Consider the following 115,343-nt stretch of genomic DNA (forward strand, 5'->3'; position numbering starts at 1 on the left):
CCCGTCATCCTGGGCCGTACGCCCGTTCCCGCTGGACGCGGTGCGGCTGGGCGACGGCGTCTTCCGCAGCAAGCGCGACCTGATGCTCGAGTACGCCCGGGCGTACCCGGCGGACCGGATCCTCGCCGTATTCCGGGCCAACGCCGGACTCGACACGCACGGTGCCCGGCCGCCCGGCGGCTGGGAGACCTCCGACGGCAACCTCCGCGGCCACTACGCGGGCCACTTCCTCACCCTGATCGCTCAGGCGTACGCCGACACGCGCGAGGCCGAACTCAAGGCGAAGCTGGACTACTTGGTCACGGCGCTCGGCCAGTGCCAGGAGGCACTGGCGGAGAACGGCTCGCCGCGGCCCAGCCACCCCGGCTACCTGGCGGCGTACCCGGAGACACAGTTCATCCTGCTGGAGAGCTACACGACGTACCCGACGATCTGGGCGCCGTACTACACCTGCCACAAGATCATGAGAGGTCTCCTGGACGCCCACACCCTGGCCGGCAACGCACAGGCTCTGGAGGTCGCCTCGAAGATGGGCGACTGGGTGCACAGCAGACTCGGCCGTCTTCCGAAGGAACAGCTGGAGCGGATGTGGTCGATCTACATCGCGGGTGAGTACGGCGGGATGAACGAGGTGATGGCGGACCTGTACGCCCTCACCGGCCGAGAGGAGCATCTCGCCGCGGCCCGCTGCTTCGACAACACGGCACTGCTGAAGGCGTGTTCGGAGGACCGGGACATCCTGGAGGGCAAACACGCCAACCAGCACATCCCGCAGTTCTCCGGCTACCTGCGGCTGTTCGACCACACCGGGGAGGACACCTACGCCGCCGCGGCCCGCAACTTCTGGGGGATGGTCGTCGGCCCCCGGACCTACAGCCTGGGCGGCACCGGTCAGGGGGAGATGTTCCGCGCCAGGGGCGCGATCGCGGCCACCCTGGACGACAAGAACGCCGAGACCTGCGCGACGTACAACATGCTCAAGCTGAGCCGGTACCTGTTCTTCCACGACCAGGACCCGGCGTACATGGACTACTACGAGCGGGCCCTGACCAACCAGATCCTCGCCTCCCGCCGGGACGCCGGCAGCACCGGCAGCCCCGAGGTCACGTACTTCGTCGGAATGGGACCGGGAGTACGACGCGACTACGGCAACACCGGAACCTGCTGCGGCGGCACCGGGATGGAGAACCACACCAAGTACCAGGACTCGATCTACTTCCGCTCCGCCGACGGGAAGTCGTTGTACGTCAACCTCTATCTCGCCTCCACCCTGGAGTGGCCGGAGAAGGGCTTCGTCATCTCGCAGCGGAGCGCTTTCCCCGACGAGGGGGCGAGCACGCTCACCGTGATGGAGGGAAGCGGCCGACTCGACCTCAGACTGCGCGTACCGGCCTGGGCCACCCGGGGCTTCACGGTCACCGTCAACGGGGTCCGGCAGCCCGGCCGCGCGGTGCCGGGCAGCTACCTCACGGTGAGCCGGAGTTGGTCGCGCGGAGACCGTATCCGGGTGTCGGCCCCCTTCGGCCTGCGCATCGAGAAGGCCCCCGACGACCCGACCGCACAGTCCCTGTTCTACGGCCCGGTCCTCCTCGTGGCCCGGAGCACGGAGCCGACGTTCCGCTCCTTCTCCTTCTACAAGGACTTCACGCTCCGCGGCGACCTGGCGGACGCGGTCCGGCCTGAGGGCCGACCGATGCACTTCACCACCCACGGCCTGGTCCTCGCACCGTTCCACATCGGCGACGACAGCAACTACCACGCGTACTTCAAGCGGTCGGAACCCGTCATCGTGTTCGGCGCGGCCGACTCGGGCGTTCCCAACCGCGACCGCGGCGACGGCACGACCTTCCTCGATCTGGTCTGGAACCAGGCGCCGTTCACGACGTCCGGCAGGTTCGTCCGTGCGGTACGCGCAACGGCGGGCGACTGGCTGTCCGAGGGCCTGCTCACCAGGAGTGAACGCGACCGGGTGGTGGCCGCGGCGACCCGCGCCGACCTGGAGTCCTGAGCCGCCGGGCGACCCGAATCCATCGCGCCGGGGGGCATTTCGGCCTGTCCCCCGGCGCGAATGGCTGGAGATCGCCCTAGTACGCCGACGCGCGGGTCCATACGATGCGCGATGACTCACAGCCTTCACGATTCCTCCACAAGGCTGCGAGTGAGCTTCACATTTGGCATGCCCATGCCCGGAGCCCACATGCGCATGCCTGCTCAATCCAACGCACCTGGTCAGCGACGGTCTCCATGCAGACGGAGACCGCACCCCCCAACCCCGGCGGCGCAGGCACCTGCCCGCGCCGCCCGGATCGCCGAAGCTCCGGATTGGAGAAACATGGCTAGTGGACTGCTCATGAGCGGCGCGGCCGCCGCGGCACTGTTCGCCTCCGCGCTCCCCGCGCAGGCCTCGTCTTCCGTGATCACCGACCCGCCCCCGGACAAGATCGTGATCGAGGTCGCCACGGTCAACGGATCGGGCTGTCCCCAGGGAACGGCCGCCATCGCCGTCTCGCCGGACAACACGGCCTTCACGGTGACGTACAGCGACTACCTCGCCCAGGTGGGCGGTGGGGCCGGCCCCACCGCGTTCCGCAAGAACTGCCAGCTCAACCTCAACGTCCACGTCCCGGGGGGCTTCACCTACGCGATCGCGAGCGTCGACTACCGGGGCTTCGCCTCACTCCAGCCGGGCGCGAACAGCACTCAGAAGGCCTCGTACTACTTCCAAGGGTCGTCGAACACCCACTCCAGAACCCATCCGTTCAGCGGCCCGTACAACGACAACTGGCAGGCAACCGACAGCACCGACTGGGCACAGCTGGTCTGGGCGCCCTGCGGAGTGCAGCGGAACTTCAACATCAACACGGAACTCCGCGTCAACGCGGGAACCTCCGCGCCCGGCAGCACCAGCTTCATGACCATGGACTCCACGGATGGTGACATCAGCACCATCTACCACCTGGCCTGGAAGGAGTGCCCCGGTAAGTGACCCGGGGTATGCGGCTCCCCGGTCCGCGCCATGCGGTGCGGACCGGGGAGCCGCCATCGTCACTTCGCGAAGCGACTGAGGAACTGCTCGAGCGACGCGGCGAGGGCCTGGGGAGTCTCCTCCGTCGGAAAGTGCCCGCAGCCGTCAAGTACGTCGAGTTCGGCGTTCGGGTACCACTCCAACCACGTACCCCGGGCTGCGTCGGCACCCAGCACCGGGTCGTTCGCACCGGTGACGACGAGTACGGGGGTGCGGTTGCCGCGTACGCGCTCGTGAAAGTCGGTGGTCGACCAGGACTCCAGGTAGCCGCGGAAGGCCTCCGGTGTGGTCCGCTCCAGCGAGCGGCTCACCATCGCGTCCAGCCAGGCGTCGTCCTCCTGGCCGCCGGTGACGGTGTCGATGATGACCCGCCGGTTCGCCGGGTTCTCCACGGCGCCGTAGAACAGATCGCGGTACTCCCCCTCCAGCGGGAAGCCGGAGGCGGGCATCGGGGCGACACCGATGAGCGACCGGACCCGTTCGGGCGCGTTCAGCAGCGCCAACTGAGCGGCGATCGCACCCATGGAGTGACCGACGACGGAGAAGGTGTCCCAGTCCAGGTCATCGGCCACCGCGAGAACATCCGCGGCGATCTCCTCCATCGTGAAGACGCCCGCCGTCTGCTGGGCCTCCCCGCAGCCGCGGCAGTCCGGGAAGGCGTAGCTGAACGCCTCGCCGTTCAGATGCTCTCGCATCGGCGCGAACGCCGTCCGATCGCCGAACCAATGATGGAGCAGGATCACCCGCCCCGCACCGCTGCCCTGGACCTCGTACGGAATGACATCTCGCGCCACCATGAACCCCTGAACGTCGGATCGTTTCCGCCGCCCTCAGGATCCTGCGCCCCGCCGAGCCCGACCGACCACGGCGCACCAGAACCGAACCTCCGGACACCCGAACAGCTCACGGACGCCGCGGCGCATCAGTGCTTTCGGGAGCGGTTGTGCGGGTGCGGGATGTGGTGCGGTTCGTGGACGTACCAGTAGCGACCGACGAGGGCGCCGCCGAAGACGACGAAGCCGACACCGACGAGCCAGGACGTCACGATCAGGACGGTGCCGACCGAACCGTACGAGACCGCGTTGCTCACGATGAGCGGCGAGAAGACCAGGGACGAGAACAGGCGCAGGCCGCCCAGGCCCACCATCGTGGCGACGGCACCCGGCAGGAGGGCGCGCCAGGAGATCCGGCCGCCGAGCAGGAATCGCTGCCCCCACCAGAAGAAAAGCCCGCCGAGCAGCGCGCTCAGCCCGATCCGGGTCCATGAGCGCAGGGTGCCCGACCCCAGGGCGGCCCCGCTCTGCGCTTCGGCGAAGAGGTAGGCCGTCAGAGCGACGAGCCACACCGCGCGTCGCCATACCGCGTGCCAGCGCCCGGCCGGCAGGTCCCACACCTTTTCGTAGCCGGTCTGGACACTGCCCGCGAACGGCACGCCGAAGAGCGCGAGCAACACCACGCTCAGGACGCTGGTCGTGCTCAGGACCTTGCGGGGTGCGGAGAAGAGGTCCTGCACGGCGTCGGCGGGGCGCCCGGACAGCCCCATGCCGTCCACGACCCACAGGGCGAAGCCGCGTTCCTGGCTCGGGGCCGCCGCCGCGACCACGATCAGCAGCGGGGCGAGCGTCACCAGCCCCAGCGCGGCGAAGCCCATGGCCCGGTGCATCAGCTCCACTTCCTTGCCGCGCTGCCATACGCGCGTGCACCTGACGTGGAGGAAGCGGCCCAGTTCCCTCGACCGGTGCCATCGGCCGCCGAGGTGATCCCGGCTCCTGCCGGACCGGCCGTCGCCCGTGGAACCCGGACCATCAGGTGAACCAGAAGAGTCAGTGGCCCCAGAGGATTCAGACACCCCAGAGGCATCAAATGCCCCAGAAGAATCAGGAGCCCCCGGTGGGCCGGATGGCTCAGATGGGCCCGACGGTTTTCCGAGTCCTCCGGAGCCGGCAGGTCTGACGGGTTCGCCGGGCGGGTCGTGCTCGCCGCTCGGCCCCTGGCCGAGAGGGCCGCGACATACCTGCCGCAGTGGTGGCACGACCCCGTGGCGCATGCGTGGTCACCTCGTCCTGTTCCCGTGCACCGGCTTGGGCTCGTCCCCGCACCGGACGGGCCCGTGCACGGCGAGTGGCTGCTTCCAGCGTGCCCCGACGGCTCCGGATGTGCGACCGGCTGAGCAGCCGAGCCCTACCCGCCGCCGGGGAGGCGGCGTGAGCCCGTGACATCGATGCTGAAGACCTCGGCGGTGTCGTACCCGTACATCACGTACAGAGCGTCGCCGATGAGCGCCACGTCGGCGCGGTTGCCCCCGGGGTCGGTGCGCGGCTTCTCCCGCCACAGCACACGACCATCGGTGCGGTCCAGGGCGACCACCCGGCCGCTGGCGGCAGCGAGGTACAGTGCGCCGCGCCGGCCTGAGACGGCGGGCGCACTCAGCCACTCCACCCCTGTTGCCTTCGTCCACAGCCGCTTGCCGCCGGTGGTGGCGGCGGTGACCTCGCCGTTCTGCCGTACGAAATACAGCGTGTCGCCCACCAGGGAGGGTACGACCGCCTCGTTGGGGATCGACGGGCTCAGCTTCACCCGGCGCTTCGCCCCACTGTCCCGATCGACGAACAGGAGGGTGGTGTAGGCGGGGCTGTCCTTCCCGCCGTCCTCCACGTAGAGGGACTCACTTCCCCGCGTACCCAGGAAATACGCCGAGGAGGGCAGTGAGAAGATCCGCTTCGGCTCTCCCGAGCCAGGATCGAGGGCGTACAGTTCGGTCGGCTCGGAGCTGAGGGAGTCGAGGGGACCACATTCGGCGTAGGGGTGGCCGTTCTGCACGGTGGGGCGGCACGTCAGTTGGTCGCTGACCCGCTTCGACCATTTGATGTCGCCGGTACGGGCGTCCACCGCCTGGAACGTTTCCGCGTCCCAGTCCTGGACGAGCACGGCATGGCCACGGCCACGCACAAACGTGGTTCCCTGGTACGCGCCGCCGATGTCGGTCCACCACTCCTGCTTGCCGTCGCTGAGGCGGTACCCCGCCAGCCGTGTCTTCTCACCGTCGTTGACCTCTGTCACGGCCTGCACGAACCCGTCGGACACCCCGATGATGTCGGTGATGGTCTCGTTCGGCGGATCGGGCCACACAGGGCGCCCGGTGGCGGCGTCCAGCCGGGTAAGGGCGACCCCCTGCCCTCCGCAGTAGAGGCCGGAGCCGGAACGGAGGCATCGGTCGCCGGTCGACGAGGCGACGTTGATCGGCCCCAGGTCACCCGGCACCACGCCGGAGGACGACTCGGGGAGCCTGCGGTGCCAGGCGCTCCAGCCGGGCGGCAGCGAGGCGGCCACCGTCGTCGGACGCTCCTCCCGGGCCACTTTCGGCCGGTCGGTGGGCCCGAAGGCGGCGATCGCCCCAATGATCGCTCCGGCTAGACCGGCGACCGTCCCGCCCATCACCAGCGCCCGGCGTACGCCGACCGGCCACCCCTGACGGGGCGTCCGGCCCGCGGCGAGGAAGTCCGCGCTGTCACCGTCACTGCTGTCACCGTCACTGCTGTCACCGTCACCGCAGTGACCGTCGCGGCCGTCATCGGCGGCGGGCAGTGTCCGCAGCCGCTCCAGCAGCCGGTCGAGCCCAGGTCGCGTCGCCGGTTCCTTGCCGAGACAGTCCGCGGCGATGCCGCGCAGCGGTTCGGTCACCCCCTCCAACTCGGGAGGCTCGTGCACGACCTGATAAGCCGTCATGTAGGGGCTGTCCGCGTCGAAGGGGCTGCGCCCCATGGCCGCGAACACCAGTACCGCCGCGAGCGAGAAGACATCCGATTCCGGGCCCACTTCGCGCGGAGTGTTCAACTGCTCCGGGGACATGAAGGGCGGCGTGCCCATGACACGCCCCGTCATGGTCAGCGTCTTGTTGTCCGCCGCCCGCGAGATACCGAAGTCGATGACGCGTGGGCCTTCTTCCGACAGCACGATGTTGGCGGGCTTGAGGTCACGGTGCACCACGCCCACGCGGTGGATGTCGCGCAACGCCTCGGCCAGCCCAATCGCCAGCTGCCGCAGCTCCGCACTGCTCAGCGGGCCGTCCGCCGCGACCCGCTCGGCGAGCGTGGGTCCTGGCACGTATGAGGTCGCCATCCAGGGGAGCGGGGCGTCCGGGTCCGCGTCCACGACGGCAGCGGTGAACGCGCCGCTCACCCGCCGGGCCGCCGAGACCTCCTGTTGGAACCGCACCCGGAACTCGTCGTCATCGGCGAACTGTTGGTGCACCAGCTTCAGCGCGATACGGCGCCCCGACTCCGAACGGGCCAGGTACACCGTACCCATGCCGCCAGAGCCGAGCCGGTCCTCCAGCGTGTAACCGCCGATGGAGCCCGGGTCCCCTGCACGCAACACCATCCGCTTCCCCTGCCCGACACCAGATGTGACGCCACTCTAGGCCCAATGACTGTGCGTCAGTTCGCCGCGTGAGGACGGCATGGCTGTCACGGAACTGGCGACCCTCCGCAAGCCCCCATCAGCCGCGCAGCATGTCGCCGAACCTCACGTCCGCCCACGGACATGGGGCCTCGAAGGCAGTCCCGAGCGCACGGTCGCCGTCAAGACGCTGATCACCCTGCTGCCCCGCGAGAACCCGACCGAGCAGGGTCTGGAGCCCTGGTAGCCGGATCTCGCCGATCCTCTGCGTTGGCGGCAGGTGAAGAGATACCGTCCGGTGGGGCGGCAGCGGGGAAACGCCCGTGCGGGTGAAGGAAACGGGGGCGGTTCGGGATGAGTGACACGACGTCGGCGGCGGACAGTGGCGGCCGTGGGCTGTTCGACGACTTCGGGGCCTTCCGCACCCCGACGACCGACGACTTCACCGCCGTGCTGACGGCCGGCCTCGTAGCGCCGGACGCCAATGTGCTGCTGAACCTCTACCGCTACACGGAGCAGGCACGCACCGATCTCCTCGGGGCGATCGAGGCCCTGGGGGACCGGCTCTGGGTGCCGCACCAGGTCCTCGTGGAGTTCTGGCGGAACCGGGAGACCACCATCAGCGAGGCCCGGTCGACCGGCGCGAAGGCCGCGCAAGAGATGGCCGGGCACGCCACCTCCGCAGTGCAGATGTTGCGTACCTGGGCCAACCGAGTGGCCCTTCCCGACGAGGAGTTCGAGCGTCTTCGTACCCGGCTGACCGCGGTCTTCGACGAGGTACGGAACAGCATCGAGGAGGTCGGTGAGGGCGAATGGCAGGACATCACCCATGACACCGGCACCGACCCGGTGATCGCGAAACTGGAGAGCGCGCTCGATGGCAGCGTCGGCCCTCGCTTCACAGCCGACGAACACGACGCGCTCGTCGCCGAAGGCATGAAACGCGTCAGCAAGCGCATCCCTCCGGGGTACATGGACGCCAAGAAGGACGGCGACGGAGCGTCCGGCGACTTCCTGGTGTGGGAGCAGCTTCTCCGGGAGGCCTCGCGCCGCGAGTGCGACGTACTGTTCGTGACCGCGGACGCCAAGGAGGACTGGTGGCGCAAGGAGCGCGGTTACAACCGCGGCCCTCGCCCCGAGCTGACCGCGGAACTCCGGACACGTGGCGGCGGCCGTCTCTTCCTGCTGTCCCCCAAGCAGTTCCTGGAGATCGCGGCGCCCGTCCTGCGGTTCAACCTCCAGGAGGGCTCGGTCGAGGACATCGAGCGGGTCGAACGCATCGAGGCCGAGGACACTCACGGCGGCTGGACCCTCAAAGCCATCGAGGCCCTGTTCAACGGGCTCACCTACGAGGGCTACGGCAACCGCACCCAGGTCATCAGGCACGCGGCCGAGATGGACGGGTACGTGGACGCGAAGACCGTGTACGAGATCTGCGGCTATGACGCCGACCGCACTCTCAAGGGCTTCACCAAGCCCATCAACCGGATCAGCGGCTACCTGCGGGAGCAGGACCTGGTGGCGGACTCCGCGGTACCGGTCCTGACCGCTGAGTACGAACAGGGTCCGGGTAAGGCCTCCGGTTTCTCCCTGCACCCGCTCCTCGTAACGCTGGTCAACGAGATGACGGGCGAGGACGAGGAGTAGCGGTCACGTCCATGGACAGGCCCTGTTGGCGAATCCGTCCGGCGGCGCGCGATCCAGGCACGCACTCCGCGAAAGCGTGAACACTTTCCGGGAAAGTGTTCACGCTTTCGCAGCTGGTGCCCCGGCAGGGGAATCGGCCAACAGCTTCATGGACGTGGTGTTGCGGAGACACACGAAGCGGTGACGTGGAGTTACAGACCGTCACGCACCATGGCGGCGACGATCTGGACGTGGCGATCGGCCGCCGTGTTGGAGAACTCGTTCTCGTAGTTCAGACCGTAGGGCCAGAAGTGTCCGCCACCGGTGGACAGTTTGGCGCCCGAACCGTCGAACCGCTGGACGAGTGCCGTCGCCTGGGCGCCGCGCCAGGTGCCGCTGCCGCCGAGGGAGGACCAGCCCGAACTCGTGCCCACGCCGATGGTGTGGGCGATCTCGTGCAGAGCCGTCCTCTGGGTCATGTAGCTGCGGTTGCCGAAGCGGATGGTTCCGTTGATGTTGCCGTCAGCGGTGGGCACGCCCGGGTCGTAGCGGACGGTGATGGTCTTGCCCAGGTCGCTGAGGTTGTTGTAGCGGGCCACCGCGGCGTTCATGGCTGCCGTGATGAGGTCGTAGGCCGCCCGCTGGTCCGCGGTGGGGTTGCTCGCCCGTTCAAGGGTCCAGGTGATGCTGGCCGCCGCTGCCCTCGGTTCCTGGGATGCCGATGCGGCCTGCGGGGCGGCGGCTTGTGGGGCGGCGGCTTGCGCGACGCTCGGCCCGGCCAGAACGGCCGCTGCCAGCGCGGCTATGACCACCTTGCTGCGCCACGGCATGGCCGTTCGCTCAGCGGGCTCCGTGGCCCGTCTTGGACTCATTGAGAAGTCCTCCTGTGGGGGGTGAGACCGTCGGGTGTGGCAATGACGGCATGACCAGTCCGTCCGTTGAGGAAGCGGAGCGGAATGGAGCGAAGTGGAGCGATGGTGGGCTCACTGACGAGCGGGCTGGATGTTTGCGCAAACACGAGGAACCCACGGCACGTGCCGTAAGTATCCAGCCGAGAAGTGAAGCGTCAAGAGTCCCCGCACAGGCAACGTCACACGTCGGCCAACCCCGGGGCCGGGCACGGGGATTGGAAGGTGCCGGCGCGTGCGACTGAGGCCGCCGAGCCGCAGACAGGAGCCGAGCTTGGTGATCGGCAGGCCTGCGGGCTCGGTGGCCTCTTGGTTTCAGTCCTGGATGTTCACCCAGAACTCGTCGTTGTCGTAGAGAACGCGGTCGCTGAAGTAGTACCAGCGCAGCAGGGAGCCGGCGGCGGTGTTTTCGCTCTTGGGCACCGCGCGGACCGAGAAGGCCCAATCGTGGCTGGAGGCGCCCTCCTCCGTCGACTGGAACGGGTACTCGTCGCAGTCCTTGGTATTGGTGTCATACGGGGGCAGGCCGCGCGAGCCCGCATACGGACCTTGTCGCTTGCAGGCGTCGTCCTTGTAGTCCTCGTTGCTCCGGGCGACGAGACCGCCGTAAGGCACCCGGTGCAGGCCCCGTTCATTCCTCTGCCCCGGGTAGTACTTGCCCGGGATGTCCTTCCGGTCGAATTCAATGGGGTAGGTCCGCTCCGGCATGTTCTGGGCGGTGCGGATGTGCTGGGCGACGCCCGTCACCCGATCGTCGCTGATCTTGTACCGGAGGTTCGGAACGACCTCGTAGTTGACGCAGGCCCTCGGATAGCGCTCGCCGAAATGCGCGAAGTAGTCAGCCGAGTCGCAGCGGATCGTGTGTTGCTCCGAGCGCGCCGGCCGGATCTTGTAGCCGCCGCCGGAGCCGTCGACGCGAAAGTGCCACCGGTCGTAGGACACTTTGTCCCGACCCCTGCCGGCGGATTCATCGGAGCGCACGTCCCAGTGCATCCAGTCGTCGCGGTACTCCCACTCCTCCCAGGTGTGTTCGATCCCGCTGCCGGTGGCCCAGCAGTACTCCAGCGGCTCCGCGCAGTCGGACAGGACATTCATCCGAAGGGAGGGAACGGTGAACAGCCGGTCCCACAGGCTCCAGACGTCGTTGTCGAGGGAGTCTTCCTCTACCTGAAGATAGGTACGGACGCCGCGGGTCTTGCCGGCCCCGACAGCAGCCGCGCGAAAGGCGACCGTGGTGATGCCTTGCAGCTCCGGCCTGCCGTTGATCACCTTGAAGTACTCAAGGCCGAGCCGGCCCTTCTGGCACCAGAGCCAGCGGTTGAAGGTCTTGCCCTTCGTGGAGCCGGCCTCTTCCCTGTCGAGGCAACGCTCGATGGTCGCCGGAGGGGTGGCGCCCCATTTCGTCGGAGGGGTCAACTCGGCTGCGGCCCGGGGCGTGGGGTTGTCGCCGTCACCGTCGCCGTCGCCGGTGAGCGGCACTTTCGAGGTGTCGGCGTATGAACGGGCGCCCGCCTTTTCCGCTGCCGCCAGCGCCCTGCGCCCGGCCTCCGCTGCGGAGAGTGGCTCGCCCCTGGCTTCCAGCCCGGGCATCTCCCAGCGCTTCAATCCGCTGGGCGGTGCCTGCTTTTGTGTCGTTTCCTGGTTGGCGGTGAGGTTCCTCGGGGCTTCATCCTCAGCCCGGTCCATGGCGTCGTCCTTGGCCGTCCCGTACGGCATGAGTACGGGCTTGCCGAACCACGTGCCCTCCTCCGGCTCCCCGGCTCCCGTACGGTCCGGCGCCGCGGACAGCCGCGCCGCTTCTGAACCGGGTGACGCCGGCTCCGCCGTGGCGTTCGGAGCCGAGAGTGTCGCGAGCAGCGGCAGTGCCGCCAGGGCCGCGACGACCCGGCTTCGACGACGGTGGTGCATGCGATGTAACTTCACGCTTGGTGCTCCCCGTATTGCGGTGCTCATGACATATGCCGCTGGGGTTCCTGCCCGACAGCGCGCGCCCAACACAGGGTGAATCGAGCCAATATCGGGGCACAAGAGCCGCAAGGCGGCTACTGCGTAAGTGGTGAAGGGAGTCGACGGCCGTGTCCGCAGCCGAAACACTGGAAGCCTGGAGCCGCATCGACGCATGGCTCGCGCGCCATGCTCCCGGTTACCGTGCACACCTCAACGCACCTGTCGTCGCAGAGGAGTTGCGCCAAGCGGAGCGGCAACTGGGCGTGGTCTTCTCCCCCGATCTGACGGCATGGTGGAGTCGGATGAACGGGCTCGCACCGGATGCGCGCTCGGGCGCGCCTTCGTACCAGGGGCATCTGCTGCCGGAGTACAACGACCCGTACCCGCTCGCCCAAGTGCTCGAACGTCGCGCCCTGCACCTCGAAGCGGTCGGAGAGACGGTTCCGCCCTCTCTGGCCGACCAGTTGGCCGCGTGGCTCACACGGTGCGGCGAGGACCCCGCCGGCACGTTGTACCCGGACGAGGCGAGCGCTGTCTGGCTCCCTCAGTGGCTGCCGCTCGCCGGAGACGGCATGGGCGGTGGCCTCTTCACCGATCTGCGACCGGGCGAACTGCACGGATGTGTGGTCCGCTTCACCCGCACCGGCCACGCCGCGGAGCCCGAGTGGACCAGTGTGGCCGGCATGCTCACCTTCGTCGCGGACGCCCTCTCGGACGTGGCTCCGGACAACGGTGACCTTGGAGACGGCACCCACATCGGACGTTGGCCGGTTCCTCGCGGGTGAAGGGTCGGGGGGAGACCTTGACGAGTGTCAGCGGAGGTCCATGGGGGTGCAAGGGGACGGCCGCTGCTCGGGGCGGGCCGGCGCGATGATCGTCGGAGCACATCCGGGCGGGACGAGGCTGTCCGCTGCCAGGACCTGGCAGCGAGCCAGTCCGTGCCGGGACCACAGTGCGGCCGTCCACGCGCAGAGCAGGGCGTCGATGAGGTCTTCCCGATGCTTGTAGTCGACTGCCCGCTGAGGTGAGGGCTCATCGAGCAGCCGACGGGAAACCGGATGGGACGAGAGCAGGAGCGGCGGATCCGCCGTGGCCAGGCCCGACATACGCGCGATCAGCGTGTCGCACTCCTCGGCCCGCACCGCTCGCCACTGAGCCGTCGGCACGCGCGCCGGCCGGCGCTTGTACGTCGGGCGCTCCTGGTCATAGCCGAGCTCGGCGGCCCCGACCAACGTCGTGTACGGGTAGCACTCGGACATGACCAGCCCACCCGTCGGCGGCCCTCCCCTGCCGTCGTCGTAGGACCAGCCGGACTCCCGCAGCCGTTCCCGCAGAAGCACTCCGGCCAGCCGGGGGGAGTTCTGGTTGGTGCTGTTCGCACTCACCTTCCACCGGCCGTACCGCCGGCCGACCTCCCGTTCGCACAACCGCTGGCCGGCCGGATTGTCAACGACCAGCGGCGCGTCGACAAAGGTCAGGGTCGATCCGTCGACAGCTGTCTTGGCCAGCCATGACATCGTCTCCTCGAGCCCACAGGTCCAGCCGCAATCGATCACCACACCGCGCCCGTCGATGGCGGCCACGCCGGTCTCATTGGGCTTGACAGAGCCTTCGCCCGGCGCCCAGGCGAGGTCGATGCCTATGAACCGCTCCATCCCCATACCTCGGTACTACCAGAGAACTGCCCGTTCCGGACACGTCGGCCGGGGCACCACCGCGAGAGCGTGAACACTTTCCGGGAAAGTGTTCACGCTTTCGCGGATGACTTGCGGGCGATGAACAGCAGGTACTCCCACTCCATGGCCGTGCTGCCCGCCCCTTGGTCGTATCGCCGGGCGAGGTCGGCGAGGTCGCGGTCCAGCGCGGCGGTGCGGGCAGGGTCATCGGCGATGGCCCGGTAGGTGGCGATGGTCGGGCCGTAGCGCGCCTTGAAGTAGTCGCGGAACTCCTCAGGGCTCTTGAAGCGGTCGACCAGCAGCGTCTGTTTACGCGCCTCGATGTCAGTGATCCGGTCTCCGAACAGGGCGCGGACGTGGTCCTCGTCTCCCCACAGGGGCGGGGGCTGCGCGCCCGGCGGGGGCGGCGGCGCGTAGGGCCTCATCGTGGCGAGCATCTGGCCGAGGAAGCCCTCGGGCGTCCAGCTGAGCAAGCCGATCGTGCCCCCCGGGCGGCAGACGCGTACGCATTCGTCGGCCGCGGCCTGGTGATGCGGGGCGAACATGACCCCGACGCAGGACAGCACAGTGTCGAACTCGCCGTCCGCGAACGGCAACGCCTCGGCGTCGGCCTGTCGCCACTCCACTTCGGCGCCGCGCTGCGCGGCAAGTCGCCGTCCGACCTCGAACAGCTCCGGGGTCAGGTCACAGGCCACCACGCTCGCCCCGGCCAGCGCCGCCGGTATCGCGGCGTTGCCCGAGCCGGCCGCCACGTCCAGCAGCCTCCTCCCTTGGCCTTCGCCCCGGGGAGACTCCAACTCGCTTCGCTCGCCAACGCCACGCACCCCGCACGCCTCGACGAGGATCTCACCCAGCTCGGGGATGATCTCGGCGGCCACGGCAGGGTAGTCACCCTGCGCCCACATCGCCCGGTGCCTGGCTTTCAGTGCACGGTCAACCTCAACCGCGTCGGTCGATTCGCTCACGACAGCACTCCTTCCGGACACTTGCGAGGCACCACGACGACGGTGTGGCCAACGACGAACCCGTGTCTGCCACGGATCCGATCCTAGGAACGGGGTATGCCGTCTCCTAGTCCCAGATCTGTACCGGAGCGCAGTCATTCGACACCATCCGGCCACTGCTGGGTTGGTTTGTCCGACGGCGGGGCATACCCTGCGCGGCATGGGGTCCTCGTATCGCCAGTTCTGCCCGGTCGCCAAGGCGATGGAGCTGCTCGACGAGCGCTGGACGTTGCTCATCGTCCGTGAACTCGTCATCGACAGCCGACGTTTCAATGAGTTGCGCCGCGGTGTGCCAAGGATGTCCCCCACGCTGCTGTCCAAGCGGCTGCACCAACTGGTGCGCGCCGGCGTCGTGGAGAGGCAGACCGACGGCAAGGAGGTGCAGTACGTTCTGACCGCGGCCGGACGTGAGCTGCGGCCCGTGATCGAGGCACTCGGCGTCTGGGGCACCCGCTGGATCGGACAGATCGGCGACGCGGATCTCGACCCGAAACTGCTGCTGTGGGACCTGCGCCGAAACGTCGTCCGAGATGCCGTCCCCGACGGACGGACGGTGGTCCACTTCAACTTCCCGGACGCCCCCACGGGCACTCGCTACTGGTGGCTGGTGATCACACCCGAGGACACCGACGTCTGCGACGTGGACCCCGGCCACGCGGTGACGGTAACCGTCACCGCCGGCCTGCGCCGCATGATCGAAGTGTGGCGTGGTGACCTCAGCTGGTCCGAGGCTCTGCGTGTCGGCGCGGTCAGGGTGGACGGCCCCGAGGCGCTGCGCCGGGCCGTGCCGGGGTGGTTCACGCTGTCGGCGTTCGCCGCGGTGCCCCGGCCCGTCACCGTCACACCGGATTCGCGGTAGACGCCCTGGTGGCAGCGGCCACCGCGTCGACAAGCCGGGCAAGTGCTGCCGCGAGTGCGTTCAGACCCGGGCCCGCCGGGCCGCCCGGCTCGGACATGTAGACGTCCCGCCGGATCTCGATCATCAGCGCGCTGACCCTTGGGTCCTTCCCGTAGTACTTCAGCGGAATGTACGTCCCCTCGAAGGGACTGTTGACTCCCGTGCCGCCGAAGCCCGCGAACGCCTTCTCGGCGCGGGCCAGCAGATCGGCCGGGGTATGGAAGGCATCCCGGCCCAGGCAGATGGGCGGCCGGGGTCCATCACCGTGGAGCTCGTAGGGCAGACGCTCGGTCGGGTAGGAGTGGACGTCGATGATCACGGCCCGCCCGACGGCGTCCAGCCGCTCGGTCACAGCGTCCGTCATGGCGGCGGCGTACGGGGCGAAGTACCGCTCGATGAGCGGCTGGCCGTCGTAGTCGGCCGGCCGGAGCTCCTCCCGGTGGGTGGTCCGCGTGTAGACCGCGCCCATGCCGACGGCCAGCATCTCCTCCCGCTCGTCCGGGAATCGTTCGGGATCGACGACCAGCCGCGACAACTGGTTGACGAACCGCCAGGGCGCTGCGGCGCAGCGCTCGGCGGCCGTCGCCGCGATCCGGGCGGTGTGCGAGTCGGTGATGTGGTCCAACTCCCGCTCCAGGGCCTCGTCTTCAAGCACGATGCCGCTCCGTACGTCCCCGGGGATCACCCGCGAGGAGTGCGGGACGTGCAGGATCACAGGGGAGTCCGGTGCGCCCGGCAGGAGCAGACAGGAGGCCGACATGTCGTTCATTCTGGGGCCTTGCTAGGAGGCGTCCTCACCCGCCTCCAGCAGGGTGGCGGCCGCGCCCACGATGCTCGGGTCCACGCTGCCGACGACCTCCGCGTCCTTGTCCGTGTAGTCGAAGCGGGCCAGCACACTGCGCATGGCCTCGACCCGGGCCCGCTTCTTGTCGTTGCTCTTCACCACCGTCCACGGTGCGTACTGCGTGTCCGTCTCACGGAACATGGCGACCTTGGCGGCGGTGTAGTCGTCCCAGCGGTCCAGCGACGCCAGGTCCATCGAGCTCAGCTTCCACTGCCGTACCGGGTCGACCTGGCGGATCGTGAAGCGCGTGCGCTGCTCGCTCTGCGAGACCGAGAACCAGAACTTGACCAGGTCGACCCCGTCGTCGACGAGCATCCGCTCGAACAACGGCGCCTGGCGCATGAAGCGCCAGTACTCGTCGTCCGTGCAGAAACCCATCACGCGCTCGACTCCGGCCCGGTTGTACCAGGACCGGTCGAACATCACGATCTCACCCTCGGTCGGCAGATGCTCCACGTACCGCTGGAAATACCACTGTCCACGCTCGCGCTCGGTCGGCTTCTCCAGGGCCACCACCCGTGCACCGCGCGGGTTCAGGTGCTCGGTGAAGCGCTTGATCGTGCCACCCTTGCCTGCCGCGTCACGGCCCTCGAAGACGATGACGAGCCGGCGGCCGGTCTTCTTGATCCAGCTCTGCAGCTTCAGCAGTTCGATCTGCTGCAGCCGCTTGTGCCACTCGTACTCCTTGCGCTCCATCCGTTGCTCGTACGGGTAGTTCTCTCGCCAGGTGTCCACCGGACTGCCGTCCGGCCGGATCAGCACCGGGTCGTCGTGGTCGGTGTAGTCGACCCGTAGCCCCGCCGTCACCAGAGGTGTCATCCGGTCCTCCTTCCAGGAGCCTCAGTGGAACTGCGGCACGATCAGGTAGATGCCGTACGCGACCACGGCCGCGCAGGTGAGGAAGCACAGTCCTGCCTGGGCGAAGCCCAGCGCATGCGTGCCGCCGTCCTTCTCCCGTGCGGCCTCGACCTGCGCGAGGCCGAGGATGCCGATCGCGAAGACGACGACCACCGCGACGGTGACGCCCATGCTCACCGCGGCGACCTGTCCCAGAGCGGTCCAGTCCAGATGCATCGTTCGAACTCCCCTGACTCAGGCGGCCGCACCGACGTTCGCCGGCTGCGCGCCGCGGACGGTGACCTCGTGGTTGTCGTTGACGTTGTTCGCGTGCACCGGGTTACGCCGCGCGACGGCCACGATGGACGCGGCGACCGCGACGCCGGCCAGCGCGACCACCACGGTCCCGACGGTCCCGCCGTGCGTCACCACGCTCGCGGACAGACCGCCGACCAGCGCGGCCGCCGGCAGCGTGATCAGCCAGGCGACCACCATGCGGCCCGCGACACCCCAGCGCACCTCGGCCAGGCGTCGGCCGAGGCCCGCCCCGAGGATGCTGCCCGAGGCGACCTGCGTGGTGGACAGGGCGAAACCGAGGTGGGCGGAGGTGAGGATGACGGTCGTGGAGGCGGTCTCGGCCGCGAAGCCCTGCGGCGACTGGATCTCCGTGAGCCCCTTGCCCATGGTGCGGATGATCCGCCAGCCGCCGAGGTAGGTGCCCAGGCCGATGGCCAGTCCGGCCGACGCGATCACCCACAGCGGCGGGCCCGCGTCATGGCCCAGCGCACCCGCCGAGATCAGGGTCAGGGTGATGACACCCATCGTCTTCTGCGCGTCGTTCGTGCCGTGGGCGAGCGAGACGAGCGAGGCCGAGGCGATCTGCCCGAGCCGGAATCCCTTGGTCACCGAAGCCTCGCGGGCCCGGGCGGTGAGACGGTAGGCGAAGTAGGTGGCGATCAGCGCCGCGACGCCCGCCACGAGCGGCGAGGCCACCGCCGGGATCAGCACCTTCTCGACAACCTTGTCGAAGTTCACGCCGTGCGACCCCGCACCGACCCACACGGCCCCGACGAGCCCGCCGAACAGGGCGTGCGAGGAACTGGACGGCAGCCCGAGCAGCCAGGTCAGCAGGTTCCAGAGGATCGCACCGACCAACCCCGCGAAGATCATCCCCGGAGTGACGAGCGTGTCGTCCACGATGCCGCCGGAGATCGTCTTGGCGACCTCGGTGGACAGGAAGGCACCGACGACGTTGAGGACGCCGCTGATGAGGACCGCTGTTCTCGGCCTGAGCGCGCCGGTGGCGATGGAGGTGGCCATCGCGTTCGCCGTGTCGTGGAATCCGTTGGTGAAGTCGAAGGCCAGAGCCGTGACGATGACGACCGCCACGAGGAACGTGATGTGGTCCATCCCTCGATGCAAGCAATCGCAGGAGTACACACGGCGAACCGGAGGCAAAGCTCCCGTATGGAGGAGTGAAGGTGAACAGGCGTGTGGCGGCGTATCGGCCGCCTATGACGGGCCGGGGGCGGTGACGCCGTCTACGACGTGGCGCAGGAATCCGGACGCCGTGCCGCCGTCGCAGACGCGGTGGTCGAAGGTCAGGGACAGGTGAACGACCTTGCGTATCTCGAGGCGCCCGTCCACCGCCCAGGGGCGGTCGGTGACGCGGCCGACGCCGAGCATCGCCGCCTGGGGATGGTTGAGGAGCGGGGTGGCGCCGTCGACGTCGAACACGCCGTAGTTGTTGAGGGTGAAGGTGGCGCCGGTGCGGTGCTCGGTCGGCAGCGTGCCGCGTCGGGCGAGGTCGGTGAGCCGCCGGAGTTCGCCGGCGAGGCCGACGAAGGGCAGGCGGGCGGCATCCCGTACGACGGGTACGGCCTGCCCGTGCGCGGTCTGGGCGGCGAAGCCCAGGTGCACCTGCGGCATTCGGACGATGTCCGCGCGGTCGGTGTCGATACGGGCGTTCAGTTCGGGGAAGGCGGCGAGGGCCGCGAGGGTGCACCGGGCCAGCAGCGGCAGCAGGCCCGTCCCGAACGTGGCACGGGCGGCGAGCAGTTCGGTGGCGTCCGCGTCCGCCCAGATGGTCACGGCCGGTGAGTCGCGGTGGCTGCGGAGGAACTTCTCGGCCGTGGCGTCCATGGGGATCCGCGTTCCGCTGAGGGCGGGGGAAAGCAGTGTCTGCCGGTCCTCGCCTTCCCGGGCCGCCGGCAAGGGGCTCCGCTGCGGCCCCCTTGTCCCGTAACCCGTCAGCACGGCACCGGAACCGAGTTCCGACGACGCGCGGGCGGTCTTCTCGCCCACCGACAACAGCGCCGCCCCTACCTGGACGATCTCCCCGGCCTCGCAGTGCCGGGCCGTCACCGTCCCGGCGAACGGGCTCGGCAGGGTCACCACGGACTTGGCCGTCTCGACCTCGACGACGACCTGGTCATGTGTGACGGTGTCGCCCACGGCGACCTTCCAGTCCAGCACTTCGGCTTCCGTCAGCCCTTCGCCCAGGTCGGGCAGGCTGAAGGTCCGGTCGGAGGGGACCGGCTCGGCGGTGCGTGCCACCCGCTGATCGCGGTGTCCGCCGCTCGTACGGCGGCCGGGCAGCAGGCGGCGCAGACCGTCGAGTACCCGTCCCACATCCGGTAGATGGGCACTCTCCAGCAGCGGCGGCGGGTACGGGATGTCCAGGCCCGTGACGCGCAGGACCGGTGCGCGCAGCGCCTCGAAGCAGCGCTCCTGTACCCGGGCCGCGATCTCGGCGCCGACGCCGGCGAAGCCCTGGGCCTCGTGCACGACCAGGCAGCGGCCTGTACGCCGTACCGACGCGGTGAGCGCACGGTCGTCGAGGGGGACGAGGGTGCGCAGGTCCAGCACTTCCACGTCCAGTCCCTCGGCCTCGGCCTCGCGGGCCGCCGCCAGGGCCACGGCGACCGACGGCCCGTAGGCGACGAGCGTGGCGTCGCGTCCGGCGCGGCGGACCGTTGCCGCGCCGAACGGTTCGGTGCGGACGGGGAGTTCGACGTCGTCCTTCGACCAGTAGTGCCGTTTGGGCTCCAGGAACACCACCGGATCCGGGTCCTCGACGGCCTCGCGGAGCAACGAGTACGCGTCCGCGACCGTCGCCGGTGTCACGACTTTCAGGCCCGCCGTGTGCGCGTAGTACGCCTCGCTGGAGTCGCTGTGGTGCTCGACTCCGCCGATGCCGCCGCCGTACGGGACACGGATGACGAGGGGCAGGGCGAGGGCGCCGCGGGTGCGGTTGCGCGTCTTGGCCACGTGGGAGGCGATCTGCTCGAACGCCGGGTAGGCGAACGCGTCGAACTGCATCTCCACGACGGGCCGGAAGCCGGCCATCGCCATGCCGACCGCCAGTCCGGCGATTCCGGCCTCGCACACCGGTGTGTCGAAGCAGCGCCGATCACCGAACGCGTCGGCGAGCCCGTCGGTGACCCGGAACACGCCGCCGAGCCGGCCGACGTCCTCGCCGAAGACGACGACGCGTTCGTCCGCGTCGAGGGAGTCCCGCAGTGCGGCGTTCAGGGCCTGCGCCATCGCGGTGGCCGCCATCTCAGCGTCCTTCCCACTCGGTCCGCAGGGCGGCGCGTTGCTCGGCGAGCTGTGCTGTCGTGGTGCTGAACACGTGGTCGAGCAGCGTGAGCGGGTCCAGAGCGGGATCCTCGCTGAGCCGGGTGCGCAGGTCGGAGGCGTACGCCTCCGCCTCGGCGGCCGTGGCCGCGATGTCGGCGTCCGTCACCATGTCCTCTTCGCGCAGCCAGGTCTCCAGCCGGTCGATCGGGTCCCGCCCGCGCCAGACCTCGGCCTCCGCCGCCGGACGGTACCGGGAGGGGTCGTCGGCGCTGGTGTGCGGGCCCACACGGTAGGTGTGCGCCTCGACCAGCCAGGGGCCGCCGCCCGACCGTGCGTCCGCCACGGCGGCCGTCAGTACGGCGAGCACGGCCGCGGCGTCGTTGCCGTCCACCTGTTCCGAGCGGACGCCATAGCCGACTCCCTTGTACGCCAGGCTCGGTGCCGCGCTCTGGCCGGAGAGCGGGACGGAGATGGCGTAGCGGTTGTTCTGCACCAGGAAGACCACCGGTGCCCGCAGGACGCCGGCGAGGTTGACGGCCTCGTGGAAGTCACCTTCGCTCGTGGCTCCGTCGCCCACGAGAGCGAGGGCGACCGTGTCCGTTCCCTTGAGCCGCTCTCCGTGCGCCAGCCCGGTGGCGTGCGCGGCATGGGTGGCCAGCGGGGTGCACTGTGGCGCGGTGCGGTGCCGCACCGGGTCGTAACCGCAGTGCCGGTCGCCGCGCAGCAGTGTCAGGGCTTCGACGGCGTCGATACCGCGGCTGACCAGCGCGACGCAGTCGCGGTAGGTGGGGAAGAGCCAGTCCGTGGCGCGCAGTGCGAGCGCGGCGCCCACCTGGCACGCCTCCTGACCCAGGCTCGACGGGTGCACCGCGAGCCTGCCCTGCCGCGCGAGCGCGGTCGCCTGCTCGTCGAAGCGGCGCCCGACGACCATCTTCCGGTACGCATCGAGCAGCAGGTCCGGCGCGGGTTCGGTGTACCTCCGGGCCATTGGACCGTCGGCCGTCACCGTCGCATCGAATTCTCTTGCTTTGCCATTCGATGAAAGAAAGGAAACCGGAACTTGGGAGGGCAACCAGGGTGAAGGGTCTACCCATTCCATTGCGGGTGCATGCGTCGGTATCTCGACCATTTCCCGGCATCCTTTCGTCATGGCGTGTGCGCCTCGGATGTTCATCCATGACTTGACGCTCCATCAACCTCCTTACGGGGACGGACAGATGACGCGGAACTGAACAGTCCGCAGGTAATGACCTTGGTGAATGAGATGGTGAACGCAATGTCAACGGGCCGTTGAGAGAACGGCAATTCGTGATTCGCTCCTTCTTAACGAAGTGCCGGTTCCAATTGATCAGCGAAGCGTGGCACTGCGGAAGGCAAGGAAAAATGTCCCGAGCATGTCCGGGAAAACGCCACTACAAGGTTATCTGTTCCTCATGCGGAACCCGCTACGAGGACGACGGTCTCCTCCTCGACTGCTCCCACCGGCACGAACCGGCCTTCCTGCGCACCGAGTACGACGGGGGCGGAGGGTTCGGAGGAGTCGGAGGTGTCGGAGGGTTCACCGGTGACGCCCCCGGGCTGTTCCGCCACGCCCACCTGCTGCCCGTGGCGCGGACGTTCCCCGACGTCCCCGGCCCGGTCGTGTACCCCTCCGACCGGCTCGGCCGCCGTATCGGCCTGCGGCGGCTGTGGATCGCCTTCAACGGCCACTGGCCGGAACGCGCGGCGCTGCTGCCCACCTGCACGTTCAAGGACCTGGAGGCGTACACGGTCCTCGGCCGCCTGCCCTCCGCGCCGCCCGTCCTCGTCATCCCCTCGGCGGGCAACACCGCCGCCGCCTTCGCCTGGGCCGCCTCCCGCCACCAAGTGCCCTGCCTCGTCGTCGTGCCCGCTCCCGCCCTGGAGCGCATGCGCTTCCCCGCCCCGCTCGCCCCCTGCGTACGCCTCGTCGTCCTCGACGGCCGAGCCACCTACAGCGACGCCATCGCCTGCGCGGACCTGCTCGCTCGCCTTCCCGGCCACCACGCCGAGGGCGGCTCGCGCAATGTCGGCCGCCGCGACGGCCTCGGCACCGTGATGCTCGCCGCCGCCGAGGCCATCGGGCGTCTCCCGGGGACGTATGTGCAGGCCGTCGGCAGCGGTACGGGCGCCATCGGCGCCCATGAGGCGGCGCGCCGGATCCGGACCGGCGACGAGCCCCTTCCCCGCCTGCTGATGTGTCAGAACGCGCCGTTCGCCGCCCTGTACGACGCCTGGAACTCCCGTGGCCCGGCTCCGGCCGCCCTCGAACACGAGCCGCTGGCCCGCGAACTGACCAACCGGCGCCCACCGTTCGCCGTCCGCGGCGGCGTCCGCGACGTGCTCACCGAGAGCGGCGGCGACGTCCTGTGCGTGGGCAACGAGGCCGCGCTCGCCGCCATGGCCCTGTTCGAGGAGACCGAGGGCATCGACATCGAACCCGGCGCAGGCGTCGCTTTGGCCGGTCTGGCGGACGCCGTGCGTGCCGGGCGGGTCCGGCCCGACGAGCTGGTGCTGCTCAACATCACGGGCGGCGGCCGGGTGCGCCAGGCCCGCGACACCACGCTGGTGCCCGCCGAGCCCTGGCTGCGTGTCCCCTGGCCCGGTGGCGACGAGGGCCCGCGGATCGTCGCCGCGCACGTGGAACGGCTGTTGACAAGGCCAGCCGCCGTCGCGAGGGCCGGCCGATGACCCTCCCCCACGTACTGGATCTGTCCGCCGCCCAGCGCTCGATGTGGTTCGGCCAGCGGCTGGACGCCGCCGGACCGGCCTACAACGTCGGCGAGTACACCGAGATCCACGGCCCCGTCCACCCGGCGCTGTTCCAAGCCGCCGTACGGCAAGTCGTGGACACGACGGAGACGTTGCGGGTCCGGTTCTCGGCCGACGACGACACCGTCCGCCAGATCGTCGAGACCAGTCCCGAATGGAGCCTGCCGGTTCTCGACGTCGGCGAGACCGACGCCCGGGCCTGGATGGCGGCCGACTTCGCCCAGCCCTTCGACCTCGACCGGGGCCCGCTCTTCCAGTACGCGCTCCTGCGGCTCACGGCGGACCGCTGGATCTGGTACCAGCGCTACCACCACATCGCCGTCGACGGCTTCAGCTGTTCGCTCATCGCCCGGCGGGTGGCGGACACGTACACCGCCCTCGTCGCGGGCACGCCGTACGCCCCGCCATCCGCCCCACTCGCCCCGCTGGTCACCGCGGACGAGGCGTATCGCGCAGGCGACCGGCTCGACCAGGACCAGGCGTACTGGTCGCGTGCCCTCGCCGACCGTCCCGAGGCGGTGGGCCTGTCCGCCCGCGCGGCACAAGTCGCCGACCGATTCCTCCGGCGCACCGGTCATCTCCCCGGCGCGGCTGGCGACTTGGTGCACGCCGCCGCCGAACGCGCCGGAACACGATGGTCCCGCGTCGTCCTCGCGGCGACCGCCGCGTACCTGCACCGGCTCACCGGCGCCCGGGACATCGTCCTCGGCCTCGCCGTCACCGCCCGGGAGAGCGAGACCGAACTCACCACTCCCGGCATGGCGTCGAACGTGCTGCCGCTGCGGCTGTCCGTACGCCCCGACACCGCCGCCGAACACCTCGTACGCCAAGCGGCGCGCGCGACCAGGGACCTGCTGGCGCACCAGCGCCACCGGGGAGAGGACCTGCGCCGGGAGCTGGACTGGCCTCGGGACGGACGCCGCTTCTTCGGGCCGGTCGTCAACATCATGGCGTTCGGGCCGGAGTTGAGGATCGCCGGGCACGCGACCACCCGTCACAACCTGTCCACGGGCCCCGTGGAGGACCTCGCCGTCAACATCTACGACCGGGCCGACGGCCGGGGCATGCGCATCGACTTCGACGCGAGCCCCGCACACTACTCCGACGCCGAACTCACCGCCCACCACCGGCGGTTCGTCCACTTCCTCGAACACTTCGCCGCTGCCGTCGTCGGTCCCGGCACACCGGTCGGCCGGGTCGAGCTGCTCCTGCCTGAGGAGCAGTCGTCGGCCGGAGTCGACGGTCCGGCACAGCGCGGCGGTGCGGCGGCGACCGTACCCGAACTCCTCGCGGCCCGGGCAGCGGCCGATCCGGACGGCACGGCCGTCGTCCAGGGCGAGCGCGCGACCACGTACCGGGACCTGAACGCCCGCGCCAACCGGCTCGCCCACCGCCTGCTGGGGATCGGCGTCCGGCCAGAGGACCGGGTCGCGGTCCTGATGCGCCGCTCCGACGACCTGATCACCGCCCTACTGGCCGTTCTCAAGGCGGGCGCCGCGTATGTCGGGCTCGACCCGCGCGCCCCGGCCGCCCGCACGCGGCGGATCCTCGCCGAGACCGGCGCGGCGATCGTTCTGACGGACGCGACGGACGACACGGACACCACGGGCGCGGCGGACGACACGTACGAGGGTCTCGTCGTCGTCACCGTCACCCGCACCGGCACCGGCACCGTCACCCGCACCGGCACCGGCACCGGCACCGGCACCGGCACCGGCATCAGTACCGACCCTTCGCTCGCCACGGAACCCGACACCGACCCCGGCGTCCCCCTGCACCCGGACCAACTGGCGTACGTCAGCCACACCTCGGGCTCCACCGGTGTGCCCAAGGGCGTCACGGTCACCCACCGGGACATCGTCGCCCTCGCCACCGACTCCGCATTCTCCGGCGGCGCGCACGCACGGGTCCTGGTCCACTCGCCGACCGCGTTCGACGCCTCGACGTACGAGATGTGGGTGCCGCTGCTCGGCGGTGGCACCGCCGTGGTCGCCGGGCCGGACGAGGACGTGGACGCGGCCTGTGTCGCGCGCCTGACGGCACGTCACGGGCTGACGGCGCTCTGGCTGACCGCCGGGCTGTTCCGGCTCGTCGCCGAGGACGACCCGGGCTGTTTCGCCGGGCTGCGGCAGGTGTGGGCCGGCGGCGAGGCCGTCCCCGCGCCCGCCGTCCGCCGGGTCCTGGCGGCCTGCCCGGAGCTGACGGTCACCAACGGCTACGGCCCGACCGAGACCACCACCTTCGCCACCTGCCGTCCCGTCCGCGCCGGCACCGAGGCACCCGAGCCGCTGCCCATCGGCCGCCCGCTCGACGGCATGCGCGCGTATGTGCTCGACGGCGCCCTGCGGCCGGTTCCGCCGAGCACGGTGGGCGAGCTGTATCTGGCCGGGCCCGGCGTCGCGCGCGGCTACCTCGGGCGCCCGGGGCCGACCGCCGAGCGGTTCACCGCCGACCCGTACGGGCCGCCGGGCGGGCGCATGTACCGCACCGGCGACCGCGTCCGGCTCACCCCCGACGGCGAGTTGGAGTTCCACGGTCGCGCCGACGGGCAGATCAAGCTGCGCGGTTTCCGTATCGAACCCGGCGAGGTCGAATCGGCTCTCGCCGCCCACCCGGAGGTCGCCCAGGCGGTCGCCGTGGTCCGCGAGGACCGCCCCGGCGACCGGCGCCTGGTCGCGTACGCGGTTCCCGCCACGGGTGCGTCGCCGCACCCGGACACCCTGCGCGACCATCTCGCCGGCCGGCTGCCCGACTACATGGTGCCCTCCGCCGTCGTCCTCCTGGACCGGCTGCCGCTGACCGCCAACGGCAAGCTCGACCGTGCCGCCCTGCCCGTTCCCGTCGCCGCCGGCGCAGAGGGCCGGGCACCGGCACCACGCACTCCGCGGGAGGAAGTACTCTGCGCGCTGTTCGCGGACGTTCTGGGCCTGCCCGGCGCCGGTCCGCACGACAGCTTCTTCGCGCTCGGCGGCCACTCGCTGCTCGCCCTGCGGCTCATCGGCCGGATCCGTGACGCCCTCGGTGTCGATCTCAGCCTGCGCGATGTCTTCCGGGCTCCCACCCCGGCGGCTCTCGCCCGGCTGGCGAGCACCCGGTTTGAGCCCGTACAGCCCCTCCCGCGCCTGAGCCGTCGGGCTGTCCCGGACGAGGTTCCCCTGTCATCGGCACAGCGGCGGCTGTGGTTCCTCGACCGGCTGGAGGGGCCGAGCGCGGCGTACAACATTCCCCTGGCCGTACGGCTCACGGGCGGCACCCTCGACCCGGAGGCGCTGAGCGCCGCCCTGGCCGACCTGGTCGCCCGGCACGAGATCCTGCGGACCGTCTACCCGGACGCCGACGGTCTGCCGCGCCAGCGCCTGCTGGACGCATGTGCGGCACAGCCCACGCTGCACGTCGAGCACGTCGAGCACGTCGAGCACCTCACCGAGCCTGAAGTGCTGGAGCGGACGGCCCAGTTGGCCGCGCGGGGATTCCAGCTCGCCACGGACATCCCGCTGCGCGCGCACCTCCTCGTCCTCGGAGCCGAGGACCACGTCCTGTTGCTCGTACTGCACCACATCGCCGGAGACGGCTGGTCCCTGGAACCCCTTGTCCGCGATCTGGCCACCGCCTACCGGGCCCGGTCGGCGGGGCAGGTGCCCGAGTGGGCGCCGCTGCCCGTGCAGTACGCCGACTACGGCGCCTGGCAGGGGCACGTGCTGCTCCGCGACGACCTGATGTCACGTCAGCTCGCCCACTGGCGGCGGGAACTCGCCGACCTGCCCGACGAAATCCCGCTGCCCGCCGACCGGCCGCGTCCGGCACGCTCCACCCACCGGGGCGGCGACATACCGGTCCGGCTGGACGCGGCTCTGCACCGGCGGCTGCGCGAGCTGGCGAACGAGAGCGGCGCGACGGTGTTCATGGTCGTCCAGACCGGGCTCGCCGCCCTGCTCACCCGGCTGGGCGCGGGCACGGACATCCCGCTCGGGACGCCGGTCGCGGGCCGGGCCGACGAGGCGTTGGACGACCTGATCGGCTGCTTCCTCAACACCCTGGTCCTGCGCGTCGACACCTCCGGCGAGCCCACGTTCCGAGAGCTGCTGGACCGGGTCGGCGAGACCGATCTGGCGGCGTACGCCCACCAGGACCTGCCGTTCGAGCAGGTGGTCGAGGCCCTCAATCCGCCCCGCTCACTCGCCCGGCACCCGCTCTTCCAGGTGATGCTCGCCTTCCGCCCCGGCGCCGAACCACACCTCGGCCTGCCCGGGCTGTCGTCCCGGACGCTGCCCGTGGAGACCGGCGCCACCAAGATCGACCTGACGTTCAACCTTGCCGAGCGCCGCGCGTCCGACGGCTCCCCGGACGGTATCGAGGGCGTTCTCCAGTACAGCGCCGACCTTTTCGACCGCCGCAGCGCCGAGGAACTCGCCGACGGTCTGGAACGGCTGTTGCGGGCCGCCGTCGAGCATCCCGACCGGGCGATCGGCGCACTCGACATCCTCGGCCCGGACGAACGCCGGCGCCTGCTCACCGAGTTCAACGACACGGCACGCGACGTGCCGGACACCACCTTTCCCCGGATGTTCGAGGAACGCGCCGCCAGGACGCCGGACGCCGTCGCCGTGGTGGACGCCGACACGAGCCTCACCTACCGGCAACTCGACGCTCGGGCCGATGCGTTGGCGCGCGCCGTGACCTCGTACGGCGCCGGGCCCGGCCGGATCGTCGCCTTCGCGCTGTCCCGGTCCGTCGACCTGGCTGTCACCGTGCTGGCCGTCCTCAGGGCGGGCGCGGCCTATCTGCCACTCGACCCGGATCACCCCGCCGAACGGACCGCGTATCTCCTCGCGGACGCCGATCCCGTCTGCCTGATCACCGACGAGGCCGTACGCCACCGGCTCCCCGCTTTCAACTGCCCCACTGTGACCCCTGACGCAGACGCTCCCGGCATCCCCCTCACCGCGGCCCGTCCCGCCGACCCGGCGTACCTGATCTACACCTCCGGCACCACCGGGCGGCCCAAGGGCGTCGTCGTCGAGCACCGCAACCTCACCACCTATGTGGCCCGTTGCGTGGAGGCGTACCCGAGCCTGCGCGGCACCTCTCTGCTGCACGCCACCATGTCCTTCGACGCCACCGTGACGACTCTGCACGGCGGGCTCGCCGCGGGCGGCACGGTCCACATCGCCGCCGTTCATGATGCGGGTGCCACCCCGCTGCCCGGCGGCTACACCTTCCTCAAGGCCACCCCGAGCCATCTGGCGTTACTGCCCGCGCTGCCCCACGACATCTCGCCCGCCGAGGAGTTCATGCTGGGCGGCGAGGCCCTGGTCGGCGAAGCCCTGCGCGCGTGGCGCGGGGACCATCCGCACGTACGCCTCGTCAATCACTACGGCCCGACCGAACTCACCGTCGGCTGCACCGACCACCGCATCGAACCCGGCGACGACCTCCCGTCCGGTCCCGTGCCCATCGGGCGCCCCATGTGGAACACCCGGGCATACGTCCTGGACAGGCGGCTCAACCCCGTCCCGGCGGGAGTCGAGGGCGAGTTGTACGTGGCGGGCGCCCAGGTGGCGCGGGGCTACTGGAACCGGCCGGGCCTGACGGCCGAGCGGTTCGTCGCCGACCCCTTCGGGCCGACCGGCGAACGGATGTACCGCACCGGCGACCTGGCCGTGCGCCGCTCCGACGGGACTCTGGAACTGCGCGGGCGCGCCGACGGCCAGCTCAAGATCCGCGGCCTGCGGATCGAGCCCGGCGAGATCGAGGGTGTGCTCACCGCTCACCCCGCCGTCGACCAGGCCGCGGTGGTGGTGCGCGAGGACCGGCCCGGCCTCAAGCGCCTGGTCGGCTACCTCGTCGGCCCCGCCGACGCCGACCGCGCCGACAGCCCTGACTACGCCGACGTACGGGCGTATGCGGCGCGGCGGCTGCCCGACCACATGGTCCCGGAAGCCCTCGTGGCGCTGGACGCCCTGCCGATGACGGCCAACGGCAAGCTCGACCGTGCCGCCCTGCCCTCGCCCGCCGCGGCCCCCGAGACCGAGGGCCGCAGCCCTCGTACCCCGCAGGAGGAGATCCTGTGCGGGCTGTTCGCCGAGGTGCTCGGGGTGCCCGCCGCTCAAGTCGGCGTCGACGACGCCTTCTTCGACCTCGGCGGCGACAGCATCGCGTCCATCCACCTCGTCAGCCGCGCTCTCGCGGCCGGTCTGCGGCTGACCCCACGCGACGTGTTCGAGCAGCGCACCGTCGCCGGCCTCGCCGCCGTGGCGGCGGCCCGTCCCGCTCCGGAAGCAGGCGCGGCCCATGGGGCGCCGGTCGGCGATCTGCCGCTCACCCCGGCCATGCACCGGCTGCGCGAACGCGGCGGCCCCATCGGCTCGTTCAGCCAGTCCGTCCTGCTCGTCGCCCCTGCCGGGGCCGACGAGAAGCGCTTGGCGGCGGCGCTCCAGGCCGTACTGGACCACCACGATGTGCTGCGCATGCGGCTGACGATCGACGACGGCGACTGGACGGCGGTCGTCCCGCCGCCCGGAACCGTGGACGCCGGCGCGCTGCTGGAGCGGGTCGCCGTACCGGACGGGGACTTCGGGCCTGCGCTCGACCGAACGACGCCCGAACTGCAGCCCAGCACCGGGGAGTTGGTGCACGCCCTCTTGTTCGACGCCGGAGCGGACCGTGCCGGACGGCTGCTGCTGACGGTTCATCACCTGGCCGTGGACGGTGTGTCCTGGCACATCCTGCGCACGGACCTGGCCGCCGCCTGGCGGGGGGACGAACTGCCTCTGCCCGGTACCCCGTTCCGGCACTGGGCCCGGCTGCTGGCGCAGGAGGCCCTCAGCGCGACGAGGACTGCCGAACTGGCCGTCTGGCGACAGATGTTGGACTCCCCCGACCCGCTGCCGGGCATCCGGCGCACCGACCCCGGGCGGGATCTCGTCGGCGAGATGCACCACCTCACCCGTGCACTCCCGGCCACGGTGACCGACGACGTACTCACCACGGTCCCCGCCGCCTTCCACGCCGGCCCCGAGGATGTCCTGCTCGCCGCGCTGTCGATGGCGTTCGCCCGATGGCGCCGTCATCGGGCGCTCCTCCTCGACGTCGAGCGGCACGGGCGCGAGGACATCGCCGACGGCATCGACCTGTCGCGGACGGTGGGCTGGTTCACCAGCGTCGTCCCGGCCCGGCTGGACCTCGCCGGGCTCGACCTCGATGACCCGACGCAGGTCCTCAGGAGCGTCAAGGAACAGCTGCGCGCCGTGCCCGACCACGGCATCGGTCACGGCCTGCTCCGCCACCTCAACCCGGACACCGGCCCCGCCCTGGCCACGCTCCCGGTCCCGCACATCGGCTTCAACTACCTGGGCCGTACGACCCGCGAGCCGCGGGCCGACTGGTCGACGGCCCCGGAGGAGCTGCCGGGGCGCCTCGCTCTGGGCGCGGCCCACGACCCCGGCCTGCCCGTCGCACACGGTCTGGAGATCACCGCCGTGGCCACCGACGACGGGCTCCGTGCCACCTGGTCATGGGTGCCCGGCATCTGGTCCGAGGACGACGTACGCGCCCTCGCCGGACTGTGGTGCGAGGCACTGACCGCCCTGGCCGCCGACACCGTATCGGCGGGTGGACACACCCCGTCCGACCTGCCGTTGGTGTCCCTTTCCCAAGCAGAGATCGACGAACTCGAAGCCGAGTTCGGAAGCGAGTGGAGGTAATTCACGGTGACTCGGTCCGGAATCTCCGACATCCTGCCCCTGTCGCCGCTGCAGGAAGGCCTGCTCTTCCACGCGCTGTACGACGACGAGCGGGCGCCCGACGTGTACGCCGCCCAGCTGGTCCTGGAACTGGCCGGCCCCGTCGCCCCCGCCGCCGTACGGGCCGCGGGGCAGGCCCTGCTCGACCGGCACCCGAACCTGCGCGCCTGCTTCCGCCGCCGGGACGCCGGGCAGCCGCTCCAGATCGTTCCCACGGACGTCGAACTTCCGTGGGCCGAGGCCGACTTGTCCGCGTGCGACGAGTCCGAGCGTGGCGGGTCCGAGCGTGGCGGGTCCGAGCGCGAGGCGGCCTGGCAGCGGCTGATGGACGAGGAGCGCACCCGCCGCTTCGACCTCACCAAGCCTCCGCTCCTTCGCTGTCTGCTCGTCCGCTGGACGCCGGACCGGTACCGGCTGGTGATCACCAACCACCACATCCTGCTGGACGGCTGGTCGAAGCAGCTGCTCGTCCGCGAGTTCACCGCCCTGTGCAGGGGCGAGCACCCGACCGCTCTGCCCCCGGTGCCGCCGTACCGCGACTACCTGGCCTGGTTGGCCCGTCAGGACCGTACCGCCGCCGAGGAGGCCTGGCAGGACGCCCTGTCCGGGGTGAGCGAGCCGACCCTGCTCGCCCCAGCCCCAGCCGCTGCCGGTGCCGGTACGACCCTCCTGCCGCACGAACTCGTCGTCGAACTTCCCGAGGAGCTGTCGAACGCCGCCGAATCGGCGGCCCGCGCTCTGGGCATCACCCTCAACACCCTTGTCCAGGGCGCCTGGGGCCTGCTGCTTGGCCGGCTGACCGGCTGCACCGACGCCGTCTTCGGGCAGACCGTCACCGTCCGCCCGCCCGAACTGCCGGGTGTCGCGTCGATGGTCGGCTTCTGCATCAACACGGTTCCCACGCACGTCCGCTGGCACGACCACGACACCGTCGCCGGTCTCCTGACCGGCCTCCAGACCCGTCAGGCGGGCCTGCTGCCGCACCAGTACCTCGGCCTGGCCGACATCCGGCGCGCCACCGGCACGGGCGACCTCTTCGACACGCTGCTGGCGTTCGAGAGCTACCCGGCATCCGCCGTCAAGAACCCGTCCCAGGCCCCCCAGGCCACTCAGGTCACCCAGCTCACCGGCCGCGACGCCACGCACTACCCGCTGACGCTCTCCGTGCTCCCCGCCCGCCGCCTGGCCCTTCGCCTGTCCTACCGGCCCGACCTGTACGACGAGACCGGCGCCCGCGTACTCCTGGACCGTTTCGCCACGGTCCTGGAGACCATGGTGGCCGATCCCTCGCGTCACGTCGGCGAGGTGGAGACGCTGCTGCCCAGCGAACGTGAGCGCCTGCTGGACCGGGCGGGCCCCACCGCCGTACCGTCCCCGTCGTCCATGTCGTCGTCGTCCATGTCGTCGTCGCCCACCCTGCCCGAGCTCTTCGCCCGCCAGGCGGCCCGCACCCCGCACGCGACGGCCGTCGTGCACGACGATGAGCGCCTCACCTACGCGGAGCTGGACGAGCGGGCGAACCGTCTGGCGCGGCTGCTCGCGGCCCGCGGTGCGGGTCCGGAGCGGCTGGTCGCCCTGGCGCTGCCGCGTTCGACGGAGCTGGTGGTGGCGGTGCTGGCGGTGCTGAAGACCGGTGCCGCCTACGTGCCGATGGACCCGGAGTATCCGGCGGACCGGCTGGCCTTCATCGTGGCCGACGCCGACCCCGTGCTGCTGGTCACGACGGCGGAACTCGCGCCGGGCCTGCCCCCGTGCGCGGCGCCCCTGATCACGCTCGCGGACATGCCCGACCACCCCTGTGAAGCACCGCCATTGCCGCATCTGACCGGCGACCACACCGCGTACGTGATCTACACCTCGGGCTCCACCGGCTGGCCGAAGGGCGTCGCGGTGCCGCACCGGAACGTCGTGCGGCTCTTCGAGTCCACCCGGCACTGGTTCGGCTTCGGCCCGGACGATGTGTGGACGTTGTTCCACTCCTACGCCTTCGACTTCTCGGTGTGGGAGCTGTGGGGAGCGTTGCTGCACGGCGGCACGCTCGTGGTGGTGCCGTTCGCGGTGAGCCGCGAACCAGAGGAGTTCCTGCGGCTGTTGGTACGCGAACGGGTCACCGTGCTCAACCAGACCCCGTCGGCCTTCGGCGAACTGCTGCGCGCCGACGCGAGCCTGCCGGACGTAGGACGCGAACTGGCCCTGCGGTACGTCGTCTTCGGCGGTGAGGCGCTGGACTTCGCGCGGGTCGCCGAGTGGTACACGCGGCACCCCCAGGACGCGCCCGTCCTGGTCAACATGTACGGGATCACCGAGACGACGGTCCACGTCACGGGCCTGCCCCTGACCGAGGAGGCAGTACGCGACCGGCCCGGCGGTGCCGGCCGGGCGGGCAGCGCCATCGGACGCGCCATCCCCGACCTGCGCGCGTACGTCCTGGACGCGGGGCTGCGGCTGGTCCCGCCGGGCGTGACCGGCGAGCTGTACGTGGCCGGTGCGGGCCTGGCACGCGGGTACCTGGGCCGGCCGGGGCTGACGGCCGGGCGGTTCGTGGCCGATCCGTTCGGAGCCGACGGCGAACGGATGTACCGCACGGGCGACTTGGCGCGCCGGTCCGCCGACGGCGAGCTGGAGTACATCGGCCGCGCGGACGACCAGGTCAAGATCCGCGGCTTCCGCGTCGAACTCGGCGAGGTGGAGGCGGCGCTCGCCGGCCACCCGGAAGTGACGCAGGCGGTCGTGGTCGTACGGGACGGGCGGCTGGTCGGCTACGTCGTCGGAGGGCCGGTTGACGGGGACGAGCTGCGGCGGCACGCGGGCCGGACGCTCCCGGAGCACATGGTGCCCTCGGCCGTGGTCGTCCTGGACCGGCTGCCGCTGACCGCCAACGGCAAGCTCGACCGTGCCGCCCTGCCCGCCCCGGCAGCCGCGTCCGGCGGGGGCCGGGGCCGGGCCCCGCGCACCCCGCAGGAGGAGATCCTGTGCGGCCTGTTCGCCGATGTCCTCGGGCTGGAGCCGCACCGGGTGGGCGTGGACGACGGCTTCTTCGACCTCGGCGGCGACTCCCTGCTCGCGATGCGGCTCGCCGACCGGACCAGGGCCGTGCTCGGCGCCGGGCTGCCGGTACGGGCCGTCTTCGAGGCGCCGACGCCGGCCGGGCTGGCCGGCCGGCTGAGCGAGGGCGAGGACGCACGACGGCCCGAACTCACGCCGCGGGAGCGGGGGCAGGCCCCGATTCCGCTGTCGTACGCACAGCAGCGCCTGTGGTTCATGAACCGCATGGACGGCGGGCACACCACCTACACCGTGCCCTGGGCACTGCGCCTGGCCGGGCCCCTCGACCGGCAGGCCCTGGAAACGGCGCTCGCCGACCTCGTGGTCCGGCACGAGCCGCTGCGCACCCTCCACCCTGACTTCCAGGGCACTCCCTATCAGCGGATCCTGGACCCGGAGGCGGGACGCCCACGCCTGTCCGTCGTACGGGCCACCGAGGCCGAACTCCCCTCACTGCTCACCACCGCCGCGGGGCATCGGTTCGACCTGTCCGCCGAAGCACCGCTGCGCGTCACCCTGTACGCGATCGACGACGACACCCACGTCCTGCTGCTGCTCGCCCACCACATCGCCGTCGACGGATGGTCCATGGCACCTCTGATGCGGGACCTGGAGACGGCCTACGCGGCGCGGGCCTCCGGGCAGGCCCCGCGGTGGCGGCCGCTGCCCGTCCAGTACGCCGACTTCGCGCACTGGCAGCGCGATCTGCTCGGCGCCGAGGGCAATGACAATGGCCGTGGGCTGATGGGGAATCAGATCGCCTTCTGGAAGGAGGCATTGGCCGGCGCACCCGACGAACTGCCGCTCCCGGCCGACCGCCCGAGGCCCGCGGAACCCAGCGGCCGCGGCGACCGGGTCGCCCTCACCGTCGACGCGGATCTGCACACCGCGCTCGCGGACCTGGCCTCGACCTCCCGTGTCACCGTGTTCATGGTGCTCCAGGCCGGGCTCGCGGCAGTGCTGACCCGGCTCGGCTCGGGCACCGACGTCCCCATCGGAACGCCGGTCGCCGGACGCGCCGACGGCAGGCTGGACGACCTGGTCGGCTTCTTCGTCAACAGTCTGACCCTGCGCACCGACACCTCGGGCAACCCCACCTTCCGTGAACTGCTGCACCGCGTACGGGACTTCGATCTGGCGGCCTACGCCCATCAGGACGTGCCGTTCGACCTCCTCGTGGACGCCCTCAGCCCGGAACGCACCCTCGCCCGCCACCCGCTGTTCCAGGTCATGCTGGCCTTCACCGGCCACACATCCGGCGGCGGACCGTCCCTGTCCGGCCTGGGCGTCACACGCGAGCCCGTGGAGACCGGCGCGGCCCGCTTCGACCTCTCCTTGTATCTGAGTGAGCGCCGCGACGCCGACGGCTTCCCGGCGGGTATCGACGGGGTCGCCGAGTACAGCACCGATCTGTTCGCCCCCGCCACGGCCGCGCGGCTCACGCGGCAGCTCGTCCGCTTTCTGACCGCCGTGTCCGCCGACGCCGACCGGCGCATCGGCGACGTGGACCTCCTCGGCGACGACGAACGGCGGCTCCTCGACGATTGGACCGCGACCCCGGCGGCGACCTCGGGCGCAGTGCGCCCGGCCTCGATGGCCGAGCTGTTCCGGGAGCAGGCGCGGCGGGTCCCGGACGCGGTGGCGCTCGAAGGAGACGGTCGCGAGCTGACGTACACCCAACTGGGCTCACACGCCGAGCAGTTGGCGCGGGTGCTGGCCGGACACGGCGTCGGTCCCGGAGATGTGGTGGCGGTCGAGCTGCCGCGCTCGGCGGACCGGATCGTCGCGGTGCTGGCGGTGGCGCTGGCCGGTGCGGCGTTCCTGCCGGTGGACCCGTCGCTGCCGCCCGAGCGGATCGGCTTCATGCTGACCGACGCCCAACCGTCGTACGTGCTCAGGGACATCGCCGCCGTCGAGGGCCCCGAGGGCGAGTTGCCGGCCGCGTACCCTCCGGGCCAGGCCGCGTACGTGATCTACACCTCGGGGTCGACCGGTGAACCGAAGGGCGTGGTCGTCGAGAACCGCGGGTTGGCCGCTCTCGCGGCGACGCAGGTCGAACGGTTCGGGCTCGGCCCCGGGGCACGGGTGTTGCAGTTCTCCTCGCCCGGGTTCGACGCGTCGGTGATGGAACTGCTGATGGCGTTCGCCTCGGGCGGGACACTGGTGGTGCCGCCCGAGGGACCGCTGGTGGGCGAGGCGCTGGAGCGGGCGCTGACTGAGGGGCGGATCACCCACGCGCTGGTGCCGCCCGCGGCACTGGCGACGCTTCCCGCAAGCGGCCTCCCCGAGCTGCGGACCCTGGTGGTGGGCGGAGAGGCCTGCTCAGGCGAGCTGGTGGCGCGGTGGGCGCAGGGTCGGCGGATGGCCAACGCCTACGGGCCCACAGAGTCCACGGTCTGCGCGACGATCAGCGTGCCCCTGTCCGGCGATCGGACCCCTGGAGCCAAGACCCCGCCCATCGGGCGGCCCGTCGCCGGCACCCGGGTGCATGTGCTGGACGCTTGGTTGCGGCCGGTCCCGCCCGGCGTGGTGGGCGAGTTGTACCTCGCCGGTGACGGTGTGGCGCGCGGCTATCTGAACCGGCCGGGGCTGACGGCCGGGCGGTTCGTGGCCCACCCGTTCGGCACTCCCGGCGAACGCATGTACCGCACGGGCGACTTGGCGCGCTGGACCGCCGACGGCGAACTGGAATACGCGGGCCGCGCCGACGACCAGGTCAAGATCCGCGGCTTCCGCATCGAGCCGGGCGAGATCGAGGCCGTACTGTCCCGGCATCCGGCTGTGGCCCAGGCGGCTGTGACCGTCCGGGAGGACGAACCCGGCGAGCGGCGGCTGGTCGGCTATGTCGTCGGAGGGACCGTCGGACAGACCGTTGATGTCGATACGGTCGATACCGTTGATACGGATGAACTGCGGCGGTACGCGGGCGAGTCGCTGCCCGACTACATGGTGCCGTCCGCCGTCGTCGTACTCGACAGCCTGCCGCTGACGCCCAACGGAAAGCTCGACCGCGGGGCCTTGCCCGCGCCCGGCCCCGGTGCGGCGGTACGGCCTGAGGGACGAGCACCGGGGACTCCCGCCGAGCGCGTCCTCGCCGGGCTCTTCGGTGAGCTGCTGAAGTTGCCCGAAGTTCCGCTCGACCAGGGGTTCTTCGCCCTCGGCGGGGACAGCATCTCCTCGATCCGGCTGGTGAGCAGGGCAGCCGAGGCGGGGGTGGTGATCAGCCCCCGGGACGTGTTCGAACACCAGACGGTGGCCGGGCTGGCGGCTGTGGCGCGTGGTTCGGTCGGCGCGCCCCGTGCCGCCGGGCACGTCGGCGACGGCGTCGATGCGCCCCGTGCCGCCGAGCACGACGGCGGCGTGGGCGCGGTGCCGCTCACTCCCGTGATGCGGTGGCTCCTGGAACGTGGCGGCCCGATCGACCGGCTCAGCCAGTCCGTCCTGCTGGCGGTCCCGGCGGGCGCCGGTCTGCCGCGCCTGACCGAGACCCTGCAGGCGCTGATCGACCACCACGACATGCTGCGCTCCCGGCTCACCCCCACCGGAGAACTGGATGTGAGCCCGGTCGGCGGACTGCGCGCAGCCGATCTGCTGACGCGCCGGGACGTCTCCCGTACGGACGACCTCCACGCGGTCGTGGCCGAGGAGTTCGACCGGGCCCTGGGCCTGCTCGATCCCTCGGCCGGGCGGATGGTGCGGGCCGTGTGGTTCGACGCCGGGCCGGAGCGCACCGGCCGTCTGCTGCTGGTCGTTCATCACCTGGCCGTGGACGGGGTGTCCTGGCGCATCCTCGTACCCGACCTGGAGGCCGCCTGGGAGGCGGTCTCGGCGGGCCGTACTCCTGAACTGCCGCCCGTCGGCACATCGTTCCGACGGTGGTCCGCCCTGCTGGGCGAGCAGGCCCGCACGCCCGCGCGGATCGCCGAGGCAGAGCTGTGGCGCCGGATCGCGGACGCCCCGCGCACCCCGCTGGGCACGCGCCCGCTCGACCCCGACCGGGACACCGCGGCCACCACACGTTCGCTGCGGCTCACCCTGCCGCCCGAGGTGACGAACCCTCTGCTCACCACTGTCCCGTCCGTCTTCGGGGCCGGCGCTCAGGACGTCCTGCTCACGGGACTCGCGCTGACCGTCGCCGACCGGCAGGGCTCGCCGCACGTCGTGCTCGACGTCGAGGGCCACGGCCGCGAGGATCTGGCGGAAGGGCTCGACCTGTCCCGCACGGTGGGCTGGTTCACCTCGCTCTACCCGGTTCACCTGGACCTGACGGGTGTCGACCTGCGCGACGCCCTGACCGCGGGACCCGCCGCCGGCGTCGCGGCCCGGCGCGTCATCGAGCGGCTGCGCGAGCTGCCGGACCACGGCGTGGGCTACGGCCTGCTGCGTCACCTCAACCCCGACACGGGGCCCGACCTCGCCAAGCAGCCCGCTCCCACGATCGGCTTCAACTACCTCGGCCGGTTCACCGCGCCCACCGACGCCGGCATCTCCCCGTGGGCCTTCGCCCCTGAGTCGTCCGCCCTCGGCAGCGGATCCGACCCCGGCCTCGCCGCGGCACACGTCCTCGACCTCAACGCCGTCGTACGTGACACCGACACCGGTCCAGAGCTGGTCGCCGACTGGTCCTGGCCCGACGGCGTGCTCACCGAGACGGAGGTACGGACCCTGGCCGAGTCCTGGTTCGCCGCGCTCGGCGCGCTCGCCACCCGGGCCGGCCACTCCCCCGGCACCGAGGTGTCGCTGACGGCCCTGCCCCAGGACGAGCTCGACGAACTCGCGGCGGGCCTGGACGGCTAGGGCCTGTCCGACCGTGATCCGCCGGACACGCCCTAGCGGGGCCGACCACCACCCGAGACGGAGGACGACCACCACATGACACAGCCCGCGCTGGCCGACGTACTCCCCCTGACCCCGCTCCAGGAGGGCCTGCTCTTCCACTTCCTGTACGAGCACGAGCGGAACGCCCCGGACGTGTACCTGGTGCAACTGGTCTTCGAGCTGGCGGGCCCGGTGGACGCCGGCCGGCTCCGCGCCGCAGGGCAGGCTCTGCTGGACCGCCACCCGAACCTGCGGGCCGCGTTCCGTCGTCGCCGCGGCGGCCAGCCGGTGCAGGTCGTCCCGCACCGGGCGACGCTGCCGTGGACCGAGGCCGACCTGACCGGGCCCGGCGTCGACACCGAGAAGGAGTGGACCCGGCTGCTGGACGAGGACCGCGACCGCGGCTTCGATCCGGAGACCCCGCCGTTGCTTCGCTGCACGCTGGTCCGGACGGGCGAGCGACGGCACCGGCTGCTCGTCACACACCACCACATCCTGCTCGACGGCTGGTCGGTCTCCGTGCTCCTGCGGGAACTGCTCGCGCTGTACGCGGCCGACGCCGACCCGGCGGTGCTTCCGCCTGCCCCGCCCTACCGCACGTTCCTCGACTGGCTGGACCGCCAGGACCGCCCCGCCGCCGAGGCCGCCTGGCGGGACGCACTCGACGGCGTGACCGAACCGACCCGGCTGGCCCCGCGCGCCCCGGGGTCCGCCGACCTCGCGCAGGCACGGAACGAGCTGTCCGAGGCCCGGACTGAACTGAACGAGGCCCGAACCGAGCTGTCCGAAGCCCGGACCGAGCTGTCCGCGGAGACCGGAGCGGCGCTCACGGCACGCGCCCGCGGCCTCGGCGTGACCGTCAACACGCTCGTGCAGACCGCCTGGGCGATCCTGCTCGGCCGTCTGACAGGGCGCAACGACGTCGTCTTCGGCACCACCGTCTCCGGCCGCCCGGCCGAACTGCCCGGCGTGGAGTCGATGGTCGGCCTGTTCATCAACACCGTCCCCCTACGGATCCGGCTGCGCCCCGACGAAAGCCTGGGCGGCATGCTCCGTGAGGTCCAGGACGGCTCTGCCCGCCTGCTGGACCACCACCATCTCGGCCTGGCCGACATCCAGCGGGCCGTCGGCGTACCGGAACTCTTCGACACGCTCGTCATCTTCGAGAACTATCCGGTGGATCCGGCGGCCACCGGCGACGGCCACGACGGCGGCACCGAGGGGCTGCGCGTCGTGGGGTCGAGCGGACGCGACGCCACGCACTATCCCGTGACGCTGGTGGCCCTTCCCGGCCCTCGGCCGCGCTTCCGGCTCGCCTACCGGCCCGGCCTCTTCGACGCCGACTGGGCCCGCGACACGCTGGCCCGTCTGGTACGGATCCTCGATGCCATGGCCGCCGACCCGGAACTCCCGCAGGGCCGCATCGCCCTCCTGACCCCAGAGGAACCTTCCTGGCCGGCCCCGGCCCCGGCCGGGGACACGGCCCCGGCGACCCGTACCCTCACCGACCTGTGGGCGGCCCAGGTCGCGGCCACCCCGGACGCGACCGCCGTACTGGACCACGGTGTCGCTCTGTCCTACCGCGAACTGGACACTCGGGCCGCCCAGTTGGCCGATCGTCTCACCGCTCTCGGCGCCGGGCCCGAACGCATCGTCGGCATCGCGCTGCCGCGCACGGCCCAACTGGTCGTCGCCGTACTCGCCGTGCTGAAGTCCGGTGCGGCCTATCTGCCCCTCGACCCCGGCTATCCGGCCGACCGTCTCGCGTACATCGTCGAAGACGCCCGGCCGGTCGTCGTCCTCGCCACCACCGATACCGCCGGGGCACTGCCCGAGGGCACGCCGCTGCTCACCGTCGACTCAGACTCAGACTCAGACTCGGGCTTGGGCTCCAACTCCGTATCCGGCTCCGGCCCTGGCCCTGGCCCTGGCTCCAACTCCGAAGCCGGCAACCTCGTGTACATCACCTACACCTCCGGCTCCACCGGCCGTCCCAAGGGCGTATCGGCCACGCATCGCAACGCCGTCGAGTTCGTCGAGTGGACGCACACCGCGTTCGGCCCCGACCGGCTGGCCAAGGTGCTGTTCTCGACCTCGCTCAACTTCGACGTGTCGGTCTTCGAGATCTTCTCCCCGCTGTCGTGCGGCGGCCGGATCGAGATCGTCGAGAACCTGCTCGCTCTCACGGAGAAACACCGGGGCGGCGCCCGGGACGTCGGCCTGATCAGCGGCGTGCCCTCGGTCATGGCCACCGTCGTCGCCGAACGGCCGGCCGTCTCGCCGCACACCGTCGCCCTGGGCGGCGAGCCCATCTCCGCCCAGCTGCGCGCCGATGTCGAAGCCGCTTTCCCCGGAGCACGGCTCGTCAACTTCTACGGGCCCACCGAGGCGACCATCTATGCCACGGCCTGGCGGTCGGACGCCGATCCGGACGGCACCGACGGCCCACCACCCATCGGCCGCCCCCTCGCCCGCAACCGCGTCCACCTCCTCGACCAGGCCCTGCGGCCCGTACCCGACGGCGCCGTCGGCGAGGTGTACGTGGCGGGCGGCGGGCCGGCCCGCGGCTACCTGGGCAGGCCCGATCTGACCGGGCAGCGGTTCGTCGCCGCCCCGTTCGGCGGGCCGGGCGAACGCATGTACCGGACGGGCGACTTGGCGGTGCGCGGCCGCGACGGGCAGCTGCGCTTCCTGGGCCGGGCCGACCAGCAGGTGAAGGTCCGTGGCTTCCGGATCGAACTGGGCGAGATCGAAGCCGTACTCGCCCGTCATCCCGCCGTCGCCGCGGCGGCGGCCACCGTACGGGAGGACCTACGCGGCGAGAAGCAACTGCTCGCCTACGCCGTCCCGGCCCACGCGCGGACAGCAGGAGCCGGCGAGCTCCGCGACCACCTCGCCCGCGCGCTGCCCGCCCACATGGTCCCCGCGCGGATCGTCGTGATCGACGCCCTGCCGTACACGGCCAGCGGCAAGCTGGACCGCAAGGCCCTGCCCGCCCCCGAGGGGCCCGCCGTCGTGACGGCCCTTCCTCGCACGGAGCCGGAAGAGAAGCTGCGCGGGATCGTCGCCGACCTGCTCGGCATCGATCCTCGCCAAGTCGGCGTGCACGACAGCTTCTTCGACCTGGGCGGCCACTCCCTGCTCGCTCCTCGGCTCACCTCCCGGATCCGCGGAGCCCTGGGCACCGAGCTGCCCGTGCGGGCCGTTTTCGAGTCGCCGACCGTGGCCGAGATGGCCCAGCGGCTCTCACGCGAGGACACCGGCGGGTCCGCTGTTCCCCACTCCCGGCGCCCTGACGGTGCTCGCACCGCACTCGGCACCGCACGCGGCACCTCAGCCCTGGACACCCTCCTCCCCCTGCGCACCCGCGGCGACCGGGAGCCCTTGTTCTGCCTCCCGCCGGCCTCCGGACTGTCCTGGGGTTTCGCCGGACTCGCCCGCCATCTGAACCCCGACCGCCCGCTGTACGGCCTCCAGTCCCGCGGCCTGGTCCCGGGACAGCTCCGGGCCGGCAGCCTGGCCGAGGTCGTCGCCGATCACACGGCCCGTATCCGCGAGGTGCAACCCGGCGGCCCGTACCACCTGTTGGGCTATTCCATGGGCGGCCTCGTCGCCCACAGCGTCGCCGTCGCCCTCCAGGCACAGGGCGAGCGGGTCGCGCTGCTGGCGATGCTCGACTCCTTTCCGGGGGCCTGGACGAGGCAGGGGCCCGACCCGTCGGACCGGCAGGCGGTGCTGCGCAATCTCCTGACCATCCTGGGCCGACCGTCACCCGAGGACGAGAGCGCGGGCGAGGGCGAGGACGAGGACAAGAACGAGAGCGCGGCCGCGCCGCTCACCGACGCCCGGTTCGCGGAGCTGGTCCGTCGCGTGCCCGACACCCCGGGCAGCCTCGACGACGCCGAACTCGCCGCCCTGGTCGACGTGACGGCCGGAAACCGGCGCCTGCTGAGCGAGTTCGCCCCCATGTCGTACCGCGGCGACCTGCTGCTCTTCACCGCCGCGCACGATGCCGACGCCCTCCCCGATCGGCACGGCTCGTGGCAGCCGTACATCGACGGGCTCATCGACCACCACGCCGTCCCCTGCACGCACGGCGAGATGACCCGGCCCGGACCTCTGGCCCGGATCGGCCCCGTACTCGACGAGCGGCTGCGGACGGCGGGCGCGCCCGCGCACCACCACCACAACAACAGGAAGGACCCGGCATGACCACCAACCCCTTCGACGACGACAACATCGAGCACCTGGTGCTGGTGAACGAGGAAGGCCAGCACTCGCTGTGGCCCGCCTTCGCCGAGGTCCCGGACGGCTGGACGGTCGTCCACGGCCGCGACAGCCGGCAGGCCTGCGTCGACTACGTCAACGAGCACTGGACCGACATGCGCCCCAAGAGCCTCATTCAGGCCATGGGCGAGTAGCGGGAGGACACAGGATGACCACCGAGCGGCGGAGGATGACCATCGAGCGGCCGACGATCGCTCCGGAAGAGCTCGACACGCTGGACCTGGCCGATCCGCGGCTGCACGCCGAGAGCGACCTGTCCGCCGTGTGGCGCCACCTCCGGGAGCGCGAGCCGGTCCACTGGAACCCGGCGGCCGGCTCCGCCCCCGGCTTCTGGGTGGTGACCCGGCACGCGGACGTCACGTCCGTGTACCGCGACAGCACGCGTTTCACCTCCGAGGGCGGCAACGTACTGGAGACCCTGCTCGCCGGCGGCGACTCCGCGTCCGGCCGGATGCTCGCGATCACCGACGGAGACCGGCACACGGGGCTGCGCCGGATCCTGATGTCCGCCTTCACCTCACGGGCGCTGGCACCGATCGTGGAGAGCGTGCGGCGCACGGTGAACCGGCTGCTGCGGGACGCGATCGAGAAAGGCAGCTGTGACTTCGCCGCCGACGTGGCCGCGGGCATACCCCTCGGCGCCATCTGCGACCTGCTGGGCGTGCCCGACCGCGACCGGGACCACCTCCTGAGCCTGACCTCGTCCGCTCTGGGCTCGCACGACGCCGACAGCACCGCGGCCGACGCCTGGATCGCGAAGAGCGAGATCCTCCTCTACTTCGCCAATCTCGCCCGCGACCGGCGCGGCAGCGGTCACTCCGACGTGATCGCCCTCCTCGCGGGCAGCAGCGTGGGCGGCCTGCCGCTGGACGACGACGAGGTCATCCTCAACTGCTACAGCCTGATCCTCGGCGGCGACGAGACCGCCCGGCTGTCCATGGTGGGCGCCGCCCTCGCCCTCCTGAACCACCCCGACCAGTGGCAGGCCCTCAAACGGGGCGAGACCGGAATCGACACCGCCGTCGAGGAGATCCTCCGCTGGACCACTCCCGCACTGCACTCGGGACGCACCGCGACGAGCGACACCGTCGTCGGCGGCCACCCTGTCAGCGCCGGCGACATCGTCACGGTGTGGAACGCCTCAGCCAACCAGGACGAACAGGTCTTCGACACCCCCGGACACCTGCGCCTGAACCGCACCCCCAACAAACACGTCACCTTCGCCTACGGGCCGCACTTCTGCCTCGGCGCCTACCTGGCCCGCGCCGAGATCGGCGCGGTCCTGACGGGCCTGCGCGACACGGTGGCGGAGATGGAACAGACCGGCCCGACGCGGCCGGTCTACTCCAACTTCCTCAGCGGAATCAGCACGCTGCCCCTCGCCCTCAAGCCGGCGTGACCGGATGATCAGTACTCCAGTTCGGGACGCAGGGGGCCGCCGACCGTGTGGAGGTGTCGCAGTACCTGGGCGTACGAGTTGAAGAGTCCGGTCTCGTAGTAGGCGATGCCGTGCCGAGCACAGAACGTGCGCACGAGTTCTTGGACATGGCGCAGGCTCGGCCGCGGCATGGAGGGGAACAGGTGGTGTTCGATCTGGTAGTTCAGCCCGCCGAGCGCGAAGTCGGTGAACCGGCCGCCCCGGATGTTGCGTGAGGTCAGTACTTGCCGCCGCAGGAAATCGATCTTGTCGTTCTTGGCGAAGATGGGCATGCCCTTGTGGTTGGGGGCGAACGAGCACCCCATGTACAACCCGAACAGCCCTTGGTGCACGAGGAGGAAGCACACGGCCTGGAGGGGCGACAGTACCCAGAACACGGCGGCGAGATAGCCGCCGAGATGCGCCGTCAACAGACCCGCCTCGGCCAGCTTGGTTGCCCGCCCGGCATGCGTACCGGTGCGGTCGAGCAGCGCCCGTACGCCGGCGACGTGCAGGGCGAGCCCTTCCAGAAGCAGCATGGGGAAGAACAGCCAGGCCTGGTGGCGGGCCAGCCAGGCGTACGGTCCGCGGCGGACGCGGGCGTGGTCCTCGGTGAAGGCGATCGCGCCGTCGGCGATGTCGGGGTCACGGTCGACCTGGTTGGGGTGCGAGTGGTGCCGGCTGTGCTTGGAGATCCACCAGCCGTAGCTGAGCCCGATCAGCAGATCGGCGTGCACCCGGCCGAGCAGGTTGTTGACGCGCTTGGAGGCGGCGATCTGGTGATGGCCGGCGTCGTGCCCGATGAACCCGGTCTGGGTGAACATCACCGCGAGGAAGGCGGCGGTCAACAGCTGCCACCACGACTGCCCGAGCAGGGCGAACGCGGCCCAGCCGGCGGCCAGCAGGAGCAGGTTCACCCCGATCTTCACCGAGTAGTAGCCGGGTCGCCGCTTCAGCAGCCCACTCTGCTTCACCTCGCGGGACAGCGCGGCGTAGTCGCTGCCACGGCTGCCGGGCGGGGGTTTCTTCGTCTCGGCGCGGTGCGCCGGACCGTTGCCCCGGTTGATGATGTCAGTGGTCACGTTTTTCCTCTCGGGGTGCGCACAGGCCGATGCCGACGGCGCGGGGGCAAGGCGCCGCGTGCGGGAAGCCATGTGATGTCTCTGTCGAGGTGACGAGTAGGGCGGAATGCGCGCGCTCGCACGATCCCGGGCTGCTGGTCGTCCACCGTCGAAGAAAACCCCCGAAAAACGACGAAACGCCCGCTGTCAGAACTCCGCGGGCGCTTCCACGTTCGCAAACTTCAACTACAACCACTGACTTCAACGTACGGAGCACCGGGAAGGTTCCCTGCGTCCGGCAGGGTGGCCGCCTGCGCGGGGAAGGGGCCGGTGTCGCCCTTGCGGTCGGCTCAGAGAGCCGCAGGGAGTACGGTTGCGGCACCGAGCGCACTTCGTACGCCGTCACCGTTTCGGCGTCGCCCTCGGGGAACGGCAAACGCCGGAGCACGTCGGGTCCGGCCGGAAAAGAGCCGCACCATGCCTCGCGCCTCGCACTCTCGCGCCGACTTCCCTGCCCCGTTCCGCGCCGCGCGGTGGCGGATCTCCTGATTCCCGCGGTGCTGCCGAGCATTCCGGCACCTCGTGTACGCCCTGGACCGACCAAGAGGATGCAGGACACATGTATTCACAGGACGCGATCTCCGGCCGCCGCCGCGGCCGCCCCGAACCGACCGCCGAGATGCTCTCCGGGCTGGCCTGCCTCATCTGCGGCACTGACTACCGGAGCGCGCCGGACCGGGAAGCGGTGGTGGTTTCCCACCGCGACGACAAGCAGCAGCTCGCCTGCCAGGGACCGTGCGCACGGCTGGCGAGCGGGTCGGTCACCGGTCTGGACGAGACGCCCCTCCCACTGGCCGAGCGCCTGAGCAGGCACCAGGCCGACCGCGCGTGACCCGGACATCCGGCAGCCACAACAAGCACGACAAGAATGAAATGACGAGGAACGCATGAGCCTGATGAGTCTCGGAGTACTCTCCTCCTCCCACAAGGAGAACGAGTTCCGGCTGCCGTTGCACCCCGGCCACCTCGACCGGATCGCCCCGGACGTACGCGGGCGAATCTTCCTCGAACAGGGTTACGGTCAACGGTTCGGCGTCGCCGACGATGCGCTGCGACCGCTCGTGGCGGGCCTGCGCCCCCGCGAGCAACTGCTCGCCGAGTGCGACGTGTTGCTGCTGCCCAAACCGATGCACGAGGACGCCGCCGGGCTGCGCGAGGGCCAAGTGCTGTGGGGATGGCCGCACTGCGTGCAGGACGAGAAGATGACCCAGCTCGCCATCGACCGACGGCTGACCCTCATCGCCTGGGAGGCAATGAACCACTGGACCTCCACGGGCGCCTTCAGCGTCCATGTGTTCCACAAGAACAACGAGCTCGCCGGCTACTGCTCGGTGCTGCACGCCCTGCAGCTCGGCGGCCTGACCGGCAGCTACGGGCGCCGCCTGCGCGCGGTGGTCATCAGCTTCGGCGCCACGGCACGCGGAGCGGTCACGGGCCTGGGCGCCATGGGCGTATCCGACGTCACGGTGCTCACCCAACGCGCCGCGGCGGCGGTGGCCTCGCCGATGCCGTCGGTCGTGATGGGCCACTTCGAGGAAGAGGAGAACGATCCCTCACGCCTGCGGGCACTCACTGCGGCCGGCCCCGTGCCGCTCGCGGAGTACCTGGCCGGGTTCGACATCATCGTCAACTGCATCCGGCAGGACACCGACGCGCCGCTGATGTTCGTCACCGACCAGGAACTCGCCCTGTTCCGGCCGGGGAGCTTCTTCATCGACGTGTCCTGCGACGAGGGCATGGGCTTCGAATGGGCCCGCCCGACCTCCTTCGGCGAGCCGATGCCCGCGGTGGGGCCGGGCTGCCACTACTACGCGGTGGACCACAGCCCGTCCCACCTGTGGAATTCGGCCACATGGGAAATCAGCGAGGCGCTCCTTCCCTACCTGCGCAAGGTCATGAGCGGCCCCGCGGCATGGGAGGCGGACGCCACGGTCAGAAATGCCACCGAGATCCGCGACGGCGTCATCCGGAACCCGAAGATCCTCTCCTTCCAGCACCGGCCGGCCGCCTACCCCCACACCCCCGGGGCCCCGACCCTGGCCCTGGCCTCCAGCTGATGGCCGCGTGGAGTTGACGTACGACCACGCAGGTCCCGCGCGTGCTCCGGCGGACCGGGGGCTCAGGCATCGGGGGCCGCGTGGACGCGTCGCCCTTCGACGAAGGTCTGCAGGACGCGGGTGGCGGCGACATCCCCGGGCGGGCCCGCGAACGGGTCACGGTCGAGGAGGACGAGGTCGGCGGACTTGCCGACGGTGATGCTGCCGGTGGTGTCGTCGAGGTGGTTCACGTAGGCGCTGCCCGCCGTGTACGCGGCAATGGCGGTGCCCAGGTCGAGGCGCTGCTCCGGGAGGAAGGCCGGGGTGCCTTCGGGCGCGTCGGGGGCGGTCCGGTTGACGGCGACATGGATGGCCTGGAGCGGATCTGGGCTGCTGACCGGCCAGTCGCTTCCCGCGGCCGGCGTCGCGCCCGCACGCAGCAGATCGCCGAAGGGGTACTGCCGTGCGCCGCGTTCCGCGCCGAGGAAGGGCAGGGTCAGTTCGTCCATCTGCGGTTCGTGGGCGGCCCACAGCATCTGCAGGTTGGCGCTCGCGCCCAGGGCACGGAAACGCGGTACCTCGTGTGGATGGACGACCTGGAGATGCGCGAGATGGTGCCGCGTGTCGCGCCATCCGTTGGCGGTGCGGGCGGACTCCACGGCATCGAGCGCCTCGCGCACCGCGCGGTCACCGAGCGCGTGGAAGTGGACCTGGAAGCCGAGCGCGTCGAGTTCGGTGACGTACTTCCGCAGCTCTCCCGGCTCGACGAAGCTGATGCCGCTGTTGTCCGAGGCGCAGCCGCAGCCGGTCAGATACGGGTCGAGCAGGGCGGCGGTGTGGTTCTCGGCGATGCCGTCCTGCATGATCTTCACGGTGGTGGCGCGGAACCGGCCCCGGCTCAACTCCTCACGGCGGGCGGCGAGTTCGGCGATCTGCTCGGCGCCGCGCTCGCGGTCCCACCACAGGGCGCCGACGACGCGGGCGGTGAGCAGGCCCTGGTCGAGGGCTGCCTGGTAGGCGGGCGCCGGGTCGGTCATGTTGGTGTACGTGCCGATGATGGCGTCCTGCCAGGCGGTGACGCCGTGCGAGTGCAGTACGGCCTGGGCGCGCAGCAGGGCGGCGAGCTGTTCCTCCGACGTGGGCTCCGGGACCAGTCTGCCGACGAGGTGGACCGCGCCCTCCTGGAGCATCCCGGTGGGGTTTCCCTCGGCGTCGCGCTCGATCCGGCCGTCGGCGGGGTCGGGAGTGCGGGAGTCAACGCCCGCCCGTTCCAGGGCCCGGCTGTTGACCCAGGCGCCGTGGTGGTCGCGGTTGGGCAGGAAGACGGGACGGTCCGGGACGATCGCGTCGAGGGCGCCGGCCGTGGGGGAGCCGCCGGGGAACGCCTCCAGGGACCAGCCTCCACCCGTGATCCACTCGATGTCCGGGTGCTCGTCCGCGTACGCCTTGATCCTGCGCAGGTACTCGGCCGGATCGACGGTGTCGCCGAGATGGCACAGGCCGAGCTCGATGCCCGCGCCCTGCGGATGGACATGGGCGTCCTGGAAGCCGGGCAGCAGCAGCTTCCCGGTGAGGTCGACGACCTCGGTGCGCGGCCCGATCAGCTCGTGCACCTCGTCGTGGCCGACGGCGGCGATCCGCCCGCCGCGCACGGCCACGGCGGTGGCGCGGCTGCGGGCGGGATCGACGGTGTGCACGGGGCCGCCCGTGAGGACGAGATCGGCCGGTTCCGTGACCCGGGGATGCGACATGGGGTGAACTCCATGGGGGGTTGGGAGGGTTGAGGGTCAGACCGCGGTGCGGTCCATTGGGAGGGTGAGGGCCTCGGCGTCGGTGCCGCGCCCCGTCATGAAGTACGGCGAGTGCCGGACGTACTTGGCGACGGCCGCCATGCCGAGGCCGATGAGCACGATCCCGGCGGGCAGCGAGAACATGAACCAGCCGTTGTCCGGGCTGAGTTCGAAGTGGTCGCTCATGGTCAGGTACGAGTATCCGAGGTAGCCGCCGAGGCCCAGCAGGACCAGGCCGGCCGCGGCGGGCACGCCGACGGCGAGCAGTGCCTCGCGCGCTCCTTCGCGAAGCGCGGAGCGGAAGCGCACGGCGCAGGCGAGCGCAGTGAGGCCGTAGTAGAGGGCGACGATCAGGCCGCTGGCGTTGACGGCGGCCAGCAGCATGTCGCTCAGCTTGGGAATCGCGACGGCGAGCAGGGCGATCACGGCGGCGATGGACATCACGACGACCGTGCCCGCGGCAGGGGTGCCGTACCGCGGGTGGATGCGGGTCCACAGTGGTCCCATGGTGCGATCGCGGCCCATGGCGAGCAGTCCGCGTGCCGTGGGAATCAGGGTGGCCTGCACGGAGGCGAACGCGGAGAACATCAGCGCGACCAGGGGCAGGGTGGCCCAGGGCTCGGCGGCCAGTTTCTCCCCGAGGTACGGGAGGGCCTGGGGGCCGTTCTTGACGAGTTCGGCCAGGCTCATCTCCCGCTGGAAGGCGACCGAGGCGAAGAGGAACAGGCCGAGCATGGCGAACAGGGCGATGAAACCTCCCCGGGCCGAGTCGCCCGGGCTCTTCGTCTCCTCGGTGACGCTGAAGGCCGCGTCCCAGCCCCAGAAGAAGAACACCGCGAGAACCATGCCCTGGGCGAAGGCGGTGCCGTCGGGGATCTCGAAGGGGTTGAACCAGGAGAGGGAGAAGGCGTGGTCACCGGTGACCAGGGCCCAGCCGCAGAAGCCCAGCAGCACCGCGTACTCGAAGACCAGCAGGGCGAACTGGAACCGGGTGGTGGCCCGCATCCCGGTGAGGGCCAGAGCCGTGAGGGCGAGGAGGAGCACCAGCCCGACCGCCGTGCTGACGCCGGTGGACGTCGGATCGAGGGCGATGCCGGCGAGGCTGTGCAGGCCGGCCTTGTTGGCGAGGATCAGGACGACCGAGCCCATGATGGCGCTGGTGTAAGCACAGAAGATGATCGAGCCGACCAGGGTGACCCAGCCGGTCAGGAAGCCGGGCCAGGGGCCGAGGGACTTGCCGACCCACACGTAGCCGTTGCCGCAGTTCGGTTCCGAGCGGTTGAGACGGGCGTAGGCGGTGGCGATGCCGAGCACCGGCAGGAACGCCAGCAGCAGGAGCGCCGGGGCCTGAAGGCCCACGATGGTCGCGATCGTGCCCATGCCGATGGCGATGCTGGTGGTGGCCGCGGTGCTGGACGCGGCGATGGCGACGCCGTCGACGACGCCGAGGGAACGGCGCAGGGCGGGGCGGGGCCCGACGGACGGGTCCGGCGGAGAGGACAGGGGCGGGGCGGACGACATGGAGGGCTCCTCGGGGGACAGGGGATGAGAAGAGCCGCGCGGGAATGTGATGGAACAGCCGACGTCCGCATAGCGTCAACCCTGTTGACGTAAGGAGACCGATGGCCGTTCACTGAACGGTACGCAGTGCCCGGTCGGCGTGGAACGAGAGGAAACCCGGTCATGGCCACCCGTATCCCACAGGAGCGCACGCGCCGGCGGCCCACCCGCTCAGGGCTCCTGCTGTCGGAAGACCTGATCGTGGAGACCGCCCTGCGGCTGATCGGCGAGCACGGTCCCGAGGCGCTGAGCGTGCGCCGGCTCGGCGCGGCACTGGGCTGCGATCCGACCGCTCTGTACCGCTACTTCCACGGCACCAACGACATGGTGCTCGCCATCGCCGACCGGATCATCGGCGACGCGATGGCGGGGTTCGTACCCGGGGACGACTGGGTGGCCTCGCTGCGCGAGATGGCCGTGCGGGTCCGCGCCGGATACCTCGCCCATCCCCGGGCGGCCGCCATGGCCGCGCACCGGGTGACCCGGCGCAAGAACGAGATCCAGGCCGTGGAGACGGGGATCGGCCTACTGCTGTCCGCGGGCTTCGAGCCGGCCCACGCCGCACGGCTCTATCTGACCTTCATCGACACCGTGCTCAGCCACGCTGCCGCGGACGCGGCGTTCCAGGCCCTCCCGTGGCAGCAGCGCGAGGCCGATCAGGGGGCGTGGAGGGACGTCTACCAGGGCCTGGGCCCGGTGGCGTACCCGGCGCTCACCGCCGTACACCCTGAGCTGCCCGGGATGGCGGACAGCTCCTTCGAGGAGGCGGTGGACCTGCTCCTGGAGGCGCTGGCGGCACGCGCCCCGAAGGGGCGGGGGTACGGCCACTGAGGTCTGGAGCGCAGGTTCCGCTCCGCGCTACAGAGTCACGACCCAAGGGGCGAGGAGAAGCGCTCCCGGGAGAACAACTGCGCCGGCCTCCTCTGGTGCCCCCGCCGACGCCGGTGGGTCTCGCCCCCGGTCACAGGGCGCGCCCGCTTGCATTGATGCGCTTATCGCATGGACAGATCTCGGTTTGATGCTGGACACCGATCCGCCAGTGCTCCGAAACTCTCGCATAACACCTCGGCCTGCCCCCGCACAGCCCCCGCCCACCGCCGCCGAGGGCCGTCCCCGAGAAAGCGAGCGCCGCCATGCCGGCAGCCCTGGGCTTCGCTACGATCGCCGTCCTGCTGCTGCTCACCATGGTCAAACGCGCCTCGGTGCTGGTCGCTCTGATCCTGCTTCCGGTGCCGGCGGCGCTCATTGGCAGCTTCGCGGGCGATCTGGGCGAGCTGATTCTCGGTGGGCTGTCCAATGTGGCCGCCACCGGCATCGTGATCGCCTTTCCTCGCGGCGGCCGTCACCGGCATGCCACTGAGCCTGGTCTTCACCCCGGCCGCCGGAGAGCGGTGTGTCGCTCGGCGAACACCAACGCTTCATCTTCCGCCGGGCCTTCGCCACCACCCTCGTCATGACCGTCGGCGCCCTGGTGACCGGCGCCTTCTCCCTGTGACCGGTGTCCCGGGCCTGAGCGGAGGCCCGCCGACTGCGGACTGCCGGCAGCCACCGCACTTGCCGCTCAAGTCTCGAACGTGCCGCCCGCTCCGGGAGCCCGAGCCGGGCGACCGGATCCACACACAGAGGCACCTGGTCCGGGTGCCCCACCGACCGAGAAGAGGACCCATGAGACGGATCACCAGACGTGCGGTGCTCGCCGTCACCGCAGGTGCGGTCGCGGCGCCGGCCGTGAGCACGCCAACCCCCGCGGCCGCCGACACCACGACAGCCACATCTGAAGGACGACAAGCGGCCTCCGGACTCAATCCGGTCCTGCGAACGGACCTCGTCACGCGGGTGACACCGAGGAACAACTGGCTGGTGACAGCCGTCGCCATCCAGTACTCGCATCGCATCGACTTACGCGGCGGGGTGATCCCGCCCTCGGCCTTCCAGGTGAAGGCCACTGTGGGCGGGCAAACAGCGGCTCGCACGGTGACCCGGGTCTACTCCAACACCACCGCCGAAGTGGACGACCGATCTCACCCCGGACGGCCGGGGGACCGCCTGATCATCGAACTCGACTCGAAGGACTCCAACGCGCGGGCCGCCGGCACCGATCCCCTTCCGCTCGACCGCGCGTACTCCGTCAGACAGGTGGAGGACGTGCGCGCCCCGGACGGTGAACCGGTACTCAGGGCCGGCCCGTTCGCGAGCCGGAACGACGACGTCATCAATCCCGTGGTCGACGACTTCGCCGCCGGTTCCTTCACCGACTCCACAGGTTTTGAACTGGACTTCCGGCTGTATCAGCCTGAGGGATTCGTACGAAAACCTCAGACGCGCAAGAGGTACCCGCTCGTCGTCACCCTGCACGGCGGTGGCGAAGTCGCGGACAACAACATGACCCAGCTCACTTCCAACCGGATCGCGGTCACGTTCGCCAAAGCGGAACGACAGCGCCGCAACCCCGCGTTCGTCCTCTCTCCACAGATCCCCCTGCCCCGTCCCATGGACGGACCCGACGGCACGGACTGGACCGACGCCAAGGTCCAGGCCGCGCTGGCCGAACTCATCGACACCTTCGTGGGCGAGCACTCCCGAAACGTGGACACAGCCCGGCTCTATCTCGTCGGCCTGTCCTCGGGTGGGCGCGGTATCTACAGCCTGCTGGCGAAGCGACCCGACGTGTTCGCGGCTGCCCTGCCCACGGCCGGCTGGGGCGACGCGGCCGCCATGGACAGGATCACGCACATCCCGATCTGGGCCGACCACTCCGTCGACGACCCGGTCGTCCCCTACCGGGAGGGCCGGTTCGGCAATCCCGGCACCTGGACACTGATGAACGCGCTGGAGACCGCCGGTGCGCGAGTCAGCCGTGGGGAGTGGGCCAACGATCTGCCGAAGGCGGAATTCGAGGCCCGGTCCCGGGCGCTCCTACGGCAGGCCCGGGCCACGCGCAGCCACGTACTGTTCACGAGCTACACGCCCGGAACGACACCGGTGAACCCACACCTCGCATGGGCCCAGACGTACGAGAACGACGTGGTCATCGACTGGCTCTTCGAACAGTCCCGGTAGCCGACCTCTGTCAACGCTTACAGTGCGGCGCACCTCGCTGTCCGGTTACCGCGCTCTCACCGCTTTCCGGAGGTAAATCAATGCGTCCATCCAGTTGTTCAACCGACACGACCGTGCCGTTACGGACCCGCTCCCGTGCCATGACGGCACTGATCGCACTGGCAACCACCATCGGCCTGGCGCTGACTCTGCTGACAGCCGCCGCCCCGCCGGCGGCCGCCGCCGACTTGCTGTCCCAGGGCAAGCCCGCGACCTCCTCGTCCACCGAGAACGCATCCGCCCCCGCGTCGGCGGCGGTGGACGGCAACACCGGGACGCGCTGGTCGAGCACGTTCAGTGATCCGCAGTGGCTCAGAGTGGATCTTGGCGCCACCGCCACCATCAGCCAAGTGGTGCTGCGCTGGGAGGCCGCGTACGCCCGCGCGTTCCAGATCCAGACCTCCGACAACGGCACCGCCTGGACCACCATCTACTCGACCACGACAGGCACCGGCGGCGTGCAGACCCTCGACGTGAACGGCAGCGGCCGGTACGTCCGCGTCCACGGCACCCAGCGCGGCACCGCCTACGGCTACTCGCTGTGGGAGTTCCAGGTGTACGGCTCCGGTGGCGGCACCCCGCCGGGCAACGGGATCCCGGACCCGACGACCGCTTCCCTCGAGGCCACCAACGGGCCGCTGACCACCGCCACCTACACCGTTCCCAACCCAAGCGGGTACGGCTCCGGCACGGTCACGTACCCGACGACCAGGGGCTCGTACCCGGGCGTCGTACTGATGCCGGGCTATCAGGGCACACAGCAGAACCTGCAGTGGCTCGCACCCCGCCTCGCCTCCTGGGGCTTCGTCGTCATCAACGTCGGAACCAACACACTCACCGACGATCCCGAATCGCGCGGCCGCCAGATCACCGCCGCCGGCACCCAGTTGCTCGCGCTCGGCAACGCCACCGGCAACCCGATATCGGGGAAGGTCAACGGCACGCTGGGCGCGGCCGGTCACTCGATGGGCGGCGGTGGCGTCATGGCGGCCCTCCGGGACGACTCGCGCTTCCGGGCGGGCGTGCCCACGGCCCCGTACTACGTGAACGGGAACTTCTCCGGAGTCACCGAGCCCACTTTCTTCCTGACCTGTCAAAGCGACCCTGTCGCAGGCGGCGACAGCTACGCGGTGCCCTGGTACAACTCCATGTCCCAGGCCGAGAAGCTCTACATCGAGGTTCCGGGCGACCATCTGTGTCCGATGACGGGCTACGGCAACAAGGCCAAGCAGGGCAAGTGGATCGTGTCGTTCTTCAGCCTCTGGCTGCGTGCCGACACCCGCTTCAGCCAGTTCCTGTGCGGTCCCGCACGTGAAGCCGACAAGAACAACACCTCCCTGGTCACGCGCTGGATGGACACCTGCCAGTTCTGACCGCCGAGGCGATCTTCCGGTTGCTCATGCCGGTGCCCGCCCGGAAGTCTCCCGGGCGGGCACCGCGCTCAGCCGCGAGCCGAGTCGCCGGCGCTCCGTTCACCGGCCATCGGCGTCGTCTCGCTCAGCCCGGCAGCTACGGGATACAGGACTTCGGAACCGCGCAGCGGGGGCGGCACGGTGGGGGCGGCGGGGCGAAGCCCGTGGATTGCGCCGAGGCTTCGATCGCGCCCGTCGCCCCCACGCGTCAGGCCAGGCCGAACCGCTCGGCGTGCACCTGCCGTTGGGGAACCTTCAGCCTGCGCAGGGCGCTGAGCACGGTGGAGGTCATCCCGGGCGGGCCACAGACGTAGACGTCGCGTTCGGTTATGTCGGGAACCAGGGCGACGAGGCTGTCGGGCTCGAACGGCGGGCTCGTCTCCCCTGTGCGGCCGGTGAGCAGGTGCAGCCGCCCGCCGCGGCCCGCGAGCAGGGCTCGTACCTCGTCCACCAGCACGGCGTCATCCTCGCTGCGCACCCGGTAGAGCACGACGATGTCGCCGGCCGGTTCCTCCTCCAGCAGGGCCCGAACCGGCGTGATCCCCACTCCTCCGGCGATCAGCAGTGCGCCGGGCCGCGTTCGGTGCAACGCGGTGAACGCCCCGTACGGCCCCTCGACAAACGCGCGGCTCCCGACCGGGACGTTCCGCAGGCCTGCGCTGGCGGTGCCGACCGCCTTGGCGGTCAGGCGCAACGTGCGGCCGTCGGGTGCCGCCGACAGCGAGAACGGATTGGCCAGCCACCAGTGGTTGTGCCCGGGGAACCGCCAGATGCAGAACTGGCCGGCCCGGGCCGGCAGCCTGTCGAGGTGACGGCCGGTGACGCGCACCGACACCACGTCGTCCGACTCCGGCACCACCTCCGCGACCTCGAATCGGTGATAGGCGTTGCGCCACACAGGCATGACGATCCGGCCCGTGACCAGGGCACCGAACGCGAACAGCCACATGGCCCACCAGTAGATCATCGCGGGCGCGGAGGAGCTGAAGGTCGTGGTCTCCTGCAACTGGTGGACGAATGCCAGCCCCAACGCCACGTACAGCAGCAGATGCAGGCCGTGCCAGGTCTCATACCGAAGCCGCCGTCTGACATTCCGGGCGGACACCGCGGCGACCACGACGATGATCGCCGCGGCCCCCATCCCGAGCAGCGAGGCGGGCACTCCGGCCAGTGCGAAGAACGTCTTCGACATAGACGCGTCATCGAGCCGCGCGTAGCCCAGCACCACCAGCACAGCGTGGGTGAGGAGGGTCCACAGCAGGGTGAAGCCGACCCACCTGTGCCACACCGTCAACCGGTCCATGCCGATACGGCGGTCGAGCCACGGCAGCCGGGCCACCAGCAGCAGTTGGAACAGCATCAGTACGGCGGCGTGCAGGCCGAAGAACTTGGCGACCGTGAGCACCCCGTTCTTGCCGGTCCCGGCGGTGAGGAACAAGACCTCGACGATCACCAAGTTGACGATGACAAACGTCCACAGCGCCCAGCGCGCCGCAACGACTGGAGGTATGGTGCCTGGCCGCACCTGTGTATTCGTCGCCTCCACCGCTTCCCCTTACTTATGTCCATGTGACGCGTTCGCGCCCGCCACCCGCGAGGCAGCGAGGAACCGAGCGTCCTGATCTGATACGACCCCGGTCGGGGCAGGAAATGGGAACTTGACGTAACCAGGGCTCTATTGGGCCTCGGCCGTTCTTGTTCCGCGATCGGCACGCTGGTCGAGCGGACCATACCGTGCCTTACAGGCTTGTACTGCGAACATCTGGCATCTGATAACTCCCGACCCGGCCGCTGTCGCCGCGTACGCTGAGTGATTAAGGTGTTAACCACAAGCCGTCATGAGGCTGTTGGGAACAACAGGCACTGTTGGGGAACACATGAGAAGCTCGCGTGCCTGGCAACGCCCCACGCTCGGTGCCGTGGCCGCACGGGCCGGGGTTTCCACGGCCACTGTGTCGAACGCGCTCAACGGCACCGGCCGGCTGTCCGAGACGACCAGGCAGCGCGTGCTCGCCGCGGCACGCGAACTCGGTTACGCCCCCGCCAGCACGGCCCGTGCCCTGGCTCGCGGCGGCACCGGAGTGCTCGGTCTGACCATGACGGCATACGGCGACCTTCCCGTCCCGTACACCGAGATCCCGTACTACGCACAGCTGGCGCTGGGCGCCATCTCCGCAGCGCATGAGCGCGGTTACCTGCTCATGGTCATGCCGAGTTCGTTGTCACCGTGGATGTGGCTCAACACACCGATGGACGGCGTCATCCACGTCGATCCGCGCGCCGACGACCCGGTGCGTTCCCTCCTGCGGGAGCGTGGCGTCCCCATGGTCTGCGACGGCCGGCCGCCCCAGCCGCACTGGGGCGACGTGTGGGTGGACATCGACTACGACACGGGCCTGCGCCTCCTGCTCGACCACCTCACGGAGGCCGGCGCCCGGCGGATCGCACTCTCCCAGCCGCTGCACGACAACGAGTACCCGCACCTGATCGGACGCGCCTACGCCTCCTGGTGCGCCGAGCACGACTTGCCCACACTCGTCGAGGAGTACGCCTCGCTGCCCGACTACTTCACTGCTGAACGGGAGGCGGTCAGCCGGCTGCTCAACCGCGATCCACGACCGGACGCCGTCATCGGCATCTATTCCGACTCCGGTCACAACATCCTCGCCGCCGCCGGGTACCACGGGCTTCGAGTGCCGCAGGATCTACTGGTTGCGTGCATCAGTGAGGATGCGGATTACGCGGCGACCACCCCGCCCGTCACCACGCTCAGCCTCCGCCCGGACCGGGTGAGCGACGAAGCGGTCGATCTGCTGATCGCTCTCATCAACGCCCGCACCTGTGTGGACCGGCATCGGCTCGTGCAGCCGGTCCTGGCCCCTCGCCGGTCCACACGAGGCCCCGTACGGCGAGGGAACGGCACACTCTGACCGCACGGGGCCACGGACCGCATCGTCGGCGTGGGGTCAGTTCGTCACGCGGAAGGTGGCGTCGGCGCGCCCCGTCGCCGTGGTGATCGGGTCGAGACGGAGCTGGTACCCGTAGTGGCGCATGTACCGGTCGGGGGTGGTTGTACGACTGGAACGACGACCAGCTTGCGTCGGCGAGCCCGGCGACCTTGCGGAAGGTGGCGTCCGCGGCGAACTGGGTGGTGCCGTCGTTGTAGGCGAGCTGGAAGTCGTATCCGGCGCGCCGCAGGAAGTAGCCGGGGAAGTTCACCGACTCGAAGGAGACGGTACCGGAGCCCGCCAGACCGGTCCTCAGCCGGAACTGGGAGTCGGCGGCGGGGCTGACGTTGGGGTCGATGCGCACGTCCATGTTGGCGTGTCCTGGCGGCTTCCGTTCACGACCAGCGCCTGCTCGGCACCGTCCAGACCGAGTTGGAGCCCGGCGCGGAGTTCGGGTACGGCCGCGCTGATCCTGCGCCGTCCGCGGCGGTGACGCGGGTGCCGGCGGTGACGTAGGTCCAGGTGTCGCCGCGCTTGAGGAACAGCCGGACCTTGGACTTGCCCGCGCCGCCCAGCCGAAGGCCACCGTTGGCGGCGTCCGAGACGTTGTCGACCGGGACCGTGCGCAGCGGCGCGAGGTACTCGGGCGCCCGCACGACGTTGCCCTGGCAAGCCGTCCGGACGCCTACCGCGGAACTCCGCTGCACCCGGGTGAGAAATCGACGGCAACCTTTTCGCTCTCGGCGGTCACTGAGTAGTGCACCATCGGCTCGATCTTCCGAACGGACAGGTATGAAGACAGCGAGGCAGGCCGCGCGTCAGCGCAGGCAAAGACGCAGGCTTGTGCTGGGCACCACCTTGGCGGTGACCGCCGCGGGCGTTCTCGCCTACCTGGTCATGGGGTCGTTCCCCGACCGCAAGGCAGAGGCAGGGCATGCCGCGGCCACACCCGCCGCCAGCACCCAGGTGAGAGCCACCACCACGACTGAGACGGGCACCCCGAGCGCGTCGGCGACGCCGACCGCGACCGGCACCCCAAAGCCGAAGGCCTCTGCGAAAACCCGTCCAGCACGCCCTTCGGCCACAGCCACCCCGCGGCCCCCGCGACCGGCGTCCACCACGCCACCCTCGGCAGGGCGGATTCGGCCCAACACCACCTACAACGGGGTCGCCACCGCCTACGAGGCCGCCGACGGAGACGGCGCCTGCCTGTTCGGCCCGAGTCCCGACCTCATGATCGCGGCCATGAACACCACGGACTACGAGACGTCCAGGGCGTGCGGCGCGTACGTGCTCGTCCGCGCGGCCAACGGCAAGTCGATCACGGTACGGATCACCAACGAATGCCCCCTGCCCTGCGCACCCGGGCAACTCGACCTCAGCCAACAGGCCTTCGCCAAACTCGCCGATCTCAAGGTCGGCCGGATACCTATCACCTGGCAGCTGCTGAGTCCCAGCACGTCCGACACGATCGCCATCAGGTACAAGACCGGGTCCAGCCCTTATTGGTGCGGCATCCAGGCGATCGGCCACCGCAACCCGGTCGCGCGCCTGGAGGTCCGGACCAGCGGCGGCTGGCGGCAGTTGCCCCGCACCGAATACAACTACTTCATCTCCGCCAACGGCAGCGGGTGCGGCAACTCCATCAGAGTCACGGACATCTACGGAGAACGACTGACCATCACCGGGATCGCGCTGCGGCCGAACGTCGTCCAACGGACCGGGGTTCAGTTCGCCCGGCACTGACCCGGCCGCACACGTGCGCGGCCGGCACTGACCCGGCCGCGCACGTGTGCGTCTCTTTCACCGGAAGTCGAGGCGGCGACGGCCCCGCGGGCGTCGATGACGACCGCGAAGTCCTCGGGTGCTGTCGCACTCCCCGGCCCCCGCCCGGGCGGGCAGGGGCCCAGCCCAGGCCACCGTCCCGGTGTCGGGGACAGGCCCGGCTAGAGGGGCGTCGACGACGACGGCACGAAGGGTGCACCGTGTCCCGGCACGATCAGTGCCGGGCCGAGAGCCAGGACCTTCTCCCTGGCCGCCCGCAGCTGCTCGCGGTCGGGCGCGAAGGGGTCGTCGGCCGGCCCCTCGGCGGTCCACCACAGATGGGTCAGGACCACCAGGCCCTCGTCGGTCGTCACCAGGGTGCTGACGTCCTCGGCGGTGTGGCCGGGTGTCGTCATGAGCGTGATCGACGGAGAGAGGCGGTATCCGTCGGCCTCCCGGTCCTCCCAGATGTCGTCGCGGTAGATGGCCATGTGGTCGTGGAAGCGCGCCTCGGGAAACAGGGCGGCGTTCAGCGTGTGGTCCGGGTGGTGGTGGCTGAAGATCACGTCGGTGACGTCTACGGGGGTGAGTCCGTGGGGCGCCAGCGGGTCCAGGATGAGCCGGCGGTCCGCGACCATGCCGGGATCGACTATCGCGACGGTCTCGCCGTCGACGAGCAGGGTGACGGTGCCGGCGACCCGCGTGTCGGCGTAGCCGGTGGTCAGGACGTGGAACGAGGCGGTCATGACGGGGCTCCTCTGGTGAGGCCTTGAGTGATGGGTGTGGGGCCGTGCGAGCCGGTCACCGGGGAAGGAGCGCCCGGAAGCCGGTGATCAGGGCGCGGAGACCGACGTCGAAGGCGAGTTCGGCGCGGCGGTGGTCGGTGGGGGTGTCGTCGAGTACGGCGGTGAGGTGCGGGGCGGTTTCGCGGGTCACGTCGGAGACCATCACCGGCGGGGCCACGAGGTCGAGAGCGGAGCCGAGAATGAAGCTCTCCATTGCGTTGATCAGGGGCATGACCTGGCTCGCGGTGAATCCGGCGGTCAGCAGGAGTTCGGCGACCTTCTCGTACATCGCGTGCATGAAGGGTTCGGCGAGCGGGGCGGTGGCGAGCAGGGGTACCGCCCCGGGGTGCGCGGCGAAGGCCGTGCGGTAGGAGCGGGCCCATTCCTCCAGGGCCTGCTCCCAGGGCTGTGACGAGTCCCAGGCGTCGGGGCTGGTTTCCAGGGCCAGCTCTTCCCTCATGAGCGAGATGATCTCGCCCCGGCCTGACACATGGTGGTAGAGCGCGGAGGGGGCGACCCCGAGGTCCCTGGCCAGGGCGGGAATGGCGAGGACGCCCTGGTCGTCGGCGATTCTCAGCGCTGCGGCGCCGATGCGTCGGCGGTCCAGCAGAGGGGTGCGCGGCCTTGGCACGAGGGCTCCTCTTCGTAGGTCTCACCGATCGGCAGGCGGCACGGTCGCCTGCACGACGTCACCGAAACTTACCGAACGACTTTCAGTAAAACTCTTCCCGGCAGTTCGAGTGACCCCTACGTTACCGAAACCGAATCAGTTTCTGTTTTCGCGTGCGGCGGGAGGGCGTCACTGTCATGCAGGCCGACATCATGTTCACCGGAGGGACCGTCAGGACCGGGGCCGCCGAAGGCCCGGTGCTCGACGCCCTCGCCGTCACGGGCGGCAGGATCAGTGCGCTCGGGCCGGAGGCACTCGCTGCCCGGGGCAGGGACACCACCGTGGTCGATTTACGAGGAGGCGCTCTGCTGCCCGCGTTCGGCGACGGTCATGTGCACCCGGTGATGGGCGGCTTGGGCCTGCTCGGAGCACCCGTGCGCGAGTGCACCTCCGTGGAGGGGATCGTCGAGGCCGTACGGCACTGGGCCGACGGGCACCCCGAGGCCGAGTGGATCACCGGCGACGGCTTCGACGCCTGGCTCGCCCCCGGCGGCAGGTTCGACGCCCGCCATCTGGACGCGGCCGTCCCCGACCGGCCCGTGGTGCTGCGCACGATGGATCACCACACGGCGTGGGTGAACAGCGAGGCGCTGCGCCGGGCCGGGTTCACCGCCGCCACGCCCGACCCGGACGGCGGGGAGATCGTGCGCCGGGAAGGCTCCACCGAACCGCTGGGCACCCTGCGGGAGTTCGGTGCCATGCTGCCAGTCCTCAACCTCGTACCCCAGCCGTCCCACGACGCACAGGTGGAGGCGTTGCGCGAGACCGCCGCCCGGTTCGCCGCCTCCGGCGTGACCTGGGTGCAGGATGCCTGGGTCGAACCGCACCATGCCGATGTCTGGATCACAGCGACGACCAGCGAACCAGGGCTTCCCGTCCGTGCCGACCTCGGCTTCTTCCTGGGGCCCGAGCACTGGCGCGAACGGATCGCCGGGCTCGCTGCCGAGCGTGAACGTGTGGAGAGTGCCGCCCCCGGGCTGCTCACCGCGCACACCGTGAAGTTCTTCGCCGACGGGGTCATCGAATCCGGCACGGCCGCCCTCCTCAAGCCGTACAGCGACTGCCCGCACTCCCACGGCATCGCCAACTGGACACCGGCCGAACTGGCGAAAGCCGTCACCGCGATTGACGCCCTCGGCTTCCAGCCGCACATCCACGCCCTCGGCGACGGCGGCGTCCGCGTCGCCCTGGACGCGATCGAGGCCGCGGTGCGCACCAACGGCACCCACGACCGCCGCCCGGTCATCGCCCACGCCCAGCTGATCGACCCCGCCGACCTCCCCCGCTTCGCCGAACTCGGGGTGATCGCCAATCTCCAGCCGCTGTGGGCCCAGCCCGACCGGCTGATGACCGACCTCATCCTGCCGAAGATCGGCCCGGAACGCGGCGCGCGGCAGTATCAGATCGCCGCCCTGCTCGCCTCCGGCGCCCGCATCTCCTTCGGCAGCGACTGGCCGGTCACCGATCACGAACCACTGCGGGGCATCGCCACCGCCGTGACCCGCCAGACGCCCGAGGGAATCCCCCACGGCGGCTGGCTTCCCCAGGAGCGGATCGACACCGCGACCGCCCTGGCCGCCTACTCCGCCGGATGCGCCTACCAGGCGTTCGAGGAGAAGCAGTGGGGCGTCCTGCGCCCCGGTATGTGGGCCGACCTGGTGCATCTCGCCGCCGACCCGGTCGAGACCGCTCCACGCGACCTGGCAGGCCTGCCTGTCCTGGGCACCTGGCTCGCCGGACGGCGCACGCACGGTTCCCACGTCCCCTCCCCCGTTCCTGGCGCAGGGCGGTAGCCGAAAGGCGCCGTCACGGCCGGATCGCGCACCAGGTCAGTAACCCACCCGTCGACCTCACGCATCACGCGGAGACCTCCATGACCGAGCCCCAAACTCCCACCGCTCCCCAACAGCCTCCAACAACTACCGGGACGGAGCCGACCGGCCAGTTGCAGCGGGCCACGCTCGGCGTCACCGACATCGTCTTCTTCGTCGTGGCGGCTGCCGCCCCGCTCACCGTGATGGCGGGTATCGCCCCGCTCGCCATCCTTTTCGGCGGCATCGGCGCCCCGGTCGCCTACCTGACGGTCGGCGTCGTTCTATGCCTGTTCGCGGTCGGTTTCACCGCCATGACGCCCCACATCCGCAACGCGGGCGCCTTCTACTCGTACATCGCCCGGGGCCTGGGCCGCCCTGCGGGACTGGGAGCGGCGCTGCTGGCGGTGTTCTCCTACAACGCCCTGCAGATCGGCACCTACGGCGCCTTCGGCTTCTTCGCCGCCGGCACCGCGAACGACCTTCTGGGCGTCGACCTGCCCTGGCCGGTCTACGCCTTCGCCGCGATCGCCGTGGTGTGGTTCTTCGGCTTCCGGTCGATCCATGTGGGCGCCAAGGTCCTCGCCACCCTGCTGATCGCGGAGACCGCCATCCTGGTGCTGCTGGCCGGCGCGATCCTCGTCAAGGGCGGTGCGAACGGGCTGAGCCTGGCCTCCTTCGCGCCCTCCAACGTGTTCACCTCGCAGATGAGTGCACCGCTGGGCCTCGCCATCGCCGCCTTCATCGGCTTCGAGGCCACCGTCCTCTACCGCGAGGAGGCCCGCGACCCCGACCGCACTGTGCCCCGCGCCACCTACCTGGCCGTGGGCTTCCTCGGCCTCTTCTACACGTTCATCGTGTGGGTCATCGTCCAGGCCTTCGGCGACGACAAAGCCGTCGGGACCGCGGCAAGGAATCCCGCCGAGATGTTCTTCACCGCGATGACCCGCTACGTGGGCGACTGGGCCACCGACCTCCAGCGCGTCCTGATCGTCAGCAGCATCCTGGCCTCCCTGCTCGCCTTCCACAACGCCATCACCCGCTACGGATACGCACTTTCCGTCGAGGGCGCCGCCCCCGCCCGCCTGGGCCGCATCCACCCCCGGCACGGCTCACCCTGGATATCCGGCATCGCGCAGACCGCGCTGGCGGCCGTTGTCACCGCCGTCTTCGCCGCGATCGGCGTGCACCCGTACAACGAGTTCCTGCTCTGGGTGAACACCCCCGGAGTGGTCGGCATCCTCGCGCTGCAGACACTGGCGGCCTGCGCCGTGGTCGTCTTCTTCCGCCGCAACCCCGGTGCCGGCGGGGCGGGACGCCTGCGGACGGTCGCCGCACCCGCGACCGCCGCGCTCCTCCTGGCCGTGATCACGGGGCTGGTCTGCAACCACCTCAATCTCTTCACCAGCGCCCCGCCCGCCGTCAACTGGACGCTCGTCGCGCTCACTCCGGTCGTCTTCGCGATCGGCGTGGTCCTCGCGATACGGATCCGCCGCAAGCGGCCGGAGGTCTACGCGAAGCTCGCCACCACCGACGTCGAATCCGTGTGAACACGGGCAGGCCCCATCGCGGGACGGCAGGTCACCGCGACGGGGCCGCAGCCGCACGCCGACGTGTCACTGCGTTCTGACTGCCCGCTCAGCCCTGTGCGGCGGAGGCCTGCGCCCTGTCCGACGCGAGCAGCGTCGCGAACCGCGCCAACCGGGCTCCCTGGAAACGGGCGCAGTCCAACGTGACCTCGTCCGGGGCCGTCGAGGGGAATCCTGCGGGCCACGATGTCCCGTAGGGGTTGCCACCGGCGGCGTAGACGACGTCGTCCGTGTAGCCGAGAGGGACGATGACCGCGCCCCAGTGGTAGAAGACGTTGTTCAGCGACAGGATCGTCGACTCCTGGCCGCCGTGCTGCTCGGCCGAGGAGACGAAGGTCGTCACCGGCTTGTCCGACAGCTTCCCCGCCTGCCAGAGACCTCCGGCGGTGTCGATGAACTGCTTCAGCTGCGCCGCCGGAGCGCCGTAACGCGTCGGTGTGCCGAAGGCGTAACCGTCGGCCCACTCCAGGTCGGCGAGTTCGACCACCTCGACGGTCGATTCCGTCTCCTGCTGATGCGCGGCCCAGTCCGGATTCGCGGCTATCGCCTCGGCGGGAGCGAGTTCGGCGACCCTGCGGAGCCGTACCTCGGCGCCCGCGGATTCAGCTCCTTCGGCCACCGCCTTCGCCAGCCGATGCACGGACCCCGTTGCGCTGTAGTAGACGACCAACACGTGTGCTGACACGGAAAACCCCTTCCGAGGGATGATGCTCGATCACGAAGTAGGCGCCTGGCGCCGGTTCACTTGTCCGGTGTGTACGAGAGGACGGCGGTGACCGTCTTCTCCTCGGTGTTCGCTTCGATACCGGCCCAGCCGAGTTCCCGCCCCTGACCGCTGAGCTTGGAACCGCCCCACGGCAGGCGGGGGTCGAGGGGCGCCCAGCCGTTGATCGCGACAGCCCCGGCCTTCACGCGGCGAGCGACCGCATGTGCCCTGCTGACGTCGGAGGTCCACAAGGTGGCGGCCAGCGCGTAATCGCTGTCGTTGGCGATCCCGATCGCATCGGATTCCGAGTCGAAGGGGATGACCGCACCCACGGGCCCAAAGATCTCCCGCCGGGCGATCGTCATGGTGTTGTCGACTTCGGCGAACAATGTCGGTTCGACGAAGAACCCCTTGCCATCCGGTCGGCCGCCCCCGGCGACCAGGCGGGCGCCGTCGTCGATTCCTGCCGCGATGTACTGGGAAACCCGCTCCAACTGCCCTGCGTTGATCAACGCGCCCATCGTGGTGCCTTCGTCGAACGGGTCGCCGACCTTGATGTCGCGGGCACGCGCCACCAGGCGTTCGACGAATTCGTCGTACACGGAACGAGCGACCAGGATGCGGCTGCCCGCGGCACACACTTCGCCCTGATTGGCGAAGATTCCGACCGCCACTCCCATCGCGGCTTCGTCCAGATCGGCGTCCCCGAAAACGATCTGGGGGCTCTTGCCACCGAGTTCCAGGGTCGTGCGCCGAAATCCCTTCGCGGCCGCCATGGCCACCTTGTATCCCGTCTCGGGGCTTCCGGTGAACGAGATCTTGTCCACCCCCGGATGATCGATGAGCGCCTGGCCCGTCACGGCTCCGAGCCCCGGAAGCACACTGAACGCCCCGGCCGGGAACCCGGCTTCCTCGATCAGCGACGCGAGGAGAAGAGAGGTGAGGGGCGCGTCCTCCGGAGGCTTCAGGACGACAGCGCACCCCGCGGCGAGCGCGGGCGCGATCTTCCACGATCCGATCATGGTCGGCGAGTTCCAGGGCGTGATGGCCGCGACGACTCCGACCGGCTCGCGCACGGTGTAGCTGTGCGTGGGCCGGCCCATGTAGGGGGACGTCGGGACGGAGCGGCCCTCCAGCTTGTCGGCCCAGCCGGCGAAGTACCGGAAGGCCCCGATCGCCTGGGGCAGGTCGATGGCCCGCGGCTCGAAGCCGGGCTTGCCGATGTCCAGCGACTCCAGCGTCGCGAACTTCTCGCTCCGGGCCTCGATGAGATCGGCCAGACGGTGCAGCAGGAGCGCCCTGGCGCTTCCGTCCGTTCTCCCCCACTCACCTTCGTCCAGAGCGGACCGGGCGTGTGATACGGCCTCGTCTACTTCCCCGGCACCGGCGGCGGCCACGGTGGTGAGCCGTCGTTCGGTCACCGGGTCGATCACGTCGAAGGTGTCGATGCTCTGACCGCTGCCCCATCGCCCGGCGAAATAGGGCTCCGTCGGAACCGTGCTGACCAGCTGTTCGGCTTCTGTGCGTGCTAGCATGAGTACGATTACCGTTCTATGTGGACGATATTCGAAACCATAGGGATGTGGGTGACCCCGGTCAAGGGGTCGCACCATGCGGGGATCGGGCGCCGCATCACGTGTCAGGGGAGCGCCGGGGGACGAGGGGTCGTCCCGGGGGCAGAGGGCCGCTCGGGCGGCCGTGACATGATGTCAGGCGCGGAAGGGCAGGAGGCGAGTGAAGATCGTGGCGGCAACCGGCGGGGAAACGTCCCTGACTCTTGACCGTGGGCTGACGGTGTTGTCATTGCTCGCGAGGAACGCCGACGGCCTCACGGCGGCAGAGCTCGCCGAGCGGCTGAGCATCGCTCGGGCGGCCGTCTACCGTCTTCTGCGCACGCTGGAGGCGCACAGCCTCGTCGCCCGCATCGGCACGCGATACATCCTCGGGTTCGGCGTGGCCGAACTGGCCGGGCAACTCAAACCACGGCTGCAGGCCACCGTCCTGCCGATTCTGCGACGGCTCAGCGAGCAGACCAACAGCACGGCGCTGCTGAGCGTCGCCGACGGCGACCAGGCCCTGATCCTGCTGACGGCGGAGCCGCCGCACTCCACCATGCACCTCGCCATGCGGGAAGGTGCCCGGCACGCCCTGACCATCGGCGCGGACGGAATCGCCATCCTCGCCGGCAGGCCGGAGAGCGACGAGGACACCGACGACGTCCGCGAGGCGCGTCGTCGCGGCTACGCCGTCAGCGTGGGCTCGATCCAGGAGGGCGCGGTGGGCATCGCGGCCCCCATTCAGGTGTCGGACTGGTCGACCGCGAGCCTGGGGGTGGTGCAACTCGGTCTCAAGCTCATCGACGAACAGGTTCCCCATATGGTCACGGAGGCTGCCAGGACGGCAGCTACGCGGCTGGTCGGGGCACCGGGCCCGGAAGCAGTCAAGTGATGGCGCTCGCCGGTGCGTTGAACCCGGTACGGACGGCCACAGGCCCGCACTCGTCCGCCTACGCGTACGGGCCTGGGACTTGTCACTCGTCGCCTTGGTCACCCTGCTGCGTCACGGAGTGACAGTGCGTTGCCCCATGTCCCGGCGGAGGCGGCACGTCCAGTGAGGGATTGCGGTCGAAGAATCCGACCGGCTTCAACGCGAACCCGACGTACTCGCACGGCATGATGGGCCAGTCCTCCGGCCGTGGCAGATGCGAGGTACCGAAGGTGTGCCAGAGCACGACGTCCGTGTTGACCAGATCGCGTTCCTGCTCGATCCACTTCCCGATCCCGTCTCCAGGATGCTGGTTCGGGTAGTCGCCGGCCGCGTGCAGTTCGTCCGGGCTGTACCGGGTTACCCACAGGTGCGCCCGCGCGAACTCGGCGCGCCGCGCCAGATCGCTGTCGGGAGCGGCAAGCAGTGTCGGGCCGACGAACGGGACGAGCTTGTAGGCGACGGGCTCGTCGAAACGGTTTCGCACTTGGGGATTCGTAATTTTCCAGGCGCGAGCGGCGAGCGGGTCGCACATCCTGCGGCCGTCACGCTCGTTGGTGATCTCCGTGCGGCGGGCGACGATCGCGTTTCCGTACGGATTGTCCGGCGCCGTCGGGAGACCCACCGCGTCGACCTCCACAACCGTGTTGCGCGGCCCGTCTACTTCCATGTCCAAGCGCATGTTGAACAGGTGCTGGTGATTCGGCGCATCCAGTTGCGGCGCCACGAGCGTTCCGTATGCGGGTTTCTCTCCGGGAGCCACAGCCCGCGTCTGGACGATACCGGTCAGCTTGGCTTCGAACTGGATGGTGCCATCGAGATAGAAGTACCAGAAGAAGCCGTACTCGTAGTTGCCGATCGTGTGGATGGACGACACCACGAGACGCCGGGAACGCCTGACCTCCGCATGCTCGACGTAGCGGAAGTCCCAGTGCTTCCAGAGGATTCCGTAGTCCTCCTCATGCAGACAGATGGCGTTGGAGATGGTGTGCGGGGTGCCCGACTCGTCGGCGAGCACCGCGTCGAGGTATCGGATCTCCCCGAGGCAGTCACATCCGAGACTGAGCGAGCCCACCGTCTTTCCCAGGTTGTACTCGCCCGCGTCGAAGACGTTCCGGAAGTAGAAGTCGTCGCTGGTGTCACCGTAGGGCACCACCATCTCGCTGATGCCGGCTCGGTGCACGATCGAGCGTCGGCGGCCGCCGTCCAGGTAGGAGACGTCACTGATGACGAGGCCTTCCACCACGTCGATGTGGGCGTGCAGTCGCCATCGCTGCCACTCGATCACGTTGCCGGACACCGTGAACGAGGGTCCTTCGGGTTGTGTGATCTCGATCGGGCGGAGGTCGTCGCGCAGCGGTCCTACGCTCTCCAGGTCGTAGTTTCCGCTCTCCGGCGGAAGCGGCAGGGAATCCCCTTCCAGAATGGCGGCCACGGAACGGGTGTCGCAGTCGATGACGAATACGAGGTTTCCGACGGGCCTCGCGTAGCCGTTGTCCTCGTTGAAGTGCCGGACATACGCACTGGCCCGGATCACGCGCCGTCGCGGGTCCACCCCCGCGATCGGCAGGGTGCCTGTCGACCAGGGGTCGAACTGCACCTGCGAGAGATCCTCGACACCGTGCCGCACCAGGGCATCGACCGCGGCCGGGTCCTTCTTCACGATCTCGTCGAGCGCCATCAACTCTTCGATCATGATCGCCGGCTGCACCCCGGGGAGGTGCTTCCAGGAGGCCAGGGTGTTGTCGGTGAGATCGACCCGTGCCTCGAACGTCGCGCTCGCATCCGAGTCGTAGACGACGAGGAAGGCCACGCGAGGGATCGGGCGCGAAGGATCGTACTCCCGCACCTTCTCCTTGTCCGGGAGGTGCAGGCGCACCAACGGGAACCTGATCGCCTTTCGTTGAGACTGACTGGCACGCACCACGCTGACGGCTCGTTCTGTTTCCTCGGCGCTGAGCGGATCGTACGGGTGCGGCGTGGCGGTGGTCACTTGCCGTTCCTCCTGCTGCTGGTGTGGGGAGATGACGAAAGATGGTGGGTAGCCGGAGATCCTGGTGTCGTCAGCGTGCGGTCACCTCTCCGGTACCGTGCGCCGACTGATCCGCTTCGGCGTCCTGCTGCCGGGGCGATCGCCCACGTACGGCGAACGACCACACCGCCCCCAGTGCCACCCATGCGAGCAGGGCCCAGGGAACGGTGTCGAGAGGGCTCGGTGCCTGGTAGACGGCACCGAACACCGCGCCCGCCGACACCAGCGCTCCAACGCTCCCGGCGATGAGCAGTTTGGTGTGGCTGACATGCCGCCAGAGGCCCTTCACACCCACGGCGCCGACGACGAGATACATCAACGCCAGGCCCGTTCCGCCGAAACCGGCCATCCAACCGAACGCCGGCGACCACTGCGGTTGCAGAACGCCGGGCTCGGAAGTCTGGCGCGAGAAGATCCCGTCCCCCAGACGCACCCCGATGATGGTGACGCACGAGACGACGCCCAGCAGGGCGGCGCCCCAGACAGGAGTGCGGAACCGGTGGTGCAACTCCGCCAGCTTCGAGGGCAGTCCGCCACTGCGGGCCATCGAGAGCATTCCCCGGGTCGACGCGACGCCGACGCCGATCGCCACCGCGAGGATGTCGAGGATGATCAGGACCGCCATGAAGTTCCCGAAGCCGACCGACCCGAACTCCTTGCCGGAGGCGAGTGCCTCGAGCGGGAAGACACTGTTCTTCCATGCCTCGGCGTCAAGGCCGAAACCTATGTCCTGCGCGTAGGCGACGATCACGTAGTAAACCCCGACGATGGTGAGCGAGAACATGACCGCTCGGGGCACATGGCGCTTGGGGTCCGCGGTTTCCTCGGCGAGGTTGGCCGCCGACTCGAACCCGATGAACATGTTGATGCCGTAGAGGACACCGTAGAGAAGGTCCAGGTGCCCGACGGAGAAGGGGTTGAAGGGTTCGGCGGGCAGGCCTTCACCGTTGTGTCCTCCCCGGAAGATGATGAACAGAGAGAAGACGAGAACGACGACGATGGTGACCAGGGCGAGAATGAGCTGCGCCCGGATGGACACATGAACGCCGACCACGAGAATCATGACGACGACCGCGGCGTATCCCAGTGCCAGTGGCCACCACGGTACGTCCAAGGACATGGCGCTCTTGAACCACGTCTGCGTGAGTCCGCCGAGGACGAGGAACGTCGACGCCCCCAGGACCATCATGGCTCCGTAGTAGAGCCACCCGGCGATCACTCCGATGCGCGTTCCGGCACTGTCACTCACATATTCGTAGAGTGACCCGCACAGATGGATGCGCTTCGCGTACTGGGCGATGACCCATCCAACCCCGCACATGCCGACGCCCGCGATGACGATCGCTGTCGGGGTGGCGACGCCGGCGCCCCGCCCCGTGGCCGACAAGCCCACGACCAGGGGCAAGAGGGCTGCGACCGAGAACACGGGTCCCATGAATCCGATGGATTGTGTCAGGACGCCAATCAGGGACAGGCGGCCGTGGGCCAGAGTGGTGCGATCAGGGCTTGTCATCCCGATCAGCCTCCAGGCTGTGCGATATTCGTACACCATGTACGTTTGTTGAAAACACATGGTGTGGTGGCCCATGTTGGGTGTCAAGGCCTCAGGCTCGGTAATCAGGCGGGCGGAGGCCGACGGTCCGCGTCACCTCAGGGTGATGGCGGCCGACTTGCTACCGGGTCCGAGCGGCACCGGCCGCGGGCAGGCGCCCGCAGGTCTCCGCGATGGCCGGCCGTCCGCCATGGAGCTGGTGAAGGCGACCTTGCCATCGTCCCGTTGGCCACCGAACCCAGCGGGACGGGGGCGAGTCGTACATCGCGAAGTGACGACCGTCGCTACCGACGGGCACGATCGGCCGCCTCCCCAGAGGACTTCACCCTCTGGGGAGGCGGCCGTCGTACCGAAAAGATGGCGGCGGGGCCGACGCAGGCCGGCCCTACCGCGTTCCCAGCAGGAACGCACGGGCCGCCTGCGCGGCGGAGACCACTTCCGGCGTGGCCTCATCGACGCGGTCCTGCCGGTGCGAAACGAACGTGACGCAGGCGTCCAGCACGTCTCCGTCGCGGGCCAGCGGGGCCGCGACCGCGTGAGCTCCCGGCTCCACCTCGCCATGGGTGGTGACCCAGCCCCGGCGGCGCGCTTCACGGACGGCGTCCGAGTCGTCGTCAGCAGGCGCCTGTCCGGCCCGGATCGCACACGGAGCCGCCCCGCGGTCCAGCGGCTGGCGAGAGCCCTTGCGGTAGGCGAGGTGGTAGTCGGCGTCCTGGGGAACCGCCGTGGCCACGGCTACGACACTGTCCGGTTCCGGGAAGAAGAGGACCGCCGTACCGCCGTACCGGTCCGCGAGCTGTTGCAGCAGGGGCTGAATGAACTCCGCGAGGGTGGGCCGCGAGGTGCCCGCAAGCGTGTGCAGCTCTCCGCCGGGCACGTACGCACCGTCCGCGTTCTTCGCCAGGAACCCTTCCGAGGCGAGAGTGCCGGCGAGGCGGTGCACCACGGTCCGGTGCAGTCCCGTCCTGACCGCGATCTCCGCCACCGTCAAGCCGCGGGGCTGGTGAGCAACGGCTCGCAGGACGGCCAGGCCTCGGACGAGGGTTTGTGACGGAGGCTGGCTGGGACGTTTCGCCCTGCCCTCAAGCCCTCCCCCGGTGCCGTTCTCCGTGTCGTTCGCGGCCTCTGTCCGCACGCTGCCTACCGCCTTCCGGGTTCCGCTCACGCGTTCAGCGTATGGCACGGGTTCGCAGGGCCCGCGGGTTGACGCCGAGCCATCCCATCCCCATGCTGTGCACTATACGCACGGACGGTGCGCATAGTGCACGGAGGAATCATCCATGACCCACGGCACCACCGTCTGGCAGGCGAACCGGTCCGGCGGACTGACCGGAGCCGAGGCCCTGATCGAGACCTCGCTCGCCGCCAGAGTCGACGTCTGCTTCGCCAATCCGGGAACCACGGAGATGCCCCTGGTCGCCGCGCTGGACTCGGTACCCGGAATCCGCGCCGTACTCGGGCTCTTCGAGGGCGTGTGCACCGGTGCGGCCGACGGCTACGCCCGTGTCACCGGCCGACCGGCGATGACGCTGCTCCATCTCGGCCCCGGTTTCGCCAACGGCATCGCGAACCTGCACAACGCACGACGGGCAAACTCCCCGGTCTTCAACGTCATCGGGGATCACGCCAGTTGGCATCTCGTCCATGACGCGCCTCTGACCTCGGACATCATCTCGCTCGCGAGCCCTGTTTCCGGCTGGCTCGGCACCGCCGCCTCTGGCGCGGACCTGGCCCGGATGACCGCCCGCGCAGTCACGGCCGCCAGGACCGCGCCCGGCTGCGGGGCCACGCTCATCGCCCCCGCCGACTTCCAGCAGGAGGTGCTCACGGCCCCGGTGGACGTCGAGTTGCCCGACACCGGCCAAAGGCGTGAGGTGGCGGCGGAGATCATCGACCCGATCGCCAAGCGGCTGCGCGCCGGGGAGCGCGCCGTCTTCCTGCTGGGCGGTGCGGCACTCAGCGAGCGCGGCCAACGGGCGGCGGCCCGGATCGCGGCCGCCACCGGGGCCGTCCTGTACAGCGAGACCTTCCCGGCCGCCGCCGAGCGCGGCGGCGGCCTTCCGGACCTCGACCGGCTCCCCTATTTCCCGGAGAAGGCCATCGAGGCTCTCTCGGGGGCCCAACTGGTAGTGCTCGCAAGTGCGTTGGAACCCGTATCGTACTTCGGCTACGAAGGGGTTCCCAGCCTGCTGGCTCCCCCGGGCACCGTAGAGGTACTGAGCACGCCGGAGGAGGACGGCGCACTCGCTCTCGAAGTCCTGGCCGACACGCTCGGTGCTCCCAGAACGACACCGCGGCCGCAGCCATGCGATGAAGGGCTCCCGGACGGCGCGCTGACGCCGCAGGCGGTCGGCCGTATCGTCTCGGGGTTGCTGCCCGAACACGCCATCGTCTCGGTCGAGGGCGGCACGTGCGGCTACCCCTTCTTCACGCAGTCGTCGGGCGCCGCCCGCCACACCGCACTGACCAATACCGGCGGAGCCATCGGCCAGGGTTTGCCCGCCGCTCTCGGCGCCGCGATCGCCGCGCCCGACCGCAAGGTCGTCGCCCTGCAGTCCGACGGAAGCGCGCAGTACACCATCCAGTCGCTGTGGACGATGGCCCGGGAGCAACTTCCCGTCGTCACCCTCATCGCCTCCAACCGCGCCTACAACGTGCTGCGCACCGAACTCGGCCGGCACGGCCAGAGCCGACCGGGCCCCAACGCGACGGCGCTCACCAGCCTGGACGGCCCGGCCTTCGACTGGCCGGCGCTGGCCCGCGGCTACGGCGTGCCCGGCATACGGGTGGAGACAGGCGAGGCGCTTCGGCGCGAACTCGGCCGCGCACTCGCCGCCGACGGTCCCCAGCTCATCGAGATGGCCCTGTGAGAGGAGCCGCCATGCACAGCGGAGCAGACCCGGTCACCCGCGCGGCGGACGCCGCGAGTCGTTTCCTGGCCGAGCCGCGGACCATGTTCATCGGCGGCCATTGGGTCGGGGCCCTCTCCGGCCGCTCGTTCGCGAGCATCGACCCCGCCACCGGTACCGTCCTCACCACCGTTCCCGACGGCGACGCCGCCGACATCGACCTGGCCGTCACCGCAGCACGCCGCGCCTTCGACGATCCCGGCTGGCGGCGGATGAGCCCCTTGGACCGGGGCGCGCTGCTGAACCGTGTCGCCGACGTCGTCGAGGCGCACGCCGACGAACTGGCCCTGCTGGAGTCACGCGACAACGGCAAGCCGGTCTCGGTGGCGCGGGCCGTGGACGTGGGCACCAGTGTGAAGCTGTTCCGGTACTTCGCGGGCTGGCCGAGCAAACTGGAAGGCAGCACGATCCCCGTCTCGCCACGCGGCGGGCTGCGGGTGCTGAACTACACCACGCGGCAACCGGTGGGCGTGGCCGGTCTGATCGTGCCGTGGAACTTCCCCGTGTCGATGGCCTGTTGGAAGCTCGCGCCCGCGCTGGCCACCGGCTGCACGGTCGTCCTCAAGCCGGCCGAGGAGACCCCGCTGTCCACGCTGCGGCTCGCCGAGCTGCTCCAGGAGGCAGGGGTGCCGGACGGCGTCGTCAATGTCGTCACCGGGCGCGGTGCCACGGCGGGCGCTGCCCTCGCCGCCCATGACGGAGTCGACAAGATCGCTTTCACTGGATCCACCGAGACCGGCCGCGCCATCGTCCACGCCGCTGCCGGGAACCTGAAGAAGGTCTCCCTCGAACTCGGTGGCAAGTCCCCGAACATCGTGCTTCCCGACGCCGATCCGCAGGCCGTTGCCGAGGCCGCCGCCCAGGCCGTCTTCTTCAACCAGGGTCAGGTGTGCACTGCCGGCTCCCGGCTGTACGTGCACCGCAAGATCTTCGACGAGGTTCTGGACGCGGTGGCGGAGCGCGCCCGCAGGATCGTCGTCGGGCCCGGCAGCGACCCGGCCACCGAGATGGGACCGCTGGTGTCCGCGAGACACCACGAGAGGGTCAGCGGGTACATCGCCGCCGGCCGGGAGCAGGGTGCCCGGCTGGCCGCGGGCGGCGGGCGGCCCGACCTCGACGCGGCGTACGACGGCGGCTACTTCGTCCAGCCGACGGTGTTCGTGGCGCCCGACGACGGCCTGCGCATCGTCCAGGAAGAGATCTTCGGTCCCGTGCTGGCGGCGATGAGCTGGGACGACGTGGACGATCTGGTCGAGCGGGCCAATGACTCGCCGTTCGGGCTCTCGGCCGGCATCTGGACCTCCGACCTGGGCCACGCCCACCGCATCGCCGACGAACTGCAGGCGGGCACGGTGTGGATCAACTGTTACAACCTCACGGATCCAGCGTCGCCCTTCGGCGGATTCAAGCAGTCCGGCTGGGGCCGGGAAATGGGCCGGACCGTGCTCGACCTCTACACCGAGGTCAAGAGCGTCTGGGTCAACCTCGGCTGACATCCGAGCTCCTTGTTACCGAAGCCCCTTGATACCGAAGCCCCTTGTTGCCGATCACCTCTGTGGGAGACACGCATGGACCTGGAACTGGGCGGCAGGACCGCCATCGTCACCGGCGGCAGCCAGGGCATCGGCAGAGCCACCGCCCGCGAACTCGCCGCCGAGGGTGTGTCCGTCGTCATCACCGCCCGTCGGCTGCCCGTGCTGGAACGCACCGCGAAGGAACTCGAGACCGAGACCGGTGGCCGGGTCATCCCTCTCGCCTCGGACACCAACGACACCGAGTCCGTACGCACCATGGTGCGGCGCGCGGCCGGCGAACTGGGGCGGATCGACATCCTCGTCAACGGCGCGGCCGCCCCTTCCGGGCTGGTACGCAACTCGGTCGAGGAAGCCGACCCAGAGCTGCTGTTGGCCGACATCAATACCAAGATCGTCGGCTACTTCCGCTGCGCGCAGGCCGTCACCCCGCACATGAAGGCGGGTGGCTATGGCCGGATCATCAACATCGGTGGATTGACCGGCCGTTCCAGCCACGCGCTCTCCGGCATGCGCAACGTCGCGATCGTCCACCTGACGAAGGCCCTTTCCGACCAGCTCGGCCCATCCGGCATCACCGTCAACACCCTGCATCCCGGCGTGGTGGAGACCGAGCACATCCACGAGCTGTACGAGAAGGAGGCCGCCAAGCGCGGCATCACCGCGGCCGACGTAGAGGCGGACTTCGTCGCCCGTACACCGATCCGCCGGATTCTGGAGGCGGTCGAGATCGCCCAGGCCGTGTGCTTCCTCGCCTCGCCGAGGGCCGCCGCGATCACCGGCGAGTCACTGGGCATCGACGGTGGTCTCACGCGCGGCATCTTCCTCTAGCTCCCGGTCCCTCCTCACCCCACCCCCTTTTGTTCCGCAGCTCCGAAAGGAAGCCCACGACATGGAAGGCACCATCCTGGTCGCCACCGCAGGCCAGGGCGTCCTGCGCTCCTCCGACGACGGCGCCACCTGGTCCCGTCTGGGACTCGGGCAGGACCTGGAATTCGACGCCGTCGTACGCTGCCTGGCCGTACACCCCGAACAGCCCGACGTCGTCTGGGCCGGCGCCGACGCGGGACTCGTCCGCAGCAGTGACGCCGGCGTCAGCTGGCGCCGCGTCGACTCGCCCATGAACGACCGGACCATCTGGTCGCTGGCGATCGACCCCACCAACCCGGACACGATGCTCGTCGGAACCGGCGCTCCCTCCCGGGCAGCCGTGTTCCGCACCACCGACGGCGGAGCGACCTGGGAGCAACTCCCCCCACAGATCCCGGAATTCTGCGCGGGCGTCAACCGTCCCAGGATTCTGACCTGCGCTGTCGACCGCTACGAGCCCAAGAACATGTGGTTCGGCGTCGAGGAAGGCGGCCTGTGGCGCAGCGACGACCGGGGCGACACCTGGGAGCGGATCGACGGCACACCCGCCACCCTGCCCCACGGCGTCACCAACTCCGACATCCACTGTGTGCTCGTCCTCCAGGGCCCGCCGAAGACGATCGTCGTCGCCGTCGTCAACGCGCTCTTCGTCAGCCAGGACGACGGTGCGACCTGGACCCGTACCGACTCCCGCAAGACGTTCGGCATCTACTACACCCGGCTGGTCAAGCAGCTCCCCGGCACCGACGACCTGCTGCTCGGCATCGGCGACGGCACCCCCGGTACCACCACCAGGATCCTGCGCTCCGAGGACCTGGGGCGCACCTGGCAGGACACCGCCCTGGACACGCCCGCCAACTCGACCGTCTGGGCCTTCGGCACCCACGCCGCCGACCCGGAACTGGTCTTCGCGGGAACGAAGTACGGCCATCTCTTCCGCTCCACCGACGCCGGTCGCACCTGGCGCAAGGAGTGGCGCGAGTTCAGCGAGATCACCGACGTGACCTGGACCCCGGCAGTCGCACCCGCCACGGAAGGACACTGACATTGGACCCCGACGAGCGCATACTCGACCCGAACGAGGAGCCCACGCCGATCCCCGCCGACCCGCGGGAGGCTCCGAAGCCGCGGGTACGCCGCACCCATCTGTCGCTGTTCGTCCGCGACCCGGAGGCCTCGGCCAAGTGGTACGAGGACGTCCTCGGCATGGAGGTCACCGCACGCGGCCCGCAGTGGGTGTTTCTGTCCTTCGGGAAGAAGCACCACGACATCGCCCTGATCCGCGCCGAGGACGGAGCCGTCACCGGCGGTGTCGGCCTGCAGCACTACGGGCTGGAGGTGGAGGGCGACCTCGACGAGTGGCGGCGGCTGTACGGGATGCTGCTGGCCAAGGGCGTACCCGTGGTCAAGACCACGGACCACAAGATCGGCTTCGGCCTCTACTTCACGGACCCGGACGGCAACCGCTTCGAGTTCTTCCACGAGACGGTCACCGACGACGAGGAGGGCAAGCGCATCCTCGGTCTCCACGGCGCCCCCAGCGAGCCGGTGGAGATCGAACCGCTCCGCGGTTAGTGCTGCCGCCTCCGTCCCGCCCCGCCTCCTCACGGAGCCCCCATGCCCGCATCCCATCGCCCTCCGCACCCCGAGGAAACACCTGTGCCTCAGCCCAACTTCGCCGGCTACCACATCCGCAAGTGGTTCACCCAGACCGAGGACACCCTCGCCAACGAGACAGGCGTCCTCGCGGACGGCGAGCCCGTACGCAAGATCGTCATCGCGGCGGCGATACACAATCCCTACGCCGGACGGTTCAGCCAGGACCTCGGCGACATCGTCGCCGATTCGCCCAAGCTGGGTGAGGAGTTCGGCCGACGGATCCAGGAGGCGGCCGGAGGCCGTGCCATCCAGAGCTACGGGAAGGCGTGCCTGGTCGGCGCGGCAGGCGAGTACGAACACGGCAACGCCTTCCTCACAGCGGTGTTCGCGGACCCGGTGCGCGAGGCGGTCGGCGGCGGGAAAGCGTGGGTGCCCTCGACCGGAAAGCGGGGCGGTCCCGGTACCGTCCTCGACGTTCCGCTGGCCCACAAGGACGCTCTGTACGTGCGTTCGCACTACGACACCGTCACGGCGAGCTTCCCCGACACCCCGAACCCGGACGAGGTCGTGGTCGTGTTCGCGTTCGCCACGCGCGGCCGGCTGCACGCCCGGCTGGGCGGCATCAGCGCCGACGAGGTGCAGGGCCAGGACGGGCTGCACTGAGATGGCCGCCGACACCACCGCTGCCGGGCAGGACCGCTTCATCACGCTCAACGGCCTGCGCACGCACTATGTCGAGTGGGGTGACGAGGACCGGCCCGCGATCATCATGCTGCACGGCCTGCGCAGCTATGCCCGGACGTTCGAGCCACTGGCCGCGCGGCTCGGCGACCGCTACCGCGTCCTGGCCCCGGACGCTCGAGGGCGAGGTGACAGCGACTGGGATCCGCGAGGCGAGTACTACGCGGAGTCCTACGTCGCCGATCTGGAGCATTTCACCGACCGCCTCGGCCTGGACCGGTTCGCGCTGCTGGGCCATTCCATGGGCGGCACCACCACGTACGTCTACGCCGCGCGTCACCCCGAGCGGATCGGCGCGGCGGTCGTCGAGGACATCGGACCCGGCTCGTCGCTGTCCGGCGAGGGAGCCGAGCGCATCAAACGCGAGATGACGAACACCCCCCGCGACTTCCCCAGCCGGGAGGCAGCCAGCGCGTACTGGCGCGGCATCCGTCCGAACATCTCCGAAGACGCCCTCGAATCCAGGATGCGGCACACGCTCGCTCCGGACGACGAGGGACGGTGGCGCTGGAAGTTCGACCTGGCGGGCATCTCGGCAGCCCGCCTCGACCCGGATCCGGCCCGGCAGGTGGAACTGTGGCCGTACGTCGAGGCCCTTCGGTGCCCGACCCTGGTCATCCGGGGCGGGGAGTCGGACTTCCTCCCCGCCGCCACCGCGGCCGCAATGGCGCAACGCAACCCGCGCGTCCGGACGGTGGAGATCCCTGGGGCGGGCCACTACGTGCACGACGACGCCCCGGATCTCTTCCATCACCACCTCACAAGATTCCTCAGGAGTTCGGAGGTTCCCCGATGAACGAACCCGTCGAACACCGCACCCAGGTGGCCGTCGTCGGCGCCGGACCCGTCGGAGCGACCGTCGCGAACTACCTCGGTCTCTACGGAGTGCGCACCCTGCTGATCGACCGCAGTGAGGAGATCGTCGACTACCCGCGCGCGGTCGGCATGGACGACGAATGCCTGCGCAGCTTCCAGGGCATCGGGCTCGCCGACGAGATGCTGGCCGACATGATCCAGAACGTTCCGCTGAAGATGTTCGCCGCGAACGGCCGCTGTCTCGCCGACATCCGGCCGGAAACCAAGGAGTACGGCTGGCCCCGGCGCAACATCTTCATGCAGCAGCTCGCCGAGCGCGCGCTGCGCGCCGGCCTCCATCGCTATCCCCACGTCCGCCCTCTGCTGGGGCACGAACTCATACGTGTGGAGCAGGACGGCACCGAAGCACGGCTCCACGTCACAGACCCCCAGGGCGAACGCGTACTCGTCCACGCCGAGTACGTGGTCGCTGCCGACGGCGGCCGCAGTACCGTACGCGAGCAACTCGGCATCCCGTTGAGCGGCGACACCCACCCGCGCAAGTGGGTGGTGATCGAGTGCGACAACGACCCGCTCGACGCCCCGTACACGGGGCTGCACGGCGACCCGAAGCGCCCGTACGTCTGCCTGGACCTGCCCTACAACTACCGCCGCTGGGAGTTCATGCTGTTCCCCGGCGAGGATGCCGAGGCCATGCTCCGGCCCGAGAAGGTACGCGAACTCCTCATCGGGCACGTGCCCGATCCCACGGCGCTCAACATCATCCGGGCCCGCGTCTACACGCACCATTCGCGGGTCGCCGACCGCTTCGTGGACGGCCGGATCTGCCTCGTGGGCGACGCCGCCCACCTCATGCCCCCATGGGCAGGGCAGGGCATGAACACCGGCATACGGGACGCGACCAATGTCGCCTGGAAGCTGGCGGCGGTGGTCACCGGCCGCGCCCATCCGAGGATGCTCGCCACATACGACACCGAGCGGCGCGAGCACGCCAAGACGATGGTGAAACTGTCGGACGCCCTCGGCCGGTTCCTTTCACCGACGAGCCCCACGGTGGCCCGCGCGCGCGACACCCTGTTGCGCGGGCTCACGGTGGCACCGTCGGTGCGCGACTGGGTGGTGCAGATGCGATTCAAGCCCATGCCCCGGTACACCGAGGGCCTCATACTGCACCGCCACGAGCCTGTGCGGAAGAGTTCACCGGTGGGCCGGATGCTCATCCAGCCGAGGGTCGAGACCGCCGACGGGCGAGTGCTGCCGCTCGACGAGACACTCGGCGAGTGGTTCGCCCTCATCGGCTACGGCACTGATCCGCTCGTACATCTGGATCCTGACACCCGTGCCTTCTGGGACCGTATCGGCACTCGCTACATCACCGTCGTTGAGTCCCGCTCCGGTCGGTCGCGTACCGAGCGGCGCACGTCGATGACCGACTCGGTGCCGGTGGAGGACGTCGACGGCACGCTGCGGGACTGGTTCGCCCAGCACCAGGGCAGCGTCGCCGTCGTCCGGCCCGATCGGTATCTCGCGGCCCTGACCGATCCCCGGGACCTGGCGACGGTGAGCGACGCCTTCGAACGACTGGTCGCGCCGTCGCGGTCCGCGGAGTTCAAGGATGCCTGGCGCTCGGTTCCCGTCACGGAGGGCGAGGCGTCGTGATCATCGAGCAACGTGACTACCTTCTCAAACCGGGTGCGGCGGCGAAGTACGTCCGGCTGTGGGAACAGTACGGCCGCGAGCCTCAGGTACGGATCCTCGGCAACCTGCTCGGCTGCTGCACCACCGAGGTCGGTGAACTCAACACGCTGGTCTACTTCTGGGGTTTCGAGAATCTGGAAGACCGTGCCAAGAGGCGTGCCGAACTGGCGGACGACGACGACTTCGCGGCCTTCCGAGGCCGCGTGCGCGAGCTGCTCGTGCGCCAGACCAACCGGCTCCTCGTCCCCGCCACACCCCACGTCCGCACCGCCCTGCACGAAGGAGGCCGAGGATGACCGCCGACACGGCCCCCGCGAAGGCCGCACAGGAGTACATCGACGCCATGGCCCGCGACCGCGGGTACGTCCTCGACTATCACAAGGTCATGGCGCGGCACGACTTCGATGTCCTGCAGGCGACGAACGGCCTGGTCGAGGCGGCCTATCTGAGGCCCCGTGCCCTGGATCGCCGCACCAAGGAGCTGTTGTTCATCCTCAGCCTCACCGTGATGAGGGCCGGCAAGGGACACATCCAGAGCCATATCCGGGTGGCCCTCGACCTCGGGGTCACGCCGCAGGAGATCCTGGAGGCGATCGAGATCGCCCTCCCGGAGGCGGGCATCGTCGCGTTCCAGGCAGGCCTGGAGGTCTGGCGGGAGACGGTCGGTGCCACCGGCATCGAGCCGAGGGCCGCCGTTCACGAAGGCGGTTCCGGCACGACCGACTGAGCGGCACGGACCCCGGTGCTGCAGCGCCAGGAGGGGCGGTCTCCAGGAGACCGCCCCTCCTGGCATGCCTGGCCAGAGGCCGGTGGCGGAGGGTTGTGCCTGCAAAGCGGTGCAGGAACCGGACAACCAGGCTTCGGTGACGGGCTGCGGTGACCATCCGTCAGGCTCCTGGTCGGTGTCCACACTGCTCGCGGCGACGGGAGCTCTGCCGGAGCATGGGTCGGTCCGGGCGATTGACCTGCCGTCCGGCGGGCGGACCGAGGGGCCGTCGTAGGTTCCCCGGGCAGCGGGCGCAGGTGTGTCACAGAGAGGAGGACACCTCGTCCGTCTGCACCGCTGCCTGAGCGTGAGCCGGACTGCTTCCAGCACCCTGGCTGCGCTGCACGATGCCCAGAAAGACCCCCGCGACGAACACCAGTAGGACACAGAGCTCCAGGAGCAAAGCGGTGTCACCGGAAGCGCTGATCAGCGTGGGGAAGTTCGCGATGGCCATGATCATGACGCCGAGCAGAAGCAGAACGGAGGCGCTCGGCGCGATCAGCGTGTGCCACGGACGGGTGTCCAGGCGAGTCCGCCGGAAGAAGACCACGATGGAGAGCGACGTGAGGATGTACAGCACCAGCAGGGACAGAACCGCTACTCCACCACCCCAAGTGAGCAGTGTCACCACCGGATCGGCGCCGGCGAGGGCGAACGGCACAACCATGCAGAAGGCGAGGACGGTCTGCGTCAGGCTGGCGGTGTGGGGCGCCCCGTGACGGTTCGTGTGCGACAGCCAGGCGGGCAGGACGCCTGTGGTGCCGAGCGAGTGGAGGTAGCGATTGATGGCGTTGTGGAATGCGAGTATTCCGGCGAGCAGCGAGGAGACGAGCAGTACGGCCATCGTGTCGGTGGCCCACGGGCCGAGGGAGTCGGTCACGGCTGCAAGTACTACCGAGGTGGCTTCGCCGTTCTGCAGCGCGGTGCGGGCCGCGCCTCCCACATTGTCCGCGCCATAGTGACTCACGACCATCCAGGAGACGAAGCTGAAGAACACCGAGATCACGACGACGGAGAGATAGGTCGCCCTCGGCACAGTGCGGGCGGGATCCTTGGCCTCCTGCGAGTAGATGGCCGCGGACTCGAAGCCGATCATCGAGGCGATCGCGAAGGTCAGTGCCACTCCCGGCGCGCCGGCGAAGAAAGCGGAAGGTGCGAAACTACCCGCGAAGTCCAGTCCCTGGGGACCTCCGCCGGTCACGAACTCGTGGAACGCGAACGCCACCAGCAGCGAGCTTTCGGCCACGACCAGAACCGCAAGCAGCTTGGCGCCGAGCTCGATGTTGAGCGAGCCCAGAATCTGCACGACGATCATCGTCCCCACCGCCCAGACCCACCACGGCAGGTCGAGGGACAGGTACTGCTGGAACAGGCCCTTGACCACGACGCCGTACAGGCCGTACATGCCTGCCTGAGTGGCGCCGTAACAGAGCAAGGCGGTCTGTGACGCACCGACTCCGACGGTCCTGCCCAGCCCGCGTGACACATAGGCGTAGAAGGCTCCCGCGTCCGTGACGTGCCGGCTCATGGTGATGAACCCGACGGCGAAGACGGCCACGACGGCGCCGACGACCAGATAGGCGGCCGGCGCTCCGCCGCCGTTGCCCAGGCCGAGCGGCACCGGCAGCGTGCCCACGATTCCGGTGAGAGGGGCCTGCGCGGACAGGACGAAGAAGAGGATGCCGGCCACACCGACCGCACCACGGCGAAGGTGCGTGCGGTGCCCCGGATCGTGTGACTGCTGGGACAATGGGACTCCTTGATGAGTACGGACCGCAGCCCGGACGGGAAACGCCGCGCGGGAGGGGGCGTCCAGGCTGAGGCCGACTTTCGCGGAGTGCCCGTGTCGGCTCCCGTGTGACACCGCCGTACGGATCTGTGAGGGACACTGTCCTGCGAACCGCGCCGCGGGAGGGTGCGGAACCGTGCACGTGTTTTCGCCACTGCATGCACAGGAACCCACGCGGGCATGTGCTCCGACGGCTCCTCCCCGAGGGCATGAACGTCCTACCGGTGAAGCCGAGTTGTCGGTACCGTGGCGGTGCAGCACCGACCAGATGGAGCGCGTCCATGCGAACCGTCGTGACGACCGAGAATGTCTCCCCGGGTGAGCGCTTCGACTTCTGGGTCGACGAGATATCCCGTCTGTTGTTCGTGCCGCTGGACACCTCGCAGACGACTGCCGACATCTTCCACGGCACGGCCACCGACGGGCGTGTCGGCGCTCTGCAGCTGAGTTCGCTGAGTGCGGGACCCCTGCGTGTACGTCGGACCGCGTCGCTCGCCGCGCGGCATGAAGAGGACTTCTACAAGCTCAGCCTGCAGGTCTCGGGCACCGCGGTGATCGAGCAGGACGGCATGCGCAGTCGGCTGACGCCGGGTGACCTGGCGCTGTGCGATACGTCGCGCCCGTACAGCTTCACCTACGAGAGTCACTTCAGCACAGTCCTGATGCTGTTGCCGCGCTCGCTGATCCCTCTGCGACCCGAGACCCTGCGCGCTGTGACCGGGAAGAACATGGCTGCCGACAAGGGCGTCGGAGCGGTCGTGGCGCCCTTCCTGCAGTCGCTGACCGAGCAGAGCGCGCACTGCGCGGGCCCCGAGGTGTCACGGCTGGCCGACGGAGCCGTATCCCTGGTCACGGCTCTCCTGTGCGAGCGGCTCAATCGGACGACACCGGTCGCGCCTCACCTTGCGACCACGCTGCGCATCCGTGACTACATCGAGCGTCATCTCGCAGACCCGGATCTCACTCCCGATGCCATCGCCCGGGCGCACGCGATCTCGCGGCGGTATCTCTTCAAGCTGTTCGCGGAGGAGGAGACGACGGTCGCCGGCTGGATCCGCACCCGGCGGCTGGAGCGCTGCGCCCGCGACCTGGCCGACCCGGCCACCAGGGATCAGCCGGTGGCCGCCATCGCCGCACGCTGGGGACTCCTTGACGGCCGTCACTTCGCCCGCGTCTTCAAAGCGGCCTACGGCGAAACCCCACGGGACTACCGGCGCCGGGCCACTCTGGACCCGACGTCCGGGCGAGCGCCCATGACCAGTGGTTGACCGCACATCGCGTGCAGGCCCATTGCGGAGCGACGCTCGACGAGTGCCCTGACCGGCCGTGACACTCCCCCCAGTTCTCCGGGTCGGGCCCAAGTCATGGCATCCAGGCGCCCGAACGGAGTCATGGAGATGCGGTCTCCAGTCCGTGCACACAGATGTGGCGTGGGGTGCACGGACGTTGCGGAGCGCGATGCCCGGGCCGAAAAGACCTGCCCGGGGTCTGGACGGGACACTGCGCCCACGTTTTTTATCTACACACGTTGAAAAACGGCAGTCGCCTCACTCGAAGGAACGCCATGACCTCCGACGCTCAGCACCCTCTCGCGCCGCTCACACCGAGTGAGATCACGGCCGCCCGCACGGTCCTCGCCGAAGCCGGCCTGCTGGCCGACACCAGCCGCTTCGCATACCTCGGCTTGGAGGAGCCGGAGAAGGATCTCCTGATGACCCATGCCCGCGGCGACGCAATCGACCGCCGCGTACGGGTCATGCTGCACGACACCGCGGGCGCTCCCGCACATGACGTCGTCCTCTCCCTGACCCGCGGCACGATCGACTCCGATCGGACTCTGGACGCCGCCAAGGACGGACAACTACCCGTGCTCGAGGAGGAGTTCGACCTGGTCGAGGAGATCCTGGCCACTGACGAGGAGTGGGTCGCGGCGCTCAGGAGGCGCGGTCTGGACGGGGCACGGGTGCGCGTCGCTCCGCTGTCCGCGGGTGTGTACGCGGACGAGTACCCCGACGAGTCCGGACGCCGTGTCTTGCGCGGCCTCGCCTTCGTCCAGGAACACGCGAAGGATCATGCCTGGGGGCGTCCCGTCGACGGCCTCGTCGCCTACGTCGACGTACTGAACAAGACCGTCGACCGGGTCATCGACATCGGCCCCGTCCCGGTTCCCGACGTGTCCGCCAACTTCGACGACCCGGCCGTCACCGGCCCTCCGCGCACCAGCCAGAAGCCCCTGGAGATCACCCAGCCCGAGGGGCCGAGCTTCACCCTCGACGGCAACCTCCTCCAGTGGGAGAACTGGTCCCTGCGTATCGGCTTCGACGCCCGTGAAGGCCTGACCCTCCACCAGATCGCGTTCCACGACCGGGACCAGGGGCGCGACCGTCCCATCATCCATCGCGCCTCGATCGCGGAGATGGTCGTCCCCTATGCCGACCCCTCGCCGGTCCGCTCCTGGCAGAACTACTTCGACACCGGCGAGTTCCTGATCGGCCGGATGGCCAACGCCCTGGAACTGGGCTGTGACTGCCTGGGTGAGATCACCTACCTGGACGCCGTCATCGCCGACGAATCCGGCGCACCGCGCACCCTCACCAACGCGATCTGCCTGCACGAGGAGGACTACGGCATCCTCTGGAAGCACACCGACCTGTGGACCGGTTCCGCCGAGACCCGCCGCCAGCGCCGGATGGTGCTCTCCTTCTTCACCACCATCGGCAACTACGACTACGGGTTCTACTGGTATCTCTACCTCGACGGCACCATTGAGTTCGAGGCCAAGGCCACCGGCATCGTGTTCCCCTCCGCCTACCCGGGAGGTGGCTACCCCTACGCCACGGAGGTCGCTCCCGGACTCGGCGCCCCATACCACCAGCACCTGTTCTGCGCCCGCCTGGACATGGCCGTCGACGGTGCGCAGAACAGGGTCGAAGAGGTCGACGTCGTACGCGTGCCGATCGGCCCGGACAACCCGCGCGGAAACGCGTTCACCCTCCGGCGCACGCCGCTGCGGACCGAGTCGGAGGCCCAGCGCACCGCTGACATGAGTGTCGACCGTGTCTGGCACATATCGAACCCGGGATCGCTCAACTCCGTGGGTTCGCCGGTGAGTTACACCCTTCATCCCGAGGGCAGGCCGACGCTGCTCGCCGACCCCGGCTCGTCCATCGCCGCCCGCGCGGCCTTCGCCACCCATCACCTGTGGGTCACGGCGTACGACCCTGCCGAGCGCTACCCCGCCGGCGACTTCGTCAACCAGCATCCCGGAGGCGCGGGCCTGCCCGCCTATGCCGGTGCCAACCGTGCTCTCGACGGTCACTCGCTCGTCATCTGGCACACGTTCGGGCTCACCCACGCACCCCGTCCCGAGGACTGGCCGATCATGCCCGTCGACTACACCGGCTTCAAGCTCAAGCCGACCGGTTTCTTCGACCGCAATCCCACGCTGGACGTTCCTTCCAACGCCGCCAGCTCACATGGCTGCTGTGATGTGTGATGCATGAGCTGCTCGCGGTGGCCGGCCTGGCGGCAGCTGCTGTCTGCCTGGCCGGTCATCTACCGGGTCCGGCACGCGGCTGGGGGCCGCACGCCGTCGCCATGGCGGTGATGGCGATGATGGTCATCCCGGGCGGACGATCACGCGAGGCACTCCTGATCGGCGCGGCCGCCGTGGCATCGGCCTGCGTGTGGCGGGTGTGCGCCGGGTGCCCGGGCCGCGGCAGATCCGCCGAGACGGCCGACCTCGCCGCCATGGCACTCCTGACGGCGGCCACCGAACCCATGGGAACGGCCATGGAACACCACAGTGCCGGTGCCGGAACGGGCGGTCTCGCCCTGTTCGTAGTCGCCTGCTGGGCGGTCACGCGGGCCGGAGGAATCATGGTCGCGCAGCTGCGGGGCGCAGACGGCGCCGTGGCCCGGCAACAGGACGCCGGAGCCCTCGTCATGGTCGCGACGATGACCGTCATGGCATTCTGAACTGCCGTCTGGGGAGCCGAACGCATCACCGGGAGGGAGATCCCGCGCCCATGCCGAAGATCGTCGACCATGACGCCCGCCGTCGTGAGATCGTCGCGGCGGTCTGGGCACTGATCGCCCGCCGCGGTCTCGGCGCCGTCACCATGCGCGATCTCGCCGCCGAGGCCGGGTACGCCAACGGTGCCCTCGCACCGTACTTCCGCAGCAAGGACGAGATCCTGCAGGCCGCCTTTCAGTACGCCGTCGAGAGCACCAACGTCCGTGCCGAGAAGGCCATCGGTGATGCCACCGGGCTCGTCGCGCTGCGCCGCCTGTGCCTCGAGATCATGCCGCTCGACGAAAGACGGCTGCTGGAAGCCCGGGTGGTCGTCGCCTTCTGGGACCGGGCCCTGCACGACCCGCGGATGGCGGCCGTCCACGCGAGTGCGATGGACCAGTGGCGGCAACGGATGAACCAATGCCTGGCACAGGCCCGGGCAGCAGGCGAGATCGCGGACGATCCACGGGACGAACAGAGCGCCGACACCCTGCTCGCCGCCCTGACCGGCTTTCAGGTCAACGCGCTGCTCGTCCCGCACGCCACCACGCCCGCACGCCAGCAGGCCGCACTCGACGGCCTGTTGGCGGCCCTGTAGCGCCGTCCGCGCTCGCGCGCGTTTCCACCCACCCCCGCCGACAGGCCGGACTCCGACCATCCCAGCGCCACCAGTCTGTTCACCGGGAACGACCCCGGCGAGCCGTCCGGATACGCCTACCGCGGAACTCCGGTACGCCCCGGTGAGAAATCGAAGGCAACCTTTTCGCTCTCGGTGGTCATGGGGTCGTTCCCCGACCGCAAGGCAGAGGCAGGGCATGCCGCCGGCCACACCCGCCGCCAGCACCCAGGTGAGAGCCACCACCACGACTGAGACGGGCACCCCGAGCGCGTCGGCGACGCCGACCGCGACCGGCACCCCGACGCCGACGGCTGCTGCGACGACCGGTGCGGCACGCCCTTCGGCCACAGCCACCGCGCGGCCCTCGCGACCGGCGTCCACCACGCCACCGTCGGCAGGGCGGATTCGGCCCAACACCACCTACACCGGGGTCGCCACCGCCTACGAGGCCGACGACGGAGACGGCGCCTGCCTGTTCGGCCCGAGTCCCGACCTCATGATCGCGGCCATGAACACCACGGACTACGAGACGTCCAGGGCGTGCGGCGCGTACGTGTTGCTCGTCCGCGCGGCCATCGGCAAGTCGATCACGGTACGGATCACCAACGAATGCCCCCTGCCCTGCGCACACGGCACGCGCACTGACCACGCAGTGTGTTGGACACGACGCCAGAGTTGTCAGGTACATGATCGCGGCCTACAGTCCATCAGAAACAGGGTCTGGGAGCGCTCCCATGCAGAGGGAGGGGAAGCGCCCCTAACCCCCCATCTCCGGCCGTACCTCCGAAAGAGGCCCGCATGCGACCGTTACCGCAGCTTCCCCGCACCGTGCGCGGCACGTTGTGCACGCTCGTCACCGCGCTCGCCGCCGTCGCGGCGCTCTTCGCCGCCACGCCCCCGGCCCAGGCCGACACCACGGTCTGCGAACAGTTCGGCTCGACTGTCATCCAGGGGCGATACGCCGTCCAGAACAACCGCTGGGGCACCAACGAGCCCCAGTGCGTCACCGCCACCGACACCGGCTTCCGGCTCACGCGGGCCGACGGTTCCGTGCCCACGAACGGCGCGCCGAAGTCGTACCCGTCCCTCTTCAACGGCTGCCACTACACCAACTGCTCGCCAGGCACCAAGCTCCCCGCGCGGCTCGCCGACATCTCCAGCGCGCCGAGCAGCATCTCGTACGGCTACGTCGGCGACGCCGTGTACAACGCCTCGTACGACATCTGGCTTGACCCGACGCCCCGCACCGACGGCGTGAACCGCACCGAGATCATGATCTGGTTCAACAAGGTGGGCCCGATCCAGCCCATCGGCTCCCAGGTCGGCACGGCCACCGTCGGCGGACGCACCTGGCAGGTGTGGTCGGGCAGCAACGGCTCCAACGACGTGCTGTCCTTCGTCGCCCCGTCGGCGATCGGGAGCTGGAGCTTCGACGTGATGGACTTCGTCCGGCAGGCCGTAGCCCGCGGGCTGGCACAGAGCAGCTGGTACCTGACCAGCGTTCAGGCCGGCTTCGAACCCTGGCAGAACGGCACCGGACTGACCGTGAACTCGTTCTCGTCGACCGTCAACACGGGTGGTGGACCGGGCGGCCCGGGCGGCGCCACGACCTGCGAGGTGTCGTACGCCACGAACGTGTGGCAGGGAGGCTTCACCGCGAACGTCACCGTCGCCAACACCGGTTCGGCACCTGTCGACGGCTGGCGCCTCGCCTTCACCCTGCCCTCCGGCCAGCGCGTCACCAGCGCCTGGAACGCAGCTGTCTCCCCGTCCTCGGGATCCGTAACGGCGAGCGGCCTGACGCACAACGCGACCATCGCCCCCGGCGGCAGCCAGACGTTCGGGTTCCAGGGCACCTACAGCGGCGCCTTCGCCGCGCCGGATGGGTTCAGCCTGAACGGGACCACCTGCACCAGGACGTGACGTGACCGGCGCCCGACGCTTGCGTGCCGTCCGGCGCCATGACAGCCATCCGCGGCGAGGAACCTCGCCGCGGATGGCACCAAGAAGTTTCAGACCGTCTGCTCAAGTCCACACACCTTGGCCGAACAGCCGGCGGCGCCCCTGGCTCCGATGTCTCCGCCCGAACCACCTGGTCACTTCGGTGCACTCCCTGTGACAGCGCAGGCAGTGCCGTTGAGGGTGTAGGAGGTGGGCGGGGCGGTGTTGCCGGTGTGGGCTGCCTGGAAGCCAATGTCGACCGAAGCGCCTGGGGCGATGGTGGCGTTGTGGGCGACGTTTCGGGCCGTCACCCGGCCGGAGGCGGCCGAGTACTCCGCGTTCCAGCCGGAGGTGATGGTCTGGCCGTCGGGCAGGGTGAAGACGAGGGACCAGCCGTCGATCGGGCTGGTGCCGACGTTGGCGATGGTGATGCTCGACGTCAGACCGGTGTTCCAGGCGCTGACGGTGCCGGTGACCCGGCAGGTCGCCGTCCCCGGCGGCGGGTTGGAGGTCTGGAACTGCGTGAAGAACTTCCAGACCTCTTGCGGCACCCAGGTCCTGGAGCCGCTCTCACCGGGGGCCCCGTCCTGCGGAGCGGGGATGTGCCCTTCGTCGAACGCGGCCCAGGCGACCGGATGCCCTGCGGAGCAGCCCGAGTAGGTGGTGACCCGGTGGGTCAGGCTGCCCTGGGGCGGCTCGGGCGGGTTCTGAGGGGTGCAGCCGTTGTTCCTGACGAACCTGTCCCGCATCGCCCGGCCGCCGGAGATACCGAGGACACTGTCCCTGAGGCCGTGCACTCCGAGGTAGGCGATCGGCTGGTTGCCGCCGCTGCATCCGCTGAGCTGTCCGCCGCCCAGGACCGCGACCGCGCGGAAGACCGTCGCGCGGGAACACGCGAGGGCGTACGACATGGCGGCGCCGTAGCTGAATCCCAGGGCGAAGCGCTGTGCCGTGTCGACGCACAGGTCCGCCTCGATCCGCCTGATCATGTCGTCGACGAAGGTGACGTCCTCCCCTCCGGCGTTGGCCCAGCCGTTGTTGAGGCCTTGGGGTGCGACGAAGACGGCGCTGTTGTTCGCCAGTCGCTGGAGCCCGTAGTAGGCCCAGGTGCCCGTTTCCACGGTGCGGCCCGTGGCCACGTCGGTGGAGGTGCCGCCCAGCCAGTGGAACCCGAGGACCAGCCGGTGGGCGCGGTTGCGGTCGTAGCCGTCCGGGATCCGCAGGATGAAGCTCCGGTTCTTGCCGCCGCTCTGGATCGTGTGCGTACCGCTCGTCAGGGTGGGGGCCTTGCCGCATCCGGGGCTCGCGGCCGCGGTGCCGACGGTTGCGGCAGCCGTGCCGGAGGCCGTGAGCGGCGCGTTCTCTCGGTGGTCACTGCCCAGCGCAGTGCCTGCCATGGTCAGGACGAGCAGCACCGCGACCACGGGGGGCCATAAATGGAATCTTGACCTTTGCATCAAGCAACTCCCCTTCTCCTGTTGGAACATCGCCATGTGCGGAAGGGATCTGAAGTGCGCGACGCGCGAGGTCGCGAGGAGTAGCCGCTGCCGCCGGCGGCTGAGGCCATGCGCGTGGTGAAGGAGGAGGCGCCTGAGCCTTCGGCCGGTGTGCGGCGTCCCTCACACGCGGGTCCACTTCTGGTTGGCCTGGCCGTTGCAGCTCCACAGGACCAGCGGGGTCCCGTTGGCGGTGCCGGCCCGGTCGACGTCGAGGCACAGCCCGGCGTGGACGTTGCGGATCGACCCGTCGGAACCGATGGTCCACTTCTGGTTGTTCTGGCCGTTGCAGGGCCAGGTGATGACCCGGGTGCCGTTGGTGGTGCCCTGGTTGTAGGCGTCCAGGCACTTGTCGCCGAAGACGCGGATCTCGCCGCCGGCCCACGTGGTCCACAGCTGGTTGGCGGCCGTGTGGCAGTCCCAGAGCAGTACCGTGGCCCCGGCCGCGGTGGAGGCGTTGTCCACGTCCAGACAGCGGCCGGATGCGTTGCCGCGCAGCCGCGAGGTGGTGGCGGCCAGCGGGCTGCCACCCGTCACCCGGAACACGGCCACACCGTGCGCGGGGACGCTCGCCGAGATCTGCCCGGACGTGCTCGAAGTCCCGCCGGTCCACAGGTCCGTGAGCGTGAACTGCCCGCCGGACAGGCCGACTTGCGCGGCCGAGGTGGTGACCGTCGCGGTGCTGCCTCCCCGGTTGAACAGGCCCACCGCGACCGAGCCGTCGGACAGCGGTTTGGCGAACACCTCGGTGTTGCCGTCGTCGCGCACCCTGCGCCCGCCCGCGCCCAGCTGATCCTGGTTCACCGCCAGCAGACGCGGGTTGCGCAGGATCGCGCTCACGTCGGCGGACATGGTGCGGATGTCGTTGCCGGCCATGAGTGGTGCGCTCAGCAGTGCCCACAGGGCGAAGTGGGAGCGGGACTCGGTCAGTGACAGGCCGGGGCGGCCGACGACCAGCATGTCGGGGTCGTTCCAGTGGCCCGGGCCCGACTGGGCCGCCAGCGGCGCGGTGACGTCCAGGACGTTGCCGACGCCCATCGGATAGCTGTTGGTGTTGCCGTTCTGCCAGATGTCGAGCAGGTCCTCGGTCGTCCGCCACAGGTCGGCGACCTCGCCCCAGTTGTACGTGGCGCCGGTGATGGCGTGGAAGCTGTTGGGGTTGATGCTGTAGACGATCGGCCGCCCGGTGGCGCGCAGGGCGTCGCGCATGAGCGTGAAACGCGCGACCTGCTCGTCACGGGTCCCGCTGGAGGAACACCAGTCGTACTTGAGGTAGTCGACGCCCCACGAGGCGAACGTGGCGGCGTCCTGGGTCTCGTGTCCCCTGCTGCCCGTCGACCCGGGATAGGCGCCGCTGGTCTGCGCGCAGGTACGTTCGCCCGGCACCTGGTAGATGCCGAACTTCAGGCCCTTGCTGTGGATGTAGTCGCCGAGGGCCTTCATCCCGCTCGGGAACTTGGTCGGATTGGCCCGCAGGTTGCCCGCCGCGTCGCGCTGCGGGTCGAACCAGCAGTCGTCGACCACCACGTACCGGTAGCCGGCGTCCCGCATGCCCGAGGACACCATCGCGTCGGTGGCCTGGCGAACCTGTGCCTCGGTGACCGAGCACCCGAAGCTGTTCCAGCTGTTCCACCCCAACGGTGGAGTAAGCGCCGGACTGCCGGGCGCGGCCGAAGCGGTGGATTGAGCGGAGGCCGTCACGGACGCGGTAACCGTCAGCGCGGCGGCCGCGAGGAGGTGGAGCAGTCGTCTGCCTGATCGTCTGGGCACCGGCGTTCCTTTCCCGGAAGGGCACCACGGGCGGGTGATGCGCGCGAGGCGGATGTCATGTTCATGACACAAAGAAATGGAGATCCAGGGGTTCGCAATTTCAAACGCCATTCGGAAAGTCAGGGCCTCACGGATACTAGATAAACGTCTCAACATGTCAACACCATTCGGCCTCTGCACTCCGCTCTGCGGCCGCCGACGACCGAAACAGCCCGCGCCGATCTGCGACATTCGGACATCGGTCCTGCGGCGAATGTCACCAACCCGATCCCGAATGTTTTCGATGCGGCTTCACCAACCCGATCCCGAATGTTTTCGATGCGGCTCACGATGCGGGAAGTATTGACGGGATCCACCGACCTCCTATTATCCAGGGTGCTCGACAAGCCAATCTGCGTTCGACATCACGAACTTGATGGATCGATCGGGTCACTGCACGCCGCATGGACAAGGCAAGACACTCCCGCGTAACGCACGCCGGCAAAAGGAGCTCCGCAGCCATGAGGCCTGCGGCGGCGACATGCACCAACCGCAACGGCCGGGCTACACAAGGAGAACGCCACACATGGATTTGTCATGCCCTCATCAGCACATGCCCCGTCGCCGCGTGCTGGCGGCCGCCACCGGCCTGGCCACCGGCGCCTTCCTTCCTCTGGCTGGAGCTTCCCGCACCGCCGCCTCCACTCCCGCCCAGGGGTCGGCCCTCGCGGCAGCCGCGGCGTACACGAACCCGGTGATCTGGCAGGACTTCGCGGATATCGATGTCATCCGCGTCGGCGGCACCTACTACGCCTCGGCCTCGACGATGCACTACTCGCCGGGCGCACCCGTCCTGCGTTCGTACGACCTGGTGAACTGGGAGGTCGCCGGTCACTCGGTGCCCGTCCTCGACTTCGGCGCCAAGTACGACCTGAACGGTGCCCGTGGCTACGTCCGGGGTATCTGGGCGTCGTCGCTGGCTCACCGCCCGAGCAACGGGACCTTCTACTGGCTCGGCCAGATCGACTTCGCCAGGACGTACATCTACACCGCCACCGCGGTCGAGGGGCCGTGGAGCAGGCTCACCACGATCAGCACGCCGTACTACGACGCCGGGCTGCTCGTCGACAGCGACGACTCCCTGTATGTGGCGTACGGGAACACCACCATCAGCGTGGCCCAGCTCTCGCGCGACGGCCGCACCCAGGTCCGCACGCAGCAGGTGTTCACCACCCCGTCCAGTGTCGGCACCCTGGAGGGGGCCCGCTTCTACAAGATCAACGGGCAGTACTACATCTTCCTGACCCGCCCGGCCAACGGGCAGTACATCCTGAAGTCGTCGAGCGGCCCCTTCGGTCCGTACACGATGCGGCAGGTCCTCCTCGACCTGCGCGGGCCGATCCCCGGCGGTGGCGTCCCGCACCAGGGCGGGCTCGTGCAGACGCAGAGCGGCGCCTGGTACTACATGGCCTTCGTGGACGCCTACCCCGGCGGCCGGGTGCCCGCCCTGGCGCCGGTCACCTGGACCTCGGACGGCTGGCCCGTCGTACAACTCGTGAACGGCGCATGGGGCACCTCGTATCCCAGCCCGGCCGTGCCCGCCCCACCCCGCCAGGTCACCCCCATGATCGGCGTCGACACGTTCGACGGCACGACCCTCAAGCCGAAGTGGGAGTGGAACCACAACCCGGACAACACCAAGTGGTCGGTCGACAACGGCCTGACCCTGCGGACCGCGACCGTCACCAACGACCTGTACTGGGCCCGCAACACCCTCACGCATCGCATTCAGGGGCCCACGTCCACCGCGACCATCCAGCTCGACTACTCGGCGATGCGGGACGGCGACCGCGCCGGACTCGCGCTGCTGCGTGACTCGTCCGCGTGGATCGGCGTCAAGCGTGACGGCGGTGCGACGCGGGTGGTGATGGTCAACGGGCTGACCATGGACGGCAATTGGAACACGACCGGCACCGGCACCGAGGTCGCGAGCGCGACCGTCTCCGGCGGCCGCATCTGGCTGCGCGCGGCCGCGGACATCCGCCCCGGCACGGCACGCCCCGGAACCTTCTCCTACAGCACCGACGGCACCCGCTTCACCCGCCTCGGGCCCGCCTTCTCCATGGGCAACGACTGGCGGTTCTTCATGGGCTATCGATTCGCCCTCTTCAACCACGCCACCCAGGCACTCGGCGGCGCGGTCCGCGTCATGCGGTTCGAGCTGTCCGTGCCCTGAACCGATCCCACCGACCGCACCAACCCAACCCAACCCCCCGCCAACCGTAGGAGAACCATGAACCCGCTGAAACGGCTCGGCCGTCGCCGAGCCTCGGTGTTATCCCTGCTGGCCATGGCCGCCCTGGTGACGCCAGAGGCCGCGACCGCCGCGCCCGACGCGCCCGACGCCGCCCGGGCCGCGACCACCGCGCCCGACGCCGCCCGGGCCTCCACACTCGGCGCCCAAGCGGCCCAGTCCGGACGGTACTTCGGGACCGCGGTGGCCGCCGGAAGGCTCGGCGACGGCACGTACACAGGGATCCTGGGCCGCGAGTTCAACTCGGTCACACCCGAGAACGAAATGAAATGGGACGCGACCGAGCGATCCCGCGGGCAGTTCACCTTCGGTCCCGCCGACCAGATCGTCAACGGCGCGACGGCCCGCGGTCAGCGCGTCCGCGGCCACACCCTGGTCTGGCACTCCCAGCTGCCCGGCTGGGTCAGCTCCATCAGGGACGCGAACACGCTGCGCGGCGTGATGAACAACCACATCACCACGGTGATGAACCGCTACAAGGGCCGGATCCACTCCTGGGACGTGGTCAACGAGGCCTTCGCCGACGGCGGCAGCGGCCAGCTGCGCAGCTCGGTCTTCCGGGACGTGCTGGGCAACGGCTTCCTCGAGCAGGCCTTCCGCACCGCGCGCTCCGCCGACCCGGCGGCGAAGCTCTGCTACAACGACTACAACATCGAGAACTGGAACGACGCCAAAACTCAGGGCGTCTACCGCATGGTGCGCGACTTCAAAGCGCGCGGCGTGCCCATCGACTGCGTCGGCCTCCAGGCCCACTTCGGCGCCGGCGGCCCGCCCGCCAGCTTCCAGACGACGCTGTCGAACTTCGCCGCCCTCGGCGTGGACGTCCAGATCACCGAGCTGGACATCGCACAGGCACCGCCGAACGCGTACGCCAACACCGTCAGGTCCTGCATGAACGTGGCGCGCTGCACCGGCATCACCGTCTGGGGCATCCGCGACAGCGACTCCTGGCGCGCCGGGGAGAACCCGCTGCTGTTCGACCGCAACGGCAACAAGAAACCGGCCTACCAAGCAACGCTGTCGGCACTGGGCGGCACCGCTGCGACACAGCAGGCCACCGCCCGTTCGCCCCGGTCCGCCGCCGCGCCGGCCGCGCTGCCCTCCCGCTTCTCCTGGAGCTCCAGCGGCACGCTGATCTCACCGAAGTCGGACGCCACCCACAACATCGCGGGCATCAAGGATCCGACGGTCGTCCAGTACAACGGCAAGTACCACGTGTTCGCCAGTACCGCCAGCTCCTCCGGGTACAACCTGGTGTATCTGAACTTCAGCGACTGGTCCCAGGCCGGCTCGGCCACGCACCACTACCTGGACCGCAGCGCCATCGGGCGCGGGTACCGGGCCGCGCCGCAGGTCTTCTACTACGCGCCGCAACGCCTGTGGTACCTCGTGTACCAGACCGGCAACGCCTCGTACTCCACCAACCCCGACATCAGCAACCCGAACGGGTGGAGCGCACCACGCAACTTCTACTCGTCGATGCCCGACATCATCAGGCAGAACATCGGCAACGGCTACTGGGTCGACATGTGGGTGATCTGCGACAGCGCCAACTGCTACCTGTTCTCCTCCGACGACAACGGACACCTGTACCGCTCGCAGACGACGGTCGGCCAGTTCCCGAACGGCTTCACCAACACCGTCATCGCCGCCCGGGACTCCAAATACGCCCTCTTCGAAGCGAGCAACGTGTACAAGGTGCAGGGCTCCAACCAGTACCTGCTCCTCGTCGAGGCCATCGGATCGGACGGCCGGCGTTACTTCCGCTCCTGGACCTCAGGCAGCCTCGCCGGCTCCTGGACTCCCCTGGCCGCGTCCGAGAGCAACCCGTTCGCGCGGGCCAACAACGTCACCTTCCCCTCGGGAGCCTGGACGAGGGACGTCAGCCACGGCGAGATGATCCGTGCCGGCTACGACCAGACACTGACCATTCCCGCCTGCCGGCTCCAGTACCTGTACCAGGGCATGAACCCCAACGCGGGCGGCGATTACAACACCCTCCCGTGGCGGCTCGGCCTTCTCACCCAGACCAACTCCACCTGCTGACCGATCTCAGGCCCTCGGCTCACGCCGGGGGCCTGTCCCTCATGGGACGACGCAGCCACGTGCGTCCGGTGCGGGCGCCGTGGCCGGCCGGTACCGTCTGCGGCGCTCGACGGTACCGGCCACCCCTGGTCAGTGCGTCTTGTCGTAGGCCTGCTGGTAGATCTGCAGGAAGCGCTTCAGCCCGAGCTGGTCGAGGTTCTTGAGGTACGAGTCCCAGTCGGAGTCGAGGGACTTCTTCCCGGTGATGAACTGCACCGCGCTCTGCTGCACGAAGGTGCCGATGTTCGTCTGGAGCGTGGCGAGTTCGCCTGCCCGCGAAGGGTCGATCCACGCCTCCCCGTAAGGGAACGCGGTCGACGACTTGGACTCGTGTCCCTCGTAGAGCTTCGTGGCTTCGAAGAGCCGACGCTCCCATCCGTCCACCGTCTTGGGGTCCTTGGCCACCGCTTGCGTGTTGCGGAACTGCGCGGTGTTGTTGTACTGCGTCAGCGCCCCCCAGTTGCCGTTGGCGGGTGCGGTCCCGCGCTTGTACCTCGCCTTCACGCTGTCGTCGAGTGCGATGTCCTTCGGGCCGGGCCTGGCCCACCCTGGGCCCTCCGGGCCGAACATGCCGTTGAGCTCACCCTCCTCGCTGAAGATGTAGTTCAGCATCTTGATCGCCTGGATCTGCTTGGTCTGCGAGGCCTTGGTCGTGAGGACGAAGGTCGCTCCGGGCACCGACGACGAGGCAAGCGTCGCGTAGCTCTTGCCCTCCGGGCCGGTCAGCGGAGGCAGCGCGTCGTACTGCAGGTCGCGGCCGTCCTTCTGGCCCCCAGTGACGGCGATCTGCGGGTGCATCACCGTCGCCGAGCCCAGGATCACTCCACCCGCGTGGTCGCCCAGCTTCATCAGGGCTTCCGCGTTCTGAGTGAAGACGCTGCTGTCGATCAGACCTTCGTCGTAGAGCGACTTGATGTACCTCAGGCCCTCGCGCCAGCCCTCCTTGTTCGCCTGGATGTCGGCCTTACCGTCGTTCAGGACCAGGGTGGGGTTGGTGTCGGGGGCGGAGTTGCCGGTCGGGGTGTCGATGAACGCGTTCATCAGGTACGGGATGATCGTGTCCCCGGTGTCCCCGCTCAGCGGAACCTCGTCGGCCTTGCCGTTTCCGTTGGGGTCCTTCGTCTTGAAGGCGCTCAGTACGTCGCGGAACTCGTCCGTGGTCGTCGGCGGCTTCAGCCCCAGCTTCTTCAGCCACGCGCCGTTCATCCACAGCTTGGCCGGGTACGAGCAGTGGAAGCAGTCGACCCACTGGGGCAATCCGTAGATCTTGCCGTCGGGTGCGGTGGCCATCCGCTTGTATGCGGGGACATCGGCGAATGCCTTCTTGATGTTGGGGCCGTACTGGTCGATCAACTGGTTCAGCGGCTGGATGACGCCCTGGGTGGACAGCTTGAGGAGCTCCGTCTGGCTGAACTGGTCGACCCAGGGAATCAGCAGGTACAGGTCGGGCAGGTCACCGCTGGCCAGCGAGATCTGGCGCTTCTCCTTGGCCGGGCCGCCGTCCTGGGTGGTCGTCTGCCAGTTGATGGTGATGTTGAACTTCTGCTTGATCAGCTGGGTGAACTTGTTGGTCTTGAGGTTCTGGTCCGCGGCCTGGGGAGCGAAGACGTTGAGGGTGACCGGCGGGTTCCCGGTGATCTTGGGGAGCGGCTTGGACGTGTCGTTGTCGCCGGACGAACCACTGGTGCAGGCCGCCAGGGTCGCGAGCAGCGTCCCGGCGACCGCCACTCTGGTGAGTGGACGCGAACGAGGCATGGGGAAGTCCCTTCTGGTGACGGGGCGGGATGGCAAGCGGGGAGGTGAGGGGCGAGCGTGGAGAAGGCGGGGTCTGCTCAGCCCTTGATCGCGCCGATCATGATTCCCTTGGTGAAGTAGCGCGCGACGAAGGGATAGATGAGCAGGACGGGCACACTCGCGATGACGATCAGGGAGTACTTGAGCAGGTCCGCGAGCTGCTGGCGTTCCAGCATCTGGGCGGCATCCGTCATGCCGCTGGGGCTGGTGTTGAGGATGAGGATGTTCCGCAGCACCAGCTGGATCGGGTAGAGGTCGGCGTCCTTGAGGTAGAGCAGGGCGTCGAAGTAGGAGTTCCACTGGGTGATGGCGTACATCAGCGCCACCACGGCGATCATCGGTTTGGCCAGGGGCAGGGCGACCTTCCACAGAAAGCGCAGGTCCCCGCAGCCGTCGAGTTGCGCGGCCTCGTACAACTCGTCCGGGATCATGGTGCGGAAGTAGGTACTGGCGATGACGACCTGCCAGACGCCGATGGCCTGCGGGATGACCAGTGCCCAGCGGGTGTTGATCATGCCGAGTTCCTGGACCACCAGATAGGTGGGGATCAACCCGCCGGAGAACAGCATGGTGAAGATCACCACTCCCATGACCGGGCCGCGCCCGAACAGGCTCTTGCGAGAAAGGGGGTAGGCGAGGGCGATGGTGAAGGTGACGCTGACGAGGGTGCCGACGACGGTATAGAAGAGCGAGTTGAGGAATCCAGTGACGATCTGCGGGCTGCTGAGGGCGACTTCGTAGCCTCGCAGGGAGAACTCGACCGGCCAGAACAGCACCCGCCCGGACGAGACGGCGATCGGGTCGCTGAAGGAACTGGCGACGATGTTCAGCAGCGGAAGAAGAACGACAGCCAGGAACGTGCACAGCAGCAGGTAGGTGCAGAACAGGAACATCCGGTCGACCCGGGTCTCCTGGATCCCCCGGCTACCCCGCCGTCGGAGCGGGAGCGGACGCGAAGAGCCCGGACCCCGGCGTGTGCCGGGTAGTGTCGGGAGGTCATGGTTCTCCGGGCCGGCAACCGCTGTGATCTGTGACCGGCTCATGACCACACCCCGCTTCCGGTGAGCCGTTTGGCGACGAAGTTCACGAAGACCAACAGGACCAGATTGACCACCGAGTTGAGCAGGCCGATGGCGGTCGCCTGGCTGAAGTCGGCGTTGAGGAGGCCGGTCTTGTAGACGTAGGTGGCGATGATCTCCGAGGCGCTGAGGTTCATCGGGTTCTGCAGCAGGAAGGCCTTCTCGAAGCCGATGGCCATGATGTTGCCGACGGCGAGGACGAGGATGATCACGGCGACCGGCATGATGCTCGGCAGGTCGACATGCCAGATCTTCTGCAGCCTCGTGGCCCCGTCGACGCGTGCCGCCTCGTACAGCGACTGATCGACACCGGAGAGGGCGGCCAAGTAGATCACGGCCGAGTAACCCGCGGTCTGCCAGATGTCCGACCAGACGTAGATGTGCCGGAAGTAGTCCGGATTCGCCAGCAGGTCCGCCTTGTCGACGCCGAAGAAGCCCGTGACATGGCTGATGAGACCTGTTTGGGGAGACAGGATCATGATCGTCATCGAGACGACGACCACGGTGGAGATGAAATACGGCGCGTACGTCACCATCTGCACAGTCCGCTTGAAGATCCCCTGCCGGATCTCGTTCAGCGCCAGCGCCAGGATGATCGGCACCGGGAAGCTTGCGATCACCGCGTAGAACGACAGCAGGAAGGTGTTCTTCACCAGCTGCCAGAAGACCGGGTTGCCGAATATCTGCTGGAAGTTGCGCGGGCCCACCCAGTCGCTTCCCCAGACGCCCTTGATGATGTTGTAGTCCTTGAAGGCGATGACCGCGTTGGCCATGGGGACGTACTTGAAGATCGCCAGGTGGACGAGCGGCACCATCAGCAGCAGGTAGAGCGTCCAATGCCGGGTGACGCTGCGCCGGGCCCTGCGCCGCATGCTCACCTTCGGCACGCGGAGCGGCGTCGCCGCGCTGTTCTGGGACATCGCTAGGCTCCAGAGGCCGGGCGGCGCACACGGGCCGGGCGGCAAGCGCGCCGCGGCGGCCCTGCCGGCGGATGGGTCCAACTGCGCATTGCTGTGTCTCCTTGCTGGCCGTGCGGGGAGGGGCGCTGACGACGGTCACCCTGCGGGCGGATTCGTAGTCCGTGCATGGCGCCGTCCACGGCGAGGTCCGTACCGGTGGTGGAGCCGGACAGTGAGCTCGCGAGGTAGGCGATGGCCGCGGCCACCTCGTCGGCGGTGACCAGGCGCCCCATGGGTTGGCGGGCGTTGAGGGCGGCGCTTTCGGCCCCGGGATCGGCGGCGCGCTCCAGCAGGCGCCCGATCCACGGAGTGTCAGCGGTGCTGGGGGTTGACCCAGTCGACGCGGGATCCGGAGCGTAAGAGGTCGGCGGCGCTCGCCCGGGTGAGGGAGAGGACGGCGCCCTTGGTCGCCGAGTACAGCGTCGCGGCGGCCATGTGGATGGCGCCCTTCTCCGGTGCCAGCCAGCGCAGTTGGCTGGCACCGGTCAGCCTCCGGGAGAAGCCGCCGAGGTCGCCCAGGACCTCCTCCACGGGCGGTCCCACCACCAGCGGGGCCAGGGCCCGTACGGCGGTGACTTCGACATCGTTGCCGCGTCCCACGGTGAAAGCCAGGCCGTGCCCCTTGTCGCCGCCGCTCGTACGGATCGTCACATAGGCGGCGGAGTAGTCGGGTTCGGCGCTGATCGGTTCAGTCAGCGTGCCCGGCCATCCCGGCCCGGGGCCGCTGCGTCGGTTCGGGGTCATGGCAACCACCTGTCGTCATGCGTCAATGGCATGTCCCTGCAGAACAACAGGCCTTCGGACATGGGATGGATTTTAAAGGTCGACCGAATGGCTGTGTCCATACCTGCGACAGGAATTTATGCACGTGACCTCGACTACCTGCTGGTTAAACCGTTTCACTGGCCGTGTCAGCCGTAGGCCAGCCATCCCACATCTCCGAAGACATGGGATGTATCGCTGCGCTGCCTCTGCGCACGGACTAGGTGTGCTGTCCGGGGACGTTGGTGACAGGCGACACGCGTTGAGTGGTCCTTGAACGGGGCGAGGGCCTCTGGGTTCGGTATCCGATCAGCACACCTGGGCGTGACGAAGACGCCGCGGACCTCGGTCAGGCGAAAGGCGCGGATCTGGCTGCGGACGACATGAGGCCCCCTCGGGCGTCAACTCCGGGTCAGATCCCATGCGCTGCGGCTGATTCGGTCTAGCGCGACGCGGGCAGCAACGACGGCCGGGTGATCGTGGCTGCCAGTGCGGGTAGCGATGAGGACGCGCCGAGCGTTCGGCGGCGTCAGGCCGGTAAGTGTCACTGTAGGAGCGTGGACGCCCCAGGCAAGTTTGGGTAGGAATCCGACCGCCTGCCCGGCTTCGATCAATCGCACATGGAAGGTGAGGTCGGTCGACTGGTAGCGAACGTGGGGTTCAAAGCCGGCTTGGCGACAGACAGCGCTGGCCCAGCGCCTGGCGGCATTGCCCTCGGGTTCCATGACCCAAGGCAGGTGTGCGAGAGCTGCGAGTTGCGGCGGCTCGCCGTCCGGTGGGGTGGCTAGAAGAAGGGGATCCTCGAGGAGAAGCTGAGTATGCAGGCCGGTCAGAGCCGACGGCGGCTCTCCCGGGTACTCCTCGGCGATGACCAGGTCGAATTCGTGCGCGACAAGCGCCCGCAGCGGTGTGCGTTCGTTCTCTTGATGCACGTGGACGCGAAGCTGCGGATGCTCGCGCTGAAGCAGCTCTACGGCAGGTAGGACCAGAGTCTTGGCAGCAGTCTGAAAGGTTGCAATCCGCAGGTCCCCCTCGAGCACGGTTTTAGCCCGCGCGATATCGGCCTCAGCCTGCTCGAGCCGGTCCAAGATCACCTCGATATGCCCGACCAGCATCTCCGCCGCGGGCGTCAGACGGACCCGACGTCCCATAGGTTCCAGGAGCGGGACGCCCACCTCGGCCTCCAGCTGCGAAAGCTGCGATGAGATGGTCGAAGGACTGTACGAGAGGGCCGAAGCCACAGCTGCAAGGGTGCCGCGGTGCTTGAGTTCGCGCAGCAACCGAAGCCGGTGAAGGTCGTACATCACGCACCAATCGCCGCCCGTGACCACCGATTCGTCGCCTGAGATGGCCAATCGTACGCGAAAAGATTTACTGCCCCGCATTGAGGCACCGCGAGACCGCCTCGTCTTGCGGCACGTCCAACGAGACCGTGAGCCGTGGTCAACCTTCGTTTGCGCAGGCGAACCGGTGGATCACATCGCGCACGGTGTCCTCGCCACCGTGCCCCCACCGGTCGAATGAACGTCACCGCACATCCAGCCGCCACGACCACCACCCTGGCGAACCTACGCGGTCACAGCACTGGATACGGCTTCTTCCCAGTTGATTCGTCGAAAATATCGATGAGTGCGCATCGATAACGACGACTGGACCGGACAATCGGGGGCGCCTAGCATTCCAGAACCGCGAGAATCGGCCACCCCGAGATCTGCGGTACGGCCGCCGCAGCCCGCGGCAGATCGGTATCGGTCGTCGGTCTCCCCACGCTGTCGTCGCTGCCTGCCGGCCCGCCCGCCCGCCCGCCGCAGGCCGATCAGATATCCCGCCATGCAATTTCGGAGAGGCCATGACACCACCCCGTGCACGTCGGCGCGTACGCCGCCATCCTGCTCGCCTGTCACTACTGCTGGGAGTGGTCATGCTCTCGATCGCACTGCTCGGCGTCGTGGCAGTGGGCGCTCCGACGTACGCGGCTGGTGATCGGACCGTGCAGGGAACGTTGCGCAACTCTGCCGACAACAACGCACCGGTCGCCGGGGTGAAGATCAATGTCCAGACCAGTACGGGGAAAACCTACACGGGCGCCAGCAACGACCAAGGCCGGTTCGCGATCACTGTGCCCGGCAGCGACTCGGGCACCCTGGCCGTCATCTTGGACACCAAAACGCTTCCCGATGCTGTGCAGATCCGCGACGGAGCGTCGAACACCTTGCGGCCAACGGGCACCTTGAGCACGATCACCGTCAACTTCCCCCTCGGTCCCGATACGCGCCAAGTGTCGACGGTGTGGGACCAGGTCCCCCAACTGCTCTACAACGGCCTGCTGTTCGGCCTGGTGCTGTCATTGGGGGCTCTTGGCCTGTCCATGGTGTTCGGCACGACGGGACTGTCGAACTTCTCCCACGGCGAGCTGGTGACCTTCGGGGCATTCGCCACCTATCTCGGCAACCGGGTCGTAGGGCTGCCCATCGCGGTCGCGGTGGCGGTGGCGGTGGCGCTGTCGGCACTGTTCGGCTTCCTGAACGAAAAGGGTTTGTGGAGTCCACTCAGACGCCGCGGAACGGGACTGATCGCCATGATGATCGTCTCGATCGGTCTGCAGTTCCTTCTCCGGAACGTCTACCAGTACTTCTCAGGTGGCCGCGCCCTGACCTACCGCGAATACGTCACGCCCGCCGGCCGAGACGCCTTCGGCTTGTTCACCTATACCAATCGAGATGTTGTCATCATCTCGATCAGTGGGCTTGCGCTCGTCGCGGTCACTCTTGCTCTGCAGTACACCCGGCTCGGTCGCGCCACGCGCGCGGTGTCGGACAATCCGGCCCTGGCCTCTGCGACGGGGATCAACGTCGGTCGTGTCATAACCACGGTGTGGATCGCGGGCACCGCGCTGGCGGGACTGAGCGGGGCGTTCTTGGGATTCTCCCAATCGGTGACCTACCAACTGGGAGCGCAGGTACTGCTGTTGGTCTTCGCCGCTACCTGCGTCGGAGGTCTGGGATCAGTCTGGGGCGCGATGATCGGCTCGATCATCATCGGGCTGTTCGTGGAGACCTCGACCTTGGTCATCCCATCTGAACTCAAGTTCGCAGGCGCGATGGTTCTGCTGGTGCTGGTCCTGCTCGTCCGACCACAAGGCCTGCTCGGCCGCGCCGAGAGGATCGGGTGAGGACATGGACATCATCGGCGCCGTCACCGGGGCACTGCACGACGGCTTCGGCTATCTGGCCGTCTCGTTCTGCTTGGCTGCGATCGGTCTGAACATTCAGTTCGGCTACGCCGGGCTGGTCAACTTCGGTCAGGCCGCCTTCTTGTCGGTAGGCGGTTACATCATGGGCGCGGCGGTCGCCACAAGCGGGATTCCCACCGTCCTCGCGATCCTGCTCGCGATCGCCTTCACCGTGGCGTTGGCGCTGATATTGGGTATCCCTACCCTGCGTCTTCGGGCGGATTACCTGGCGATCGTCACCATCGCGGCGGCAGAGATCCTACGACTTGTGTTCGGGACGTCGTTCCGGACGTACTTTCACGGCAAGGACGGTGTGACCGGCTTTACCGCCGGGTTCCGAAGCCTCAACCCGCTGCCGAACTACGACGGTTTCTTCCTGACCTACAGCCGGGAGGAGCTGTGGACAATCATGGTCGGCTGGGGCCTGGTCATCATGATCAGTCTGCTCACCTGGGCCCTGATGCGATCACCGTGGGGAAGAGTTCTCCGGGGCATCCGTGAAGACGAGGATGCGATGCGGTCTCTGGGCAAGAACGCCTACGGCTACAAGATCCAGGCCCTCATCCTCGGTGGAGTGGTCGGATGCGCCGGAGGCTTCGTGGGCGCGTTCGGGGCCGCTTCGGTCCAGGCCGACACGTTCAACCTGGACTTCACCTTCATCGCCTTGACCATGCTCATCCTCGGTGGCGCCGCTCGGATCCTTGGTCCGGTCGTCGGCGCGGTGATGTTCTGGGCGATCCTGTCGTTCCTCGGATCGGTCTTGACGCAGTTGGCGGGCTACCCGGTCGTGGCGCGGTTCATGAACGCCGACCAAGCATCAACCATCCGCCTGATGTTGGTCGGATTGGCGCTGATGCTGCTGATGATCTACCGGCCGCAAGGCATCTTCGGTGATCGAAGGGAGATCGCGCTCGATGCCCACTGACAACTTTCCCACTGACAACTTCCCCACTGACCACCTCTCCTCGGGCACCGCACCCAAGGACGTCTCCGCTGCCGGTGATACGTCCCAGCCAAGGGTTCCCGACCCCGGCGCCGGGGAGAACAAGTCGATGCGCGAGTGCCGGACCGCTTTGCAATTGGTGCCGCATGAGCCTGGCGCTGCCAAACCCGACCCCGTTGTGGTCGTGAACGGAATCCGCCGCACCTTCGGAGGCCTCACCGCGGTCGACGTGGAACATCTCGAAATCCAACGCGGGGTCATCACCGCCTTGATCGGACCCAACGGTGCAGGCAAGACCACGTTCTTCAACCTGCTCACCGGCTTCGATCAACCCGATGCCGGTTCCTGGTCCTTCGACGGGACACCGCTCAGAGGCAAGGCAGCCTACAAAGTGGCGCGGCTCGGCATGGTCCGGACCTTCCAGCTGACCAGAGTGCTCTCGAAACTGACAGTACTGGAGAACATGCGGATGGGCGCCACTGGTCAGCGTGGCGAACGCTTGTGGGCCGCCGCACTCCCCGCCCTGTGGCGGGCGCAGGAACGAGACATCACCGACCGGGCCCGAGACCTGCTCAAGCGGTTCAAGCTCGACGCCAAGGAGGAAGACTTCGCCGGGTCCCTGTCAGGCGGCCAGAGAAAGCTGCTCGAGATGGCGCGAGCGCTCATGGTCGAACCGAAGCTGGTCATGCTCGACGAACCCATGGCCGGCGTCAACCCGGCGCTGAAGCAGTCCCTGCTCGGGCACGTGAAGTCGCTGCGGGATCAGGGAATGAGCGTCCTGTTCGTCGAACACGACATGGACATGGTGCGAGAGATCTCCGACTGGGTGGTCGTCATGGCCCAGGGCAAGGTAATCGCCGAGGGACCCCCCACATCCATCATGTCCGACGAACGCGTCATCGACGCCTACCTCGGAGCTCACCACGACACCGACATCAGCGAGCTCGAACGCGTAATCCAGGTCGAGAACGCGCACGACCACGCCGAGCAGAGGGTCGACCGGGAGGTCCCGAGATGACGTCTGCCCATCACGGCCCATCGGACGTCCAGGTCACCGATCAGGGCGAGATCGTGGCTGAAGCCGATCCCAACGCCCCAAAGATCGACGAGGCAGCCCGGACAAGGCATCTGCAGGCGGCGGAGGGAGCAACCCTTCGCGCCGACAATCTGATCGCCGGGTACCTCCCCGGAGTCAACATCTTGAATGGCGCTGATCTGTACTGCCAACCCGGCGAGTTGGTCGGCATCATCGGACCCAACGGCGCCGGCAAGTCGACACTGCTCAAAGCACTCTTCGGGCTGGTCAAGGTCACCACCGGGACGGTTCGTCTGCGGGGCGAGGAGGTCACGAACCAGCGCGCCGACGCACTGGTATCCCAAGGGATCGGCTTCGTACCGCAAACCAACAACATTTTCCCCTCGCTCACCATCGAGGAAAACCTGCAGATGGGGTGCTATCAGTCCCCCAAGAAGTTCGCCCCCCGGTTTGCGTTCGTGACCGATCTGTTCCCTGCGCTGGGCAGGCGCCGCAAGCAGCGGGCCGGACAATTGTCAGGCGGTGAGCGGCAGATGGTAGCCATGGGCCGGGCTCTGATGATGGAACCCTCCGTGTTGTTGCTCGACGAACCCTCAGCGGGCCTGTCCCCGGTGATGCAGGACGAGGTGTTCGTCCAGACCCGAGCCATCAACCGCACCGGCGTATCCGTCGTCATGGTCGAGCAGAACGCACGCCGCTGCCTGCAGATCTGCGACCGCGGGTACGTCCTCGACCAAGGACGCAACGCCTACACCGGGTCCGGACAGTCGCTGGCCCGTGACCCCAGGGTGATCGAGCTGTATCTCGGCACCTTGGCCAAGGCCGCCCAGGCAGACAGCACACCTGCCGGCAAGCGGAACTAGGACCACGACCACACATATGTGCCGGTCGAATCCTCCCATCGCGTCCACTCCTGACACCCGCCACGGCACGGTCGTGCACCACACCGATAGCGCAACAGTCATCACCCACACCTGGAGGTCCCATGTCGCTCCCGCGACGCATCATCGGTATCGCCGTTTCGGCCTCCGCCGCGCTGGCAACCGCCGCTTGCGGCTCCAACGACAGCCCCACCCAAGCCGGCAGCGAGCCGCCGGCCAAGGCGGGTACCCAGCTCTACTTCGTAGACGGCAACACCGCCGACTATTCCGGTGATTTCGAGCCGGGCACTCTCAAGGGTGTGCGCGCCACCCTGCCCGGCGGCAAGATCGGCGACGAGTTCCGGCAGAGGATCCTCAAGATCAACAGCAGGGTGAAGGACTTCACCTACGCTCCGGAGGCCTACGACGCCACGATCCTCTCTGCCCTGGCTGCGGTCGCCGCCAAGAACGACTCCGGCAAGGCGATCGCCGAGAAGGAGATCGGCATCACCAGGGACGGGACAAAATGCACCAGCTTCAAGCAGTGCGCCGACCTGCTCGCCGACGGAAAGGACATCGACTACGACGGCGCCTCTGGCCCGATCGAGATGAACTCGACAGGAAGCCCGTCCGCGGCGACCGTCGGCATCTACCAATTCGGGCAGGACAACAACTACAAGAATGTCCGCTACGTCAACGGCACCACTCCGGACCAAGCCAACATCCGAGCCGACCAGAAGGTCAGCGGCCCCATCCCCAAGGGGGACGGCACCCTTACGTTTGGCACCCTGCTCCCTGCCACCGGGGACAGCTCCTTCCTCGGCGCCCCGCAGTTCGCCGGCGTGGACCTGGCCATTGATGAAATCAACAAGGCCGGGGGCGTGCTGGGCAAGGATGTGAAGCAGTTGAAGGGCGACTCCGGTGACGGGTCGCCGAACATCGCGCCATCCGAGACGGACAAACTGCTCCGCGGTGGTGCCGACGTCATCCTCGGCGCCGCTTCCTCGTCGGTGTCACTGTCGGTCATCGACAAGATCACCGGGGCTGGCGTCGTCCAGATATCGGCCGGAAACACGTCGACCGCATTCGACACCTACCCCGACCACGGCATGTACTTCCGCACGGCCCCCTCCGACGTCCTGCAGGGGCAGGTGATGGCCCAGACCATCAGCGAGGACGGTCACAGCAACATCGCAATCCTCGCCCGACAGGACGCCTACGGGGAGGCATTGGCGAAGAACGTCCGCTCCTTCTACGAGGAGTCCGGCGGCAAAGTCGTGTCCTATGTCCTCTACGACGCGAACGCGGCCAACTACACGGCCGAGGTGGAGAAGGCGAAGGCCCAGCACCCGGACGCCATCGTGCTGATCTCGTTCGACGAGGCCAAGAAGATCGTCCCGGAACTCATCAAAGCCGGTATCGGCCAGAACGGCTGAGCCCGTACCTGGCCGGTGGTCGTGGCTCCGGATCCGCCCCGCAGCCACGACCACCGGGACCGCCGTATCGCCTGTGGAGTGGAGAAGGGTTTCGCATGACCACCAGACCAACAAAAGCCATGCCTACGGCCACCGCAGAGTACGGGGCCGACCCCGACTTTGACACGGTGTACGACCGCGCCACTTTCGGGTCAGCCAAATGGGCCAACCAATGGGACGAATTTTCACCGCGTGTCCGGGGCGAGGATCTGCTGTCGCTATGGACGGCCGACATGGACTTCCGGGCACCGACGACCGTCATCGACCGCCTGCGCGCCGCTGCGGACCACGGTATCTACGGCTACACCCTGCGAGACCCGGAACACTTCCGGATCGTGCAGAACTGGTTCACCGTCAGGCACTGCTGGACACCACCGGTGGAAACGCTCCTCCCGGCCCCTGCGATCATGTCCTCGGTCGCAGCGATCTTGCGCACCTTCACGGCCCCTGGAGATGGGGTGATCGTCCAATCACCGGTCTACTCGCCGAACTTCGAGGCCATTACCGGTAACCACCGGCGGCTGCTCGTGAACCGGCTACGGCTCATCGACAACCGCTACGAGTTCGACCTCGACAACCTGGCCGAGCTGGCCGCATCCGGCGCGAAGGTGCTCTTGCTCTGCAACCCCCACAATCCGTCGGGCCGGAGCTGGACGGCCGACGAGTTGCTCGCCGTGAACGACATCTGTGCGCGCTACGACCTTCTGGTGATTTCCGACGAGATCCACTGCGACATCCGACTGAACGGTCGGCCCCACGTGGTCTACGCCTCGATCAGCAGCGACGCCGCCAGCCGAGCATTCATCTGCACTGCCCCCACGAAGACCTTCAACCTTGCCGGCCTGCCATCGGCCACACTCTCGGTTGCCGATCCATCCCTGCGCTCGGAACTGCTGAACGCCATGCGGGCATCGTTCATGATCAACGCGCACTACTTCGGTCGTCTCGCCTTAGAGACTGCCTACACTACGGGTGGTCCGTGGCTCGACCGGCTGACCGACTACCTCAAGGGCAACGTGGCCTTCGTGCACGAGTTCATCCAAGAGCGGCTGCCCGAGATCACGCCCATGTCGCCGGACGCATCGTTCCTGGTCTGGCTGGAGGCTCGTGAGCTTGACGCTCGTGTGGGCGGGCTGCACCAGTTCCTTGTCGACCGTGCGGCTGTCAATCTCTACGACGGCCGGGTCTACGGCCCCGGAGGAGAGGGGTACGTCCGACTCAACGTCGGCTGCCCCCGGAGGGTGCTCACTGAGGCACTCGAACGCATCGATCGTGCGCTATCGCGATAGCGCTCCTCGACATTCGGTGGTGACACAGGGCGAAAAAGGCCCACTCTACGAAGCCCTCGGCATCAGCATCAGCCATGACCACGCAACGAGGACCGCGACCGTAAGGTCGAGGCCCTCGTCTGCGTATCGTCAGTGGTTGTGTCCGAGGGGGGACTTGAACCCCCACGCCCGATAAAGGGCACTAGCACCTCAAGCTAGCGCGTCTGCCATTCCGCCACCCGGACTAGGTGTCTGCCGCCTGGACGGGGGTGTTCCCCGCGGCGACATGGACAACAATACCAAGCTTTCGGGGTGGCATTCACCTGCATATCCCCGCCCCGGCGGGGGTTGCCGGGGGTGCACGGAAGGTACGCATACAGTCTCACCATGGGTGACTGGAAGACTACGGCCGGCTTGCCGCCGGGGCGGCGGCCCCGGGCGTTGTCGCCGCTGCGGGAGCACCTGCGGGACACATTCTGGTTCGCTCCGACCGTCGCCCTGGTCCTGGTCGTGGCGGTGTGGGCGGCGGCCTCGGCGGCCGACGACGCGATCCTCACCGCGCTGCGCGACGCGGGCGACGAGGACGCCGTCCGTGATCTGCTCAGGATCGCCGAGGACGCGAAGACCGTGGTCACCACGGTCAGCGCGGCGATGATGACCTTCATCGGTGTCGTCTTCAGCATCTCGCTCGTTGCCGTGCAGATGGCCGCCGGTCAGTTCAGCCCACGCGTCGTACGGATCTTCGTACGAAGTCGCATCACCAAGGCCACCTTCGCGGTCTTTCTGGCCACCTTCGTCCTGTCCCTGCTCGTCCTCACCTCGTACGACAGTGAGCCCGACCCCGCGCTGGTGTCCTCCACCCCGCTTGTCCAGTCCGTCCTCACGGTGATCATGGTGGGGCTGAGCGTGGTCCTGTTCGTGATGTACGTGAACTCGATGCTGCGGCTGATGCGGGTCGTGCACGTCATCGACCGGATCACCGCGGAGTCGTTGCGGGTCGTCGCGGGCATGCCGCTCGACATGGCCGCGGATGAGCCCGTCGCCCTCGGCCCGGAGACCGCCCGCCTCGCCCATCACGGGCGCGCGGGGGTACTGCGGGACGTCAACATCGCACGACTCGTCCGTATGGCGCGGCAGCAGGGCGTCGTGCTGCGGCTCATCCCGCGGACCGGGGACTTCGTCACGCCGGGGACGCCGGTGTTCGCGGTGCACGGCGGGCATGGCGGTCCCCTGAAGAAGGGGCTGCGAACGCTGTACTCCCAGGTGTCGGTGGGTGCCGAGCGCACGTTCCACCAGGATCTCGGGTTCGGACTGAGGCAGTTGTCGGACATCGCGCTGCGCGCGCTGTCGCCCGCCGTGAACGACCCCACCACGGCGGTGCAGGCCGTGGACCGCATCGTGCAGTTCCTGTCCGCGGTGGCGCAGCGCCCGCTCGGCGCCTCCCTGTACCGGGACGGGCGGGGCACGGTACGGCTGGTGCAACCCGTACCGGGCTGGACCGAGCTGGTCGACCTCGGCTTCGCCGAGGTCCGGGTGTACGCGGTGCACAGTCCTCAGGTCACCCGCCGTCTGGTGGCCGGGCTCGAGGATCTCCTCGTGGCTGTGCCCGAGGACCGTCGCGAGCCGTTGATCCGGCATCGCGCGCTGCTGACCGAGGCGGTGGAACGGGCCGTGCCGGAGGCGGCGGACCGGGCCTTCGCCCTCCACCCGGACCGGCAGGGCATCGGGTAGACGCGATCCGCCTCCTCCGGCACGACATCGGTCACGGCATGAGGTGGTGCTCCGGGAAGTTCCCCGGCAGCCGCTCCCCCGCCGGCCCCTGTGTGACCGCCTTCAGCAGGAGTTCGCCGCCGACGAACGCCCCGCGCCAGGACGCGCCGAAGCCGCCGAAGAGTTCGTCGCGGTCGCCGCGGGAGCGGGGCTTGCCGTGGCCCACCTTGAAGGCGCGGATCTGGGGGGCGAGGCGGTCGTAGGTCGCGTGGTCGTCCGTGGACAGGGTGGCGACCAGCGCGCCGTTCGACGCGTTCATGGCCGCGAGCAGCTCGGCCTCCGTGTCGACCAGGACGATCGTGTCGACCGGGCCGAAGGGTTCCGCGTGGTGCAGCGGGGAGGACGGGGGCGGGTTGAGGAGCGTGACGGGCTGAACGTACGCCGCGGTGTCCTGGCCGGGCAGGAAGCGCGCGTCGGTGAGCTTGCCGCGATGCAGCGGGACGGCGCCGCGGTCGATCGCCTCGGCGACCTGGTCGTTGAGTTCTTTCGCCTTGGCCGCGTTGATCAGCGGGCCGAAGTCCAGCTCCGGATACGGGTCGTCGGGATGTTCGACCGCGAGCGGGTGGCCGACGCGGATCGTGCGGACCGCCGGGAGGTAGGCCGCCAGGAACTCGTCGAACAGCTCACGCTGGACGACGAAGCGCGGGTACGCCGTGCAGCGCTGCTTGCCGTAGTCGAAGAGCTTCGGGACGACCGCCGTGAGCGTGTCCCAGTCCGTGTGGTTCCAGATGCCCCAGGTGTTGAGTCCCTCCTGTTCGAGTACGTGTCGCTTGCCCAGGTCGGCGACGGCCGTGGCGACGGCGGCGCCGGTGTCGCGGCCGCCGACGAAGGAGACACAGCCGATCTCGGGCGCGCGGACGAGGGCCTTGGACAGCTCGCCCCCGCTGCCGCTGACGAGGGTGACGGGAATCCCTTCGCGTGCGGCGAGCGCGCAGGCCAGCGTCAGGCACGCGACGCCGCCGTCGGTCGGGGTCTTGGCGATGACCGCGTTGCCTGCCAGTGCCTGTACCAGCAGTGCGTGAA

General features: G+C 69.3%; 80 protein-coding genes, 1 tRNA gene and 3 pseudogenes (1 of these 84 cut by a window edge). 47 read left to right on the forward strand and 37 right to left on the reverse strand.

Going from position 1 to position 115,343, the window contains the following annotated elements; all coding sequences use genetic code 11:
* Both FE633_RS20920 and FE633_RS20925 read left to right on the forward strand, forming a co-directional pair.
* A partial coding sequence (locus FE633_RS20920; RefSeq protein ID WP_246113741.1) for a glycoside hydrolase family 127 protein occupies positions 1-2,008 on the forward strand: 2,008 nt, incomplete at its 5' end.
* Positions 2,009-2,332: 324 nt separating this feature from the next.
* Entirely contained in the window at positions 2,333-2,986 is a 654-nt protein-coding gene (locus FE633_RS20925; protein ID WP_138046683.1) for a DUF4360 domain-containing protein, read from the forward strand.
* 59 nt (positions 2,987-3,045) lie between these two features.
* On the opposite strand, the gene FE633_RS20930 is transcribed toward FE633_RS20925, so the two are convergent.
* The 3 genes from FE633_RS20930 to FE633_RS20940 form a co-directional block, all read right to left on the reverse strand.
* Positions 3,046-3,822, reverse strand: coding sequence for an alpha/beta fold hydrolase (locus FE633_RS20930; protein WP_171060051.1), 777 nt, complete (start codon positions 3,820-3,822; stop codon positions 3,046-3,048).
* Between the two features lie 125 nt (positions 3,823-3,947).
* Positions 3,948-4,688 carry a YihY/virulence factor BrkB family protein gene (locus FE633_RS20935; RefSeq protein ID WP_171060052.1) on the reverse strand — a complete coding sequence of 247 codons (741 nt, stop codon included), beginning with the start codon at positions 4,686-4,688 and terminating at the stop codon, positions 3,948-3,950.
* 518 nt (positions 4,689-5,206) lie between these two features.
* The gene (locus FE633_RS20940; RefSeq protein WP_138046685.1) at positions 5,207-7,405 is read right to left on the reverse strand and encodes a serine/threonine-protein kinase; all 2,199 of its coding nucleotides are present in this window, start codon (positions 7,403-7,405) and stop codon (positions 5,207-5,209) included.
* Positions 7,406-7,484: 79 nt separating this feature from the next.
* Between FE633_RS20940 and FE633_RS20945 the strand changes: the two genes are divergently transcribed.
* Together FE633_RS20945 and FE633_RS20950 are read left to right on the forward strand one after the other, a co-directional pair.
* Positions 7,485-7,670 carry a hypothetical protein gene (locus FE633_RS20945; protein WP_138046686.1) on the forward strand — a complete coding sequence of 62 codons (186 nt, stop codon included), beginning with the start codon at positions 7,485-7,487 and terminating at the stop codon, positions 7,668-7,670.
* Between the two features lie 107 nt (positions 7,671-7,777).
* Positions 7,778-9,070 carry a PIN-like domain-containing protein gene (locus FE633_RS20950; protein WP_138046687.1) on the forward strand — a complete coding sequence of 431 codons (1,293 nt, stop codon included), beginning with the start codon at positions 7,778-7,780 and terminating at the stop codon, positions 9,068-9,070.
* 191 nt (positions 9,071-9,261) lie between these two features.
* On the opposite strand, the gene FE633_RS20955 is transcribed toward FE633_RS20950, so the two are convergent.
* Complete coding sequence (locus FE633_RS20955; protein ID WP_138046768.1) at positions 9,262-9,879, reverse strand: hypothetical protein; 618 nt, start codon at positions 9,877-9,879, stop codon at positions 9,262-9,264.
* A gap of 393 nt (positions 9,880-10,272) precedes the next feature.
* A complete protein-coding gene (locus FE633_RS48520; RefSeq protein ID WP_138046688.1) occupies positions 10,273-11,880 on the reverse strand; it encodes a NucA/NucB deoxyribonuclease domain-containing protein in 1,608 nt (535 codons plus the stop codon).
* 152 nt (positions 11,881-12,032) lie between these two features.
* On the opposite strand from FE633_RS48520, the gene FE633_RS20965 reads away from it, so the two are divergent.
* On the forward strand, positions 12,033-12,689 hold the full coding sequence (locus tag FE633_RS20965) for an SMI1/KNR4 family protein (RefSeq protein ID WP_138046689.1): 657 nt from the start codon (positions 12,033-12,035) through the stop codon (positions 12,687-12,689).
* A gap of 27 nt (positions 12,690-12,716) precedes the next feature.
* Here FE633_RS20965 and FE633_RS20970 read toward each other — a convergent pair whose 3' ends face one another.
* A complete protein-coding gene (locus tag FE633_RS20970) occupies positions 12,717-13,559 on the reverse strand; it encodes a DUF429 domain-containing protein (protein WP_246113742.1) in 843 nt (280 codons plus the stop codon).
* A gap of 92 nt (positions 13,560-13,651) precedes the next feature.
* Complete coding sequence (locus tag FE633_RS20975) at positions 13,652-14,545, reverse strand: class I SAM-dependent methyltransferase (protein ID WP_138046691.1); 894 nt, start codon at positions 14,543-14,545, stop codon at positions 13,652-13,654.
* A gap of 199 nt (positions 14,546-14,744) precedes the next feature.
* Here FE633_RS20975 and FE633_RS20980 point away from each other — a divergent pair, with 199 nt between their 5' ends.
* Entirely contained in the window at positions 14,745-15,443 is a 699-nt protein-coding gene (locus FE633_RS20980; protein WP_138046692.1) for a winged helix-turn-helix transcriptional regulator, read from the forward strand.
* On the opposite strand, the gene FE633_RS20985 is transcribed toward FE633_RS20980, so the two are convergent.
* From FE633_RS20985 to FE633_RS21010, 6 genes are all read right to left on the reverse strand, one after another.
* Positions 15,424-16,251, reverse strand: a complete 828-nt coding sequence (locus FE633_RS20985; RefSeq protein WP_138046693.1) for an N-formylglutamate amidohydrolase — start codon at positions 16,249-16,251, stop codon at positions 15,424-15,426. The two genes, FE633_RS20980 and FE633_RS20985, sit on opposite strands and share 20 nt — an antisense overlap.
* A 12-nt stretch (positions 16,252-16,263) precedes the next feature.
* Complete coding sequence (gene ppk2, locus FE633_RS20990; RefSeq protein WP_138046694.1) at positions 16,264-17,145, reverse strand: polyphosphate kinase 2; 882 nt, start codon at positions 17,143-17,145, stop codon at positions 16,264-16,266.
* A 21-nt stretch (positions 17,146-17,166) separates the two neighbouring features.
* On the reverse strand, positions 17,167-17,400 hold the full coding sequence (locus tag FE633_RS20995; RefSeq protein ID WP_138046695.1) for a hypothetical protein: 234 nt from the start codon (positions 17,398-17,400) through the stop codon (positions 17,167-17,169).
* Between the two features lie 18 nt (positions 17,401-17,418).
* Positions 17,419-18,573, reverse strand: a complete 1,155-nt coding sequence (locus FE633_RS21000; RefSeq protein ID WP_138046696.1) for an inorganic phosphate transporter — start codon at positions 18,571-18,573, stop codon at positions 17,419-17,421.
* A gap of 102 nt (positions 18,574-18,675) precedes the next feature.
* Positions 18,676-20,724 carry a 2-oxo acid dehydrogenase subunit E2 gene (locus FE633_RS49805; protein ID WP_138046697.1) on the reverse strand — a complete coding sequence of 683 codons (2,049 nt, stop codon included), beginning with the start codon at positions 20,722-20,724 and terminating at the stop codon, positions 18,676-18,678.
* A 1-nt stretch (position 20,725) separates the two neighbouring features.
* Entirely contained in the window at positions 20,726-21,874 is a 1,149-nt protein-coding gene (locus tag FE633_RS21010) for a thiamine pyrophosphate-dependent enzyme (protein ID WP_425473201.1), read from the reverse strand.
* Positions 21,875-22,128: 254 nt separating this feature from the next.
* Between FE633_RS21010 and FE633_RS21015 the strand changes: the two genes are divergently transcribed.
* From FE633_RS21015 to FE633_RS21040, 6 genes are all read left to right on the forward strand, one after another.
* Entirely contained in the window at positions 22,129-23,454 is a 1,326-nt protein-coding gene (locus FE633_RS21015; RefSeq protein WP_138046699.1) for a cysteate synthase, read from the forward strand.
* Positions 23,451-31,238 (forward strand): non-ribosomal peptide synthetase, encoded by a 7,788-nt coding sequence (locus FE633_RS21020; protein WP_138046700.1) that lies wholly within the window; start codon positions 23,451-23,453, stop codon positions 31,236-31,238. Before FE633_RS21015 ends, FE633_RS21020 begins: the two co-directional genes overlap by 4 nt.
* Before the next feature lie 6 nt (positions 31,239-31,244).
* Positions 31,245-39,119 carry a non-ribosomal peptide synthetase gene (locus tag FE633_RS21025; protein ID WP_138046701.1) on the forward strand — a complete coding sequence of 2,625 codons (7,875 nt, stop codon included), beginning with the start codon at positions 31,245-31,247 and terminating at the stop codon, positions 39,117-39,119.
* Between the two features lie 75 nt (positions 39,120-39,194).
* A complete protein-coding gene (locus tag FE633_RS21030; RefSeq protein ID WP_138046702.1) occupies positions 39,195-43,352 on the forward strand; it encodes a non-ribosomal peptide synthetase in 4,158 nt (1,385 codons plus the stop codon).
* Positions 43,349-43,561, forward strand: coding sequence for an MbtH family protein (locus FE633_RS21035; protein ID WP_138046703.1), 213 nt, complete (start codon positions 43,349-43,351; stop codon positions 43,559-43,561). The genes FE633_RS21030 and FE633_RS21035 overlap by 4 nt, the downstream gene beginning before the upstream one ends.
* 14 nt (positions 43,562-43,575) lie before the next feature.
* Entirely contained in the window at positions 43,576-44,826 is a 1,251-nt protein-coding gene (locus FE633_RS21040; RefSeq protein WP_246113743.1) for a cytochrome P450, read from the forward strand.
* Between the two features lie 8 nt (positions 44,827-44,834).
* On the opposite strand, the gene FE633_RS21045 is transcribed toward FE633_RS21040, so the two are convergent.
* Positions 44,835-45,926, reverse strand: coding sequence for a fatty acid desaturase family protein (locus tag FE633_RS21045; RefSeq protein ID WP_246113744.1), 1,092 nt, complete (start codon positions 45,924-45,926; stop codon positions 44,835-44,837).
* Positions 45,927-46,524: 598 nt separating this feature from the next.
* On the opposite strand from FE633_RS21045, the gene FE633_RS21050 reads away from it, so the two are divergent.
* Entirely contained in the window at positions 46,525-46,797 is a 273-nt protein-coding gene (locus FE633_RS21050) for a hypothetical protein (RefSeq protein ID WP_138046705.1), read from the forward strand.
* Between the two features lie 55 nt (positions 46,798-46,852).
* Entirely contained in the window at positions 46,853-48,022 is a 1,170-nt protein-coding gene (locus FE633_RS21055; protein WP_138046706.1) for a N(5)-(carboxyethyl)ornithine synthase, read from the forward strand.
* Positions 48,023-48,084: 62 nt separating this feature from the next.
* Here the strand turns inward: FE633_RS21055 and FE633_RS21060 are convergent, their stop codons facing one another.
* Together FE633_RS21060 and FE633_RS21065 are read right to left on the reverse strand one after the other, a co-directional pair.
* The gene (locus tag FE633_RS21060) at positions 48,085-49,752 is read right to left on the reverse strand and encodes an amidohydrolase (RefSeq protein WP_138046707.1); all 1,668 of its coding nucleotides are present in this window, start codon (positions 49,750-49,752) and stop codon (positions 48,085-48,087) included.
* 36 nt (positions 49,753-49,788) lie between these two features.
* Positions 49,789-51,312, reverse strand: coding sequence for an APC family permease (locus tag FE633_RS21065; protein WP_138046708.1), 1,524 nt, complete (start codon positions 51,310-51,312; stop codon positions 49,789-49,791).
* 162 nt (positions 51,313-51,474) lie between these two features.
* Between FE633_RS21065 and FE633_RS21070 the strand changes: the two genes are divergently transcribed.
* From FE633_RS21070 to FE633_RS49515, 4 genes are all read left to right on the forward strand, one after another.
* Positions 51,475-52,182 carry a TetR/AcrR family transcriptional regulator gene (locus FE633_RS21070; RefSeq protein WP_138046709.1) on the forward strand — a complete coding sequence of 236 codons (708 nt, stop codon included), beginning with the start codon at positions 51,475-51,477 and terminating at the stop codon, positions 52,180-52,182.
* A gap of 302 nt (positions 52,183-52,484) precedes the next feature.
* A complete protein-coding gene (locus FE633_RS48525; protein WP_246113745.1) occupies positions 52,485-52,808 on the forward strand; it encodes a hypothetical protein in 324 nt (107 codons plus the stop codon).
* Between the two features lie 208 nt (positions 52,809-53,016).
* Entirely contained in the window at positions 53,017-54,411 is a 1,395-nt protein-coding gene (locus FE633_RS21080; RefSeq protein ID WP_138046710.1) for a prolyl oligopeptidase family serine peptidase, read from the forward strand.
* Positions 54,412-54,551: 140 nt separating this feature from the next.
* Positions 54,552-55,823: a poly(ethylene terephthalate) hydrolase family protein gene (locus FE633_RS49515; protein ID WP_138046711.1), complete on the forward strand. Its 1,272-nt coding sequence runs from the start codon at positions 54,552-54,554 to the stop codon at positions 55,821-55,823.
* Between the two features lie 247 nt (positions 55,824-56,070).
* On the opposite strand, the gene FE633_RS21090 is transcribed toward FE633_RS49515, so the two are convergent.
* Positions 56,071-57,372 carry a ferredoxin reductase family protein gene (locus tag FE633_RS21090; RefSeq protein ID WP_425473202.1) on the reverse strand — a complete coding sequence of 434 codons (1,302 nt, stop codon included), beginning with the start codon at positions 57,370-57,372 and terminating at the stop codon, positions 56,071-56,073.
* Between the two features lie 367 nt (positions 57,373-57,739).
* Between FE633_RS21090 and FE633_RS21095 the strand changes: the two genes are divergently transcribed.
* Positions 57,740-58,792 carry a LacI family DNA-binding transcriptional regulator gene (locus FE633_RS21095; protein ID WP_138046713.1) on the forward strand — a complete coding sequence of 351 codons (1,053 nt, stop codon included), beginning with the start codon at positions 57,740-57,742 and terminating at the stop codon, positions 58,790-58,792.
* A gap of 36 nt (positions 58,793-58,828) precedes the next feature.
* Here FE633_RS21095 and FE633_RS21100 read toward each other — a convergent pair.
* A pseudogene (locus FE633_RS21100) lies at positions 58,829-59,189 on the reverse strand (AbfB domain-containing protein); the annotation flags it as partial.
* Between the two features lie 16 nt (positions 59,190-59,205).
* The gene (locus FE633_RS47355; RefSeq protein WP_171060050.1) at positions 59,206-59,466 is read right to left on the reverse strand and encodes a hypothetical protein; all 261 of its coding nucleotides are present in this window, start codon (positions 59,464-59,466) and stop codon (positions 59,206-59,208) included.
* 136 nt (positions 59,467-59,602) lie between these two features.
* Here FE633_RS47355 and FE633_RS21105 point away from each other — a divergent pair, with 136 nt between their 5' ends.
* On the forward strand, positions 59,603-60,556 hold the full coding sequence (locus FE633_RS21105) for an expansin EXLX1 family cellulose-binding protein (RefSeq protein ID WP_138046714.1): 954 nt from the start codon (positions 59,603-59,605) through the stop codon (positions 60,554-60,556).
* Between the two features lie 200 nt (positions 60,557-60,756).
* On the opposite strand, the gene FE633_RS21110 is transcribed toward FE633_RS21105, so the two are convergent.
* Together FE633_RS21110 and FE633_RS21115 are read right to left on the reverse strand one after the other, a co-directional pair.
* The gene (locus FE633_RS21110) at positions 60,757-61,320 is read right to left on the reverse strand and encodes an MBL fold metallo-hydrolase (protein WP_138046715.1); all 564 of its coding nucleotides are present in this window, start codon (positions 61,318-61,320) and stop codon (positions 60,757-60,759) included.
* Positions 61,321-61,375: 55 nt separating this feature from the next.
* Positions 61,376-61,990: a TetR/AcrR family transcriptional regulator C-terminal domain-containing protein gene (locus FE633_RS21115; protein WP_138046716.1), complete on the reverse strand. Its 615-nt coding sequence runs from the start codon at positions 61,988-61,990 to the stop codon at positions 61,376-61,378.
* A 176-nt stretch (positions 61,991-62,166) separates the two neighbouring features.
* Here FE633_RS21115 and FE633_RS21120 point away from each other — a divergent pair, with 176 nt between their 5' ends.
* Both FE633_RS21120 and FE633_RS21125 read left to right on the forward strand, forming a co-directional pair.
* Positions 62,167-63,822, forward strand: a complete 1,656-nt coding sequence (locus FE633_RS21120) for an amidohydrolase (RefSeq protein ID WP_138046717.1) — start codon at positions 62,167-62,169, stop codon at positions 63,820-63,822.
* A gap of 80 nt (positions 63,823-63,902) precedes the next feature.
* A complete protein-coding gene (locus FE633_RS21125) occupies positions 63,903-65,390 on the forward strand; it encodes an APC family permease (RefSeq protein ID WP_138046718.1) in 1,488 nt (495 codons plus the stop codon).
* An 88-nt stretch (positions 65,391-65,478) separates the two neighbouring features.
* Here the strand turns inward: FE633_RS21125 and wrbA are convergent, their stop codons facing one another.
* Positions 65,479-66,114 (reverse strand): NAD(P)H:quinone oxidoreductase, encoded by a 636-nt coding sequence (wrbA, locus tag FE633_RS21130; protein WP_138046719.1) that lies wholly within the window; start codon positions 66,112-66,114, stop codon positions 65,479-65,481.
* 56 nt (positions 66,115-66,170) lie between these two features.
* Positions 66,171-67,670 (reverse strand): aldehyde dehydrogenase family protein, encoded by a 1,500-nt coding sequence (locus tag FE633_RS21135; RefSeq protein ID WP_138046720.1) that lies wholly within the window; start codon positions 67,668-67,670, stop codon positions 66,171-66,173.
* Between the two features lie 208 nt (positions 67,671-67,878).
* On the opposite strand from FE633_RS21135, the gene FE633_RS21140 reads away from it, so the two are divergent.
* Positions 67,879-68,583, forward strand: a complete 705-nt coding sequence (locus tag FE633_RS21140; protein WP_281291221.1) for an IclR family transcriptional regulator — start codon at positions 67,879-67,881, stop codon at positions 68,581-68,583.
* Positions 68,584-68,665: 82 nt separating this feature from the next.
* Here the strand turns inward: FE633_RS21140 and FE633_RS21145 are convergent, their stop codons facing one another.
* From FE633_RS21145 to FE633_RS21155, 3 genes are all read right to left on the reverse strand, one after another.
* Positions 68,666-70,612, reverse strand: coding sequence for a primary-amine oxidase (locus FE633_RS21145; RefSeq protein ID WP_212747258.1), 1,947 nt, complete (start codon positions 70,610-70,612; stop codon positions 68,666-68,668).
* Between the two features lie 70 nt (positions 70,613-70,682).
* Positions 70,683-72,086, reverse strand: a complete 1,404-nt coding sequence (locus tag FE633_RS21150; protein WP_171060054.1) for an APC family permease — start codon at positions 72,084-72,086, stop codon at positions 70,683-70,685.
* A 502-nt stretch (positions 72,087-72,588) separates the two neighbouring features.
* Positions 72,589-73,368: an IclR family transcriptional regulator gene (locus tag FE633_RS21155; protein ID WP_171060055.1), complete on the reverse strand. Its 780-nt coding sequence runs from the start codon at positions 73,366-73,368 to the stop codon at positions 72,589-72,591.
* 115 nt (positions 73,369-73,483) lie between these two features.
* Between FE633_RS21155 and FE633_RS21160 the strand changes: the two genes are divergently transcribed.
* The 10 genes from FE633_RS21160 (at position 73,484) to FE633_RS21205 (ending at position 83,095) form a co-directional block, all read left to right on the forward strand.
* Positions 73,484-75,073 (forward strand): acetolactate synthase large subunit, encoded by a 1,590-nt coding sequence (locus FE633_RS21160; RefSeq protein ID WP_138046725.1) that lies wholly within the window; start codon positions 73,484-73,486, stop codon positions 75,071-75,073.
* An 11-nt stretch (positions 75,074-75,084) separates the two neighbouring features.
* The gene (locus FE633_RS21165; RefSeq protein WP_138046726.1) at positions 75,085-76,605 is read left to right on the forward strand and encodes an aldehyde dehydrogenase family protein; all 1,521 of its coding nucleotides are present in this window, start codon (positions 75,085-75,087) and stop codon (positions 76,603-76,605) included.
* Positions 76,606-76,680: 75 nt separating this feature from the next.
* A complete protein-coding gene (locus FE633_RS21170; protein WP_138046727.1) occupies positions 76,681-77,475 on the forward strand; it encodes an SDR family NAD(P)-dependent oxidoreductase in 795 nt (264 codons plus the stop codon).
* A 61-nt stretch (positions 77,476-77,536) separates the two neighbouring features.
* Entirely contained in the window at positions 77,537-78,559 is a 1,023-nt protein-coding gene (locus FE633_RS21175) for a WD40/YVTN/BNR-like repeat-containing protein (RefSeq protein ID WP_138046728.1), read from the forward strand.
* 2 nt (positions 78,560-78,561) lie between these two features.
* The gene (locus tag FE633_RS21180) at positions 78,562-79,089 is read left to right on the forward strand and encodes a VOC family protein (protein ID WP_246113746.1); all 528 of its coding nucleotides are present in this window, start codon (positions 78,562-78,564) and stop codon (positions 79,087-79,089) included.
* A gap of 84 nt (positions 79,090-79,173) precedes the next feature.
* A complete protein-coding gene (locus FE633_RS21185; protein ID WP_246113747.1) occupies positions 79,174-79,776 on the forward strand; it encodes an amino acid synthesis family protein in 603 nt (200 codons plus the stop codon).
* A gap of 1 nt (position 79,777) precedes the next feature.
* The gene (locus FE633_RS21190; protein ID WP_138046730.1) at positions 79,778-80,650 is read left to right on the forward strand and encodes an alpha/beta fold hydrolase; all 873 of its coding nucleotides are present in this window, start codon (positions 79,778-79,780) and stop codon (positions 80,648-80,650) included.
* Positions 80,647-82,329, forward strand: a complete 1,683-nt coding sequence (locus tag FE633_RS21195; protein ID WP_138046731.1) for a bifunctional 3-(3-hydroxy-phenyl)propionate/3-hydroxycinnamic acid hydroxylase — start codon at positions 80,647-80,649, stop codon at positions 82,327-82,329. The genes FE633_RS21190 and FE633_RS21195 overlap by 4 nt, the downstream gene beginning before the upstream one ends.
* The gene (locus tag FE633_RS21200) at positions 82,326-82,664 is read left to right on the forward strand and encodes an NIPSNAP family protein (protein WP_138046732.1); all 339 of its coding nucleotides are present in this window, start codon (positions 82,326-82,328) and stop codon (positions 82,662-82,664) included. The genes FE633_RS21195 and FE633_RS21200 overlap by 4 nt, the downstream gene beginning before the upstream one ends.
* Positions 82,661-83,095 (forward strand): carboxymuconolactone decarboxylase family protein, encoded by a 435-nt coding sequence (locus tag FE633_RS21205; RefSeq protein ID WP_138046733.1) that lies wholly within the window; start codon positions 82,661-82,663, stop codon positions 83,093-83,095. The genes FE633_RS21200 and FE633_RS21205 overlap by 4 nt, the downstream gene beginning before the upstream one ends.
* A 301-nt stretch (positions 83,096-83,396) precedes the next feature.
* On the opposite strand, the gene FE633_RS21210 is transcribed toward FE633_RS21205, so the two are convergent.
* A complete protein-coding gene (locus FE633_RS21210) occupies positions 83,397-84,884 on the reverse strand; it encodes an APC family permease (protein ID WP_138046734.1) in 1,488 nt (495 codons plus the stop codon).
* A 320-nt stretch (positions 84,885-85,204) separates the two neighbouring features.
* Here FE633_RS21210 and FE633_RS21215 point away from each other — a divergent pair, with 320 nt between their 5' ends.
* The 5 genes from FE633_RS21215 (at position 85,205) to FE633_RS21240 (ending at position 91,480) form a co-directional block, all read left to right on the forward strand.
* Positions 85,205-86,191, forward strand: a complete 987-nt coding sequence (locus FE633_RS21215; RefSeq protein ID WP_171060056.1) for an AraC-like ligand-binding domain-containing protein — start codon at positions 85,205-85,207, stop codon at positions 86,189-86,191.
* Positions 86,192-86,487: 296 nt separating this feature from the next.
* On the forward strand, positions 86,488-88,419 hold the full coding sequence (locus FE633_RS21220; protein WP_138046736.1) for a primary-amine oxidase: 1,932 nt from the start codon (positions 86,488-86,490) through the stop codon (positions 88,417-88,419).
* Entirely contained in the window at positions 88,419-88,901 is a 483-nt protein-coding gene (locus FE633_RS21225; RefSeq protein WP_138046737.1) for a hypothetical protein, read from the forward strand. The genes FE633_RS21220 and FE633_RS21225 overlap by 1 nt, the downstream gene beginning before the upstream one ends.
* Positions 88,902-88,951: 50 nt before the next feature.
* Positions 88,952-89,536, forward strand: a complete 585-nt coding sequence (locus tag FE633_RS21230) for a TetR/AcrR family transcriptional regulator (RefSeq protein WP_138046738.1) — start codon at positions 88,952-88,954, stop codon at positions 89,534-89,536.
* A gap of 819 nt (positions 89,537-90,355) precedes the next feature.
* Positions 90,356-91,480 carry a glycoside hydrolase family 12 protein gene (locus tag FE633_RS21240; RefSeq protein WP_138046739.1) on the forward strand — a complete coding sequence of 375 codons (1,125 nt, stop codon included), beginning with the start codon at positions 90,356-90,358 and terminating at the stop codon, positions 91,478-91,480.
* Positions 91,481-91,653: 173 nt separating this feature from the next.
* Here FE633_RS21240 and FE633_RS21245 read toward each other — a convergent pair whose 3' ends face one another.
* Entirely contained in the window at positions 91,654-92,895 is a 1,242-nt protein-coding gene (locus tag FE633_RS21245) for a CE1 family esterase (RefSeq protein ID WP_246113748.1), read from the reverse strand.
* A gap of 222 nt (positions 92,896-93,117) precedes the next feature.
* Positions 93,118-94,764, reverse strand: a complete 1,647-nt coding sequence (locus tag FE633_RS21250; RefSeq protein WP_138046740.1) for a glycoside hydrolase family 27 protein — start codon at positions 94,762-94,764, stop codon at positions 93,118-93,120.
* 592 nt (positions 94,765-95,356) lie between these two features.
* On the opposite strand from FE633_RS21250, the gene FE633_RS21255 reads away from it, so the two are divergent.
* Together FE633_RS21255 and FE633_RS21260 are read left to right on the forward strand one after the other, a co-directional pair.
* Complete coding sequence (locus FE633_RS21255; RefSeq protein ID WP_171060057.1) at positions 95,357-96,979, forward strand: glycoside hydrolase family 43 protein; 1,623 nt, start codon at positions 95,357-95,359, stop codon at positions 96,977-96,979.
* Positions 96,980-97,036: 57 nt separating this feature from the next.
* Positions 97,037-99,103, forward strand: a complete 2,067-nt coding sequence (locus FE633_RS21260) for a glycoside hydrolase (protein WP_138046742.1) — start codon at positions 97,037-97,039, stop codon at positions 99,101-99,103.
* A gap of 129 nt (positions 99,104-99,232) precedes the next feature.
* Here the strand turns inward: FE633_RS21260 and FE633_RS21265 are convergent, their stop codons facing one another.
* The 6 genes and pseudogenes from FE633_RS21265 to FE633_RS21285 all read right to left on the reverse strand — a co-directional run bounded on the left by FE633_RS21265 (position 99,233) and on the right by FE633_RS21285 (position 105,040).
* The gene (locus FE633_RS21265) at positions 99,233-100,897 is read right to left on the reverse strand and encodes a type 2 periplasmic-binding domain-containing protein (protein WP_138046743.1); all 1,665 of its coding nucleotides are present in this window, start codon (positions 100,895-100,897) and stop codon (positions 99,233-99,235) included.
* A gap of 77 nt (positions 100,898-100,974) precedes the next feature.
* Positions 100,975-101,829 (reverse strand): carbohydrate ABC transporter permease, encoded by an 855-nt coding sequence (locus tag FE633_RS21270; RefSeq protein ID WP_138046744.1) that lies wholly within the window; start codon positions 101,827-101,829, stop codon positions 100,975-100,977.
* 146 nt (positions 101,830-101,975) lie between these two features.
* Positions 101,976-102,935, reverse strand: coding sequence for an ABC transporter permease (locus FE633_RS21275; protein ID WP_138046745.1), 960 nt, complete (start codon positions 102,933-102,935; stop codon positions 101,976-101,978).
* 137 nt (positions 102,936-103,072) lie between these two features.
* Positions 103,073-103,394, reverse strand: a pseudogene (locus tag FE633_RS21280) (SDR family oxidoreductase); the annotation flags it as partial.
* Positions 103,383-103,652 (reverse strand): annotated as a pseudogene (locus FE633_RS49810) (fuconate dehydratase); the annotation flags it as partial. The pseudogenes FE633_RS49810 and FE633_RS21280, both read right to left, overlap by 12 nt.
* Positions 103,653-104,137: 485 nt before the next feature.
* Positions 104,138-105,040, reverse strand: a complete 903-nt coding sequence (locus tag FE633_RS21285; RefSeq protein WP_138046772.1) for a LysR substrate-binding domain-containing protein — start codon at positions 105,038-105,040, stop codon at positions 104,138-104,140.
* A 617-nt stretch (positions 105,041-105,657) separates the two neighbouring features.
* Here FE633_RS21285 and FE633_RS21290 point away from each other — a divergent pair.
* The 6 genes from FE633_RS21290 to FE633_RS21315 all read left to right on the forward strand — a co-directional run bounded on the left by FE633_RS21290 (position 105,658) and on the right by FE633_RS21315 (position 112,571).
* A complete protein-coding gene (locus tag FE633_RS21290; RefSeq protein ID WP_171060058.1) occupies positions 105,658-106,908 on the forward strand; it encodes a branched-chain amino acid ABC transporter permease in 1,251 nt (416 codons plus the stop codon).
* 4 nt (positions 106,909-106,912) lie between these two features.
* Positions 106,913-107,893: a branched-chain amino acid ABC transporter permease gene (locus tag FE633_RS21295; RefSeq protein ID WP_138046747.1), complete on the forward strand. Its 981-nt coding sequence runs from the start codon at positions 106,913-106,915 to the stop codon at positions 107,891-107,893.
* Positions 107,883-108,929, forward strand: coding sequence for an ABC transporter ATP-binding protein (locus FE633_RS21300; RefSeq protein ID WP_138046748.1), 1,047 nt, complete (start codon positions 107,883-107,885; stop codon positions 108,927-108,929). Before FE633_RS21295 ends, FE633_RS21300 begins: the two co-directional genes overlap by 11 nt.
* Complete coding sequence (locus FE633_RS21305; RefSeq protein ID WP_138046749.1) at positions 108,926-109,810, forward strand: ABC transporter ATP-binding protein; 885 nt, start codon at positions 108,926-108,928, stop codon at positions 109,808-109,810. Before FE633_RS21300 ends, FE633_RS21305 begins: the two co-directional genes overlap by 4 nt.
* Positions 109,811-109,932: 122 nt before the next feature.
* The gene (locus FE633_RS47840; protein ID WP_212747260.1) at positions 109,933-111,243 is read left to right on the forward strand and encodes an ABC transporter substrate-binding protein; all 1,311 of its coding nucleotides are present in this window, start codon (positions 109,933-109,935) and stop codon (positions 111,241-111,243) included.
* A gap of 95 nt (positions 111,244-111,338) precedes the next feature.
* Positions 111,339-112,571, forward strand: a complete 1,233-nt coding sequence (locus tag FE633_RS21315) for a MalY/PatB family protein (protein ID WP_138046750.1) — start codon at positions 111,339-111,341, stop codon at positions 112,569-112,571.
* Between the two features lie 139 nt (positions 112,572-112,710).
* Here the strand turns inward: FE633_RS21315 and FE633_RS21320 are convergent.
* Positions 112,711-112,795, reverse strand: a tRNA-Leu gene (locus FE633_RS21320).
* Between the two features lie 142 nt (positions 112,796-112,937).
* Here FE633_RS21320 and FE633_RS21325 point away from each other — a divergent pair.
* Entirely contained in the window at positions 112,938-114,281 is a 1,344-nt protein-coding gene (locus FE633_RS21325; protein WP_138046751.1) for a DUF2254 domain-containing protein, read from the forward strand.
* A gap of 31 nt (positions 114,282-114,312) precedes the next feature.
* Here FE633_RS21325 and FE633_RS21330 read toward each other — a convergent pair whose 3' ends face one another.
* A protein-coding gene (locus FE633_RS21330; protein WP_138046752.1) for an aldehyde dehydrogenase family protein crosses the window boundary here: on the reverse strand, positions 114,313-115,343 show its 3' portion. The gene runs 511 nt beyond the window's last position; the window shows 1,031 of its 1,542 coding nt (coding positions 512-1,542); its start codon lies off the right edge, out of view; the stop codon is at positions 114,313-114,315.

It is taken from the genome of Streptomyces montanus, assembly GCF_005786655.1.
In the GTDB taxonomy this organism is placed as follows: Bacteria; Actinomycetota; Actinomycetes; order Streptomycetales; family Streptomycetaceae; genus Streptomyces; species Streptomyces sporangiiformans.

Coding starts and splice junctions, on each gene's coding strand:
- FE633_RS20925 (WP_138046683.1), top strand. CDS start 2,333: ATGGCTAGTGGACTGCTCATGAGCGGCGCGGCCGCCGCGGCACTGTTC.
- FE633_RS20930 (WP_171060051.1), bottom strand. CDS start 3,822: ATGGTGGCGCGAGATGTCATTCCGTACGAGGTCCAGGGCAGCGGTGCG.
- FE633_RS20935 (WP_171060052.1), bottom strand. CDS start 4,688: ATGCACCGGGCCATGGGCTTCGCCGCGCTGGGGCTGGTGACGCTCGCC.
- FE633_RS20940 (WP_138046685.1), bottom strand. CDS start 7,405: ATGGTGTTGCGTGCAGGGGACCCGGGCTCCATCGGCGGTTACACGCTG.
- FE633_RS20945 (WP_138046686.1), top strand. CDS start 7,485: ATGGCTGTCACGGAACTGGCGACCCTCCGCAAGCCCCCATCAGCCGCG.
- FE633_RS20950 (WP_138046687.1), top strand. CDS start 7,778: ATGAGTGACACGACGTCGGCGGCGGACAGTGGCGGCCGTGGGCTGTTC.
- FE633_RS20955 (WP_138046768.1), bottom strand. CDS start 9,879: ATGCCGTGGCGCAGCAAGGTGGTCATAGCCGCGCTGGCAGCGGCCGTT.
- FE633_RS20970 (WP_246113742.1), bottom strand. CDS start 13,559: ATGGAGCGGTTCATAGGCATCGACCTCGCCTGGGCGCCGGGCGAAGGC.
- FE633_RS20980 (WP_138046692.1), top strand. CDS start 14,745: ATGGGGTCCTCGTATCGCCAGTTCTGCCCGGTCGCCAAGGCGATGGAG.
- FE633_RS20985 (WP_138046693.1), bottom strand. CDS start 16,251: ATGAACGACATGTCGGCCTCCTGTCTGCTCCTGCCGGGCGCACCGGAC.
- ppk2 (WP_138046694.1), bottom strand. CDS start 17,145: ATGACACCTCTGGTGACGGCGGGGCTACGGGTCGACTACACCGACCAC.
- FE633_RS20995 (WP_138046695.1), bottom strand. CDS start 17,400: ATGCATCTGGACTGGACCGCTCTGGGACAGGTCGCCGCGGTGAGCATG.
- FE633_RS21000 (WP_138046696.1), bottom strand. CDS start 18,573: ATGGACCACATCACGTTCCTCGTGGCGGTCGTCATCGTCACGGCTCTG.
- FE633_RS49805 (WP_138046697.1), bottom strand. CDS start 20,724: ATGGCGGCCACCGCGATGGCGCAGGCCCTGAACGCCGCACTGCGGGAC.
- FE633_RS21010 (WP_425473201.1), bottom strand. CDS start 21,874: ATGGTCGAGATACCGACGCATGCACCCGCAATGGAATGGGTAGACCCT.
- FE633_RS21015 (WP_138046699.1), top strand. CDS start 22,129: ATGTCCCGAGCATGTCCGGGAAAACGCCACTACAAGGTTATCTGTTCC.
- FE633_RS21020 (WP_138046700.1), top strand. CDS start 23,451: ATGACCCTCCCCCACGTACTGGATCTGTCCGCCGCCCAGCGCTCGATG.
- FE633_RS21030 (WP_138046702.1), top strand. CDS start 39,195: ATGACACAGCCCGCGCTGGCCGACGTACTCCCCCTGACCCCGCTCCAG.
- FE633_RS21035 (WP_138046703.1), top strand. CDS start 43,349: ATGACCACCAACCCCTTCGACGACGACAACATCGAGCACCTGGTGCTG.
- FE633_RS21040 (WP_246113743.1), top strand. CDS start 43,576: ATGACCACCGAGCGGCGGAGGATGACCATCGAGCGGCCGACGATCGCT.
- FE633_RS21050 (WP_138046705.1), top strand. CDS start 46,525: ATGTATTCACAGGACGCGATCTCCGGCCGCCGCCGCGGCCGCCCCGAA.
- FE633_RS21055 (WP_138046706.1), top strand. CDS start 46,853: ATGAGCCTGATGAGTCTCGGAGTACTCTCCTCCTCCCACAAGGAGAAC.
- FE633_RS21060 (WP_138046707.1), bottom strand. CDS start 49,752: ATGTCGCATCCCCGGGTCACGGAACCGGCCGATCTCGTCCTCACGGGC.
- FE633_RS21065 (WP_138046708.1), bottom strand. CDS start 51,312: ATGTCGTCCGCCCCGCCCCTGTCCTCTCCGCCGGACCCGTCCGTCGGG.
- FE633_RS21070 (WP_138046709.1), top strand. CDS start 51,475: ATGGCCACCCGTATCCCACAGGAGCGCACGCGCCGGCGGCCCACCCGC.
- FE633_RS48525 (WP_246113745.1), top strand. CDS start 52,485: ATGCCGGCAGCCCTGGGCTTCGCTACGATCGCCGTCCTGCTGCTGCTC.
- FE633_RS21080 (WP_138046710.1), top strand. CDS start 53,017: ATGAGACGGATCACCAGACGTGCGGTGCTCGCCGTCACCGCAGGTGCG.
- FE633_RS49515 (WP_138046711.1), top strand. CDS start 54,552: ATGACGGCACTGATCGCACTGGCAACCACCATCGGCCTGGCGCTGACT.
- FE633_RS21095 (WP_138046713.1), top strand. CDS start 57,740: ATGAGAAGCTCGCGTGCCTGGCAACGCCCCACGCTCGGTGCCGTGGCC.
- FE633_RS21105 (WP_138046714.1), top strand. CDS start 59,603: ATGAAGACAGCGAGGCAGGCCGCGCGTCAGCGCAGGCAAAGACGCAGG.
- FE633_RS21110 (WP_138046715.1), bottom strand. CDS start 61,320: ATGACCGCCTCGTTCCACGTCCTGACCACCGGCTACGCCGACACGCGG.
- FE633_RS21120 (WP_138046717.1), top strand. CDS start 62,167: ATGCAGGCCGACATCATGTTCACCGGAGGGACCGTCAGGACCGGGGCC.
- FE633_RS21125 (WP_138046718.1), top strand. CDS start 63,903: ATGACCGAGCCCCAAACTCCCACCGCTCCCCAACAGCCTCCAACAACT.
- FE633_RS21135 (WP_138046720.1), bottom strand. CDS start 67,670: ATGCTAGCACGCACAGAAGCCGAACAGCTGGTCAGCACGGTTCCGACG.
- FE633_RS21150 (WP_171060054.1), bottom strand. CDS start 72,086: ATGGGACCCGTGTTCTCGGTCGCAGCCCTCTTGCCCCTGGTCGTGGGC.
- FE633_RS21160 (WP_138046725.1), top strand. CDS start 73,484: ATGACCCACGGCACCACCGTCTGGCAGGCGAACCGGTCCGGCGGACTG.
- FE633_RS21165 (WP_138046726.1), top strand. CDS start 75,085: ATGCACAGCGGAGCAGACCCGGTCACCCGCGCGGCGGACGCCGCGAGT.
- FE633_RS21170 (WP_138046727.1), top strand. CDS start 76,681: ATGGACCTGGAACTGGGCGGCAGGACCGCCATCGTCACCGGCGGCAGC.
- FE633_RS21175 (WP_138046728.1), top strand. CDS start 77,537: ATGGAAGGCACCATCCTGGTCGCCACCGCAGGCCAGGGCGTCCTGCGC.
- FE633_RS21190 (WP_138046730.1), top strand. CDS start 79,778: ATGGCCGCCGACACCACCGCTGCCGGGCAGGACCGCTTCATCACGCTC.
- FE633_RS21195 (WP_138046731.1), top strand. CDS start 80,647: ATGAACGAACCCGTCGAACACCGCACCCAGGTGGCCGTCGTCGGCGCC.
- FE633_RS21205 (WP_138046733.1), top strand. CDS start 82,661: ATGACCGCCGACACGGCCCCCGCGAAGGCCGCACAGGAGTACATCGAC.
- FE633_RS21215 (WP_171060056.1), top strand. CDS start 85,205: ATGCGAACCGTCGTGACGACCGAGAATGTCTCCCCGGGTGAGCGCTTC.
- FE633_RS21220 (WP_138046736.1), top strand. CDS start 86,488: ATGACCTCCGACGCTCAGCACCCTCTCGCGCCGCTCACACCGAGTGAG.
- FE633_RS21225 (WP_138046737.1), top strand. CDS start 88,419: ATGCATGAGCTGCTCGCGGTGGCCGGCCTGGCGGCAGCTGCTGTCTGC.
- FE633_RS21230 (WP_138046738.1), top strand. CDS start 88,952: ATGCCGAAGATCGTCGACCATGACGCCCGCCGTCGTGAGATCGTCGCG.
- FE633_RS21240 (WP_138046739.1), top strand. CDS start 90,356: ATGCGACCGTTACCGCAGCTTCCCCGCACCGTGCGCGGCACGTTGTGC.
- FE633_RS21245 (WP_246113748.1), bottom strand. CDS start 92,895: ATGGCAGGCACTGCGCTGGGCAGTGACCACCGAGAGAACGCGCCGCTC.
- FE633_RS21255 (WP_171060057.1), top strand. CDS start 95,357: ATGCCCCGTCGCCGCGTGCTGGCGGCCGCCACCGGCCTGGCCACCGGC.
- FE633_RS21260 (WP_138046742.1), top strand. CDS start 97,037: ATGAACCCGCTGAAACGGCTCGGCCGTCGCCGAGCCTCGGTGTTATCC.
- FE633_RS21265 (WP_138046743.1), bottom strand. CDS start 100,897: ATGCCTCGTTCGCGTCCACTCACCAGAGTGGCGGTCGCCGGGACGCTG.
- FE633_RS21270 (WP_138046744.1), bottom strand. CDS start 101,829: ATGTTCCTGTTCTGCACCTACCTGCTGCTGTGCACGTTCCTGGCTGTC.
- FE633_RS21275 (WP_138046745.1), bottom strand. CDS start 102,935: ATGTCCCAGAACAGCGCGGCGACGCCGCTCCGCGTGCCGAAGGTGAGC.
- FE633_RS21285 (WP_138046772.1), bottom strand. CDS start 105,040: ATGTACGACCTTCACCGGCTTCGGTTGCTGCGCGAACTCAAGCACCGC.
- FE633_RS21290 (WP_171060058.1), top strand. CDS start 105,658: ATGCTCTCGATCGCACTGCTCGGCGTCGTGGCAGTGGGCGCTCCGACG.
- FE633_RS21295 (WP_138046747.1), top strand. CDS start 106,913: ATGGACATCATCGGCGCCGTCACCGGGGCACTGCACGACGGCTTCGGC.
- FE633_RS21300 (WP_138046748.1), top strand. CDS start 107,883: ATGCCCACTGACAACTTTCCCACTGACAACTTCCCCACTGACCACCTC.
- FE633_RS21305 (WP_138046749.1), top strand. CDS start 108,926: ATGACGTCTGCCCATCACGGCCCATCGGACGTCCAGGTCACCGATCAG.
- FE633_RS47840 (WP_212747260.1), top strand. CDS start 109,933: ATGTCGCTCCCGCGACGCATCATCGGTATCGCCGTTTCGGCCTCCGCC.
- FE633_RS21315 (WP_138046750.1), top strand. CDS start 111,339: ATGACCACCAGACCAACAAAAGCCATGCCTACGGCCACCGCAGAGTAC.
- FE633_RS21325 (WP_138046751.1), top strand. CDS start 112,938: ATGGGTGACTGGAAGACTACGGCCGGCTTGCCGCCGGGGCGGCGGCCC.